This window comes from Rufibacter sp. LB8, assembly GCF_014876185.1.
In the GTDB taxonomy this organism is placed as follows: domain Bacteria; phylum Bacteroidota; class Bacteroidia; order Cytophagales; family Hymenobacteraceae; genus Nibribacter.
This window is the reverse complement of record NZ_JADALJ010000001.1, coordinates 4,018,014-4,133,356: the sequence shown is the minus strand read 5'-3', so window position 1 is coordinate 4,133,356 and position 115,343 is coordinate 4,018,014. Positions and strand designations below refer to the sequence as shown.

The 115,343-nt window shown below is 49.3% G+C and carries 94 protein-coding genes, 4 tRNA genes and 1 riboswitch (2 of these 99 cut by a window edge); of the genes, 41 read left to right on the top strand and 57 right to left on the bottom strand.

What is annotated here, in order from left to right:
• From rpoC to IMY23_RS17100, 14 genes are all read right to left on the bottom strand, one after another.
• A protein-coding gene (gene rpoC, locus IMY23_RS17165; RefSeq protein ID WP_192823258.1) for a DNA-directed RNA polymerase subunit beta' crosses the window boundary here: on the bottom strand, positions 1–625 show its 5' portion. Its footprint begins 3,695 nt before the window's first position; 625 of the gene's 4,320 nt are visible here — the first part of the coding sequence; it begins with the start codon at positions 623–625; its stop codon lies off the left edge, out of view.
• Between the two features lie 120 nt (positions 626–745).
• The gene (gene rpoB, locus IMY23_RS17160; RefSeq protein WP_192823257.1) at positions 746–4,603 is read right to left on the bottom strand and encodes a DNA-directed RNA polymerase subunit beta; all 3,858 of its coding nucleotides are present in this window, start codon (positions 4,601–4,603) and stop codon (positions 746–748) included.
• A gap of 170 nt (positions 4,604–4,773) precedes the next feature.
• Positions 4,774–5,154, bottom strand: coding sequence for a 50S ribosomal protein L7/L12 (gene rplL / locus IMY23_RS17155; protein WP_149092175.1), 381 nt, complete (start codon positions 5,152–5,154; stop codon positions 4,774–4,776).
• A 35-nt stretch (positions 5,155–5,189) separates the two neighbouring features.
• Positions 5,190–5,717: a 50S ribosomal protein L10 gene (rplJ, locus tag IMY23_RS17150; RefSeq protein ID WP_192823256.1), complete on the bottom strand. Its 528-nt coding sequence runs from the start codon at positions 5,715–5,717 to the stop codon at positions 5,190–5,192.
• Positions 5,718–5,729: 12 nt separating this feature from the next.
• Positions 5,730–6,419, bottom strand: a complete 690-nt coding sequence (rplA, locus tag IMY23_RS17145; protein ID WP_192823255.1) for a 50S ribosomal protein L1 — start codon at positions 6,417–6,419, stop codon at positions 5,730–5,732.
• Between the two features lie 13 nt (positions 6,420–6,432).
• Positions 6,433–6,876, bottom strand: a complete 444-nt coding sequence (gene rplK, locus IMY23_RS17140; protein WP_192823254.1) for a 50S ribosomal protein L11 — start codon at positions 6,874–6,876, stop codon at positions 6,433–6,435.
• Positions 6,877–6,888: 12 nt separating this feature from the next.
• Positions 6,889–7,446 (bottom strand): transcription termination/antitermination protein NusG, encoded by a 558-nt coding sequence (gene nusG / locus IMY23_RS17135; protein ID WP_192823253.1) that lies wholly within the window; start codon positions 7,444–7,446, stop codon positions 6,889–6,891.
• A 15-nt stretch (positions 7,447–7,461) separates the two neighbouring features.
• Entirely contained in the window at positions 7,462–7,653 is a 192-nt protein-coding gene (secE, locus tag IMY23_RS17130; RefSeq protein ID WP_192823252.1) for a preprotein translocase subunit SecE, read from the bottom strand.
• 22 nt (positions 7,654–7,675) lie between these two features.
• Positions 7,676–7,748, bottom strand: a tRNA-Trp gene (locus IMY23_RS17125).
• 109 nt (positions 7,749–7,857) lie between these two features.
• The gene (tuf, locus tag IMY23_RS17120; RefSeq protein WP_192823251.1) at positions 7,858–9,045 is read right to left on the bottom strand and encodes an elongation factor Tu; all 1,188 of its coding nucleotides are present in this window, start codon (positions 9,043–9,045) and stop codon (positions 7,858–7,860) included.
• Between the two features lie 66 nt (positions 9,046–9,111).
• Positions 9,112–9,183 (bottom strand) — tRNA-Thr (locus IMY23_RS17115).
• Between the two features lie 46 nt (positions 9,184–9,229).
• A tRNA-Gly gene (locus IMY23_RS17110) sits at positions 9,230–9,302 on the bottom strand.
• Between the two features lie 74 nt (positions 9,303–9,376).
• Positions 9,377–9,459, bottom strand: a tRNA-Tyr gene (locus IMY23_RS17105).
• Between the two features lie 115 nt (positions 9,460–9,574).
• Entirely contained in the window at positions 9,575–12,109 is a 2,535-nt protein-coding gene (locus tag IMY23_RS17100; protein WP_192823250.1) for a M1 family metallopeptidase, read from the bottom strand.
• Positions 12,110–12,191: 82 nt separating this feature from the next.
• On the opposite strand from IMY23_RS17100, the gene IMY23_RS17095 reads away from it, so the two are divergent.
• From IMY23_RS17095 to frr, 3 genes are all read left to right on the top strand, one after another.
• Complete coding sequence (locus tag IMY23_RS17095) at positions 12,192–12,689, top strand: acetyl-CoA carboxylase biotin carboxyl carrier protein subunit (protein ID WP_192823249.1); 498 nt, start codon at positions 12,192–12,194, stop codon at positions 12,687–12,689.
• Positions 12,690–12,775: 86 nt separating this feature from the next.
• Positions 12,776–13,483, top strand: coding sequence for a UMP kinase (pyrH, locus tag IMY23_RS17090; protein WP_192823248.1), 708 nt, complete (start codon positions 12,776–12,778; stop codon positions 13,481–13,483).
• Positions 13,484–13,726: 243 nt separating this feature from the next.
• The gene (gene frr, locus IMY23_RS17085; RefSeq protein ID WP_192823247.1) at positions 13,727–14,290 is read left to right on the top strand and encodes a ribosome recycling factor; all 564 of its coding nucleotides are present in this window, start codon (positions 13,727–13,729) and stop codon (positions 14,288–14,290) included.
• A gap of 101 nt (positions 14,291–14,391) precedes the next feature.
• On the opposite strand, the gene nadD is transcribed toward frr, so the two are convergent.
• From nadD to IMY23_RS17065, 4 genes are read right to left on the bottom strand one after another with little or no spacing between them, the layout of a single operon-like run.
• Positions 14,392–14,976 (bottom strand): nicotinate (nicotinamide) nucleotide adenylyltransferase, encoded by a 585-nt coding sequence (gene nadD / locus IMY23_RS17080; protein ID WP_192823246.1) that lies wholly within the window; start codon positions 14,974–14,976, stop codon positions 14,392–14,394.
• A 3-nt stretch (positions 14,977–14,979) separates the two neighbouring features.
• Entirely contained in the window at positions 14,980–15,564 is a 585-nt protein-coding gene (gmk, locus tag IMY23_RS17075) for a guanylate kinase (protein WP_192823245.1), read from the bottom strand.
• A 23-nt stretch (positions 15,565–15,587) separates the two neighbouring features.
• Complete coding sequence (locus tag IMY23_RS17070; protein WP_192823244.1) at positions 15,588–15,863, bottom strand: hypothetical protein; 276 nt, start codon at positions 15,861–15,863, stop codon at positions 15,588–15,590.
• A gap of 28 nt (positions 15,864–15,891) precedes the next feature.
• Positions 15,892–16,488, bottom strand: a complete 597-nt coding sequence (locus IMY23_RS17065; RefSeq protein ID WP_192823243.1) for a sigma-70 family RNA polymerase sigma factor — start codon at positions 16,486–16,488, stop codon at positions 15,892–15,894.
• A 218-nt stretch (positions 16,489–16,706) separates the two neighbouring features.
• Between IMY23_RS17065 and IMY23_RS17060 the strand changes: the two genes are divergently transcribed.
• From IMY23_RS17060 to IMY23_RS17030, 7 genes are all read left to right on the top strand, one after another.
• Positions 16,707–17,531, top strand: a complete 825-nt coding sequence (locus IMY23_RS17060) for a glycosyltransferase family 2 protein (protein WP_192823242.1) — start codon at positions 16,707–16,709, stop codon at positions 17,529–17,531.
• Between the two features lie 553 nt (positions 17,532–18,084).
• Entirely contained in the window at positions 18,085–19,167 is a 1,083-nt protein-coding gene (locus IMY23_RS17055) for a DegT/DnrJ/EryC1/StrS aminotransferase family protein (RefSeq protein ID WP_192823241.1), read from the top strand.
• Position 19,168: 1 nt separating this feature from the next.
• Positions 19,169–19,801, top strand: a complete 633-nt coding sequence (locus tag IMY23_RS17050) for a NeuD/PglB/VioB family sugar acetyltransferase (protein ID WP_192823240.1) — start codon at positions 19,169–19,171, stop codon at positions 19,799–19,801.
• Position 19,802: 1 nt separating this feature from the next.
• Positions 19,803–20,660: a glycosyltransferase gene (locus tag IMY23_RS17045; RefSeq protein ID WP_192823239.1), complete on the top strand. Its 858-nt coding sequence runs from the start codon at positions 19,803–19,805 to the stop codon at positions 20,658–20,660.
• A 68-nt stretch (positions 20,661–20,728) separates the two neighbouring features.
• Positions 20,729–21,445 (top strand): IS1 family transposase, encoded by a 717-nt coding sequence (locus tag IMY23_RS17040; protein ID WP_192820093.1) that lies wholly within the window; start codon positions 20,729–20,731, stop codon positions 21,443–21,445.
• Positions 21,446–21,556: 111 nt separating this feature from the next.
• Complete coding sequence (locus IMY23_RS17035; protein ID WP_192823238.1) at positions 21,557–22,468, top strand: glycosyltransferase; 912 nt, start codon at positions 21,557–21,559, stop codon at positions 22,466–22,468.
• 224 nt (positions 22,469–22,692) lie between these two features.
• Positions 22,693–23,679, top strand: coding sequence for a glycosyltransferase family 2 protein (locus tag IMY23_RS17030; RefSeq protein ID WP_192823237.1), 987 nt, complete (start codon positions 22,693–22,695; stop codon positions 23,677–23,679).
• Positions 23,680–23,728: 49 nt separating this feature from the next.
• On the opposite strand, the gene IMY23_RS17025 is transcribed toward IMY23_RS17030, so the two are convergent.
• Positions 23,729–24,511, bottom strand: coding sequence for a hypothetical protein (locus IMY23_RS17025; protein WP_192823236.1), 783 nt, complete (start codon positions 24,509–24,511; stop codon positions 23,729–23,731).
• A 215-nt stretch (positions 24,512–24,726) separates the two neighbouring features.
• Positions 24,727–26,034 (bottom strand): adenosylhomocysteinase, encoded by a 1,308-nt coding sequence (gene ahcY, locus IMY23_RS17020; protein WP_192823235.1) that lies wholly within the window; start codon positions 26,032–26,034, stop codon positions 24,727–24,729.
• Positions 26,035–26,301: 267 nt separating this feature from the next.
• Between ahcY and IMY23_RS17015 the strand changes: the two genes are divergently transcribed.
• Positions 26,302–27,477, top strand: coding sequence for a class I SAM-dependent methyltransferase (locus tag IMY23_RS17015; protein ID WP_192823234.1), 1,176 nt, complete (start codon positions 26,302–26,304; stop codon positions 27,475–27,477).
• Between the two features lie 147 nt (positions 27,478–27,624).
• On the opposite strand, the gene IMY23_RS17010 is transcribed toward IMY23_RS17015, so the two are convergent.
• From IMY23_RS17010 to IMY23_RS16995, 4 genes are all read right to left on the bottom strand, one after another.
• Complete coding sequence (locus IMY23_RS17010) at positions 27,625–28,254, bottom strand: DNA-3-methyladenine glycosylase (protein ID WP_192823233.1); 630 nt, start codon at positions 28,252–28,254, stop codon at positions 27,625–27,627.
• Positions 28,255–28,256: 2 nt separating this feature from the next.
• Complete coding sequence (locus tag IMY23_RS17005) at positions 28,257–28,721, bottom strand: hypothetical protein (RefSeq protein WP_192823232.1); 465 nt, start codon at positions 28,719–28,721, stop codon at positions 28,257–28,259.
• Positions 28,722–28,792: 71 nt separating this feature from the next.
• Positions 28,793–29,452, bottom strand: a complete 660-nt coding sequence (locus IMY23_RS17000) for a DUF4919 domain-containing protein (RefSeq protein ID WP_192823231.1) — start codon at positions 29,450–29,452, stop codon at positions 28,793–28,795.
• A gap of 284 nt (positions 29,453–29,736) precedes the next feature.
• Positions 29,737–30,477 (bottom strand): DUF4919 domain-containing protein, encoded by a 741-nt coding sequence (locus tag IMY23_RS16995; protein ID WP_192823230.1) that lies wholly within the window; start codon positions 30,475–30,477, stop codon positions 29,737–29,739.
• A 194-nt stretch (positions 30,478–30,671) separates the two neighbouring features.
• Positions 30,672–30,876, top strand: a riboswitch (cobalamin riboswitch).
• Between the two features lie 111 nt (positions 30,877–30,987).
• Here IMY23_RS16995 and IMY23_RS16990 point away from each other — a divergent pair.
• Complete coding sequence (locus IMY23_RS16990; RefSeq protein ID WP_192823229.1) at positions 30,988–32,937, top strand: TonB-dependent siderophore receptor; 1,950 nt, start codon at positions 30,988–30,990, stop codon at positions 32,935–32,937.
• A 31-nt stretch (positions 32,938–32,968) separates the two neighbouring features.
• Positions 32,969–34,021 (top strand): YncE family protein, encoded by a 1,053-nt coding sequence (locus tag IMY23_RS16985; protein WP_192823228.1) that lies wholly within the window; start codon positions 32,969–32,971, stop codon positions 34,019–34,021.
• A gap of 99 nt (positions 34,022–34,120) precedes the next feature.
• Here the strand turns inward: IMY23_RS16985 and IMY23_RS16980 are convergent, their stop codons facing one another.
• Positions 34,121–34,447, bottom strand: coding sequence for a hypothetical protein (locus IMY23_RS16980; protein ID WP_192823227.1), 327 nt, complete (start codon positions 34,445–34,447; stop codon positions 34,121–34,123).
• Between the two features lie 227 nt (positions 34,448–34,674).
• Here IMY23_RS16980 and IMY23_RS20060 point away from each other — a divergent pair, with 227 nt between their 5' ends.
• From IMY23_RS20060 to IMY23_RS16910, 14 genes are all read left to right on the top strand, one after another.
• Positions 34,675–35,214 (top strand): hypothetical protein, encoded by a 540-nt coding sequence (locus IMY23_RS20060; protein WP_225986537.1) that lies wholly within the window; start codon positions 34,675–34,677, stop codon positions 35,212–35,214.
• 167 nt (positions 35,215–35,381) lie between these two features.
• Entirely contained in the window at positions 35,382–36,008 is a 627-nt protein-coding gene (locus IMY23_RS16970; RefSeq protein WP_192823226.1) for a thioredoxin family protein, read from the top strand.
• Position 36,009: 1 nt separating this feature from the next.
• A complete protein-coding gene (locus tag IMY23_RS16965; RefSeq protein ID WP_192823225.1) occupies positions 36,010–36,327 on the top strand; it encodes a hypothetical protein in 318 nt (105 codons plus the stop codon).
• An 85-nt stretch (positions 36,328–36,412) separates the two neighbouring features.
• On the top strand, positions 36,413–36,826 hold the full coding sequence (locus IMY23_RS16960; RefSeq protein ID WP_192823224.1) for a hypothetical protein: 414 nt from the start codon (positions 36,413–36,415) through the stop codon (positions 36,824–36,826).
• A 151-nt stretch (positions 36,827–36,977) separates the two neighbouring features.
• A complete protein-coding gene (locus IMY23_RS16955) occupies positions 36,978–37,379 on the top strand; it encodes a hypothetical protein (RefSeq protein ID WP_192823223.1) in 402 nt (133 codons plus the stop codon).
• Positions 37,380–37,465: 86 nt separating this feature from the next.
• On the top strand, positions 37,466–38,032 hold the full coding sequence (locus IMY23_RS16950; RefSeq protein WP_192823222.1) for a helix-turn-helix transcriptional regulator: 567 nt from the start codon (positions 37,466–37,468) through the stop codon (positions 38,030–38,032).
• 155 nt (positions 38,033–38,187) lie between these two features.
• Positions 38,188–38,517 (top strand): four-helix bundle copper-binding protein, encoded by a 330-nt coding sequence (locus IMY23_RS16945; protein ID WP_192823221.1) that lies wholly within the window; start codon positions 38,188–38,190, stop codon positions 38,515–38,517.
• 326 nt (positions 38,518–38,843) lie between these two features.
• On the top strand, positions 38,844–39,416 hold the full coding sequence (locus IMY23_RS16940; RefSeq protein WP_192823220.1) for a hypothetical protein: 573 nt from the start codon (positions 38,844–38,846) through the stop codon (positions 39,414–39,416).
• 118 nt (positions 39,417–39,534) lie between these two features.
• Positions 39,535–39,915, top strand: coding sequence for a four-helix bundle copper-binding protein (locus tag IMY23_RS16935; RefSeq protein WP_192823219.1), 381 nt, complete (start codon positions 39,535–39,537; stop codon positions 39,913–39,915).
• A 519-nt stretch (positions 39,916–40,434) separates the two neighbouring features.
• Entirely contained in the window at positions 40,435–41,532 is a 1,098-nt protein-coding gene (locus IMY23_RS16930) for an NAD(P)/FAD-dependent oxidoreductase (RefSeq protein ID WP_192823218.1), read from the top strand.
• A gap of 312 nt (positions 41,533–41,844) precedes the next feature.
• Complete coding sequence (locus IMY23_RS16925; RefSeq protein ID WP_192823217.1) at positions 41,845–44,085, top strand: heavy metal translocating P-type ATPase; 2,241 nt, start codon at positions 41,845–41,847, stop codon at positions 44,083–44,085.
• 139 nt (positions 44,086–44,224) lie between these two features.
• Positions 44,225–44,437 (top strand): heavy-metal-associated domain-containing protein, encoded by a 213-nt coding sequence (locus IMY23_RS16920; RefSeq protein ID WP_192823216.1) that lies wholly within the window; start codon positions 44,225–44,227, stop codon positions 44,435–44,437.
• A gap of 225 nt (positions 44,438–44,662) precedes the next feature.
• Entirely contained in the window at positions 44,663–45,208 is a 546-nt protein-coding gene (locus IMY23_RS16915) for a hypothetical protein (protein WP_192823215.1), read from the top strand.
• 21 nt (positions 45,209–45,229) lie between these two features.
• On the top strand, positions 45,230–45,889 hold the full coding sequence (locus IMY23_RS16910) for a hypothetical protein (RefSeq protein WP_192823214.1): 660 nt from the start codon (positions 45,230–45,232) through the stop codon (positions 45,887–45,889).
• A gap of 56 nt (positions 45,890–45,945) precedes the next feature.
• On the opposite strand, the gene IMY23_RS16905 is transcribed toward IMY23_RS16910, so the two are convergent.
• Both IMY23_RS16905 and IMY23_RS16900 read right to left on the bottom strand, forming a co-directional pair.
• Positions 45,946–48,600, bottom strand: a complete 2,655-nt coding sequence (locus IMY23_RS16905; RefSeq protein ID WP_192823213.1) for a cation-translocating P-type ATPase — start codon at positions 48,598–48,600, stop codon at positions 45,946–45,948.
• Between the two features lie 131 nt (positions 48,601–48,731).
• On the bottom strand, positions 48,732–49,019 hold the full coding sequence (locus tag IMY23_RS16900) for a YciI family protein (protein ID WP_192823212.1): 288 nt from the start codon (positions 49,017–49,019) through the stop codon (positions 48,732–48,734).
• Positions 49,020–49,225: 206 nt separating this feature from the next.
• On the opposite strand from IMY23_RS16900, the gene IMY23_RS16895 reads away from it, so the two are divergent.
• Complete coding sequence (locus IMY23_RS16895; RefSeq protein WP_225986536.1) at positions 49,226–51,010, top strand: hypothetical protein; 1,785 nt, start codon at positions 49,226–49,228, stop codon at positions 51,008–51,010.
• Positions 51,011–51,256: 246 nt separating this feature from the next.
• On the opposite strand, the gene IMY23_RS16890 is transcribed toward IMY23_RS16895, so the two are convergent.
• Positions 51,257–52,231, bottom strand: a complete 975-nt coding sequence (locus tag IMY23_RS16890) for a manganese catalase family protein (RefSeq protein WP_192823211.1) — start codon at positions 52,229–52,231, stop codon at positions 51,257–51,259.
• A gap of 612 nt (positions 52,232–52,843) precedes the next feature.
• Between IMY23_RS16890 and IMY23_RS16885 the strand changes: the two genes are divergently transcribed.
• Together IMY23_RS16885 and IMY23_RS16880 are read left to right on the top strand one after the other, a co-directional pair.
• Positions 52,844–55,096 carry a radical SAM protein gene (locus IMY23_RS16885; protein WP_192823210.1) on the top strand — a complete coding sequence of 751 codons (2,253 nt, stop codon included), beginning with the start codon at positions 52,844–52,846 and terminating at the stop codon, positions 55,094–55,096.
• Positions 55,097–55,353: 257 nt separating this feature from the next.
• A complete protein-coding gene (locus tag IMY23_RS16880) occupies positions 55,354–55,791 on the top strand; it encodes a hypothetical protein (RefSeq protein WP_192823209.1) in 438 nt (145 codons plus the stop codon).
• A 57-nt stretch (positions 55,792–55,848) separates the two neighbouring features.
• Here the strand turns inward: IMY23_RS16880 and IMY23_RS16875 are convergent, their stop codons facing one another.
• Positions 55,849–56,406, bottom strand: coding sequence for a GNAT family N-acetyltransferase (locus IMY23_RS16875; RefSeq protein ID WP_192823208.1), 558 nt, complete (start codon positions 56,404–56,406; stop codon positions 55,849–55,851).
• A 201-nt stretch (positions 56,407–56,607) separates the two neighbouring features.
• Here IMY23_RS16875 and IMY23_RS16870 point away from each other — a divergent pair, with 201 nt between their 5' ends.
• Genes IMY23_RS16870 through IMY23_RS16860 form a run of 3 tightly spaced genes read left to right on the top strand, consistent with a single transcriptional unit; the run spans position 56,608 to position 60,505 of the window.
• Positions 56,608–57,264, top strand: coding sequence for a (2Fe-2S)-binding protein (locus IMY23_RS16870; RefSeq protein ID WP_192823207.1), 657 nt, complete (start codon positions 56,608–56,610; stop codon positions 57,262–57,264).
• Complete coding sequence (locus IMY23_RS16865; protein WP_192823206.1) at positions 57,261–58,244, top strand: xanthine dehydrogenase family protein subunit M; 984 nt, start codon at positions 57,261–57,263, stop codon at positions 58,242–58,244. The genes IMY23_RS16870 and IMY23_RS16865 overlap by 4 nt, the downstream gene beginning before the upstream one ends.
• 11 nt (positions 58,245–58,255) lie before the next feature.
• Positions 58,256–60,505 (top strand): xanthine dehydrogenase family protein molybdopterin-binding subunit, encoded by a 2,250-nt coding sequence (locus IMY23_RS16860; protein WP_192823205.1) that lies wholly within the window; start codon positions 58,256–58,258, stop codon positions 60,503–60,505.
• A gap of 405 nt (positions 60,506–60,910) precedes the next feature.
• On the opposite strand, the gene uvrB is transcribed toward IMY23_RS16860, so the two are convergent.
• The 13 genes from uvrB to IMY23_RS16795 all read right to left on the bottom strand — a co-directional run bounded on the left by uvrB (position 60,911) and on the right by IMY23_RS16795 (position 74,924).
• Entirely contained in the window at positions 60,911–62,944 is a 2,034-nt protein-coding gene (gene uvrB / locus IMY23_RS16855) for an excinuclease ABC subunit UvrB (protein WP_192823204.1), read from the bottom strand.
• A 130-nt stretch (positions 62,945–63,074) separates the two neighbouring features.
• Positions 63,075–63,440: a hypothetical protein gene (locus tag IMY23_RS16850; protein WP_192823203.1), complete on the bottom strand. Its 366-nt coding sequence runs from the start codon at positions 63,438–63,440 to the stop codon at positions 63,075–63,077.
• 47 nt (positions 63,441–63,487) lie between these two features.
• On the bottom strand, positions 63,488–63,730 hold the full coding sequence (locus tag IMY23_RS16845) for a hypothetical protein (protein ID WP_192823202.1): 243 nt from the start codon (positions 63,728–63,730) through the stop codon (positions 63,488–63,490).
• Positions 63,731–63,851: 121 nt separating this feature from the next.
• The gene (locus tag IMY23_RS16840) at positions 63,852–65,468 is read right to left on the bottom strand and encodes an outer membrane beta-barrel protein (RefSeq protein ID WP_192823201.1); all 1,617 of its coding nucleotides are present in this window, start codon (positions 65,466–65,468) and stop codon (positions 63,852–63,854) included.
• The gene (locus tag IMY23_RS16835; RefSeq protein ID WP_225986535.1) at positions 65,449–66,021 is read right to left on the bottom strand and encodes an RNA polymerase sigma factor; all 573 of its coding nucleotides are present in this window, start codon (positions 66,019–66,021) and stop codon (positions 65,449–65,451) included. Before IMY23_RS16835 ends, IMY23_RS16840 begins: the two co-directional genes overlap by 20 nt.
• Before the next feature lie 281 nt (positions 66,022–66,302).
• A complete protein-coding gene (locus tag IMY23_RS16830) occupies positions 66,303–67,040 on the bottom strand; it encodes a shikimate dehydrogenase (RefSeq protein ID WP_192823200.1) in 738 nt (245 codons plus the stop codon).
• 23 nt (positions 67,041–67,063) lie between these two features.
• A complete protein-coding gene (locus tag IMY23_RS16825; RefSeq protein WP_192823199.1) occupies positions 67,064–67,708 on the bottom strand; it encodes a DedA family protein in 645 nt (214 codons plus the stop codon).
• Between the two features lie 37 nt (positions 67,709–67,745).
• The gene (locus tag IMY23_RS16820) at positions 67,746–68,528 is read right to left on the bottom strand and encodes a phosphosulfolactate synthase (protein WP_192823198.1); all 783 of its coding nucleotides are present in this window, start codon (positions 68,526–68,528) and stop codon (positions 67,746–67,748) included.
• A gap of 6 nt (positions 68,529–68,534) precedes the next feature.
• Positions 68,535–69,935, bottom strand: coding sequence for a lipopolysaccharide assembly protein LapB (locus IMY23_RS16815; RefSeq protein WP_192823197.1), 1,401 nt, complete (start codon positions 69,933–69,935; stop codon positions 68,535–68,537).
• A 66-nt stretch (positions 69,936–70,001) separates the two neighbouring features.
• On the bottom strand, positions 70,002–70,976 hold the full coding sequence (locus IMY23_RS16810; RefSeq protein ID WP_192823196.1) for an NAD-dependent epimerase/dehydratase family protein: 975 nt from the start codon (positions 70,974–70,976) through the stop codon (positions 70,002–70,004).
• 10 nt (positions 70,977–70,986) lie between these two features.
• On the bottom strand, positions 70,987–71,739 hold the full coding sequence (locus IMY23_RS16805; protein WP_192823195.1) for a tyrosine-protein phosphatase: 753 nt from the start codon (positions 71,737–71,739) through the stop codon (positions 70,987–70,989).
• A gap of 2 nt (positions 71,740–71,741) precedes the next feature.
• The gene (locus tag IMY23_RS16800) at positions 71,742–74,177 is read right to left on the bottom strand and encodes a polysaccharide biosynthesis tyrosine autokinase (protein ID WP_192823194.1); all 2,436 of its coding nucleotides are present in this window, start codon (positions 74,175–74,177) and stop codon (positions 71,742–71,744) included.
• 15 nt (positions 74,178–74,192) lie between these two features.
• A complete protein-coding gene (locus IMY23_RS16795) occupies positions 74,193–74,924 on the bottom strand; it encodes a polysaccharide biosynthesis/export family protein (protein ID WP_192823193.1) in 732 nt (243 codons plus the stop codon).
• 534 nt (positions 74,925–75,458) lie between these two features.
• On the opposite strand from IMY23_RS16795, the gene IMY23_RS16790 reads away from it, so the two are divergent.
• The 4 genes from IMY23_RS16790 (at position 75,459) to hpf (ending at position 78,159) form a co-directional block, all read left to right on the top strand.
• Positions 75,459–76,598: an acyl-CoA dehydrogenase gene (locus tag IMY23_RS16790; RefSeq protein ID WP_192823192.1), complete on the top strand. Its 1,140-nt coding sequence runs from the start codon at positions 75,459–75,461 to the stop codon at positions 76,596–76,598.
• Between the two features lie 83 nt (positions 76,599–76,681).
• Entirely contained in the window at positions 76,682–76,876 is a 195-nt protein-coding gene (gene rpsU, locus IMY23_RS16785; protein WP_123127797.1) for a 30S ribosomal protein S21, read from the top strand.
• A 76-nt stretch (positions 76,877–76,952) separates the two neighbouring features.
• Entirely contained in the window at positions 76,953–77,831 is an 879-nt protein-coding gene (locus tag IMY23_RS16780; protein WP_192823191.1) for a tyrosine-type recombinase/integrase, read from the top strand.
• A gap of 25 nt (positions 77,832–77,856) precedes the next feature.
• Positions 77,857–78,159 (top strand): ribosome hibernation-promoting factor, HPF/YfiA family, encoded by a 303-nt coding sequence (gene hpf, locus IMY23_RS16775; RefSeq protein WP_192823190.1) that lies wholly within the window; start codon positions 77,857–77,859, stop codon positions 78,157–78,159.
• Positions 78,160–78,244: 85 nt separating this feature from the next.
• Here the strand turns inward: hpf and metK are convergent, their stop codons facing one another.
• On the bottom strand, positions 78,245–79,549 hold the full coding sequence (gene metK, locus IMY23_RS16770; protein ID WP_192823189.1) for a methionine adenosyltransferase: 1,305 nt from the start codon (positions 79,547–79,549) through the stop codon (positions 78,245–78,247).
• Between the two features lie 248 nt (positions 79,550–79,797).
• Here metK and IMY23_RS16765 point away from each other — a divergent pair, with 248 nt between their 5' ends.
• Both IMY23_RS16765 and IMY23_RS16760 read left to right on the top strand, forming a co-directional pair.
• Positions 79,798–80,622 carry a phosphatase PAP2 family protein gene (locus IMY23_RS16765; RefSeq protein ID WP_192823188.1) on the top strand — a complete coding sequence of 275 codons (825 nt, stop codon included), beginning with the start codon at positions 79,798–79,800 and terminating at the stop codon, positions 80,620–80,622.
• A 12-nt stretch (positions 80,623–80,634) separates the two neighbouring features.
• Entirely contained in the window at positions 80,635–81,462 is an 828-nt protein-coding gene (locus tag IMY23_RS16760; RefSeq protein ID WP_192823187.1) for a phosphatase PAP2 family protein, read from the top strand.
• Positions 81,463–81,685: 223 nt separating this feature from the next.
• Here the strand turns inward: IMY23_RS16760 and IMY23_RS16755 are convergent, their stop codons facing one another.
• Positions 81,686–84,058 carry a prolyl oligopeptidase family serine peptidase gene (locus tag IMY23_RS16755; protein WP_192823186.1) on the bottom strand — a complete coding sequence of 791 codons (2,373 nt, stop codon included), beginning with the start codon at positions 84,056–84,058 and terminating at the stop codon, positions 81,686–81,688.
• A 57-nt stretch (positions 84,059–84,115) separates the two neighbouring features.
• On the opposite strand from IMY23_RS16755, the gene IMY23_RS16750 reads away from it, so the two are divergent.
• Positions 84,116–84,307: a hypothetical protein gene (locus tag IMY23_RS16750; protein ID WP_192823185.1), complete on the top strand. Its 192-nt coding sequence runs from the start codon at positions 84,116–84,118 to the stop codon at positions 84,305–84,307.
• Here IMY23_RS16750 and IMY23_RS16745 read toward each other — a convergent pair.
• The 9 genes from IMY23_RS16745 to IMY23_RS16705 all read right to left on the bottom strand — a co-directional run bounded on the left by IMY23_RS16745 (position 84,302) and on the right by IMY23_RS16705 (position 99,839).
• Positions 84,302–84,856, bottom strand: a complete 555-nt coding sequence (locus IMY23_RS16745) for a DUF4843 domain-containing protein (protein ID WP_192823184.1) — start codon at positions 84,854–84,856, stop codon at positions 84,302–84,304. The genes IMY23_RS16750 and IMY23_RS16745 overlap by 6 nt on opposite strands.
• Before the next feature lie 12 nt (positions 84,857–84,868).
• Positions 84,869–86,368 carry a RagB/SusD family nutrient uptake outer membrane protein gene (locus IMY23_RS16740; protein WP_192823183.1) on the bottom strand — a complete coding sequence of 500 codons (1,500 nt, stop codon included), beginning with the start codon at positions 86,366–86,368 and terminating at the stop codon, positions 84,869–84,871.
• 11 nt (positions 86,369–86,379) lie between these two features.
• Positions 86,380–89,409 carry a TonB-dependent receptor gene (locus IMY23_RS16735; RefSeq protein ID WP_192823182.1) on the bottom strand — a complete coding sequence of 1,010 codons (3,030 nt, stop codon included), beginning with the start codon at positions 89,407–89,409 and terminating at the stop codon, positions 86,380–86,382.
• Between the two features lie 52 nt (positions 89,410–89,461).
• Positions 89,462–89,731: a hypothetical protein gene (locus tag IMY23_RS16730; protein WP_192823181.1), complete on the bottom strand. Its 270-nt coding sequence runs from the start codon at positions 89,729–89,731 to the stop codon at positions 89,462–89,464.
• 192 nt (positions 89,732–89,923) lie between these two features.
• Positions 89,924–91,414: a SusD/RagB family nutrient-binding outer membrane lipoprotein gene (locus tag IMY23_RS16725; RefSeq protein WP_192823180.1), complete on the bottom strand. Its 1,491-nt coding sequence runs from the start codon at positions 91,412–91,414 to the stop codon at positions 89,924–89,926.
• 10 nt (positions 91,415–91,424) lie between these two features.
• Positions 91,425–94,526: a SusC/RagA family TonB-linked outer membrane protein gene (locus IMY23_RS16720; protein WP_192823179.1), complete on the bottom strand. Its 3,102-nt coding sequence runs from the start codon at positions 94,524–94,526 to the stop codon at positions 91,425–91,427.
• 335 nt (positions 94,527–94,861) lie between these two features.
• The gene (locus tag IMY23_RS16715; protein WP_192823178.1) at positions 94,862–95,974 is read right to left on the bottom strand and encodes a DUF6588 family protein; all 1,113 of its coding nucleotides are present in this window, start codon (positions 95,972–95,974) and stop codon (positions 94,862–94,864) included.
• Between the two features lie 165 nt (positions 95,975–96,139).
• Positions 96,140–96,898, bottom strand: a complete 759-nt coding sequence (locus IMY23_RS16710; RefSeq protein WP_192823177.1) for a TSUP family transporter — start codon at positions 96,896–96,898, stop codon at positions 96,140–96,142.
• Between the two features lie 367 nt (positions 96,899–97,265).
• On the bottom strand, positions 97,266–99,839 hold the full coding sequence (locus IMY23_RS16705) for a lamin tail domain-containing protein (RefSeq protein WP_192823176.1): 2,574 nt from the start codon (positions 99,837–99,839) through the stop codon (positions 97,266–97,268).
• A gap of 144 nt (positions 99,840–99,983) precedes the next feature.
• Here IMY23_RS16705 and asd point away from each other — a divergent pair, with 144 nt between their 5' ends.
• Positions 99,984–100,973: an aspartate-semialdehyde dehydrogenase gene (asd, locus tag IMY23_RS16700; RefSeq protein WP_192823175.1), complete on the top strand. Its 990-nt coding sequence runs from the start codon at positions 99,984–99,986 to the stop codon at positions 100,971–100,973.
• 1,076 nt (positions 100,974–102,049) lie between these two features.
• Here the strand turns inward: asd and IMY23_RS16695 are convergent.
• The 4 genes from IMY23_RS16695 to IMY23_RS16680 form a co-directional block, all read right to left on the bottom strand.
• Positions 102,050–107,509 carry a phosphodiester glycosidase family protein gene (locus IMY23_RS16695; RefSeq protein ID WP_192823174.1) on the bottom strand — a complete coding sequence of 1,820 codons (5,460 nt, stop codon included), beginning with the start codon at positions 107,507–107,509 and terminating at the stop codon, positions 102,050–102,052.
• 349 nt (positions 107,510–107,858) lie between these two features.
• On the bottom strand, positions 107,859–109,166 hold the full coding sequence (locus IMY23_RS16690; RefSeq protein WP_192823173.1) for a T9SS type A sorting domain-containing protein: 1,308 nt from the start codon (positions 109,164–109,166) through the stop codon (positions 107,859–107,861).
• Positions 109,167–109,886: 720 nt separating this feature from the next.
• Positions 109,887–114,416, bottom strand: a complete 4,530-nt coding sequence (locus IMY23_RS16685; protein ID WP_192823172.1) for a T9SS type A sorting domain-containing protein — start codon at positions 114,414–114,416, stop codon at positions 109,887–109,889.
• Between the two features lie 321 nt (positions 114,417–114,737).
• Positions 114,738–115,343, bottom strand: the 3' portion of a protein-coding gene (locus tag IMY23_RS16680; protein ID WP_225986534.1) for a hypothetical protein. 393 nt of this gene lie beyond the right edge of the window; 606 of the gene's 999 nt are visible here — the last part of the coding sequence; its start codon lies beyond the right edge, outside the window; the stop codon is at positions 114,738–114,740.

Genomic DNA, 115,343 nt, shown 5'->3' with positions numbered 1-115,343 from the left:
AAGAAAGGTCATCCAAATTGATGCGCTCCAACAACATCTGCAATGCTTCAGCACCCATTCTTGCCAAGAACTTGTTTGGATCATGGTTGTCCAACATTTGGTTCTCACGTGGCAACTTGTCAATCATGTCCAGGTACTCGTCTTCGGTCAGGAAGTCAAGCGTATTCACGCCGTCTTCGCCCAAGACACCTGGTTGAATCACTACATAGCGCTCGTAATAGATAATCTGATCAAGCTTCTTAGTAGGCAAGCCTAACAGATATCCAATTTTGTTTGGCAATGATTTGAAGTACCAGATATGCGCTACTGGTACTACCAACTCAATATGGCCCATGCGCTCACGACGCACTTTTTTCTCAGTTACCTCTACACCGCAACGGTCACATATAATCCCTTTGTAACGGATTCTCTTGTATTTACCGCAATGGCACTCCCAGTCCTTCACCGGCCCGAAAATCCGCTCGCAGAACAAACCGCCCATCTCGGGCTTATAGGTTCTGTAGTTGATGGTTTCGGGCTTCGTCACCTCTCCGTTTGACCGCTCCAGAATTGATTCTGGGGAAGCCAAGCTGATGGTCACTTTAGAGAAGTCCTGGACTAATTTTTTATTTCTTGCTAACGCCATGTTATGTGTTGCTAGATATTAAATTTCCTTATTACTGAACCACTGTCTTAATGCGTTATTGGGAGATCTCAGAAAGTGCCGTTTTTGGCCTCTATTCCTGAAATCTCCCTCAAAACAACTTTAGTCTAGTGTAATCTCCAGGGCCAAGCCTCTGAGTTCGTGAATCAACACATTAAATGATTCCGGGATATTTGGCTTCGGCAATACGTCACCTTTTACAATAGCTTCGTATGCTTTGGCACGGCCTATCACGTCATCAGATTTAATAGTCAAGATCTCTTGTAGCACGTTAGCGGCACCGAAAGCCTCTAGTGCCCACACCTCCATCTCACCAAAACGCTGACCACCAAACTGGGCTTTACCACCTAATGGTTGTTGTGTGATCAACGAGTATGGCCCTATGGAACGAGCGTGCATTTTATCATCTACCAAGTGACCAAGTTTCAGCATGTAAATCACCCCTACCGTTACTGGCTGGTCAAAGCGGTCTCCACTTAAACCATCAAACAGGTAAGAACGACCAAACACTGGTAAGCCTGCCTCGGCTAGTTCTGCAGAAACCTGCTCTTCGGTAGCACCGTCAAAGATTGGCGTAGCATACGTACGGCCCAATTTCAGACCAGCCCAACCTAGAACCGTTTCATAGATCTGACCAATATTCATCCTGGAGGGTACCCCAAGTGGGTTCAACACGATGTCCATAGGTGTTCCGTCTTCCAGGAATGGCATGTCTTCTTCACGCACAATACGGGCTACTACCCCTTTGTTACCGTGACGACCTGCCATCTTATCACCCACTTTCAGCTTACGCTTCTTGGCAATATAGACTTTGGCTAGCTGCACAATACCTGCTGGCAATTCATCTCCAACTTCTAAGGTGAAACGGTCACGCTTGAAACGGGCTGACACCATGTTGCGGCGCTTGGTGTAATTTTTCACCAACTCCAACAACATTTTGTTTACTTGCTCGTCTGCGGTCCAGCCCTCCAAGATGAGGTCCTTGAACATATTCACCTCTTCCGGAACAGCGTAATTGCTTTCATCCTTATAAGGGTTCTTGTCAGGGAAAAGAGCCTCGGCAACGTTTTTCTTACCGAATTTAGCTCCTTTGGTAATGATATCATCACCAAAACGGTGACGCACTCCCTGGCTCGTCTTACCCTCTAACAAAGCCACCAGCTTCTCAATCATCACGGCTTTCACCGCTTTGAGTTCGCTGTTGTATTTTGCTTTCAGGTCTTCTACCTCTTTCTTCGCTTTCGCGCGGAGGTTTTTATCTTTCTTAGGACGAGAGAACAGTTTCGTCTCAATCACCACACCATTCAAAGATGGCGGCGCTTTCAACGAAGCATCTTTCACATCACCGGCTTTGTCACCGAAGATGGCACGTAGAAGTTTCTCTTCTGGCGTTGGATCCGTCTCTCCTTTAGGAGTGATTTTACCAATCAGAATATCGCCTTCTTTGACCTCGGCACCAATTCTGATGATACCGTTCTCATCTAAGTTACGAACGGCTTCTTCGCTCACGTTGGGGATCTCAGAGGTCAATTCCTCCTCACCGCGTTTCGTTTCACGAACTTCCAGCTCAAACTCTTCAATGTGAATGGAAGTGAAAACGTCATCTCTCACTACACGCTCAGAGATAACAATCGCATCTTCAAAGTTATATCCTTGCCAAGGCATGAACGCTACCTGAAGGTTTCTACCTAAGGCTAGTTCTCCCTGGTTGGTGGCATAACCTTCACACAACGGCTGACCCTGCGTTACTTTCTCTCCTTTTTTAACCAAAGGAGTTAAGTTGATACACGTATCTTGGTTGGTACGGCGGAACTTAATCAAGTCATAGGTCACAAATTCGGCATCAAAGCTTACCATCTTATCATTATCAGATAAGTTGTAGCGAATGATGATTTTGTTGGCATCTACGAAATGTACTTCACCTTCTCCTTCAGCGCGTACCAAGGCACGCGAATCAAGAGCGGCTCTGGCTTCCAGACCTGTTCCTACAATTGGAGCTTGTGGCTTCACCAAAGGAACTGCCTGACGCTGCATGTTTGATCCCATCAAGGCACGGTTAGCATCATCATGCTCCAGGAACGGAATCAACGATGCAGCCACCGATACAATCTGGTTAGGGGCAACGTCCATGTATGTATAGCGCTCTGGCTCTACTACTGGGAAGTCACCTTCAAAACGGCCTTTTACTTTATCATTGATAAAGTTACCGTTATCATCAATGATAGCGTTTGCCTGGGCTATGTGGTGGGTATCTTCTTCCTCAGCGGTCAAATACTTCACGGTAGACGTAATGTCCACTTTGCCCTCTACTACATTTCTGTAAGGAGTTTCAATGAAGCCCATGCTGTTCACGCGTGCGTGCACACACAAAGAAGAAATCAAACCAATGTTTGGTCCCTCTGGCGTTTCAATAGTACAAAGACGACCGTAGTGGGTATAGTGAACGTCACGAACCTCAAAACCGGCACGCTCTCTTGATAGACCTCCTGGCCCCAAAGCAGATACACGACGTTTGTGCGTGATTTCTGCCAGCGGATTGGTCTGGTCCATGAACTGAGACAGCTGGTTGGTACCAAAGAAGGAGTTGATTACAGAAGAAAGCGTACGCGCGTTGATCAAGTCAACCGGTTTGAATTCTTCATTGTCACGCACATTCATACGCTCTTTGATGGTTCTGGCCATACGGGCCAAACCAACACCAAACTGCGCGTACAATTGCTCTCCTACCGTTCTCACACGGCGGTTGCTCAAGTGGTCAATATCATCTACTACTGCACGTGAGTTGATCAAGCCTATCAGATATTTAACAATAAGAACAATGTCCTCATTGGTTAATACTTTGGCTTCCCAGTTCTTGTCAAGACCTAGTTTCTTGTTGATTCTATACCGACCAACATCTCCTAAGTCATAACGCTTGTCGCTGAAGAACAACTTCTGGATAATATCCCGGGCAGTTTCAACGTCTGGCGCTTCTGTGTTACGCAACTGACGGTAGATTTGCTCTACCGCTTCTTGCTCAGAGTTAGAGTTGTCTTTCTGTAGTGTGTTATAGATGATATTATAGTCCGCTATGTTCACGTTCTCACGGTGCAACACAATAGACTTAACACCAGAGCTGATGATCACATCAAGATCATCTTCAGATACTTCAGAATCACGCTCTAAGAGAACCTCGTTTCTGTCAATAGAAACTACCTCTCCGGTATCTTCATCCACAAAGTCTTCGGTCCAGGTTCTTAAAACCCGTGCAGCTAACTTTCTGCCAACTACATTCTTCAGCGTTTTCTTATCTGCCTTCACTTCCTCAGACAGACCAAATAAGTCTAGAATGTCTTTATCTGTTCCGTACCCAATGGCACGCAACAAGGTAGTTACCGGGAATTTCTTCTTACGGTCAATGTAAGCATACATGACGTTGTTCACGTCAGTGGCAAATTCAATCCAAGACCCTTTGAAAGGGATAATTCTGGCAGAGTAAAGCTTGGTACCGTTGGTGTGCTTGCTTTGCGCAAAGAACACGCCCGGTGAGCGGTGCAACTGTGACACAATCACGCGCTCAGCGCCGTTGATCACAAAAGAACCTTTCTCAGTCATGTACGGGATGTTTCCTAAGAAAACTTCCTGTTCTATGGTTTCAAAGTCTTCATTGTCTGAGTCATTACAGATCAAACGAAGCTTTGCTTTTAATGGCACTGAATAGGTCAATCCACGGTCAATGCACTCATCTACTGAGTATTTTGGCGGATCTACGTGGTAATCAACAAATTCCAGTACGAAATTTTCTCTTGAGTCAGAGATCGGGAAATTCTCAGCAAACACTTTGAACAAACCTTCTTCCGTGCGGTTCTCTGCAGCGGTTTCCAATTGGAAAAAGTCTTGGAAAGATTGTAGCTGAACATCTAGAAAGTCAGGATAATCAATGACTGACTTAATAGACGCAAAATTGATCCGCTCTGTCATTTTACTTGTAGCCAAAGTTGTCAGATTTTTACGTTTAAACTTTGTCGTACCCTTTGTGATGGTCTTACAAGGGCAGAAATTTCTAGAAAATCATTTCTAGGTACAAACAGGAAAAGACCTGACGAAAATGCCAGGTCTAACCCTATGTGGTAATGGAAGGTGGTGTGAGATTACTTAACCTCCACTTCAGCACCAGCTTCTTCCAATTGCTTTTTCAATGAATCTGCTTCATCTTTCGCAACACCTTCTTTCAATGGTTTAGGAGCTCCATCAACCAGTTCTTTCGCTTCTTTCAAGCCAAGACCAGTAAGTTCTTTCACCAGCTTCACAACTGCTAGTTTAGAGGCACCAGCTGACTTAAGGATTACATCAAATGATGTTTTTTCCTCAGCAGCAGCTCCGGCGTCGCCACCGGCAGCACCAGCTACCATTACAGGAGCAGCAGCTGCTGGCTCAATACCATACTCATCCTTAAGAATAGTAGCAAGTTCATTAACCTCTTTTACAGTTAAGTTAACCAACTGCTCAGCGAATGCTTTCAAATCTGCCATTTTTATTAGTAATTAAAAGTTGTTTTAAAATTGAATTATTGTTCTCTCTCTGATAATGTTTTAAGCACGCCAGCCAATACGTTTCCACCGCTCTGAAGCGCAGAAATAACGTTTTTAGCTGGAGATTGAAGTAACCCGATGATTTCACCAACAAGTTCTTCTTTGGATTTGATTTTGCTCAGTGTGTCCAGCTGATCATCACCTAAGTAAATGCTGCTGTCAATGTAAGCACCCTTCAGCACAGGTTTCTTAACCCCGGCCTTACGGAAATCCATTAATAATTTTGCCGGAGCATTACCAGTGGTAGCTTCAAACAAGATACCTGAAGAGCCTTTCAAGGCTACATCTAACGCTGATGTGTCAGCATCTAAGGTATCTAATGCTTTGCGAATCAGAGTATTTTTGTACACTTTGTACTCAATGCCTCTATCAAAGCACAATCTTCTGAATTTATTGATAGTAGCTACCGTTAAATCTGAAGCGTCAGTGATATAGACAAATGGGTTTTGAGCAAGCTTCTCACTCAAATCACGTACAATGATTTCTTTCTCTTCCCGTGTCATCTCTTGGTCTCGTTAAATAGAGGATTTATCAACTACTACACCAGGACTCATTGTACTTGACAATGTGATGCTTCTAATATAAGTTCCTTTGGCAGAAGATGGCTTTAAGCGGTTCAAGGTGGCAATCACCTCAGATGCGTTAGCGGCCAACTGGTCTGGTCCAAAAGAAACTTTACCAATGCTGGTGTGGATGATACCGGTCTTATCAACTTTAAAGTCAATCTTACCAGCTTTAACCTCTTTCACAGCTTTTGCTACATCTGGTGTAACAGTACCTGCTTTAGGGTTTGGCATTAAGTTTCTTGGTCCTAAGATACGTCCCAGTCTACCTACTTTTGCCATAACGGCAGGCATGGTGATGATTACATCAATATCAGTCCAGCCTTTTTCAATCTTCTGGATGTACTCGTCCAAGCCTACATAGTCTGCACCGGCATCTTTTGCTTCCTGCTCTTTGTCAGGTGTACAAAGCACCAATACACGTACATCTTTACCAGTTCCGTGCGGAAGTGTTACTACACCTCTCACCATCTGGTCAGCCTTGCGTGGGTCAACCCCCAGACGAACGTCAATGTCAACTGAGGCATCAAACTTAGTGAAGGTGATTTCCTTCACTACGCCTGCCGCATCTAACAGAGAGTACTCTTTTGATGGGTCGTACTTTGCTAAGACTGCTTTTCTGTTTTTAGAAATTCTAGCCATTTGCTTTTTTTAATTACTCACTCCAAGGAGCAGTTCCTTTTACCGTGATACCCATGCTGCGCGCGGTACCAGCTACCAATTTCATGGCCGACTCCACTTTGAAAGCGTTCAAGTCAGGCATTTTGATTTCTGCGATCTCTCTGATCTGATCCCAAGTCACTGAACCTACTTTGTTCCGGTTCGGCTCTTTAGAACCACTCTTGATTTTTGCAGCATCCATCAACAATACTGGAGCGGGAGGAGTTTTAATTACAAAGTCAAATGACTTATCTGTGTAGATTGTAATTAGAACTGGGCAGACTTGGCCAGCCTTATCCTGGGTTCTAGCGTTGAACTGCTTGCAGAACTCCATGATGTTAAGACCTTTAGAACCAAGTGCAGGTCCAATCGGCGGCGATGGATTCGCGGCGCCTCCCTTTACCTGAAGTTTCAGGTAACCTTTTATTTCTTTTGCCATTATTAATTATTACTACTGTTCCTTTTCTACTTGCATATAGTTCAGTTCCACTGGCGTGTTACGGCCAAAGATCTTCACCATCACATTCAATTTCCGGCGCTCCTCAAATACTTCCTCCACTGTTCCAGAGAAGCCATTAAAAGGTCCGTCCATTACTTTTACTGTCTCGCCTACAATGAAAGGCGTTTCCAGTGTTTCCACTTGCTCGTCGGTCTCGTCTACCTTTCCTAAGATGCGGTTGACTTCTGACATTCTAAGCGGCACAGGTTTGGCAGCAGTATTACCGTTGCCGGCTCCTAAAAAGCCTATAACCCCGGGGGTGCTAATGATTAAGTGCTCTACTTCTCCGTTGGAGATATCTGCATGCACTAATACATAACCAGGAAAAAAACTGCGCTCACGCACCCGCTTCTTTCCATTGCGCATTTCATATACTTTCTCTGAAGGAATAAGCACCTGGGGTACCATTTCCGTCAGGTTATGCCGGGCCACTTCGTTTTCAAGATAGGACTTTGCTTTCTTCTCTTGTCCGGAAACCGCCCGTACCACGTACCATTTTAAGTCTGCCATTCTCCAGCTAAATTTTTAGAATTGGTTGTAAAACCATTCCAGTGTGGAGTCGTACACAAAGTCCATAGCACCCACAACTAGCGCAAACACCATAGATCCAACCAACACCAGAATAGAACTCTTCTGAAGCTCCGTATAGGTTGGCCAGGAGACCTTGAAGCGCATCTCCTCTACTGTGTTATTGAAAAATTTCGTCAGCTTTTCCATTGTGATGCTTTTACTTCTCTAGCACGGGAGGTAGGACTCGAACCTACAACCAATGGTTTTGGAGACCACTACTCTACCAATTGAGCTACTCCCGTAAAAAAATGCACGCCATTCGTTCAAATGGAGTGCAAATGTATTATTCTTTTCCTAAAAAAACAAGTCCGCCCCACTTTATCAGCAGAGCGGACTTATTATTTTCAGTAATTAGTCAAGGATTTCAGTTACCTGACCGGCACCTACGGTTCTACCACCCTCACGGATAGCGAAACGAAGACCTTTTTCCATGGCTACTTTGTTGATCAAATCTACCGTGATAGTGATGTTATCACCTGGCATTACCATCTCAACACCTTCTGGCAACGTGATGATACCAGTTACGTCAGTAGTTCTCAAGTAGAACTGTGGACGGTAGTTGTTGAAGAATGGCGTGTGACGTCCACCTTCTTCTTTAGAAAGAACGTAAACTTCAGCCTTAAATTTCAAGTGGGGAGTTACAGAACCTGGCTTGCAGATAACCATACCTCTACGGATATCAGTTTTCTCAATACCGCGTAGCAACAGACCTACGTTGTCACCAGCTTCACCTCTGTCTAGGATTTTGCGGAACATCTCAACACCAGTTACTACTGATTTCAAGCCTTCAGCACCCATACCCAAGATATCAACTTGCTCACCAGAGTTGATGATACCACGCTCAATACGGCCAGTAGCTACTGTACCACGACCAGTGATAGAGAACACGTCCTCAACTGGCATCAAGAATGGAAGGTCAGTTAAACGAGCAGGAATTGGAATGTGGTTATCAACCGCGTCCATCAATTCTTCAATGGTTTTCACCCATTTCTCGTCGCCGTTCAAGCCACCAAGAGCAGAACCCTGGATAACTGGAATGTTGTCCCCGTCGAAATCATAGAAAGAAAGAAGCTCTCTGATTTCCATTTCAACAAGCTCTAACAATTCTGGATCGTCTACCATGTCCACTTTGTTCATGAACACAACAAGAGCAGGAACACCTACCTGACGAGCCAAAAGGATGTGCTCACGTGTCTGTGGCATAGGGCCATCAGTAGCAGCAACCACCAAGATAGCACCGTCCATCTGGGCAGCACCCGTAACCATGTTCTTCACATAGTCAGCGTGACCAGGACAGTCAACGTGTGCATAGTGACGGCTCTCAGTAGCGTACTCTACGTGAGACGTGTTAATAGTGATACCACGCTCTTTTTCTTCAGGAGCGTTGTCAATAGAAGAGAAATCTCTTTTTGCGGCTAGACCTTTGCCCGCTAAAACCTGAGTAATAGCAGCAGTCAAGGTTGTTTTGCCGTGGTCAACGTGCCCGATAGTACCGATGTTTACGTGCGGTTTGGAGCGATCAAAATTTTCTTTAGCCATTTTAGAAATTATTTAGTTCTTGGGTGAAACGGTGTATTGTGTTAAAAAAAAGAATATTACCGCTTGAGCCAACGATGGGAATTGAACCCACGACCTCTTCCTTACCAAGGAAGCACTCTACCCCTGAGCTACGTCGGCATAATGAAAGGATGCAGCTCCCGCTGCATCTTACTCATCTTCAATGAGCGGGAGACGAGGTTCGAACCCGCGACCTACAGCTTGGAAGGCTGTCGCTCTACCAGCTGAGCTACTCCCGCTTGTGTACTGGTACATCAGAAGTCTTTACGTGGCAACCTGTAACCTTGCCGCAACCTCTGACCATGTGTTGATGTGGGGAGAGAAGGATTCGAACCTTCGAAAGCTTACGCTAACGGAGTTACAGTCCGTCCCATTTGGCCACTCTGGAATCTCCCCAATCTTCTTTCAAAGAACCCTTAAAAACGATTTCCTATGCGGTCTTCGTTCTAAGGAGATGCAAAATTAACGGCTTTTTGCTCCTTGTCAAATATTTCCCCAAATATTTTTTCTGTCAATTCATTTGCACCTGCAGCATGGGCTCCAGTTTGGGGTCTTTCTCCACCAATTTTAAGAGGGTTTGCTTGCGGTCATCGGTCTCTGCCATGAGGGTAAGCATTTGAAAGGCTGCTTGTTTGGTGACGTCCATGGTTTCTCGGTCCACTATGGCTACCAGCGCCTGCCACCCTCGCTCCTGGTCGTCAATATTTTTTTTCAGAAGGTAGGCGCCAAAGCTCTGAACAAAGTAATACAGGTCGCCACCGCGTAAACGGCGGGCCTGGGAGAGATACCAATCATAGATTTCGTTCTGCGGAGAATTGGCTAAGCCGGCCGCCAGCGCATTAACTACTTCGGCATTTTTGTAGGTAAGGAAAGGCTTGAGGCGTTCAGGGTCATGGTTCCCTCTCAGGTAGGCAAAGATGGAAGCACTCACCACCTGGTATGAACTATCTTGCAGTCCTTTCTCTATAATAGAAACCGGCAAACCCGATAAGGTACTCATGGCATACATGGCGGTGGCCCGCACGGCACTGTTTTGATCTGTCTCTGCCAGGCGTTGCACTTCGTTTTGCACTTCTGGCTTTTGCATGTGCACGGTAGCCACCAATACTTCCAGCCCAGAAGCACGCACCTTCCAGAAAGAATCCTGTATGGCTTTCCGGAGTACGACTTCTAAAACGGGATCTTTTGAATCTTGCAAAGCTAAGAGCGCATCTGCTTTGGCGGCGTAGGCCGTGCTGAATAAAAACTGTTGCGCCCATTCTTGCTCCGTCTTCTTATGGGTAATCATCGCCAACAGGTCTTGCTTGGGGTCAATGACTACTGCCTGCGGCACTGCAGTAACCGGCAGCTGGAACGTTTCCTTCGCTTTTGACAGCATCACTTGTTTTTCCTGCCATTTCCCTCCTTCTAAAACAGCAATAGTGACAGGCATTTGATAGACTGTGGTTCTAAGCGTGTCCTGGGTTTGGGCGATTTCTAAGGAAAGGGTTTGGTTCTGAAAGGCATGCTTTACCTGCAGTTCCGGATGGCCCGGCGTTAAAAACCATTGGTCGAAGAAGGGATTCAGGTCCCGGCCGGTCACTTCCTCAAAAGCCAGCCGCAGCTTGTCTATCTCCACGGCCGTAAACTGATTGGTTTTTAAGTATAGTTGCAACGAAGCGAAAAACGCCTCCTCTCCTACTTCTTTCCGGAGCATGTGCAGCACGCGCCCGCCTTTAGCGTAACTGTGGCTGTCAAACATATCTTCGCGGTCTGTGTGCCGGTACCTGATCAAGGGCTCCTGTTTGGTTTTGGCTTCACCCAGGTATTCTAATAAAGCAGCTCTGTGTGTGAGCGCGGCTTCATCTGGCCCGTATTGGTGCTCTGCCCACAAATATTCAGAGTAATCTGCGAAGGATTCATTCAAAGGCAAATTCGCCCAGGACTCGGTGGTGACCAAATCCCCGAACCACTGGTGGAACAGCTCATGCGCAATGATGTGGTCCCAGTTTTTGTCCAGCAATTCCCTTCGGTCTTGCTGCAAGGCTTCCATAAACGTGGAGGCGGTTGTGTTTTCCATGGCGCCAGACACAAAATTCCGGACTACTACCTGCGCATATTTGTCCCAGGGAAAGTCAACGCCCAATTTTTGGGAGAAGAATTCCAGCATGGCCGGCGTGCGGCCGAAGGTGGCTTTGGCGGTGGCGGCATATTCGGGTTCCACCCAATAACTTACTTCCTTGTTGCGCCATTTGTCTTTGATGACGGTGTATTCGCCAATGGCCAGCATCACCAGGTAGGGTGCGTGCGGTTTGGTCATGCGCCAATGGTCCGTTTTCTGGCCCTGTTTCCCAAATGAGCTCGAAACCAGGATTCCGTTGGAAAGCGTCTTGAAGTTCTTGTCCACGGTGATGAAAATGTCCTGGGTCATGCGCTCGTTGGGCTTGTCAATGGTGGGAAACCAGGCCGAGTTGGCTTCGGTTTCGCCTTGGGTCCAAATCTGGCGCGGCAGTTCCGGCTCTGTACCTAACGGGTTGATGAAATACAGGCCTTTGTCTGAGGTAATGGCGGCGCTGCCCTTCGCTTTCAACTCGTTCGGCTTGGCCGTATAAGAAATAAACACTTGAAACGTGTCTTTTCTGGTATAGGTCTTGTCTAGGGAAATGGTTAGTTTTTCCTGATCATATTCATACGTCAACGCCTGCTGCTGCTGCTTGCCGCGTACCATTGCAATTTTATGAATGTCAAAGCCTTTGGCGTCCAGTACCAGTTGGTTCTGCGAGTAGAAATACGGTTTAAGGGTCAAGGTGGCTTCGCCCAGCACGTGTTGCTTGGTCCAGTCAAAGGAAACCGCCAGCCGGGTATGCACTAAATCCATCAGCCGCTCGGCGGCGGGTTGGTAGGGTCCGTTGCTATTGGTGGGCGGCGCAGGCAATTTCACAGAATCTACCGTAACCGGTACAGGTGCCGCCACCGGGGCAACGGGGCTTGGCGCTTTTACGGCGCAGCCCAGAGCCAAACCGCTACTTAATAACAGGAAGAACGCGCGCGAAAGGATGTGATTCATGCAAGGATTTATTAACTTTGAGGACTCAAGTTGTGAATTTAGTTTCATACTACGGCAAACCCGCACTTTAACGCTGCAATAGATGCTACAGGTAAAATCAGCTACGCAAACGTGGCAAGTGGAGATGGAGAAAAACCAGATCCTTCTCAACGGCACCCCCTTTACCTGGGATCTGCTTCCCTTAAACGCCACCTCGTTCCATATTCTAAAGGACGGCAAATCCTATACCGCCGAACTGCTGGAACAAGACCCCGCCGCCCCCAAAACGCTCAGAATCAAAATCAACGGCAACGTGCACACCCTGCAGGTGCAGGACCGCATGGACCTGCTGCTGGAGAGCTTGGGCATGGGTGAGGCGCTGGTACAGAAGATCAACGACATCAAAGCGCCCATGCCCGGCCTTATCTTAGATATTAAAGTGCAGCCCGGGCAGGAAGTAAAAAAAGGCGACCCCGTTCTTATTCTGGAAGCCATGAAAATGGAGAACATCATCAAGTCGCCCGGTGACGGCGTGGTGAGTGCCGTAAAGGTGAACGTGAAACAGAACGTTGAGAAAAACCAGGTATTGATTGTCTTCTAAAAAATTTCCGTTTTCGGGCTCATTTTCAGAAATGAGCCCGAAAACGTATTTACGCATTACTCACTTACTATATTATAATAAATAGCATGCGATTCAAACGAATTCTATTGAAGCTCAGCGGAGAGTCCTTGATGGGCGAGCAGCAGTATGGCATTGATACCAACATGCTGGTGCAATACGCCCAGGAAATAAAGTCTGCCATTGACCTGGGCGCCCAAGTGGCCGTGGTGATTGGCGGCGGCAATATTTTCAGGGGCGTGCAGGCCGAGTCTGTAGGGTTAGACCGCGTGCAGGGCGACTACATGGGCATGCTGGCCACCGTGATCAACAGCATGGCGCTGCAGAGCGCGCTGGAGAAAGCCGGCGTGTACACCCGTTTGCTTTCGGGCATTAACATTCAGCAGGTGTGTGAGCCGTACATCCGCCGCCGCGCGCTGCGCCACCTGGAGAAAGGCCGCGTGGTGATTTTTGGGGCTGGCATCGGGAGCCCGTATTTCACCACAGATTCTGCCGCTTCTCTGAGAGCCATTGAGATTGAGGCCGATGTGGTCTTGAAAGGCACCCGCGTAGACGGCATTTACACCGCAGACCCAGAGAAAGACCCCAACGCCGTGAAATATGATGACATCACGTTTGAGGAAGTCTTCAACAAAGGCCTGAACGTGATGGACATGACCGCCTTTACCCTTTGCAAGGAAAACAACCTGCCCATATTGGTGTTTGACATTAACCAGCGCGGCAACCTGGCCCGCCTCATTAACGGCGAGAAAGTGGGCACTATGGTTTCCATGTAAACAAGGAATTCGGTTGGCAGACGTTTTTATTGGAGTGTAAGACCAGGAACTTTCCGTTTTAGGGCTCATTTCTGAAAACGGAGCCAAAAACGGAAAACCAACGTACCACTTGGCAAAAGGCTGGCTTTTAAAGGCAACTGTTGCCCACCGTGTGGAATTTAAAGAATAATATCAGAAATTAGCATCGCCTTATGGCTGTATGGCCTGGGCAGCCAGGTTTTATCTTTCTAACCAGAGAACCCAATGACCGAAGAAATCAACTTTTATTTGAGCGAAGCCGAGGAATCCATGCAGAAGTCGGTGCAGCACACCAGCGTGGAATTAACCAAGATCAGAGCCGGCAAGGCCTCGCCTGCCATGGTAGAAGACCTTAAGGTAGATTACTACGGCACGCCCACGCCCATCTCACAGGTAGCCAATGTGAGCACGCCAGACGCGCGCACGCTCATGATTAAGCCCTGGGAAAAAGCCATGGTGTCTGAGATTGGCAAAGCCATTAAGAACTCTGACCTGGGTCTAGCCCCCAACATGGAAGCCGACGGCGTCCGTCTGAACATTCCGGCCCTTACTGAGGAGCGCCGCCGTGACCTGGTGAAGCAAGCCAAAAACGAAACCGAGAGCGGCAAAATCAGAGTGCGCAACATCAGAAAAGACGTGAACGAATCTCTGCGCAAGCTACAGAAAGAAGGCACTTCTGAAGACGCCGTGAAAGATGGCGAAGCCAAAGTGCAGAAACTCACAGATGCCTACATTGTAAAACTAGACGAGCTCCTGACCAAGAAAGAAGCGGAGATCATGACCATCTAATTTGTGTCTGGTTTGGCTCTCATTTCCAGAATGGAGCCCAGAAACAGGAACGGCTGCCTTTGCAAAGGCAGCCGTTCCTGTTTTAAAAGCTTTCGTTCCGGTCAGGAATGATATAGTTTCTTGGATTTGATGTAGGTTTCCACGGACTCCGGCAACAGATACCGGGTAGATTTCCCTTCCTTGAGACACTGCCTTATAAACGTGGCCGAGATATCCAGCAAAGGCGCGGGCACCAAGGTGATTCTGGGATGCTCCTGTAGGTTTGCTGGAATTGGCTGCGCAGAACTCTTTCGCGGATACACCAACAGGTTATGGTCGGCCAGAATCTGCTCATGGTTTTTCCATTTGTGGAACGTGAGCAGATTGTCCTCGCCCATGATCAGGGAAAACTGGTACGTGGGGTACTTCTCCTTGAGGTACGCGAGCGTGTCTATGGTGTAGCTGGGTTTGGGCATTCTGAACTCAGTGTCCGTCACGCCCAGGTCTGGGTTGTCTTCAATGGCTAGGCGCACCATGTGCAGGCGGTCAAACTCATGGAGCAGACTGTTGCTGGGCTTGAACGGGTTCTGCGGGCTCACCACCAGCCAGACGGTGTCCAGGTTGGTGTTGGCCGCCATGTAGTTGGCCAGAATTAAATGCCCAATGTGAATGGGGTTGAACGACCCAAAAAGCAGACCCACCCGCATACCTTACACTGAATCTGGCCCCTGGAAAATGAAATTACGCACCAGCTTCTCGGCTTTGGCGAAGGCCTCTTCCAGGTTCTCATTCACAATCACCTCGTCAAACTGGTCTTCAAAGGTAAGTTCAAACTTTGCCTTGAAAATACGGCTGGAAATGCTGGACGCCGAATCTGTGTTACGGGCCACTAAACGCTTGGAGAGTTCCTCAATGGAAGGTGGTTTCACAAAAACGGCCAGGGCGCGGTCTTTGTAGAAGTTTTTCACGCTCAGGCCGCCCTTCACGTCCACGTCTAAGATGGCGTGCTTTCCTGAGGCCCAGATGCGTTCAATCTCAGACTTGAGTGTTCCGTAAAAAGCTCCTTCATACACCTCTTCCCATTCCACAAACTCGTCATTGCTGATCTTGTCATGGAAATCTTCTGGGGTGATGAAGTAATAGTCTTTTCCGTTCACCTCACTGCGGCCACGGCGGTCGCGGGTGCAGGCGGAGATGGAGAAACTAAGTTCAGGGAGTAGATTTACTAAATGGCGTACAATTGTAGTCTTGCCGGCGCCAGACGGGGCCGAAAAAATAATGATTTTACCTTGCATCCTGGGTAGGGAAGCCTAGCGGACTAAGCGGATTGGTGGATCTTTGATTTGATGGTATCTACCAGAGAGGCTGGCGTACCGGGTCTGCGAAGCGCTTCATTGAGGAATTTCACGAAGACTTGCTGCTGGTCAAGGTTCTCAAAGCACGGCGAGCACTCATCGGCACGGGCGGCCAGATACTGTTCGTCTTCCTGGGTGGCTTTCCCCTCTAACCATTTCTCAAACACGCCTACCACTTTCTCACAGTCTGGCTCCTGGCTTTCCTTCTCAGAAGGGCCGCCCTCTAATTCTTGTGTCATGTGTGCTGCCATTGTATATTTTATCTATTTAGCTGTTGTACCCCATTGATTTAGCATATTTCTCCAGTTTCTCCTTTAAGAAATGGCGTGCCCGGTGCAGGCGGCTCCGGACGGTTCCAATGGGAATATCCAGAATTTTGGCCATTTCTTCATACGTGAAACCCTCCAGGTCGCAAAGAATGATCACGGTCCTAAAATCTACCGGTAATGAGTTCAAGGCGCTGGCTACTTCATCTCCAATGAGGTCCTGCACGCTTTCCATGCGCAGGTCTGTAGTGCCCCCGGAGCTGTCTCCCTCGGCGTCTACATCTTCAGAATTATAATACCCCTCTACCTCAGAGTAGTCAACTTTGGCCGGTTGCTTGCTCTTCTTCCGGAAGTCGTTAATGAACGAGTTCTTCAGGATGCGGAACAGCCACGCCTTGGCATTAGTTCCGGGCTCAAAATAATCAAAAAACCGGTATGCCTTGAGATAGGTCTCCTGTACCAGGTCGTTGGCGTCATCTTCGTCTAGGGTGAGACGAAACGCGAAGTTGTAGAGCGGGGAGATGACAGGCATCAGTTCAGCCTCAAAACGGGCATCTTTTTCCTCTTTGCTCATTGATTTCCCTCTCTGTTCGCTCATTTGACTTAATTTTGTACTTTTACAGCTATGATAAAGGTACCTATACGCAAATATAGAAATTAAATATACATAGGTGCATACGAATATTTGAGCAGATGTTTACGTTAGCCTTCCGGAAGATGCTTTTTTCTTTCGCGTTTACCAAACAATACCTGCCCTAACTCTCTGTGCTGAGCAGAGTTTCAGCTAAGTACAAAGAATTTCCTCCAGCGTAGTTTATGCAGAAAATCAGTGCCGTTTTAATTACCCTCAACGCAGCCCAGCGGCTGGATGCTACGCTGCAGGCCTTATCTTGGTGTGATGAGATAGTGGTGGTTGACTCCGGCAGTTCTGATAACACGCTGGCCATCTGCGCCCACTACCAGTGCCGGGTAGTGCACCGCCCCTTTGACCGCTACGGTAACCAGAAGAAATTTGCCGTGGACCAGGCCCAGCATGACTGGGTGCTTTCTGTTGACTCAGATGAAATAGTGACCGACCAGCTTAGGCAGGAGATTCAGGCTATCTTACAGCAAAATGAAAGCAAGCATGCGGGTTATTATGTCAGCATTCCGCTTATCTTTTTAGGCACCCGCCTGAACTCAGAGGCCAGCAAGCGGTTCCTCCGGTTTTTCAACAAGCGGTTCGGTAATTTTGATGATGCCCCCGTGCATGAGAAAGTCAGGCTTACCGGCTCCATTGGCAAACTGCGCGGCGAAATGCTCCACCACAGTTACCGTGACCTGCATGAGTTCTTTGTGAAATTTAACAAGTACACCAGCCTGGCGGCACAGAGCATGCATGAGGGCGGTCGCAAAATCAGCTTCGCGCATGTGGTGCTCAAATGCCCGGTCACCTTCTTTAAAGTGTATTTTATCAAAGGCTGCTTCAGAAACGGCGTGCCCGGTTTTTTGTGGGCTTTTCTTTCTTCTTTTTATCCGGTGGTAAAATATGCCAAACTGTGGGAATTGAACCTAAGCAAGGCACCAGCCGCGACTCCTCAACCCTCCATCACACAACCCATGGTCAGTAGGCCGTTGCAAGTGATTGAGAAGAGTTCCTAATGCAGCCCCTTACCTTCTATAGCCTTATACCTTAATCCCATATCCAATATTTTTCAGTGACAGCCTGCTATCCATTGTATGTTGAAAGAAATAAAGAGCCTATTAAAAAAACCAAAAAGCAACAAGTGGCAACCCCAAGGAGACACCTTTTGCCCTATTTGCCAGAAGAAAGGGGCGCGGTTTGAGCCTATTCCATTTCATTATTTTAGAGAGCTGCACCAAAACCAGTTCATTCATTCCATCTTGCAGCATGAGACACTTTACTTGTTCTATACACGCTCTTTCTGCCATGCACGTGACCAGCTATACGCGCTTTATTTTTAAGATTATTTAAATGCAGGGGATAAGCCTGCTTAAATATTAGAGATAGCCCAAACTGCTTCCTTGGCAAAATACCTGCGCAGCAAATGCTGTTTCGCTGTAAGAACGGCTTTATCCAGCGTTTGGAGCAAACCGGGTTTAAGGTGAAGCAAGTAGGGACAACTTATTTTTGTGAAGAAAAATTTGCCATTTACGGCATTCACCTCAGGTCTGTACTTTATATAGTGTCTAAATGATCAACGTGACCAAACCGTTTCTTCCGCCAAGAGAAGAGTTTAACCGGTACCTTGATGGTATCTGGAACAGAGGATGGCTGACCAATAATGGTCCGCTGGTCAATGAACTGGAACTGAAGCTGAAGGAATACTTTGATGTACCGCATCTCTTCTTTGTAGGAAATGGTACCATTGCCATTCAAATAGCTATCAGGGCTTTGCGGTTAACCGGCAAGATCATCACCACGCCTTTTTCCTATGTAGCCACTACCAGTAGTATTGTCTGGGAAGGCTGCAGTCCCGTGTTCGTAGACATCCATCCGCAGACGCTGAATCTGGATCCTGCACTCATTGAGGCAGCCATCACACCACAGACCTCTGCCATTCTGGCCACCCATGTGTTTGGCAACCCCTGTGACGTAGAGAAGATTCAGGCAATTGCCCAGCGCCATAACCTGCGGGTCATCTATGACGGCGCGCACGCGTTTGGCACCAATATCAACGGGCGCTCTGTGTTTCATCATGGAGACATTAGTACGCTTAGTTTTCACGCCACCAAATTGTTTCATACCACAGAGGGCGGGGCCATTATCACCCAAGATGCCGCCTTGGCCAAAGAGATAGCCCACATCCGCAATTTCGGGCATGACGGCCCTGAGAAATTCCATGGGCTTGGTACCAACGGCAAGAACAGTGAATTCCATGCGGCTATGGGTTTGTGCAACTTGCCGCACGTGACAGCCATCCTGGCCAAACGAAAGGAGCTATCCTTACGGTATAATGCCATGCTGAAGCCCTTGCAGTGCATCAGACCTGTGTTGCAACCCCTTACAGAATATAACCACGCCTATTACCCTATTATTTTTAAAGAGGAAAAAGATCTACTGAAGGCAGTAGAGGCCTTGCACCACGTCTATGTGTACCCACGTAGGTACTTCTATCCCTCACTGGAAACTCTGAATTATGTGGAGCAAGGGCAGGAAATGAAAATATCCAGTGCTATCTCCCAACGGATTCTGTGTCTTCCGCTTTACTATGATTTGTCTGTGGAAGAGGTTGTCATGATTTGCCGCGCTTTGTTACGAGCCCAAAACTATTAACATGATAGTATTAGGAGCGAAGGGGCATGCCAAAGATGTACTGAGTGTGCTCAGCCGCAATCAGCAGCTGGACAATCTGTGTTTTTTTGATGATGTGTCCACAGATTTACCGCAGAAGCTCTACGATACTTTTCCCATTTTACGGTCTGAGTCTGAAGCGCGTGCCGTCTTAGCCCATTGCCAGAAAGTAGCCATTGGCGTAGGTGGGCCAGAGACGCGGTCCCTCCTGGCTTCCAGATTTTTATCACTAGGCGCTGAACTTTACCAGGTCATAGCCGCATCTGCCAGTATTGGTAAATTTGATGTGCATCTGGGGGAAGGCGTGAACATAATGGAAAACGTGCTCCTAACCAACAGCATAAACATTGGCATGGGGACACTCATCAATGCAGGCGCGCAACTGCACCATGATGTACAAGTAGGCAGGTTTTCAGAGATTTCGCCAAAAGCGTTGTTGACCGGTGGTGTAACTGTTGGAAATTTCACTTCTATTGGGGCCAGTGCCACCATTTTACCAAAAGTGCAGATAGGAGACCACGTAGTGGTAGGCGCAGGCGCGGTAGTGACAAAAAATATTCCTTCCGGGTGCATGGCCGTAGGCGTACCCGCCCGAATCACCAAGCGACTCAATTGATATGCCCGTGAAAGTAAGTGTCTGCATGATTGCCTATAACCACGCTGCGTTTATAGCGCAAGCCATTGAAGGAGTTATGCAGCAGCAAACCAGTTTTGACGTTGAACTGGTCATCGGGGAAGACTGCTCCACAGACAACACCCGTGTCATTATCCAAGACTACCAAAGACAGTTTCCGGAAAAGATCAAGCTCCTCCTGCCAGAGAAAAACCTGGGCATGATGGCCAATTTCTCCCAAACCCTGCAGGCTTGTACAGGAACCTATGTAGCGCTTTGCGAAGGTGATGACTACTGGACAGACCCTCACAAGCTACAAAAGCAAGTCAACCTTCTGGAAGAGAACCCGTCCTTCTCCATTTCTTTTCACCGGGTTAAAGTCATCCATGAAAACAACCCTGCGTTAGATTATATTTCAAACCCAGACCAACAGGAAGAAACCACCATTTTGGATTTGGCTTTGAACAACTATATCCATACGGTGTCCTGTGTGTTCAGAAACCACCAAACTGTCTTGCCGGCAAGTTTTCATGCGTCACCGGTTGGCGATTATCTCTTACATCTACTGAACGCGCAACACGGCAAGATTCATTTTCTGCCAGCCACCATGGCGGTGTACAGGGTGCACGCTGGTGGCGTTTGGGGCGAGAAAAACCGGGCGGAGCAGTTTACCAAATGGGATATCGTCCTGCAACTAGCCATGGCGCATTTCCAGGGCAAAGTCAAGAAGACACTTATTAAGCAGCGGAAGAACAACCTACGGGAATTGAACAAGCTGTACAAGAAATTAAACCAACCCAACCCACTTCGGTGGCGCTTCTATTGGATATATTTCATTAACTTTCTGAATAAAATCAACTAATATTTTTGGTAGTGGTTTAGAAAGTATGATGGGATAAAAGCTGACAGTGAGTTGTTTAAGATGATGGAATGTTCGAAGTCCTCATCAAAATAAACTGTCCCCACTGCCAGAGCAGTAAGGTAGTAAAAAACGGAAAGAAAAAGAACGGTGCCCAGAACCTGCTATGCCACAGCTGCAGAAAGCAGTTCCAGGCCACGTACCAGTACAAAGGCGCCGATCCGGCCACAAAGCAGCTAATGGTGCGGCTTTTGGAGCGCAACAACGGCATCCGCGACATAGAGGCGCTGCTGGGGGTGAGCCGCAAGTGCATACTGGACAACCTGTGCCGGCAAGGCAGCCGACTCAGCATCGCACCGGCGCGGCGCTGCTACGAGTCGGTGCAGATAGACGAGGTCTGGAGCTACGTGGGCAGGCGCAGGAAAGGGAAGTACTGGCTTTTGTATGCCTACTGCCCCGAGACGGATGAGGTTTTGGCTTACAGTTGCGGCCCCAGGAGCGCAGCAACTGTGAGGAAGCTGCTCAAGAAGCTGGAGAAAGCACACATTGGAGAATACTGCACCGACCATTGGAGAGCCTTCGCCCAGGTGATACCTACAGAGAAACACAAGGTGGGCAAGGCTTACACAAAAAATATAGAAGGGGTAAATACCTGCCTCAGGGCCAGGAACAGGAGGCTGGTCAGGAAAACGACCTGCTTCTCCAAGAAAAAGGAGAACCATGATGCGAGCTTAAACCTAATGTTCAACTACCGAAACAACCAAAAATCAAAGCATCATACATTGTAAACCACTACCATATTTTTAAATAAGGTCATCTAACCAAGTCTACCCACCGTAGGCTGCAGGCCTTTAGCAGTTGCTTACACTAAAGTGGAATCAGATTTTAGCAGTACCAGAATGAAGAATACAGAGGGGCCTTTGGTATCTATAGTCATGTGCGTCTACAATGGTGAAAAGTTTTTAGCAGAACAAATCACCTCTGTGCTAGGGCAAACCTATGGCCACTTTGAACTCCTGTGCCTTGATGATCGCTCTACAGACAACAGCCACCAGGTTCTGGAAAGCTTTCAGCTGAAGGACGCCAGAATTAAGGTTTTCAAGAATGAGGTGAACCTGGGTTATAACAAAAACTTTGAGTTGGGCATTGCAAAATGCAAGGGAGACTTTATCTCAATCTGTGACCAGGATGACATTTGGGTACCTACTAAATTAGAGGAACTGGTCACCAACCTTGGCAATAGCCTTCTCATCTTCAGTAATTCTGAATTAATAGATGAACAGGGCCAAAAACTACCCGGCGATTTAGAAAAATGCCTGAAGCTTGTGGACAACCCTGGTTATAAAGCATTTCTGGAGAACAACTTTGTCACGGGCCACACCATGTTGTTTAGAGCGGAGCTACGAAAGTCTATTCTTCCGTTCCCAGACAACTTGCATTTTTATGATTGGTGGATTGGGTTTGCCGCTTCTTATTTGGGAAATGCAAAGTACCTGAACAAGGTTCTAACGCAGTACCGTGTACACACTACTTCTGTGGTGCAGCAGACCAAGAAATCATTGAATACCCGGGCCACGGCCAATGCTAGAAAGTACACCCAAACGCAGGCCTTTGCCAAAGCAACTTTTCTTGCGGAACCAGACCGGCAGTTTATTGAAGAATACTTAACGACCAAGAAACAAGCCCCTGCAAATTTCATTAATTATTTAAAGTGCTTTGTCTTCTTGTTGAAAAACCAAAAGGAGTTATTCCCTTGGTATAAAAAGGGAATGTTGAGTAAGATCAACTACCTGAGAAAACAATGCGTTTAAAAGGGCAAGGTTTGCTGTAGGTGTTGTAATTTTCTGAAAGGCTATGGAAATAACTGGTTTAACCGCAAACCAACCGCAAACTTCATTTCAAGGTAAAGACCTACCTGAAATAGTTTTAAATACATATCTGAAAAATGGTTTTCCAGATATGCGTTTGTAAGACTGAAAAGAAAATAAAGTAATAGTTACACCCTTCGCTTCCTCTTCTAAACCCCAGCATGTCTATGTCATTTGGTATATCAGTCGTGATCCCTAATTACAACGGGGTACATCTTTTTGAGCATACCTTGGCAACAGTAAAGGAAGCCTTGCAACAGGTGGATCTTCCTACTGAAATCATTATTGTAGATGACTTTTCTACTGATGGATCTGTCGCGTTTCTACACCGGCATTTTCCTGAAATTACCGTTATAGCCAAACCCTTCAACAGCGGGTTTTCAGCCACCTCTAACATAGGAATTCAGGCGGCTACCTATGATCTGGTACTGCTGCTCAACAGTGATGTACAGCTTACCCCCTCCTATTTCAAACACCAGCTAAAATACTTTGAAAAGCCTGACACGTTTGGGGTAATGGGCCGAATTGTAGGGTGGCATGATGAGCAGATACAAGATGGCGCCAAACTGCCCACCTACCACGGGGCTAAACTAAAGACATCTGTCAATTACCTGCTCAAAGATGAAAACAAAATGCAAGACGGCCTGTACACCATGTACCTGTCTGGAGCAAACGCCTTAATTGACAAAAAGAAGTTTCTGCGCTTGCAAGGCTTCAACGAGATCTTCTCCCCATTTTACTGCGAAGATGTAGACCTGTCTTTAAGAGCGTGGCGCGTAGGTTTCAAATGCTATTATGACCATTCCAGTATCTGCCGGCATCAGACTTCAACCTCCATCAAATCGGCGGCTAAGAAGAAGTATGTACAAACCATTTATGACCGAAACAAACTCTTTTTAAATGCCCTACATTTAAACGGCACGGCCAAAGTCTTATGGATTCTCCAACTGATTCCAGAAACCCTAGGCCGACTTTTTTTATTGAAGTGGCACTACCTTACCTCTATGGGCATGTTTCTGCAGGCTCAACCTAAAATCAAAGAATCCCGCAAAACATTTGAAAAAATAGCCCAAGCAGAAGATTCCTGCAAGCCATTAAAGGAAGTGACAGATTTCATTTACACGCATATTCCTGGGGAAAAAGGAGTTTTTTAGACCTTATTGCCAGCGAGATAAAATCAACACACCGTAAGGTACTTCTAGATTACCGCCCCAAACGCATGATCTGCTTGAGGCGTTGCGTAGCTTTAATAAGACCGAAAGCTGCTCCCAGGTTATACAGCTTATTTTTAGACGGAGCATTGCTCAGGTAGAATTTGGTGCAGGTGGTTTCTACAAACCTATCTCTCAACTTACGGCCGTAGGTAGCTAGAAATGCCGAGGTGTGCTGCTCCAGGTCTTTTAGGTTTCCCAAACTCAGGTGGTGCACCATGAACGGAATTACGTAACTCGTGTACCCTAAGAAATCTGCAATGAGGCACAGGTCGGTTCCGTATAAATGGTAGCCTTTCAAATCAGCGGAGATGGTGAGGGTTGTGTTTCTGTCAATGATGAGCAGGTTTTCATCTAAGGAGGTAACTTTGGCCGGCAAATTGCCTTTCTTTCGCACCTCGCCGTTGTTGGTTAGGTACCGCACGCCCGTATGATAGCCATTGCTTCCTGCGTTTCCGCAGATGGCCCATGCAGGATCAAGCGAGGTCAATTCCCGCAGGCATTTCTGCAGCTGGGCCTTGTGGTCCAGGCACCGGACATCTTGGTGCACCACTACCAAATAGCGTCCCTGGGCCTGTTTCAAGAACCCGGCAATGGCCTGGTAGGCATCTACCACGTTGGCTGCAGAGTTGTCATAGATAAGATACTCACAGCCGTCTGTAAAACCGCAGGCTTCAAATGTCTCCTTCATAAGGCCATACTCCTGGTGGTTAGTGACCAAGGTGCAGATAGAAAACTCAAGGCTATAGGCAGGCGCCACTTGGGCTAACACCACAGGCAAAGGCATACGGTTGGGTTACAGGTGAAAAAAGTACTTAGTCTTCAATTTGTAAAGAAATACCAAAGAAAGCTAACCTGATGAAAAACCTAGCGCCGGCACATGAAGTTGGCTAGGCGTTGGCACCTTGTGCAGGCAAAAAAAAAGGCTGAAAACCCTTTTCACAGAGTCTTCAGCCTTCTCAAAAATTACTCTACTGTACGTGCCAGCAATTAATAGCGGTAGTACTCCGGCTTGAACGGGCCTTCTACTTCCACGCCAATGTATGCCGCTTGCTCAGCAGAAAGTTCTTCCAGCTCCACGCCAATTTTGGCCAGGTGCAGACGCGCTACTTTCTCGTCTAAATGCTTAGGCAGGGTGTATACTTTGTTCTCGTAGGCATCAGCGTTGGTCCACAATTCAATCTGGGCCAGCGTTTGGTTAGAGAATGAGTTAGACATCACAAAAGACGGGTGACCGGTGGCGCAACCAAGGTTTACCAAACGACCTTCGGCCAAGATGATTACATCTTTGCCTTCCAGGGTGTACAGGTCCACTTGTGGTTTCACGGTGTCTTTGGTGTGGCCGTAGTTTTCGTTCAGCCAGGCCATGTCAATTTCATTGTCAAAGTGACCGATGTTGCAGACAATGGCTTTGTCTTTGAGAGCCAGGAAATGCTCCGCCCGAATGATGTTGTAGTTACCGGTAGCAGTCACCACAATGTCAGCCTCTGGAATGGCGTTCTCCATTTTCTTCACGGCAAAACCGTCCATGGCGGCTTGCAGAGCGCAGATAGGGTCAATCTCCGTCACAATCACGCGGGCGCCGGCACCACGCAACGAAGCGGCAGAACCTTTTCCTACATCACCGTAGCCAGCTACCACAGCCACTTTACCGGCCATCATCACATCAGTCGCCCGACGGATAGAATCTACCAATGATTCTTTACAACCATATTTGTTATCGAATTTAGACTTGGTCACCGAGTCGTTCACGTTGATGGCGGGCATTAACAGGGTGCCGTTCTTCATGCGCTCATACAGGCGGTGTACGCCGGTGGTGGTCTCCTCAGACAGACCTTTAATGCCAGCCGCCAATTCTGGGTATTTGTCAAACACCATGTTGGTCAGGTCACCGCCATCGTCTAAGATCATGTTCAGGGGCTGACGCTCCTCGCCGAAAAACAGGGTTTGCTCAATGCACCAGTCAAATTCCTCGGCGTTCATGCCTTTCCAAGCGAAAACCGGGATACCGGCGGCGGCAATGGCGGCGGCGGCGTGGTCTTGCGTAGAGAAAATGTTACAGCTAGACCAGGTTACCTCGGCGCCCAGAGCGGTAAGGGTTTCAATCAGCACTGCGGTTTGGATGGTCATGTGCAGGCAGCCGGCAATACGCGCACCTGCCAAGGGCTGGCTAGGGCCAAACTCTTCCCTAATGGCCATCAGACCCGGCATTTCAGCCTCGGCCAGTTTAATTTCTTTTCTTCCCCATTCTGCCAGGGAAATATCTTTTACTTTGTACTTCAAATACGTTTCTACCATTGTAGTTCAGCTTTTTATAGAACAACTGCAAAGGTACGCAATTAGTTTATCAACATCAACGCGAGCGGGTATTCCCGTTTTGGGGCTCATTTCTTGAAATGAGCCCCAAAACAGATAAGCAGGTGACCGAGTAATAACTGATTGATACTTGCTGATTGTTTTTTGGAATGCGTTTTGGGGCTCATTTCTGGAAACAGGGCTGAAAACGGCCAAAAAAACTAATTCCTAATTCCTAATTCCTAATTCCTAATTCCTAATTCCTTTTAAATGTTTTCTCCCGCTGAACGCGCCTTTCTTCAGGAACACCTGTCTGCTGAGCCCACCAAGCTGCTCCTGCAGGCCAGGAAATGGCCCGGGTTGAATGTGCCCAAACTGGTGCAGCAGATACAGGCCCGGCAGAAAGCAAAAAGCAAACTTCCCTCCTGGGCCACGAACCTAGAACTGGTTTTCCCGGCCAACCTCTCGGTGGAGCAGAGTTCTTCTGAGGTCACGGCGCACTTCAAGGCTGGGCTGGTTTCTGGCAATACCTTAGCTGACTTGACCGGTGGATTTGGGGTTGACGCGTTCCATTTCGCGGGGCGGTTTAAAGAGGTGTCCTACGTGGAACATCAGGCTGAGCTTGCGCAATTAGTGACCTACAATTTTCAGCAGTTAGGCGCTACCCATATTGCCGTTCACACCGCAGAAGCCCAGGAATTCCTACAAACCCTGACAGAACCGCTGGATGTGATTTACCTGGACCCCGCCCGCCGCGGACAGAGCCAGGAGCGCGTGCATCTGCTGCAGGACTGCGAACCCGATGTGCTGCACCTGCTGCCCATGCTCTTTCAGAAAAGCAAGTCGGTGCTCCTTAAAACGGCTCCCATGCTGGACATTGACCTAGCCCTGAAGGAACTGCAGCACGTGGCGCAAGTGTGGGTGGTGGCCGTGCAGAATGAATGCAAAGAGGTGCTGTATCTCCTGAAACCCAACGCGACTAACCCAATCATCACCGCTGTCAACCTCAAGGCAGACGAAACCCGGCAGGAATTCACATTCACCAAAGCAGCGGAAGAAACGGCACCCGTCACCTATGCTCTGCCTCAGCGCTACCTTTATGAACCCAACACGGCCTTGCTCAAAGCCAGCGCGTTCCGGATTCTGTCTGAGAAATATCAATTGCACAAGCTGCACCGCAACAGCCATTTGTACACTTCAGCAGAGGTAAACCCAGCTTTTCCGGGCCGAATTTTTGAGATCATAAACCAACCCAAAGCCCAGGCCAAGGAACTGCACGCGCTGCTGCCTGACAAAAAAGCCAACATCACCGTCCGGAACCATCCTTTGACCGTGGCCCAGCTACGCGAAAAACTGAAATTGAAGGAAGGCGGCGATGCCTACCTGTTCGCCACCACAGATGTGAACAACAAACCCACGCTGCTGCTTTGCCAGAAAATTGTCTAAGCCCCGAGATTTGCACTTTTCCGTTTTTGGCTCCGTTTTCAGAAATGAGCCGGAAAACGGGATTTTCATTGGAGCGGACGTGACGCATCAAAGAACAATCAGCAAAGAACAATCAGCAAAGAACAATCAGCAAAGAACAATCATCAATTAATACTTGGGTTTCGCTTTGCTCACCCATTTGTTGCCTTTCACGCTGAAGCGCCAGGGCAGCAGGGCGTCGGCGCCGGCGTACGCCACACCTACCCGGGGGCCAGTTACCAGTTCTTCTTCGGGAATTTGAAGGCCGGTGTCTTCCACCCAAATCTCTGGTCCGGTTATAGGTTGGCCGGTGTGGGCGGTAGAAATGCCCAAGGCCTGCGTCAATAAACCGGGACCGGCTGTGAGGCGGGTTTCTGGTTTGTTCAGGCGGCGGCGGAGCTGCATTTCCTCCAGGCTATGCGTGGGTTCTATGGCCCTGATCAAGACGGCATCGGCGGTGCCTTCTACGTTGGTGACTATGTTGAACAGCGAATAAATGCCGTAGATGAGGTAGACGTAGGCCACGCCGCCCTGGTGGTACATGATTTGGGTGCGTTTGGTGCGGCGGCCCAGGTGCGCGTGGCAGGCGGCGTCAGCGGTGCCGGAATAGGCTTCGGTTTCTACAATAATGCCGCCGGTCAGCACGCCGTCAAAGTTGGTGAACAATGATTTCCCCAGCAGTTCACGGGCAATGACCACCACGTCTGGGCGCGTGTAGAAAGATACCGGCAGCACGTTGACCCCTGAACCCGCAATCATATTTACTCCTGCACTTTGATGAAGACTTCCACCCCGCCATCGGCGATGACGTTGCTTACCGCCAGCGTGTTTTCGCCGCAGAACCAGAACTGGTAACCTACCGGCGGAAGGCTCTGCCCCACCACTGAGAACTTTTCGCGCTGGCCAATGGTGCGGCCATCTGACTGGTGCTCAAACTCGCCGTTTTCATAGAAGATGAGCGTTTTCTTCACGTCCAGTTTTTCGCCGGTCAAGAATTCATCTGGTTGGGTGCCCATGTAATTGGTTTGCATGCCCCGCAGTTCCCATTTGCCTTGTACCCGCCGTATGGCCGTGAGGGAGTCAGTAGACGAGAATTCACAAAGCGCCACTTCTGCCGCGGGTTTCGGGTCTTGCCCGGTTTCACTTTCTTCTGGAGAACCAGCTTTTGGTTGGCAGGCGGTGACCAGAGTTACAAGGGTAAGGCAGGCAAAGAACAGTTTTCTCATGGGTGACAGAACAAAGGTGAGTAGTAGGGCCAAGGTAGGAAAGAATTGCGTTTCTCCTTCTGCCCCTGCCCTTACTTTTTCTTGGTGAGCGGTTTCTCTATGTTGAAATACACCTCAGTGAGGTTGAGTTTGTTAGGCGACTTGAGTTTGACCACGTGGTATTTGTTGTTGACTGTCTGCACCGGTCCGTCTTGCCGAAGCCCCACCACCGTCAGGAACATGTATTCATCGCGCGGGGCGGCCAGCACCACCGCCGTCTCTGGGGCCCGGCCGTTGCCGCTGGCTTTAATGGCCTGCATGAGCCCGTCAAACTTCACCAGCCACTTGCGGCTCTCTACTTGGTTGTTGAGTTCGCCGTAGGCCATGTGTATAAGGTAGATCACATCCATGTTGAACGGGTCTGTGGCCAGAATTTTCTTGCCGGTGGTCACAATTTCGGGGAAGCGTTCAAAGAGCAGCATTTCATTGAGGGCGTCTGCCTTGTCATTGCCTTTGTAGGGGCTGTAGCCGGGCTGCAGGGTCCAGCCGTAATAGAGGTGCTTGTATTCCTCATCAGTGAGGCTGGGGTCATTGGCGTGGTAGCGTTTGAGCAGGTTGGGGAAGTACAGCTTTGACTTGGGGGCCGCAATAGCTTTTTTAATGGCGTCGAAGTTCACCTTGGAAATAGTCTGGGCCTGGGTTTGCGCCAGCACCAAAAGGCAGAAGGTAAACAGGAGAAGAAATCTTTTCATGGCTGGGTTGGGGAAAGTGAATACGGCACGCCGAATACAACTACCATGCTAAAAACTACCGTCCTGCTTAAAAAGTTACGTAACGTGCGCATCTTGCCCAGAATTTCCGTTTTGGGGCTCATTTCTGGAAATGAGCCCCAAAACGGAAAACCCAACTTCTCTGCAATATGCTTCTTTATTTCAGGTGTTTTGAATTGAAATTTCAGTCGTAAAAAAACGTCCTGTTTTGGGGCTCATTTCCGGAAATGAGCCCCAAAACAGGACGCGGACCAAGTAAAAAATGCTTACTGATTAGAGCCTATGGCTTTTGACTTTCGCACGCGCTTGAGGCGGTCTGGTTTGTCTGCGGCGGTCTGTTCCTTTTTGTAGTGGTTAGACAGGTGGTTGATAGGCACCTCCAGGTTGAAATAGAGTTTGTCTGATTCCAGGTTGTTGGGCGTGGTGAGGGTCTGCACGTCATACTTGCTTTTCACCAGACCTTGCTCCACAGCCTCCAAACCCAGAATTCCCATTACGGGCACTTCATCTTGCGCCGAGATAACCACCCAGGCGGTTTCCTCAGAACGCCCGTCACCGCTGTCAATAATGGTGCGCAACAGGCCGTCAAATTTCAGGAGCCAGAGGCGGGCTTCGGCAGATTTCTCCTGCATGTCGGCCAGGCTGCCCAACCGGAACAAGATGCTCAGGCTGAACGGCGCTTTCTGGTATTCGGTGAGCAGCAGTTGGCGGGCTTCCTCCAGTTTTCCTTGTTCTATGAGTTGCAGGGCAGCCAGTTCGCCGGGGCCGGCAATGGGTTTGTAGTGGGGCTGCTTGGTAAAACCATAGTACAGGTGGTGGTAGTCAAAGAGCGTGAGCATGGTGTCATTGGCCAGGTAGCGCTGCAGCAAAGGCGGGTAATAGAACGGCGAGTCTTTGTCTTCAATGGCCTGGTACACCTTGGTAAGGTCAATGCTGGAGACGTTTTGGGCCATGCTTTTTCCAGAGAATAGGCACAGCCAGGCGAGCACTAGTAAAGAACGTTTCATAAATCCGGCTACTTTAAAGACAACACCTCTTCTGGCCTCGCCTTGGTTTTATTACATTTATCTCTTTCAGTACGAGGACAAAACAAACTTGATTCTACTTTTTGGTAAATTTTTTGGAAACCCAGCCAAAATGGCAAAAATCCACTTTCCGCAAATTCTGCCCGGGCGGCTTGCCTGTGAGAAAAATTTAGCTGTACCTTTGCCCAGATTTTGGTGACGCCCGCCGTTTTTCTGCGGCAGGTGTCTTAAAAGGGAATCAGGTGAAATACCTGAGCTGTACCCGCAACTGTTATCTTCTATTGTAGTCTGCCCACCGCACGCCACTGTCTCTTGAACCAGATGGGAAGGCCGGGCCAGCCGAAGAGAGCCAGGAGACCTGCCAACATCACCCATACACACTTGGAGGCTTTCGGGAAAAAAAGCAGCAAGGATGGTGGCCCCGTTGGTGGGTCGGCGTTTTCGTTTTGATTCTCCCTTAGTAGTCTCCTCAGCTTTTAACAGGCCGAGGACATGACACAACGCGTACATATTTTTCAACCCTGGCTGTGGCTGGCCCTGCTTCTGCTGGCCGCGGCGCCCGCGGTGCTGGCCCAGACGCACCTGGCAGATTCGGTGGCCTTGTCTGCCGTTACGGTTCAAGGAAATAAATACAGCCGTTTTGCCGCCGGCTCCCGCACGCAGGCTTTAGATACGTTTCTGCTACAGCGACAGCCCGGCCTTACCTTGGCAGAGGCCCTGCAACAGCGCAGCCCGCTTTACCTTAAAAGTTACGGCAACGGCATGACCGCCACGGTGGCGTTCAGGGGTACCAACGCCAGCCATACCGCCGTGCTCTGGAACGGGTTCAACATTGCGCTGCCCACCTTGGGTATGTCTGATTTTGCGCTGCTGCCGCCTGGTTTCAACACACAGGTAAGCTTGCAACACGGCCCCAGCGGGGCCCTGCACGGTTCCGGGGCCATTGGCGGCGCAGTACTTCTGGAAAACCCGGTTTCCTTCCAGCCACAGCAAAAAGTAGAGGTGTACCAGCAACTGGGGAGCTTTGGCCAGTCCAGATCCAGCGCGGCGGGCACATTTGCCACTAATAAGCTTTCCTTGTCCACGTCTTTCTCCCGGAGCGCCTCAGACAATAACTTCAGGTTCAGGAACACCACCGCTTTTGGCACACCCGAAGAAACTCAGCAGAACGCCGCCTTTGACCAAACCAACCTGGCCCAGGAAGCCCATTTCAAACTAAGCGAAACCCAGCGCGTCTCTCTCAGAGGTTGGTACGTGACCACCGACCGGCAGATTCAGCCATCTATGGGCAGCGCCAACACCCACGCCCGGCAAAAAGACAAAAACCTGCGGCTCATGGGCGAGTGGCAAGGAGTGTTGGCCGGCGGCGTGACTACCGTACGCGGCGCCTGGTTCAAAGACCGACTGGATTACCAAGATGATGGCGTGCTTTCGCTTTCCACGGTGAACACGTACCAAAGTCAGGTAGAACATGAACGGCAGCTTACCTCCAAACTCCTGTTGCAGCTAGGCGCTGAAGGGCAACTTTTTAAAGCCCAGGTGGGAGGCTACGGCGGAACGGCCCACGAGAAACGCTTTTCCGGCTATGGCTGGCTCAGATATGACCCGGTAACCAACGTAGAGATCAGCTTGAATGTGCGCCAGGCCTGGGTGCAAGGGTTTAGTCCGCCGGTGACGCCTACGCTGGGCGTGAATTATTCTTTTCTGCAGACGCAGGCGCACCAACTCACGGCCAAAGCCAACCTGTCGCGCAGTTATCGTGTGCCCACCCTCAACGACCGCTTCTGGCGCCCCGGCGGAAACCCAAACCTGAATCCCGAAACCAGCTGGGGCTACGAAGGTGGCTTGGCCCACCAGTTCCAGAAAGGCGGCCTGCGCGGCACCAGTGAACTGACGGTGTATGCCCTTCAAGTCAAAGACTGGATTCAGTGGCAGCCCGCCAGCCAAGGCCCGTACTCAGAACCAGTAAACCTGCAGCGCGTGCGCGGGAACGGCCTGGAGGTGGACAGTCGCTGGAATTATGCTCTTTCTGCACAAACTTCCTTGGCAGCCGGACTGGCGTACGCGTACACCGTTTCTGAGCAAAAAATCCCCAACGCGCAGGCGCAACTGCAGGCTAGGCAACTGTCTTATGTACCCAAACACAAAGTGGCCGGCTGGGCCGAAGTCCAGTTTCATTCCTGGCGCCTTTTCACAGATGCGGCCTTCACCAGCCTGCGCTTCCAAGACAATGACCACAACAAATGGCTGAAGGACTACGTGCTGGTGAACGCCGGCCTGGGCAAGACCTTTTCCTGGCGAAACTACCAGGCCAATCTGCTGGTGCAGACCTTGAACGCCACCAACACCGTGTACCAAACCATGGCGTTCCGTGCTATGCCTCCGCGGCAATACCAGATTTCACTGGGCCTGCAATGGGGCGCCAATTCTTCCGATAACTAAATTTTACCAGATACTCACTTTTACCGCTACCATGAAAAAATTATTCTTCCAGAAGCACCTGTTGACCGCCGCCCTAAGCACCTTGTTTTTCGCCACTTCCTGTGATGAAAATCCAGCGGAGACCGAACCCACCATCTTGCGGGAAAACAGCGTGTACATTGTCAATGAAGGAAGCTATGGCACCCCCAATGCCGAGGTGAGTTATATTTCCGCTGATGGCAAGACCTTCGTACCTGATTTGTTTGACAAAGCCAATGACCGCCCTTTGGGTGATGCGGCCCAGTCCATGATATTTGTAGATGACAAAGCCTATGTGGTGCTGAACGCCAGCAATAAAATTGAAATAGTGAACGCCAACACGTTTCAATCATTGGGAGACATCTCGGGCTTGCAGATTCCGCGGTACATGGCCGCCGCCAGCAATACCAAAGCGTACGTAACTGAATATGTAGGCTATTCCTTTGCCGGGTACACCGGCACGGGCCGCGTGTCTGTGCTGGATCTGGCCACCAAAACAGTCACCAAAACCATTCCGGTAGGTTTGCTCCCAGAAGGCATTTTGCTCCACAACAACAAAGTATATGTAGCCAACGGCGGCGGCACCACGGTCTCCGTGATCAACACCACCACAGATGCAATTGAAAAAGAGATTGAGATAGGCGAAAGCCCCAAACACCTGGTGGTAGATGCCAGCAATAAAATCTGGGTGCTGCGCGGCGGTTACACGTCACCGGGCGCCTTGGTGAAGATTGACCCGGCCAACAACTACGCAGTGACATCTTACCCGTTTCCGGCGGGCACTAGCGGCCCGGGCCAGTTGGCTATCAACGGTGAGAAAAACAAGCTGGTGTTTGGCTACGGCGGCAAAGTCTATACCATGGCTACCAATGCCAATGCCCTGCCTACCGCCGCGCTCCTTCACCGCGACGCGTATGGCTTGGGCGTGGACCCTACCAACGGCAACATTTATATTGGCGTGGGCGGCTATACCACCAACGGGTGGGCAGTACGCTACCAGCCGTCGGGCACGGTGATTGACTCGTTCCAGGTTAGAATTCTGCCCAACGGGTTCTTGTTCAGGTAACCGCGTTTTCGGGCTCATTTCCAGAAATGAGCTCCAAAACAGGAACGCCTGCTTTCTCTGGTGAGAAGGCAGGCGTTCCTGTTTTCATGGAAGCGGCAATTAGTTGCCGGTAGTGGTCTGGCTTTCGGCGGCCCCGCCTACGCCCTGGTTGGTTTTACCGTCGCGGGTTCTGGATTTTCTTTCCTGCTCGTCATAGATTTTCTGATTGGCCGAGTCTTCGCCGGTGGTGGTGAGGTCATCCTGGGTGTTGTCAGAAGTACCTTCGGCGTTGTTTTCTGTGGGGCTTTTGTCTTTGAAGTCGCTTTCTTCCACGTTCACGTCTCCTTCCGAGGTGCCGGTGCTGCAGGCGGCGGTTCCGGTGAGCAGGGCGACCCCTAACAGCAGTGCGCCAGTATAGCGGGTAATGGTCATGAGATGCTTTTTCATAGTGGTAGTTTCAGGTCTGTTTCTATTAGTGGCCCGGAACCTGGGAAAGCCCCGGGCCTGGGTTGTGGTATATCTACGCGCTTGGGTGGGTTTGAGTTAACGGCGCTGCGTCTTCCATAAAATTGGCCCAAGCTAATCTAAACCAGACAAGTGCTCGTACACTGGAGAACGCCGGCCCGGCTGGCAATTCACCTGTATAAGTTCCACTTAAGAAAAGGAGAAAGATTATGACCAAAGGAAGAGGCGAGGACAGCCCCAAACAGAATAGACCTACCCAGGACAACAGCTACCGCGACATCAACAACCAGGACGACCAGCTCAACAACAGCAATCGGCATAACAACAACCCGCCGTATGAAGGTTCGCCTGAAACCCAGCAGAACAAAAACCCCAGCAACCGCAACACCGGTGACAATTCCAATAACCAAAACACAGACACTGGCGAAGGCGTGAGCGGAAGACCCAACAGTGAGTTGAACCACAGCGGTACCCAAGGCAACAACGCGCCCAATTACCAAGACGGTCCGGTAGCCGGCGGCGCTGACAACACCCGCGGCGAGAATGTGCCTTCTAGGGAAGGACAAGGCGGCGGCGCCAAGCATGGCAAACATGACCCGGAGCAGCACAGCCCGCAAGGCTCCAACGCCAACTGGTCTGACACGCGCGGCGCTGACAGTTCTGACAAAGAATTCAAGAACAACCAGCCCAACGCCAGCACGCTCAAAGGCCACAAAGACAAAGAAGGCCTGGGCAACGAAAAAGAATAAACAATTTATTAAGCGCCTCAGGCGGAATTTCCGTTTTTGGCCTCATTTCTGGAAATGGCCCGAGAAACGCCTCGGGCCATTTCTTTTGCGTTTGAAAGCCAAGATTGGGGTTCACCGTAGATTGCCGTATCTTTGCCCCTGTACTAGCGTTCCCTAATTCTGTTTCTATGGAAGCACAACCTCAACAAGTGATTACCCCGGAAGTAGTGGCCCAGAGCCTGTCGTACGCTGGTTACCTGGCGCTCATGCAAGAGGCGGTGGCGCAGGAGAAGACCACCGGGCTGGAGCAGTCTGCATTTCTGGCTACACTTACCAAAGACAACCTGGCCATTATGGAGCGCACCTACCAAACGCCGCTTCGGCCAGACTTAGTGGAATTGCTACAGACCTTGCCGCAGCCGCAACTGTGGCTGGTGCTCACGGAAGGCTGGTGCGGTGATGCGGCCATTCACGTGCCGGTGTTGGCGGCTCTGGCCGAACAGTCTGAGCAGGTCACGTTCCGGGTGCTTCTGCGCACCGAACAGCCCGCCGTCATGGACGCCTACCTCACCAATGGCGGAAAAAGCATTCCCAAACTCATTGCCGTGCACGCTGACACCCTGCAGCCGTTAGGTTCATGGGGACCGCGCCCGCAGGTGCTGCAGGAATATGTGCTGGGCCTCAAACAGCAGGAGTTACCCATGCTGGACTTCATTAAGAAAGCGCTCCAGTACTCAGAAGAAAACAACGGCACTTCTTTACAGGAAGAACTGCTGCAACAAGTACCTCTCTGGGCCCGCGCCGCATTGACGTAACATGGCCAAGAAACCGAAACGCCATCCCTTTGACCGTCCCTGGCGCCGCGATCTGCTGGTAGCCGGGCTGATCAGTATGTTGTTGGCCATGGCGCTGCTGCTCTACACCTTCGGGCTCACCTCTGACTTTATTTTCAGGCTGTTCAATGCGTTCCTGGGGATTTTTATTCTGCTGGCCGGTACTGCGTTTGTGATTGTGCCCGGCGTGAACTGGCTCTTCAGCAGATTCTCCGGCAAGAAGAAAACCAAACCAGCCGCGTTCGTCTCGCCGTCTATGCCTAAGCGTAATGTGCCCAAAGCTAGGCCAAGGGAGGGTTAAGTTTTAGAGTATCTTTTTGTTTTACCAAGGATGAATTCTGGGATGTGATTCTTGTTATACTATAGTTAGCAGTAATTTTAAAAATTTGAAAAAGAACCTGATAATAATATTTTGCTTTCTAACTCTATTGGTTAGTTGTTTTCCTATTAACACTACGGATGCGGAGGAAGCATATTCTCAATGGGCTAGAAGCAAGCCAACACAGGACATTCAAATAATAAAGGGGGAATACCATCAAACAGCCCACTTTTCTCTTGAATACGAATTCTTCCTTAAATTTAAACCAACTAAAAAATGGTGGAAAGGATTCTTGGAGAGTAATTCTCTAAAGGTTGATAGTTTAAATAGTAACTGGACTAACTTAACAGAACTTCCAAAATGGTTTAAGCCAAGTAAGAATTCTTTGATTTTTAGTAGAAATGATGGATTTGACCGTTCTCGATATTTCATTGACACCCAAACAGGCATAGCCTACATCTATGAATCAGTTGGAATGTAGTTCACCTAAAAAAACTAAATATTAAAAGATATAACTTTAGCTGCAATTGGAAGGCTAATAAGAAGAAGAAGAAAAAAAAATTGCTGTCATCCACACCTATATGGCAGCTACGCCGCAACATAGCCAAGCACGCTAGCGGTAAGTCTAAAAAATGAAAAATAGAATTCTAGTTTGCTTATTATCAATACTTCTCTTTAGTTGTGGCGACTCGAAAGTATTTACAACAACGGAAGACTCAATAAATTACATTAGCGTTGACATTGAACAGCTCCTTGAAGACCCAAACCGATTTAACGGAAAATATATAGAATTATCGGGAATCTTTGTTTATGAATTTGAGAATGTAGGTATTTACAAAACACGGATGGCCGCATACAGGAAAGATTCAAAAAACGCTTTTTGGACTGAATTTGAGGAAGGATTATTAACTGGTGAAGAATTGGAAGGATTAAAGAATAAGAGAATTGTTGTCCGTGGACTGGTTTCGGAAAGAAAAGGACATCTAATGCAGTTTGCTGGAACATTAAAAAAAGTAAATTATCTGAAATACTAGAAAAAGCCTTATCACCCAAAACTGTATAAACGGCATCTCGCCAGACGGCCTTCCCCGTCGATTAAATTAACCGTTAACACCCTGAAATGACCCACCACCTGCACATAAAGAACATGGTTTGCCCGCGCTGCATTGCCACCGTCACGCAGGTGTTAACGGAGCAAGGGCTGGACGTGAAAGAAGTGAAACTGGGCGAGGCCGTGGTGGCTGGCCATGTAGAAAACCTGGCAGAAGTAGATGCCGCCTTGCACCAACACGGCTTTGAGCTGCTCCAGGAAAAAGACGAACAGCTCACCGACCTCATCAAAACCGCGCTGCTGGCCTACCAGCGGGAACTGGAGCAGGGCACCATGCCGCTCACCACCTCGGTGTACCTGTCTGAGAAACTGGGCGTGTCTTACCAGCACCTGAGCAAAATCTTCTCGCAGCACACCCACACCACCATTGAGAAATACCTGATCCGTCTCAAGATTGAGCGGGTGAAGGAACTGCTGTCCTACGGGCAGTTTACGCTGAGCGAAATTGCCTACCAATTGCAATACAGCAGCGTGCAGCACCTCTCCAATCAATTCAAGAAAGTCACCGGCGTTTCGGTCTCAGACTTCAAGAAAAACCCGTCCATAGAACGCCTGCCGCTAGACAATCTGGAGTAAGATTTCTTGCGTTTTAACACTTCCCTTCTTCTTGTAACAACGGTTTCTCCCTTGCTGGCGTACACCAAAGCACCTGTCCTTCAAGAAAGTACGGCCAGGCTGGCACTGCATTGTAGCACCTGCCAACTACTTGTTTCACCCTAAAACCAGCTTCTATGCACCACACTCAAAACCGTACCGTCCTTGACGCCTTACATGAATGTATTCTGGCCTGTGAGCACTGCGCCACCGCCTGCCTGCAGGAAGAACACGCCCACATGATGGCCCGCTGCATCCAGCTGGACCGCGACTGCGCCGACATCTGCCGCCTGACTTCCGCTTTGCTGGCCCGTGGCTCTGAGCACGGCAAGCATCTGCTCAAAGAATGCATAGAAGTCTGCGAAGCCTGTGCCGCCGAGTGCGGAAAACATGACCACGACCACTGCCAAGCCTGCGCTGAAGCCTGCCGCAAATGTGCCGAGGCCTGCCGGTCTCTGGCCGCTTAAGCAACAGACTATTCAACAAGGAACAGCCAAATACACCTTGGCTGTTTTTTTTGCGCCTACCATCTCCCGTTTTGGGGCTCATTTCTGGAAATGAGCCCGAAAACGGGAGTTTGATATTAGATCAGAACTAGCCTAACCTCACGGCTTTCTCCAAGTGACCGAGCAACAGATAAATTATTTTAAGACTAGCCTTAGTAGCAGACGGGAGTAAACCGTTGGTGGCTAATTTCAGCAATCTCATGTATCTTTAAGAGATGGAACCTGTTTGCTTTCGGCAATTTGAGTCAAGAGATGTTGACTCCTACCGGTTTACCCCAAGTGTGCTTGTGCTGCTGTTAGTGTTTATTGGGCTGAGTGGCTACATAGTGTTTGATGTGGTGTTGGAACATGAAAGCAGGCTTTACACCTTTTTAAGGTTTGCGTACATAGCAGTCACAGTTATAACCTATCTCTTTTTTTCATTGACAAGTTTTAGTTCTTATGAACCGCTCTTAGGCCGATTCAATGGCACGGTAGAACTGAATGACCACGGTATTAGCGTAAAAAATAAGCTCCTTTCTTTCGCAGACATCAGTAAAGTAGATTTCCACGTGACCGACTACAAAGGCCGCCGTTTGGGTTCTCCGTCTAGAATGCGGCTAGAACCAGCTTTAAGTCAGGGAACAGGAAATTTCATCTCTATCAAAACCATCCATTCTGGAGAGTTCATCTACTATTTCCAATTAACCAGCAAAGACCATGTCCAGCAACTTTTCCCTTTTCTCCAACAGCTGGTAACCCTCGGAAAAATGTCCAGCACTAGAGCAGCTGAGATCATGAAAAATTCTTCTGCCGCGTGGAATTGGGTACTTTATGGTCTAGCAGGTGTAGCTGGCATGGTAGGCGAAGGAGAAAGTTAACAGCTCGTAACACTTTTCCGTCAGCACCCGTTTTCGGGCTCATTTCTGAAAACGAAGCCAAAAACGCCATCCCGCTTTTGCCGGGCGCGTATAAAAAGGTTCACCAACCTTCAAGCCTATGCGTACCGAATATAAACCGGCCATTGATGCGTTACTGGCCTGTATTGCCGCCTGCGACCACTGCGCCACCGCCTGCCTGCAAGAAGAAGAAGTGAAAAAGATGGCCCGCTGCATCCACCTTGATTTAGATTGCGCCGACTATTGCCGATTGTCGGCTTCGTTTCTGTCAAAAGGGTCTGAGCACGCGCGGCTGGTCTTGCGCCAATGCATTGAAATCTGCGAAGCCTGCGCCATTGAATGTGAACGCCACGCCCATGACCATTGCCAGGCCTGCGCCGCCGCCTGCCGCCATTGCATTGAAGTTTGCCAGGAACTCATACCCAAAACCGACCCGGTAGACGAAATTATGGCGGCCGTCCATACCCCGCATTTGTCTTAACCGTTTTCGGCTTCATTTCTGAAAACGAGGCCAAAAACGCAACCTAACGCTCCCTCATTGGCTACCGCTAGTGAGGGAGTTTCCTTTTAAAAGTATCTTCCTTATTCCAGCTGTAGAGACAAGGCACCGCCTCGTCTCTGGTTGCCCTGGTAACATGGTTGGCCTCTGCTGAAGAATATTTCCTGCAGCAGAATAAAGAAATAAGAGCTTGTTTAAATTTTGATTTTGCAAGCGAAAACAGGGAGCGGAAGGTTCTGACGAAGCGTTTTTTGAGCAGCATAGCAGCGCTAGGTGCGATAAAAAGGTAAAGTCAGGTTCTTGCGATGCCTGTTTGTAGCGCGAAAGACAAATTTAAACATGCTCTAAACTTAATCAGCTATGCGTGGGAGACAAGGCGGTGCCTGGTCTCTACCAGTAATTTCACCAGTCAAAGCAAAATCCTGTATATCTTTTTCCAAATTCTGTAAACACATCGGCTGCGCCGAAGCCTAGTTTTGCGATATATCATTCACCTAAGAAATGTTTTCAGCAGCTAAATCTATTTCCGGCGATGCAGAAAATTTTGACACCATCATTATTGGTGCCGGGCAGGCTGGGCTGGCGCTGGGCTATTACTTGCAACAGCAGAACCAGCGTTTCCTGCTGCTGGAGGCAGCCATGCAGATAGGCCAACCCTGGCGAAACCGCTATGACTCTTTGACACTGTTCACTCCCGCTGAATATTCCCAACTACCCGGCTATGCCCTGAACCTGCCCAAAGCCCATTACCCCACCAAAGACCAGATCGCCGGTTACCTGCAAGACTATGCCGCCCATTTTCAGCTTCCCGTAGCGTTGGGACAGCCAGTTCTTTCGGTGACCAAGGCCAACGGTTTTTTCACGCTTTCCACAGCTTCAAAAACCTATCTCGCTAAAAATGTAGTGGTGGCCACGGGGCCGTTCCAAACGCCATTTATTCCGGAGTTTGCCACCGAACCGTCAGAAATTGTGGTACAGGTGCACAGCGCGCAGTACAGAAATCCGGCGCAGTTTCCGGCGGGCAACGTGTTGGTGGTGGGTGCCGGAAACTCTGGGGCGCAGATTGCCGTGGAATTGGCCAAAACGCACCAGGTAACGCTCTCGGTCAAGAAAAAGCCCCGGTTCTCGGGATTGCGGCTGCTGGGGAAAAGCGTGTTCTGGTGGGGCACCAAAACTGGTGCCCTCTTTGCGCCGCCGTCCACGTTTTTAGGCCGGAAAATGCTGCGCCAACAGGATGTCATTTACGGCCTTGAACTGGCGCAACTGCTGGAGCAAAAAGAAATCGCGCTTAGAGCAGAGATAGAATGTTTTATGGGTGACACCGTGCAGTTCAAAGACGGAGGCAAAAGCCAGTTCCAGGCTATTGTTTGGGCCACCGGTTTCAGGCCAGAGTATGGATGGTTGCGGGTAGACGGAGCGCTGGCAGAGAACGGTTCGCCGGTGCACCAAAACGGTGTGAGTCCTGTAACTGGATTATTTTATGTGGGCTTATCCTGGCAGCGCAGCCGAAGTTCGGCCTTGTTGCTGGGCGCCGGCCGCGATGCGCAGTTTATCGCGCAGCGGTTACTGGGAGAAAATACTTCCAGCGTATTTGACTGATGAAAACCACCCCTATCCCTCCGAGGAGTGGAATCCAGCTTTCCAGCGCCTTCATTTTGACTTACCGCCTTACAAATGCTTACCCTAACCACAACTCCATTACTTTATCTGATACTCCCCTCCTCGGAGGGGCAGGGGTGGGTTTCTTTGAGTAAGCAAAACCCGTTTTTGACCTGTTTTTGCCGAAACACGCCTAAAACAGCCCATCCTTAAAATTATGTAACTCCTTCCGCAAAAGCTGTAACGCCATCGGCCTGGGGTCACCGTACCTTTGTGGTAGAAATTGAAAATAAACCTTAAGCCTGACCTATTATGGCTACCCAGACCAAAGAAAAATCCCCAATAAAAAATAGCTTCCCGGTAGACGGCATGTCTTGCGCGGCCTGCGCCGTGAGCGTGGAGTCGCTGCTGCAGGCCCAGCCCGGTGTGCAGAGCGCGGCCGTGAACTTCGCCAATAAATCTGTACAGGTGGAATACGCCCCGGGTACCGACCTCACCCAACTGCAGAAAGCGGTGCAGAGCGGCGGTTATGACCTGTTCATTCAGCAGGAAGAAGCCACGCAAGAAGCCCAGGACGCCCGCGAACACGAAGCCTACGCCCAGATAAAAGCCAAAACCATTTGGGCCGTTTTGCTGTCGGTGCCCGTGGCGGTGATTGGTATGTTCTTCCACGGCATGCCCTACGGCAACTGGACTATGCTGGCGTTCACGGTGCCGGTGGTGTTCTGGTTCGGGCGCAATTTTTACGTAACCGCGTTCAAGCAGGCTCGCCACGGCAAGGCCAACATGGACACGTTGGTGGCCCTGAGCACCGGCATCGCGTTTCTGTTCAGCGCCTTCAATACGTTCTACCCAGAGTTTTTCCTGAGCCGAGGGCTGGAGCCGCACGTCTATTACGAGGCCGCCACCGTCATCATCGCCTTTATTCTTTTAGGAAAACTGCTGGAGGAACGCGCCAAATCTCGCACATCCGGGGCCATTAAAAAACTGATGGGCCTGCAACCCAAATCTGTGAAAGCGCTCCGCAACGGCCAGGAAATGGAACTGCCCATTGAACAGGTATTAGTGGGAGATATTCTGATTATTCGCCCCGGCGAGAAAATTCCGGTGGATGGGCGCGTGGTCAGCGGTACTTCATATTTAGACGAAAGTATGATCAGCGGCGAGCCGATGGCCGTGGAGAAAAACACCGGCGACCAGGTCTTCACGGGCACCATCAACCAGAAAGGCAGTCTGCAGATTGCCGCCGAGAAAGTGGGCTCCGAGACGCTTTTGGCCCAGATTATCAAGATGGTGCAACTGGCGCAGGGCTCCAAAGCGCCCGTGCAGAAACTGACGGATAAAATTGCCGGCATCTTCGTGCCCGTGGTCATGGGCATTGCGCTTCTGAGTTTTGCGGCCTGGTATTTTCTGGGCGGCGACAACAGCACCACGCACGCGCTGCTAGCCTTGATTACCGTCTTAATTATTGCTTGTCCGTGTGCGTTGGGTCTGGCCACACCTACGGCCATTATGGTAGGCGTGGGCCGAGGCGCCGAAAACGGCATCTTAATCAAGGACGCTGAATCTCTGGAAACTTCCCACAAACTCACCGCCGTGGTGCTGGACAAAACCGGCACCATCACCAAAGGCAAACCCGAAGTCACCGAATTGATTTGGACGTCGCCCGATGAACAGAGAAAGGAACTGGCGCAAGTGTTGCTTGCCATGGAAAACCAAAGCGAGCACCCGTTGGCCGAAGCCGTTTCTACGTATCTGACATCTGAAGGCGTAAAAGCCACCACGCTGGAGCAGTTTGAAAGCGTGACCGGACGCGGCGTACAGGCCATGCACCAAGGCCAGAAATTCTGGTTGGGCAACGAGCAGCTGATGCACGAGAACAATCTCCAGTTTGGCCCTGATTTGGAAAAAACAGCCCGAAAACTCAAATCCGAAGCCAAAACCGTCATCTTCGCCGGAACGCAGGGGCAGGTGGTCGCGCTGATGGCCATTGCCGATGCCATCAAGGAAACATCGGCGCAAGCCATTAAAGACCTGCAAAACCTGGGCCTCCAAGTCTACATGCTCACCGGCGACAACGCGCAAACGGCCTCGGCGGTGGCGCAGCAGGTGGGTTTGCAGCATTTTAAAGCCGAGGTGATGCCCCAGGACAAAGCCGATTTTATTCAGGAATTACAGGCTCAGGGCCACGTGGTGGGCATGGTAGGCGATGGCATCAACGATTCCCAGGCCCTGGCCCTCGCAGACGTGGGCATCGCCATGGGCCGCGGCACCGACATCGCCATGGATGTGGCCAAAGTGACGCTGATGCATTCCGATTTACGCGCCATCGGCAAAGCCATTAAACTGAGCAAAGCCACCGTGCGCACCATTCACCAGAACTTGTTTTGGGCGTTCATTTACAACCTGATCGGGATACCGGTGGCGGCTGGTCTGCTCTACCCTATCTGGGGTTTCCTGCTGGATCCTATGCTGGCGGGCGCGGCCATGGCGTTGAGTTCGGTATCGGTGGTGATGAACAGTTTGCGGCTTCGTTCGTTAAAACTTGATTGATTGTTGATGGCTGATTGTTTTTAAATCTTGCGTTTTCGGCCTCGTTTCTGAAAATGGAGCCGAAAACAGCCAAGGAAAAACTAATTCCTAATTCCTAATTCCTAATTCCTAATTCCTAATTCCTAATTCCTAATTAAAAATGGAGACGTTAAAATTCAAAACCAACATAAAATGCGGCGGCTGCATTGCCGCTGTAACGCCAACCTTAGACGCCACCCAAGGCATTGACAACTGGGCGGTAGACACCGAAAACCCCGAGAAAATCCTGACCGTGCAGGGCGATATCTCCGCAGAGAAAGTGGTGGAGGCCGTGACCAAAGCAGGCTACGTAGCTACGACGGTGCAGGAGTAAGTTACTCAGCAATAAAAAAGGCCACTTTACCAAAAGCGGCCTTTTTTATTGCACGCCATGCGCAGTTGATTTAGAGGCTATGATTTCCTGTTTTTGCCTGCGTTTGGGAAATGGAGCCCGAAAACAGGAATACACCCATGGCTGTTGGGCATTGCCGGGGCTTTGTGCTTTCTTTGCCAATAATTGCCCTTGCTTCATCGTTTCCCAACAAACCCCTTTCTGCGCATGGTGAGATTTTTACTGGTCGTTTCGCTGCTTTCTATACTGTTTTGGGGCTCTAGTCAGGCGCAGACGCCAGACAGTGTGGTCACTACCCAGGAGAGTTCCCACAGATACCTGCTTCTGTCCAGCACCAGTTCTGTCAAGCGTTTCCGGTTGTATGCCGGTGAGCAGATTACATTCCAGCTGGCCGACGGCAAAATCCGGTACTCCGGCGTAATCCAGGGCATCAGAAAAAACTCGTTTTATTTCCAGAACACAGAGATTCCGCTGGCCAAGGTCACATCTATTAAACTGCGCAACCACACAGGCCTCAGAAAGACCTCTAACTTCCTGGGCTATGCCTTGCAGTCGGCGGGAAGTCTGTTTGTGTTGGTGGGTGCGGTGAACGTGGTTACCAACCTCAAAGACAAGGAAGACCGCAAAGAAGGCTTTATCACCATGGGCGCCTCGGCGGTTGGTTTTGGGGTGGGCTACGGTTTCCGGAAACTGGCGAGCCACACGTTTAAAATTGGCGACAAGTGGCAGTTGAAGGTAGTGGAGATGTATTGAGACGTATTTGTTTTGTAAAAAATGGACTTAGAAGATTTTTTAAAGGAAAATAAAGACCAAGGGGAGTACAAAGAGGATTTGGTCTCTGCAATATGGCAAACCGAAGAAGCTGCCTTAAAAAAAATCAATCTATCCTTACAGCTAATTAGTCTAGAACCTACTTATGCTGCTTTATCAAGATTGTGGATTGAATATGGTTCCACTCAAAAGCCGATTAAGGAATACAACGAACGTATCTTCTCTTTTTATTTAACAAACTTATCCGTTCCAACAAGTGATTCAGAGCATGAATTTGCCTTTGAAAGCTCATTGTACTTTCACATTCTAGAGGAGCCTAAACTCAACAGGGAAGCGTGGCAATACTTTCTGTCTCAAAATCCCAGTGAACACTTCATCCGGACTCTGCTGGCAAATTCAGGACCGGTGCCTTATAATTTGAAGCATCAATTACACCAGAAACTTTTACCAGACAAAACTTTTCACCGTGCCATTTACATTAGTATCAGGCACAGCTGTTTTGACCTTTGCGGAAAGGTTAACAAAGTGCTTGCCTGGAAGACTTTGAACAAATTAGACCTAGCAGACCATTTAGAAGAATTAGACAACCAACGAGGCTTCAGGAAATATAAGGATGTGGTGGCTTATCTGCTAAATCAAATAGACAAGCTTTCTACGCCCTAAAGTTATTCCCCGTTTCCGGGCTCATTTCCTAAAATGAGCCCGAAAACGGAAAAGCCCTACTCCTTCCCTACCCTATTCCCGCTCGCCCAGGGCGTCAGTTTCCAGACTTCCATAAATGTCACGGACAGCACTGCCAGACCAGCGGCCCATTTCCACTCCTCAAACCCAAATTCTGCGGGGATGGAGAAAATGCCGCGCACGCCGGGCAGCACCGTGAGGCCATACAACCCGAAGCACAGCAAAACCGCACCCAGCACGTATTTGTTCTCAAAGAAGCCCGCGCCAAAAACCGTCTGCGTGTTAGACCGCGCCGCGAAGGTTTGCAGCGTACGCGCCAGAATAAGCGTGGTAAAGGCCATGGCTACGCTCATCTCCGGCGAGTGCTGCAGCCCCAGCCATTGCGAAAAAATCACGGCCACCCCAATCAAAAGCCCGCGCATAATCACCGATTTCATGGTGCCACCGGCAAAAATGCCCTCGTTAATGTCACGGGGTTTGCGGCGCATCACATTAGGTTCAGCTTTCTCTACACCCAAAGCAATGGCGGGCAAGGAGTCATTTAGCAGGTTGATGAACAGCAGCTGAATGGGCGTGAACGGGTTTATCCAGTCCAGCGCCAGCGCGAAGAGAATGGCGATGATGGCCCCCAAATTCCCGGCAAAAAGGTAGGCGATGGCTTTCTTGATGTTGTCAAACACGGTGCGGCCCACGGCCACGGCACTCACAATAGAGACAAAATTATCATCGGTCAAAATCATCGCCGAGGCATCTTTGGCCACATCGGTGCCGCTGCCCATGGCAATGCCAATGTCGGCTTGTTTGAGGGCGGGGGCATCGTTCACGCCATCGCCGGTCATGGCGGTTATTTTACCTTTTTTTTGCCAGGCGCGCACAATCCTGATTTTATTTTCCGGCGACACGCGGGCGTACACGGCAATGTCTTCCAGTTGGCGGTCCAGTTCCTCGTCAGAAAGACGGTCCAGCTCCTGGCCGGTCACGGCAATGTCGTTGCCGTCCATCAAACCAATCTGTTTACCAATGGCGCGGGCGGTGGTTTTGTGGTCGCCGGTAATCATGACGGTGCGTATGCCCGCTTTCTTGGCGTCTTCAATGGCCCCGTACACGGCTTCGCGCGGCGGGTCAATCATGGCAATCAAGCCAATCAGCACCAAATCATGCTCGTCTTCAAAATTGACCTGCGTGCCGTTAGCCAGCGGTTTGTAGGCGAAGGCCAGCACGCGCAGCGCCCGGTCAGAGAATTCCTCGTTCTGGTCCTGCACTTGCTCGCGCAGTTCTGGGGTGAATTCTTTTTCCTCGCCGTCAATGAAAATGCGGGTACACCGTGAAATCACCACGTCCGGGCCTCCTTTGGTCATTAAGAACGGTTGTCCGTCAATGGTGTGCACGGTAGACATAAGCTTGCGGGCTGAGTCAAAGGGCAATTCGGCTTCACGGGGCCACTTTTTCTTGAGCTCCCGCACCGATTGATTTTTCAGGTTGCTGAAGGCCACCAGGGCCACCTCGGTGGGGTCGCCTACTTCGGCGCCGTCTTCGTTGATTTGGGAGTCATTGCAAAGCACGGCTACTTGCATGAGCCGCCGCTCGGCTTCGCCCCATTTCTCGGGGTTATCGGGGAGTTCTTCATCGGGCCGGCCCGGCACAAAATAATCTACTACCGTCATTTTGTTCTGGGTGAGCGTGCCCGTTTTATCGGTGCAAATCACGCTGGTGGAGCCCAGGGTTTCTACCGCCGGAAGCTTTCTGATAATGGCGTGGCGCTTGGCCATTTTGTTGGTGCCCACCGCCAAGACGATGGTGACGATGGAAGAAAGCGCCTCTGGAATAGCCGCCACCGCCACCGCCACGGCAAACATAAAGGCTTTGAGCAACGCGTTGGTCATGTCCTGGCCTTTGGGCTCCAGCCACACGCGCAGCGCTTCCACGCCAAAAATGACCACGCAAAGCGCCAGAATCACCCAACCCAGTTTCTTGCTGAAATCTGCCAGTTTGCGCTGCAAAGGCGTTTGTTTGGCTTGCGCCGATGCCAAAAGCCCGGCAATCTTCCCAATCTCGGTTTTCTCAGCAGTACCCGTGACCACAAACCTGCCGCGGCCATACACCACCAGCGCACCGCTGTAGACCATGTTCTTGCGGTCGCCCAGCGGGGCCTCGTCTGAGATGGGTTCAATGTGTTTCTCCACGGCTTCTGACTCGCCGGTGAGCATACCTTCGTCCACTTTCAGGGAACCGCTTTCCAGAATCCGGCCATCGGCGGAGACGAAATCACCGGCCTCCAGCACCACCACATCGCCGGGCACCAGCTCGCGGGCGGCCATGGTCTGGGTCACACCGTCGCGCATGACCTTGGCCGACGGCGCCGACATTTTGCGGAGGGCATCCAGGGCACCTTCGGCCTTTTTGGTCTGCACCACGCTCACAATGGCGTTGAGCACCAGCACCGCGAAGATGATGGCGGCCTCCACCACCTCGCCCAGCACCAACTGCACGCCGGCGGCTAGCAACAGCACAATCACCATGGGGTCTTTGAAGGTCTCCAGCAGCAGCTTGAACACCGAGTCGCGCTCGGCTTCCTGCAGTTCATTGTAGCCGTGCGTCTGGAGCCGCGCCTGCGCCTCCTGGCTGGTGAGTCCCTCTGGGGTGGACGTCAGGTCCTGTAACACATCTGGTATGGGCCGCTGGAAATGCTGCATGAGTAGGTAAGTGGGTTGAATCTGTTTTCTGCTTCTACGGATAAAACGAAATCTTTTCCATTTGTTTTGAACCTGAAGCAGTAAGACTTTTGTTTTCGGCCTGTTTTTCTAAAAACAGGCCGAAAACAGCTTTAGGATAGAAAACCTTTGAAGCCTTCTTCGACGCGGGAAGCCACAAACTCAATAATGCGTAAGTCCACCAGATTCTGGGACACGAAGGGGTCAGATTGCATGAGTTCTTCCAGTTCGGCTTTGCCGGAGGCTTGGCTGAAAATAAGGCCGCCGTCACGTGGAACCTTGCGCCCCGAGGCCACGAAATGTCCGCTGGCGTAGCCTTTCTCCACAAACGCCAGGTGCTCGGCCATGAACGGTTCTAATTCTGTGAAAGGGACTTTGTAGGTGAGTTCTATCAGAAACATGGCGCAAAAGTTGGTGCGGGTAAAGCTACGGGTTCTTTCCGTTTTGGGGCCCATTTCTGGAAATGAGGCCGAAAACAGACTCAACACTTGCGGTTTCCCGCCCACGCTTTGAATTCTATACAAGTCTTACCGAATGGTGTTAAACTCTGACCGCCGCTAGCCGTTTTCTTTGTAGCAGTAAATTATTATTCATAATTCAAGCTTATATGAAACGAATCTTCTCACTACTTATAGCCCTTTCGCTTGGTTTTGGAGCCGCGAAGGCGCAGCACGAACACCACACACCACCGCCCGCCAAGAAAGAAACCAAAAAGGTAGTGGCCCCGGCCCCAAAGAAGAAAACCGTGGCCCCAACGCCCGCCGCCAAGCCAAAAGCCAAGCCGTCTAAATTGCAGCCCATCAAAGACAAACCGGCCCCGCCTCCGGCGAAGGTCAACCAAAAATCTAAACCATCGGCTGCGCCGAAAACCCAGACGGCTCCTAAAACGAAGACCACGGCGCAAGACCACTCGCAGCATGTAATGCCCGCTGATTCGGTGACCCACCAGGAACCTAAAATAATGCCTGCTGACAGCGTGAAAAAAGTCCAACCTTCCGGCCACGAAGGCCACGTTATGCCCCAGGACACGGCTAAAAAACACCAGCACCACCCTGGCATGAACATGAACCACGACGGTGCTATGGCAGACACCACCGCTCCGCATTCAGCTATGAACCACAGCATGGAAATGGGCGGCATGAGCCACGCGTTTTCGCGAAACCTGCCCATGAATAGAAACGGTTCTGGCTCCTCTTGGCACCCAGACGCCACCCCCATGTACGGCTATATGAAACACGCTGGGCCTTGGATGCTTATGTTCCACGGGCAACTCTGGCTCCGCTATAACCGGCAAGATATTTTTGACAAAGGCTCGCGTGGGGCTTCGCAGTTAGACGCGCCCAACTGGTTTATGGGCATGGCGCAGCGCGAGGTAGGCAAACGCGGTTTGCTGCGCCTGAGTGTGATGATGAGTTTAGATGACCTCACCATGGGCGACCGCGGATATCCTTTACTTTTCCAGAGCGGCGAGACCTACGGCGGCGGAAAAAGACTGGTAGACCGCCAGCACCCGCATGATTTGTTTTCAGAGATTAGCATCGGTTACACCCACATGGTCAATGAAGACGTGGATGTGTACGGCTTTGTGGGCTACCCCGCCGAGCCGGTGATTGGTCCGCCCGTGTTCATGCACCGCATCTCGGCGTTCAACAACCCCGAGTCGCCGTTGGGGCACCATTGGCAGGACGCCACGCACATCACGTTTGGGGTGGCTACGCTGGGTTTCCGGTACAAAGATTTCAAAATAGAAGGCTCCAATTTCATTGGCCGCGAGCCCGACGAGAACCGATATGACTTTGACAACCCCCGTTTTGACTCGTACGCCGCACGATTGTCATACAACCCCACCGAGAACTGGGCCCTGCAAGTCTCCAGAGGCTGGCTCAAAAGCCCCGAGCCGCTGGAGCCCGACGAAAATGTGGTGAGAACCACGGCTTCGGCGTTGTATAGCCGCGCTCTGGCCGGGGGCGAGGGACGGTTTTTCACCTCGGCGCTGATTTGGGGCTACAACGGCGGCGGCCACCACCAGGAGCATTCGGCCATTGCCGAAGCCAATTTACAAATGAACAAAACCGCGGTCTACAGCCGCTACGAGTACGTGCAGAAAACGCCCGGCGAACTGGATTTATCGGACCAATTTGACCACCACGAAATTTTTGACGTGCACGCCATTACCCTGGGCACTAGTCAGCGCGTAGCCAACTTTGCGAACACGTATTTGACGCTGGGCGTGCAGGCTACCGTTTTTGCACCAGATAAATTATTGAAGCCGTTATATGGCAAGACGCCGGTTTCCGGGGAAATCTATTTACGGCTGAACCCTGGCTTGATGATGAGTGGCGGAAACTCCAAGAAAACCACTGCCGGCAACGGCATGCAGTACCAGCATTAATTTCCGTTTTCGGGCTCGTTTTCAGAAATGAAGCCAAAAACGGAAAAGATGATGCAGTCCTCACAGGTTTTAGAAACCTGTGAGGACTTTTTTTGTGGCGCACCTAGATGCTTGCCGTTTTATAAATGATAATAGGCTTGGGAATTTATTCGGCTTCTTCATTTCCTACTCTAAGGAACAAACAAAAAATCGGCTGCCAGATTTAACACCTGACAGCCGATTTTCACCTTATTTATTGTAAAGAATCTAAGACTTACTGCTGTCTTTTCCTTTCTTCTCACCGTCTTCTGTAGCGCCGTAGCTGCTCCATTGGGCAACGCCTTTCGGCTCAGCGGTGGTGATTTCAGCGCTTTTAACTTTGCTGAGTTCTTTGTTCAGTTTCTCAGTAAGCTTCATTTCCTTTTCAATGGCTTTGTCGCGCTCCTGCAAACCTTGGGTTTCTTTTACGTGGGCCAGTGGCTCTTCAATGTAATCCCAGCTTTTAGGGCTGATCGGCATTTCGCCTTCGTTCCACGGGCCGCGGGCACTGTCGGGTTGAGATAGGTTGAAGTATTGGTTCGTGAAACGCGGGTCGGCCTGCAACACGCCCGGCGGATAGTTGGGTTCAATGGTAGACAAGGCCGCCTGGAACATCTCAAAGTGCGCCACCTCGCGGGTCATCAAAAATGACAGCGTTTCTTTCACATACGGGTCATCGGTGAACTGCATCAGGTATTCATACACCAGTTTGGCGCGTGACTCAGACGCAATGTTGGAGCGCAAATCTACCGTTAAATCACCGTTGGAATGGATATAAGAAGCACACCACGGAACGCCCTGGCTGTTGGTCAACCTGGGGCCGCCACCGCTCAGCACCCCAAACTGCGGGTTGGACATGGCTTGGTGGATGATGTTCTCCTTGGCCGCTTTTCCGTCTAGCACGCCCATGATTTCAGATTGGTCAGCGGCGTCTTTCAACTCGCCGTTCACGCCTTTCAGAAGCATTTGGATGGTGGCGCCCACAATCTCCAGGTGACTGAACTCCTCCGTGGCGATGTCCATTAGCAGGTCATACTTGTCTGGGAAAGGCTGCTTCGCGGCAAATGCCTGACTGAAATACTGCATGGCTGCCGCCAATTCGCCGTTCTCGCCGCCAAACTGCTCTAGCAGCAATGTGGCGAAGCGTGGGTCTGGCTTAGAAACCCGGGCATTAAACTGAAGGTCTTTAACGTGATGGAACATGTTGGTAGCTTTAGGGGGATTAAACTTAAGCGCTTTTAAATCATTCTAAACTAGAGGTATGAAAGCGTTTGTATTGATGATTTAAAACGACTTCTACTGACCTTTGTTCCCGTTTAAATACTGTAATTCCTGTTAACGCAGTAGAATCTCCTTCCCTATAACTAAAGGTTTTTTACTCAATTTCAAGAACTTATCTTCCCGCTATTTATTCTCCCAATGCCGCCAGACCTGCCGTTTTCTAAAAAAATTCCAATCAACTTCCTTAAGTCTTTCAGTTCTTAGGAAAGAGCCGCTTGCGTTTTTGGCTTCGTTTCCAGAAATGAAGGCGAAAACAGGAAAGATGGGCTAGACCTATCTGGTTGCAGAAACCTGTGAGGTCATTCTAATATTTCAGCGGTTCCTGACAGAGACACTCGTAGGAGCTGCGCACGCTACGAGGTCTTATGATCAAGCGCTATCCAGAGGAAAAACAGATGAAAATTCCATTTCAAAGGAGGAGAACTCAAAGCAGCGCCCCACTGTTTCTATTTTGCGTGCGTCTACTTTCCGTTTTTGGCTTCATTTCCGGAAACGAGCCCGAAAACGCTTATCCTAAACAAAGACGCTGGACGCATGATTCAGCACTGTTTGTCGTATCTTTGCCCAAACTTCTTTCCTTTGACTGCTTCGCCCAAAATCCTGCTGATCACGCCGCCGCTTACGCAGCTCAACACGCCTTACCCCGCTACGGCCTATATCAAAGGCTTTCTGCGCGGGCGCGGGTTTGACGTAACGCAGGCAGATTTCGGGTTGGAATTGGTGTTGCGTTTGTTCTCCAGACGCGGTTTAAGTCAGGTTTTTCAGGCTATTCTGGATGGCACCTATGAACTGTCAGACAACAGCCAACGCATGGTACGGCTGCGGAAGTCGTATCTGGACACTATTGAGCCAGTCATTAAGTTTTTGCAGGGAAAAGACAGCACCTTGGCCCATCCCATCGCCATGGGCTCCTTTCTGCCGGAGGCGAGTAGATTCCTGCAATTGGCAGATTTGGAGGAAGCCTTCGGGACGATGGGAATCTCTGACAAAGCCCGCCATTTGGCCACGCTGTACTTAGAAGACCTCGCTGATTTAATCAAAGAAACCGTCTGCCCGCACTTCGGCTTTAGTCGCTACGCCGATAAATTGGCCATGAGCGCCACTTCCTTTGACCCACTGGAAAACGAGCTGCAAACCCCGCCCAACCTAGTAGACCAACTGCTGTTGGATATTTTGGACGAGCGCATGCAGGAAGTTGGGCCCGATGTAGTGGGTTTCTCGGTTCCGTTCCCCGGCAACCTGTACGGCGCGTTACGATTGGCGCAGTTGATTAAACAGAAATACCCGTTGGTGAAAACGCTGATGGGCGGCGGCTACCCAAATACAGAACTCCGGAGTCTGCGCGAGCCCCGCATTTTCAAGTACATCGATTTTATCACTTTGGATGACGGCGAAGGCCCGTGGCTCAAGCTGCTGGAATACTTCCAGGGCCAGCGTCACGTGGAACAATTGCAGCGCACCTTCCTGCTGCAGAACGGCGAAGTCCAGTACATCAACGGCGCCACCGACCCAGATATTCCGCACATAGAAGTAGGCACCCCTGATTATTCTGATCTGAAAATCCACGAGTACCTGAGCGTGGTGGAAGTGCTCAACCCCATGCACCGCCTCTGGTCTGACGGCCGCTGGAACAAACTGACTATTGCGCACGGCTGCTACTGGAAACGCTGCTCCTTCTGTGACATCACGCTAGACTATATTTCGCGCTACGAAACGGCTCCGGCAGCCTTGCTGGTAGACCGCATTGAGCAGATTATCGGGCAGACTGGCCAGACCGGTTTCCATTTTGTGGATGAAGCCGCGCCGCCGCTGGCCCTGCGTGATTTAGCCATTGAATTGCTTCGCCGCGGCGTGAAAATAACCTGGTGGGGAAACATTCGGTTTGAAAAAACCTTCTCCGCTGACCTGTGCCGCCTGCTGGCTGAAAGTGGTTGCATTGCTGTGTCTGGTGGATTGGAAGTGGCCTCAGACAGATTATTGGCGAAGATGGAGAAAGGCGTGAGCATTGCGCAGGTGGCCAGAGTGACCCGAGATTTCACCGCCGCCGGCATTATGGTACACGCGTATCTGATGTACGGTTTCCCTACGCAAACCGCGCAAGAGACCATTGACTCCTTGGAAGTGGTGCGGCAGTTGTTTGCCCAGAACGTGATTCAGAGTGGTTACTGGCACCGCTTCTCCATGACCGCGCACAGCCCCGTCGGCAAGAACCCTGAGAAATACGGCGTGGTGAAAGTTGGCCCCGAGCCCGGCTTGTTCGCCGATAATGACCTTTGGCACGAAGACCCGCAGGGCGCTGATCATGAACTTTACGGCGCAGGTTTGGCAAAAGCGCTGTACAATTACATGCACGGCATCGGGTTGGAGGAACCGCTTTCCTTCTGGTTTGATTTCAAGGTGCCGCGTGTTTCGCTTCCCAAGAACATGATTGCCCAGGCGGTAGAAGCCATTGGTAAACCAGATTCCGAGAAGCTGAATCTGCGCGTGCTGTGGTTGGGAAATGCCCCGGAGCTATCGGTGGAAATGAAAACGAAGAAAGGCCGCACGTTTCACAATGCCCTGCTCACCTTCACCGAAAAAACCGAGGAATACGAAATCAAAACCTCGCCCGAAATTGGCCAATGGTTGCACACCTGGCTCAAACGGTTGTCAGAAGATTACGGCACCAAGTTTCTCTTGAAAGACCTAGCCGCAGATTACCCCGAAGACCAGCAATTCACCTTCCAGGAATTCCTGATTACCGATACCTGGCTGGAGTTAAGGGAACGAGGGCTGTTGGTGGTATAACGATGTTGGCACAGACGCTCGCAGGTCTTGCAGACGCTACGAGGTCTTTTGAGCTAGCGCTTTTGCTTTTCGTATAAGTGTAGATGCAGAAGACAAATGAGTTAGTGCCTTGTAAGTTCTATCATGTCTATACAAGGGGCAATAACAGCGAAACTGTTTTCGTGAATCAGGAAAGCTATTATTACTTTCTGCAATTATACCGAAAATATGTTGCGCCGTTTGTACATACGTATTGCTATTGTCTATTACCAAATCATGTGCATTTCCTGATTCAGGTAAAGGGAGCAGAAAACCTATTTAAACAAAGTGAACAGAATCAAGAACTCTTACCAGTTAACATTCATAGGCAATGGGGACATTTGCTAAATGCATTTACCAAAGCATTGAATACCCGCTATGGCCGAGCAGACAGTCTGTTTCAAAAGCGCTTCAGAAGAAAAGAGGTCACTTCTGAAGCATATTTCACCAGACTGATTTTCTACATTCATTTCAACCCGCAGCATCACGGGCTAATCCAAGACTTCAAAGAATGGCCTTACTCCTCTTACCATAGCCTCTTATCTAAAAAACAAACTACCCTTGAGCGAGACACAGTTCTTGAATGGTTTGGAGGAAAAAATCAATTGGAAAGATTCCACCAAGAACTTACTGACTTTCGCTCCATTACCCCTTTAATAGAAGAAGACGAACTGTAATGACGCCCGCTCAAAAGACCTCGTAGCGTCTGCAAGACCTGCGAGCGTCTGCGCCAACTACACCGCCCGCTGCATGTATAAATCACGCTGCACGTCCTGGCCCAAGACAAAGGTCAATTCCCCGGCAAACGCAAACCCATATTTCTGGTAGAACCGGATGGCGCGGTGGTTGCTTTCCCAGACGGTGAGCCAGATCACGTCATGGCCGTTCTCGCGGGCTTTGTCCAGGCTTTTTTGCATCAGAGCATCGCCCAATCCTTTGCCGGTAAAGGCCTGCAGCAGATACAGTCGGCTTATCTGGAACGGTCTTTCGCCGGAAATCTCATTCGGGGCTTCGTCCCAGTTCCATTTCACGTAGGCAACGGCTTCATTATTACTTTCCGCAATGATGAACTGAGTCTTGGGATCTGCCAGTTCTTCGGCTTGCCGTGCGGGTGCGTACATGGTGGGGTGAAAGGCATCCATGTCTTCATTGGTGTTGTGCGGCGCGAAGGTTTCCTCAAACGTGCGCCAACCCAGGTCAGCTAACAGGTTGGCGTCTTGGGCGGTGGCGATTCTGAAAGTGACGTTCTCAGCAGGGAAAGCGGGCATGATTTTCTTTTTAAGCGATGCCAAAGATACGGTAGACGTTTATAAGAATTTGTATGCCTCTGCGAACGTGATTCCTGTTTTTGGCTTCATTTCTGGAAATGAGCCTGAAAACGGGTTTGTACGTACATCTATTTTCGGGCTGAATGCCTTAATTTAGACTGCATCTAATTCGCCGCTTGCGTATACTTACCATTGCACCTATTGCACTTAGCGTAATCTATAAATATGCCACAAAACCAATCGCCTGATTCCTTTTTGCCAGAGGACGAAGAAAATAAACCCAAACTCTCAGACGCCCGCCGCCTGTTTTTAAAGCAATCTTCCATCTTAACCGCCTTCGCGCTCACGCCCAGCGTGGCCGTGAAAGCCGCAGACCTGAAGTTGGAAGAAAAAGTCGCCGCGGTTTTTGAGAAAGTGAACATCACATTGGACATCAACGGCAAAAAACGGAAACTTTCTGTGGAGCCCCGCACCACCGTGTTGGATTTACTGCGCGAGCAACTCAACCTCACCGGCACCAAAAAAGGCTGCGACTACGGCCAATGCGGCGCCTGCACCGTGCACATTGACGGGGAGCGCGTGTTGTCTTGCCTTTCTTTAGTGGTGATGCAGGACGAGAAAAAAATCACCACCATTGAAGGCCTGGCTGATGGCGACAAACTCCATCCCATGCAGGAAGCGTTCATCAAGCATGACGGTTTCCAGTGCGGCTACTGCACACCGGGGCAAATCATGTCTGCGGTGGCTTGTATTAAAGAAGGCCATGCCAATTCTGATGACGAGATACGCGAATACATGAGCGGCAACATCTGCCGGTGCGGCGCCTACCCCAACATTGTCAATGCCATCAAGGAAGTTAAAAGCGGAGGGCAGAACCTATGATACCGTTCCAATACGTAAAGCCCAGCAAGCAGAAAGCGGCCATTGACACCGTGAACAAAGACCAGACGGCCATGTTCATTGCCGGCGGCACCAACCTGATTGACCTGATGAAGCGCGGTGTCCTGAACCCGGAAAGACTGGTGGACATCAACAAACTCCCGCTCCGGAAGATTGAAAAAGAGAAAAACAACGTGCGCATTGGGGCACTGGCACTGAACAGCACGGTGTCTGAGGATAAACTGATTCTGGAAAAGCATCCTTTGCTGGCGCAAGCGTTGAATGCCGGTGCCTCTGCCCAACTCAGAAACATGGCTACCGTGGGCGGAAATTTGATGCAGCAAGTACGTTGCCCTTATTTCTATGACACGGCCATGCCCTGCAACAAACGGGAGCCGGGCACGGGTTGCAGCGCGCTGGAAGGCTACAATCGCATGCACGCCATCTTCGGGCACAGTGACAAATGCATCGCGGTGAATCCGTCAGATATGAATGTGGCCTTGGTGGCCTTAGATGCCGTGGTGTTGGTGTCTGGCCCCAAGGGCGATAGAAAAATACCGTTCCAGGACTTCCACCGCCTGCCCGGCGACATGCCGCACATTCACACAAATTTACATAAAGGCGAATTGATTACAGCCGTAGACATCCCGGAAAACCCCTACACCAAAAACGTCCATTACCTCAAAGTGCGCGACCGTAACTCCTATGCCTTCGCGCTGGTTTCTGTGGCGGCGGCGCTGGATTTAAACGGCAGCACCATCAAATCGGCTAGGTTGGCCATGGGCGGCGTGGCGCATAAACCCTGGCGCTTATCTGAAGCTGAGCAGTTCCTGGCTGGCAAACCGGCTACGGAGGCAACTTTTCAGCAAGCGGCAGAGATTGCCATGCGCGGCGCGAAGGCGTTTGAACACAACCAATTTAAACTGAAGCTCGGCCCCAACACCCTAGTGCAGGCCTTGAAAAATGCGGCGGCCGCCGTTTAACCCATTCCTTTATGAAAGATTATTTCTTCCAAGATACAGTCGGTAAACCGATGGACCGGGTAGATGGCCGCCAGAAAGTAACGGGTGCCGCCAAATACTCCGCTGAATATGAACTGCCTAATATGGCGCACGCGGTGCTTGTCGGCAGCACCATCGCCAAAGGCAGCATCAAAAGCCTGGACACCAAACGCGCCGAAAATGCGCCGGGCGTACTGGCCGTTCTGCATTATCAGAACGCCATCAAAGTTCCCGGCTATGCCCAAGAGGCGCACCCCACAGAGCCCAAACCCGCTGGCCAACCGCTTCAAATTTTCATTGACAATAAGATTCACTTCAATGACCAGCCCATTGCGGTGGTAGTGGCTGATACCCTGGAGCGGGCCCTGTACGCAGCCAAACTGGTGAAAGCTACTTACCAGGAAGACAAACACGTCACAGATTTCGATCAAAACATGGACAAGGCCGTCTTGCCCACCGTGGCCAAGCGCAACCCCAAGCACGGCCTCAATGACTATGTGCGCGGCAAAGAAGACGCCTATAAAACCGAGTCTCTGAAAATTGAAAGCGAATACGTGATGCCCGTGGAGTTTCATAACCCCATGGAATTGCAGGCCATCATCGCGCATTGGGAGGCTGATAACAAACTGACGGTCTATGACAAAACGCAGGCGGTGATAGGCACGCAGAAAGCTTTCGCCAAAGACTGGAAGATTCCGGAGGAGAACGTGAAAGTGATCGCTACGTATGTGGGTGGCGCTTTCGGGAATGGGTTGCATACGTGGCCGCATGAGACAGCCGCCATCATTGCCGCCAAACAGGTGAAACGTCCGGTAAAACTGATGCTTACGCGTGAGCAGATGTTCACCATGGTGGGCTACCGGCCGCACGCCTGGCAGAAAGTGGGCATGAGCGCCACCAAAGACGGAAAAATCACCGCCATCACACACGAGGCCACTGGCCAGACGTCTTCTTACGAGGAATTCACCGAGAGCACCTTGCAGCAGACGCGCATGATGTACACTAGCCCCAACGTGACCACGCGCTACCGCATTCTGCCCTTGAACGTGAGCACACCCATCTGGATGCGCGGCCCCGGCGAGGCCACCGGCGCGTTCGCTTTGGAGAGTGCGCTGGACGAGATGGCGTATGTGTTAGGCATTGACCCGCTGGAATTCAGGATGCTGAACCACACCGACAAAGACCCTGAGAAGAACCTGCCCTGGTCTACCAAATACCTGAAAGAAGCCATGCAAATGGGCGCTGAACGCATTGGCTGGAACAAACGGAAACTAGAACCTCGCTCTATAAAAAACGGCGATTGGCTGGTGGGCTATGGTATGGGCGTAGGTACGTTTGGTGCTAACCGCGGCAGAGCCAAAGTCAGAGCCACTCTGCACAGTGACGGCACCTTGGTCATGCAAAGCGCCACCACAGACATCGGCCCCGGCACCGGAACTGCCATGGTGCAGATTGCGGCGCAGAACTTAGGGCTGGCTCCGGAGAAAATAGTGTTTGAGTTAGGGAGTTCCCTGTTTCCGCCGTCGCCCAGCCAAGGCGGGTCTGCCACGGTGGCTACGGTGGGCTCCGCGGTGCATGCGGTTTGCCAAGTGTTGAAGAAGCGCTTGACCACCATGGTAGCTGGTAACGCAGACACCAGTTTCAAGGGTGCTACGGTGGAAAACCTGACCTTTAAAGACGGCTACGTTTCGTTGACGGCCTCCCCTACTACCCGGCTTTCTTTCGCTGAGATCCTGAAACAACAGAATTTGCCCGAGTTGGAGGTAAGTGAGGAATCATCGCCAGACGGAAGCTTGAGAGGTAAATACTCCATGTATTCTTTCTCCGTGCACTTCGCCGAGGTGCAAGTGCATGCCTTGACCGGTCAGATTAAAGTGACCAACATGGTAGCCTGCGCCGATGCGGGCACCATCATCAATTCCAAAACCGCCGGCAACCAGATGATTGGCGGCGCCGTGGGCGGCATTGGCATGGCCTTAACCGAGGGCGGCGTGATGGATCACCGGTTTGGGCGGTACGTGACCAAAGATTTTGCCGATTACCACGTACCGGTTCATGCCGATGCGCCTAACATTACCGCGGCTTTTGTCAACAAGCCAGATTTGATTAACAACCCTAACGGCACCAAAGGCATCGGAGAGATCGCCATTATTGGCGTGGCACCAGCCATTGCCAACGCCATCTTCAATGCCACTGGCAGAAGAATCAGGGAATTACCCATCACGCCAGACAAATTGATTTAAATTTATTCGATTGAAACGAAAAAGCCGCTCTACTAATTTTGTAGAGCGGCTTTTCTGTTTTTGGCTTCGTTTTCAGAAATGAGCCCGAAAACGGATGAGGTCAATTCACTAGTAGAGACACTCGTAGGAGCTGCGCACACTACGAGGTCTTTTGAGTAACAGTAATTATTGTTCCAACTTTCTCCAGACCTGCCCTTCTCCTGGAGGGAAAAGGAAACACACTTTTCAGTTTTACCGGAAAGACAGCAGAACTTACACATAGTTTTCAGCTTACTATCTGTTATCGCTTGCTCAAATGACCTCGTAGTGTGCGAAGCTCCTACGAGTGTCTATGCCAACTGCGTTTTCGGCTTCATTTCTGGAAATGGAGCCGAAAACAGGATTTCAAAAGTATAAACCGCAGAATTAGTCGCGTTTGTTCTTGAGTAGTTTTCTCAGCTCAGCCAGTTCATCTCTGAATTTAGCGGCTTGCAAAAAGTCCAGTTCCTTGGCGGCGGCTTCCATCTGCTTCTCGGTTTTCTTGATGACTTTCTCCAGCTCGTCGCGCTTCATGTACTGCACCACCGGGTCAGCGGCGATGGAGAGCAGGCTTTCGTCCGGTCCAGCATAAGCCTTGGCCTCGCGCTTGTTGCTGTCTGCCACCGAGGTCTGTTCCATAATGGCTTCCTTGGATTTATAGATGGTTTTGGGCGTGATGCCGTGCTCCATGTTGTATTCCATCTGGGTGGCGCGGCGGCGGTTGGTCTCGTCAATGGCGCGTTGCATGGAACCGGTCATGCGGTCTGCGTACATAATCACTTTCCCGTTTTCATTACGCGCCGCCCGACCAATGGTCTGAATCAAGGAGCGCTGGTCCCGCAGGAAGCCTTCTTTATCGGCATCCAGAATAGTCACCAAACTTACCTCGGGTAAATCCAGACCTTCACGGAGTAGGTTCACGCCAATCAACACGTCAATGGTTCCTAGGCGCAGTTCGCGCAGAATCTCCACGCGCTCCAGCGTCTTCACTTCAGAGTGAATGTATTTTACCTTGATGTTGAGGCGTTCCATGTACTTGCTGAGTTCTTCGGCCATGCGTTTAGTGAGCGTGGTCACCAGCACGCGGTCGCCGCGTTTGATGCGGTTGTCCACTTCGTCCAACAAATCATCAATCTGGTTTTGGCTGGGCCGAACTTCAATTTCAGGGTCCAGCAAACCGGTTGGTCTGATAATCTGCTCCACAATCACGCCCTCAGATTTCTGGATTTCATAGTCGCCGGGCGTCGCGCTCACGAACAACACCTGGTGCATCACGCTTTCAAATTCATTGAACGTAAGCGGGCGGTTGTCCATAGCGGCGGGCAGCCGGAAGCCGTATTCTACCAGCGCGGTTTTGCGCGAGCGGTCGCCGCCCCACATGGCTTTCACCTGCGGAAGCGTAGCGTGGCTCTCGTCAATCACCATCAGGAAATCATCCGGAAAATAGTCCAGCAAACAGAAGGGCCGCGCGCCGGGCTCCCGACGGTCAAAGTAGCGGGAATAGTTCTCAATACCGGAGCAATACCCCAATTCCCGAATCATCTCCAAGTCAAACTCGGTGCGTTCTTTAATGCGTTTGGCTTCCTGGTCGCGGCCTTCTTTCTCAAAATAGGCGTGCTGCGCCACCATGTCAAACTGAATCTCTTGTATGGCTTGGTTCAGCGTGTCTTTGCCAGTCACGAACAAGTTGGCCGGGAATAGCGAAATACCTTCCTCGTCGGCTATCTTCTTGCCAGATTCTGGGTCAATGCGCTGAATGGATTCAATCTCGTCGCCCCAGAAATAGATGCGGTAAGCAAAATCGGCGTAGGCGGGGTAAATATCCACGGTATCGCCCTTCACCCTAAATGTTCCACGTGTGAACTCCACCTCGGTGCGGCTGTAGAGAATTGACACGAATTGGTACAAAAGGTTGTTGCGGCTCACTTTCATGCCCGGTGCCAGCGGAATCACGTTCTTTCCGAATTCCTCTGGGTTACCAATACCGTAAATACAAGACACCGACGCCACCACAATCACATCTCGCCTACCAGACAACAAAGCCGAAGTGGCGTGTAGGCGCAGTTTCTCAATCTCCTCGTTGATGGCCAAGTCCTTTTCAATGAACACGTCAGAGGAAGCAATGTAGGCCTCGGGCTGATAATAGTCATAGTAGGAAATGAAGTATTCTACGGCGTTGTTGGGGAAGAACTGCTTGAACTCGCCGTACAGCTGCGCGGCCAGCGTTTTGTTGTGGCAAAGCACCAGTGTGGGCTTCTTCACTTCCTGAATCACGTTGGCCACGGTGAACGTTTTACCGGTACCGGTAGCGCCCAGCAAGACCTGCGCGTGCTCACCAGTTCTGATGCCTTTCACCAGTTCCTTAATAGCCTTGGGCTGGTCACCGGTAGGCTTAAATTCTGACGTTAATTGAAAATCCATAGCGGAAAGAATACGGTCAAAGATAACGTATTATAACAGCAGAAAGAGCAAGAGAGTTTAGCCGGCGGCAAAGATTGCTAAAGAAAGTAGCGTTTTTGGGCTCTGTTTTGGAAATGAAGCTAAAACCAGGTTATGGGCAGGGTGTTTCCTGGGTGGTGAGGATTTTTACGTGCGGGTAAATCACCGGTATGAACGTGGGACATTCTGGCGTCTCGCTCTCGGGCACGGGGGCCATGGTAATGTAAATACGCTTGCCCGGCACCTGGTAGTAACGCGCCAGGTTGAGGGTGTTCACCAGCACTGTGTCGCCGCTGGAAGGCCTGGTGTCCAGCAGGGTGGCAATGCGGCTGTTTTTGTCAACCACGGCCAGTACCGTACCGCAGCCCTGGTCTACCACCACAGCCTCATAGCAGTCACTGCTTACCTCTTCGTCATCTTTGCAGGCCAACAGGCACAACGGCAAGGCCATCAGCCAGAGAGAAGTCAGTTTACGCATACAAGAATACTGGTAATAAGTGAAAGGGAATCTGAAGTGGGTTGTGGCTATTTAACGGCCGCGTACATGAAAGATACTTGCGCGGGGAGCGCAAAGATAGTGGATTTGGGAGTAGGCGCCTCTTTGGGTTTTGGTTGCTCGGTCACCAGCAGGTGATTTGTGTCTTTTTCGCCCAGCACCAGCTTTATTTCCTCTTTCATCCAGAGCGCCGCTCCCCCAATGTACAGCGGCACGGAGAACAGGAGGACCCAGGTTCTTACCACTTTGGGGGTTGAGTAAGTTTTATTCATGTGTTAGTAGATCTCTAAATAAAACTGTTCCAAATCAGGAGAGCATTCACTAAAAGCAAATCTAACATTTCTAATCAAAAAGGAAAATGAAAAAGACGCTTTTCTGCGAATCTTTTTTATATTATTTAAAAACCTTCCACCGCGCCGACAGACTCACTCCCACCTGAATAGTCTCTGGCTGGTTCTGTTCCTCCTTGAGCACCGATGAAAGGGCGTACATGGCATCTGGCCCCACCATGAAACTCAATTGCCGGTTCACTTCATAACCCACGCCCGCCGAGGTGACCGTGGACCACTGCCATTTCCTGAACGGCGAATGCGGGTCATTGTACCCAAAGTGCTGAGGCGGCGCCTGGTTGTTCTCTGGGGTGATGGAATTGCGCAAGAGCAAACTCAGGTTCACCCCGCCAGACACGTAAGCGAACAGCTTCTGGAACGCATGCCGGTAAGAAACCTTAAGCGGCACGCCTACTTGTTGGTACTTGTAATGCGTGCTGTAAGGCGCCGTAGGCGCCACCGTGACCCGGCTGGCAGCATTGGAAGTGGAAAGATTGTTAGCGCGCGCAGCGTTGATGTTGGTGTAATTCATGAACACCGGCTCAGACACCACTATAGAAGCCCCGGCAGCGGCTGGGCTAGCCTCCATGATTAAATAAGAATGCTGCGTGGAGGCCTCATTCTGGGCGTACAACAGGCCACTCTCCACCTGCCAATGGCTGTTGATGCTGTAACTGGCCCCCACCACGGCGCGGTAAGAGAAACCAGGCTTGTAGGTGGTGTTGTATTCCTCTACGGCTTTCTGGTAACTCTGGTACATCTGGGGCTGGGCCATGGCGCTAGTGGCGGCAAGGGTGTTGCCCTCCGGCTGAATTTTGATGGGCGAATAAGCATACTGCGGCACATAGGCCAGTGAAACACTCCATTTGGAAACCATATTCACCGAGCCGTCAATGATGGCTTTCTTTTCAGATGATTCTACCGCCACTTTCTGAGGTTTGTCCAGTAATAGGAGTGATTTTCCCGCTGGGGCCAAGCTGTCAACAATATTTGCTCTGGTTTGCAATTCCGGGGCGGTGGTAACGGCAGGTACTGCGCTAGTGGCCACCGCCAGGGTTTGGGTTTCGTTTGAAAGCGTTGAAATCACTTCCTCAGATTGGGCAGCTTTAGTTTCATTTGAAGTTTCCTGAACCGGTAGCGCACGGTGCTGTGCTAAACTGGCTACCTGCTCTGTAACCTTGGAACGCGGCTTATTCCCTGCCAAATTGCTGGCCTTGGTTGTATTGCCTGGCGCACTGGCAATAGATGGAAAGGATTTATCAAGAATAGTTGCGTTTTCGGGCTCATTTCTGGAAACGGAGCCAAAAACGGGATTCTGGTCTTGGGTTTGGCTGGCTGCTATGGATTGCTCTGGCGCAGGCGCAGATTCGCCCGGTGCCACCGCACCCGTTTCTGGGGCAGCCGAAGCTGGGCGCACCGCTACTTCCCCGGCAAACGGTTGGAGGGACGCGGTTTGGTATTTCCAGATCAGGCCGCCGGCCAGGCACAGAAACAACAGACACGCGGCGGCCCTATACCAGATTACCTGCCGGCGGTAGCGGCGAAGCTCCTGGTTCTCCAGTTCCCGGTCCAGGTTTTCCCAGAGGCGGGCCGAAGGGGGCGTTTGGGCTCCCTCAAAGCCATTCCGGAAGACATCCTCCACAGAATGGCGCTGATTTTCCTCATTTGATGACTTTTTCATATGGTTGCTCTAATCGCATGAGCGCCTGCCGCAAACTGGCGCGGGCGCGGGAATATTGTGACTTTGACGTACTCTCCGTGATGTCCAGCATGACCCCAATCTCTTTGTGCGAGAATCCTTCAATGGCGTACAAATTGAACACCGCCTGGTAGCGGGGCGGCAAGGACCGCACCAACTGCAGCAGTTCCTCATAGCCGTATTGATTCTCCAGGCCTTGGTCCCCGGCGTCTTCCCAGGTTTCCTCTTCCTGCTCCGTGACGGTGAGGTGGCGGTTGGCGCGCTGGTGTTTTAAAGCCGTGTTGATGACAATGCGTTTGATCCAGAACTCCAGCGGGCACTCCTGCTTGAACTTGCCCACGTGCTGGAACACCTTCAGGAACGCGTCTTGCAGAATGTCCTCGGCCTCAAAATCTGTATGGGCATACCTTCGGCTCACAGCCAGCATTTTGCCGGCGTACGCCTGGTACAGCAGGTGTTGGGCCTCTCTTTTGCCCGCCACCACACCCTTGATCAGGTCGGCTTCATGTACAGCTTGTTCTGGTAGAATCTTCAAGTATGCGCAACTGAGAGATGTGTCTTATTGGTAAGAGCCCTGGCCTGGCCCAAAGGTTGCATGCGGTTAGAGCGAACCTTCCTTTTTTTTTATTGAAGCCCCTTAAGGCGAGTTTCCTTTTACAGACAGCCAACCACGTGGCAACCCCCAGACAGGCAAAGCTAAAGTAGGGCCTTAAAACAAAAATTCCGTTTTCGGGCTCATTTCTGAAAATGAGCCCGAAAACGGAAAACGAAAGGGCAACTTAATTAGGAGTTACAGTTCTGAAGAAGGGATACTGATTAGCTATGCCATATTTGCCAGGCTACCTCGGCCTGCAGGCACAGCATCTCAAACCCGTTGATGGTTTTGGCGCCCATGGCTTTTCCTTTTTTCAGGAACAGCGTCTCTGCGGGATTGTACACCAAATCAAACAGGTAATGGTGGCTTGACAACAGCTCATACGGTATCTGAGGCGCCTCCTCTGCCTTGGGAAATGTGCCCACCGGCGAGGCATTGATAATCAACGACACCGACGACATCAGGCTCTGGGTCAGGTCCTCATAAGTCAGGTTGTCTCCCTGCCGGGTCCTGGAAACCGTGCGGTACGAGATGTTCAGGTATTCCAAGGCCGCTTGCACCGCTTTTGCCGCGCCACCCGTGCCCAAGATCAAGGCCTGGCTCTGGGAATAGCAATGGTAGAAATTCTGCAAAGACTGCATGAAGCCCTGGTAGTCTGAGTTATGGCCAATCAACTTTCCGTCTTCAAACTTAACCACGTTCACCGCGCCAATACGGGCCGCGGCAGACTCCAAGCCGTCTAAAAACGGAATGATGGTTTCTTTGTACGGAATAGTCACGTTCAGCCCCTTCAAATTAGGCTGCGCGGCAATCAACTTCGGGAAATCAAGAATTGACTCCAGCTCAAACAACTGGTACACGCTGTTAGTGATCCCCTCAGACCTGAATTTCTCAGTGAAATAGCTTTGGGAGAAGGAGTGGTTTAGTTTTTGGCCTACTAACCCGTATACTTGTTCCATGCAATAACCGCTAGGCGTTGGAGTTACGCTTTGTTTGACTTGAACTTATGCTTGAGTAACTCAATAACGGGTGGCAAAATAGAAAGCAGGATAATGGCGAAAATTACCAGCGTGAAGTTTTTCTTGACCGCTGGAATGTTCCCGAACAGAAAGCCCGCCGCCACAAAGCCCACTACCCAGATAAAGCCCCCAATTACGTTATAGGACAGGAATTTGCTGTATTTCATGGTGCCCACCCCAGCCACAAACGGCGCAAACGTCCGGATGATGGGGATGAACCTCGCGAAGATGATGGTCTTGCCCCCGTGCTTCTCATAAAACGCCTGGGTCTTGAGCAAGTACTCCCTTTTCAGGAAACGATAGTCTCGCTTGAACACCTTGGGTCCAAAATAATTGCCTATAGTATAATTCAGAGTATCTCCCAGAAAGGCTGCCACAAACAACAGCACCAGCAGAATCCATACGTTGAGCACCCCGGTGGCCGCAAAGGCCCCGGCGGCAAACAGCAAAGAGTCACCAGGCAAAAATGGCATCACCACCACGCCTGTCTCCACAAAAATGATAAGGAACAGGATGATATAGGTCCAGGTGCCGTAATCTGAGATAATCTGACTCAGGTGCTGGTCTAAATGCAGGAAAAGGTCAATGAACTGGCGGAGTAACTCCATATTAAAAAGGGATAGAGGTATTGTAATTTTAGGGGCCCTAGAGCCAGGCGTTTATCATGTCTTTGTCCAGGAACTGCCCAAACGTGTCGCCGCGCAAGCCAAGTCTTATGGTTTCCAGGGGAATAATCTCGTTGGGAGCAATGTTGCCCAGATTCACGTTGGTGCCTAACAACTTGATAAAGAACACCTGCTGTGATTTCTGTGGCGCCTCCCAGATAATTTTCTCAAACGGAATCTGGGTCAGGATCTCTTCCACCAGACCGCTCCTCACTTCGCCGGTAGACCTGAACAAACCCACGTTACCTGCTTCCCTGGACTCACCGATCACCTTCCAGGCCCCAGCTTCCAGCTCGGCCTTCATGAGGCTGATCCATTTGTAGGGCGGAATGATTTTCTCGGCGTCTTTTGAGCCTACTTCAGACAAAACGGTCACATCTTTGGCCAGCGTTCTAATGTATTCACACTTCACGTCATGGTTCATTTCAATGGACCCGTCAGATACTTCGGCGTAGGTAAGTTTGTATTTGTCCAGCGTGCGGCGGTAGTCGTCAAACTGATTCCGCACCACAAAGGCTTCAAACAAGGTTCCGCCCAAGTACACCGGAATGCCCGCCGCCTGGTACAGTTCTATCTTCTTGTCCAGGTTTTTAGTGACATAGGAAGTGGCCCAACCCAACTTTACAATATCTACATATTCTCCAGATGCCTCAATGAAATCTTCGGCTTCTCTCAGGCTCAGGCCTTTGTCCATGGCCATGGTGAAACCGCTCTCTCTAGGTTTGGAGGTGCGCTCTGGTAAGTGGGATAAGTGGTAATTCATGCAGGTTTATTTACGATACTGGTCAATAAGCCGGGCCAAAGCCCGCTGAGATTCCAGCTCAGGAAAGAATTCAAAGAGAAGCTTGTGCTTGTCGAAGTCCAAAATTAAGGCATTTTCCAGATAATTATATGCCTGTTTGTACTTTCCTGCCGCCAAACTGTAAGCGCAGAGCCGGTATTGCAGCTCTGCTTCGTCTGGCTGCAGTTCCAGGGCATTCAAGAGAAGGTCAATAGCCCCGTCAAAATTACCCTGTTCATACAAGATAATGGACCAGTTCAACCAGATGTCTTTGTTCTCCGGTGCCAGGGTACTGGCGTGTTCATAGGCTTCCACGCTGGAGATAATGTTCCCCATTTGGTATTCCGCCGCGGCCAGGGCCATCCAGTATTCTGCGTTGTCTGAGAAAAACGAAATGGCCTTGCGGTAATGGTGTACCGCCTCTAACCATTTTTCCTGCAGGTCCAGGATCACGCCAATGCCAAACCAGGCCTCGTCCATGTCTGGCGAGAGGTCAATGGCTTTTTGGTAGTATTTATGTGACAGGTCCCACTGCGACAGTTTTTCATAACATTCACCAATATTGCACAGGATATCGGCATTAGGACCGGTTTGCTCTGCGGCCGCCAGAAAGGCCTCAATGGCTTTGGAGAACTCGCCCAGGTACACAAAGTTGTTGGCCAGGTTTACATAGGCTGCCGCAAACTCAGGTTTGATTAGCGTAGCGTATTCATAGGCGCCCACAGCTTTCTCGTAATTGCCCAGTCGGCTATGCGCCAGGCCCAAATTAAACCAAGCAGGGGCCGAATAAGGGTCTTCGTCCACAAATTCCTGGAAGAAACTGACCACAGATTCCCCTTCGCCGGTTATTTCAAGGCAATAAAGCAATTCCTGCAGGGCCAGCTCGTTCTCACTGTTCATTCTGAGGCTCTTCTTGTAGTACTTCATGGCCGCCTTGAACTTGCCCCAGCTTTGGTAAGACAACCCTATGTTGAACAGGATGTCATCTTTTACCTCTGCCTTTTCAATGGCTTGCTTAAAGTGGTCAATGGCCAGCGCAAAATCGCCTTTCTGGTTGAAGATGATGCCTTTGGTCAAGGGGATGTCTTCGTTTTCCGGGTCCAGTTCGGCCACCTCGTCCACCAGCACCAACGCCTCGTCAAAGGCCCCCAGCATGGCTAGCACCTGGGCTTTGTCAATCAAGAGTTCGGTGGAAAACGGATATTGCGCAATGCCCACATCACAGGCTTTCAGTGCCTGGCTGTAGTTGAAGGTATTAGCATAGTAATCAATGATTACCTCAAAATCTGACAGGTCAAAAAAAACAGAAACATTGGTTTCCAGCATGCTTTCAAACCGTTGGACCAGGTCCAAGTCCTCGCTGGAAAAATCCTCAAAATTATCGTCCATCTACAAGCTATTCACAACAAGGGTTCAGGTGAAACCCTCCCCATTACACGATTCTCTTAAACTTAATTACGCCAGCCCTTTGGGGGAAAGTTGCTGACAGCACCACTGCAAGGTCTCTTCCAACGGCCGAAACTCCATGCCTGTTGCCTTTTTCACTTTTGCATTGCTGTAAAAATGTTTTTCCTGGGCAATGCGGGCAGTTTCCTTGGTGATTAAAGGTCTTTTCCCGGTCAATTTGCCTCTTACCGCTTCTACCCGCCATAAGACTTCTGCCAGCCAAGCCGGCACTTTGGTACTGGGCGCCTTCTTCTGCAAGATGGCCGCCACCTGCTGGAAAAAGGAAAGGTACGTGACCTGATGGGCATTCAGGATAAACCGCTCGCCCCATGCTTCCTTTTCCATTAACGTGACCGCCGCCAACACCACATCACGAACATCTACAAAGTTGGCGTAGCCGTGGCTGTAAAAAGAACGCTCCTCCTGCACATACTTAAACAACTGTGTGCTACTTCTGTTTACGTCACCGGGCCCTAATACAATGGATGGATTCACGATCACCGCTTTCAGCCCTTCAGAGATGCCGCGCCATACTTCCATTTCGCCAAAGAACTTAGAGGTGGCATACGCGGATCTTTCTTCTGACGGGTTCCATTTGGCTGTCTCGTCAATTACTTCCTGCCCTTTGGCCCGGTTAATGGCCGCAATGGAGCTTATATGGCAAAGCTTAACGCCTGGGTTTTCCAGACAGACATCCACTACATTGGCGGTGCCCTTTACGTTGATTTGTTCTAACAGTTCTTCATCCTGCGGAGCATATGACACAAAACCCGCACTGTGGTATACTTCCTCTACTCCTTCAATTAGCCCCCGCAGCAAAAGTACATCCAACACATCTCCCTTTTCCCAAGAAAGACGGTCATGTTTTAGTTGCGGTTCTGTATTTCTATAAAGCGCGACTATCTCACAGGGCTCCTCCAGCAGACGCTTCAGCAGAAAATCACCAATTAAGCCGGTTCCGCCAGTGACTAAAATCTTTCTCAAAGGGCTCTGATCAAAGGGTTGCGTTCAACAACGGTAATTTTAAGGCTTCTGCCAGTAACGGTTCTTTTAAGGACCTCTCCAAAGATCGAATATGACGCAAAGAATGGGTATCTGTCCCCAAGAACTCCACAGCCTTTTGTTGAATTAACTGTTTTGCTACCTCCTGGGCCATTTTGGAGTAATAGCCCGTGATGGAATTAGTGTTAATCTGAAACAATACTCCCAACTCCCGCAACTGGAGCAGCTTCTCCAACCGGCCATAGAAATACGTATAGCGTTCTGGGTGCGCCAGAACGGGAGTATATCCTGCCGCTTTAATGGAAAAGATAGCCTGGTGCAAGAGAGACGGTTCATTCATATAAGAAGTTTCTATCAAAAGAAACTTCCGATCTCCGCCAAAAGAAAGAAGCGGCTCCTCCCCTTCCAGCTTGGCCATAAACCATTCGTCAAGGTAATATTCGGCGGCGCAACTGAGTTCTAAGTCGATCCCGGAATCCCTTGCTGCTACTCTTACCTCCTCCAGTTTCCCCAGAATCATAGAAGGCGTGTTTTTGTAAAAATCACCCATTATATGGGGCGTCATACACACCTTTTTGAACCCCAGTGCCTGCAAGGCTTGCAGCAGTTGCAAGGATTCCTCTATAGAAACAGCCCCGTCATCTAACCCAGGCAGCACGTGTGAGTGCATGTCTGTCACCAGCCCTTCATACGACTGAATGGGCTCGTCTTTTTTCTCGAATAGCCGCCTTAAAATCGGCCACATATCTATTTCTTAAAGATTGACTTCAACTTATCACCCATGGTGGGCTTCACTTCCTCGTCATAATACCCATACCCATAACCGTATCCATAGCCGTACCCATACCCATAAGAGTACCCATACATGTTTACGCTTTGCGAATCATTCAGGATAGTAGCCATGTTGGTTAACTGATTCGCCCGTATTAGGCGGTCTATTCCCTTTAGGAAAGCTTTCTTAGAATAATTAGCCCTCACAATAAACAGCGGGATATCAGCCTTGCGCATGATCAACACCCCATCTGTCACAAGACCTACCGGCGGGCTGTCCACAATGACTACGTCATATTCCTGATGTAACTCTTGAAGAACTTCATCAAACCGTTGGGACATAATCAACTCTGATGGGTTGGGAGGCGTGGGTCCTGCAGAGATAAAATCCAGGCCAGGGATAGAAGTATGTTGTAATCCTTCCTGTACTGTATGTTTATCAATCAGAATGGTGCTCATACCTTTGATATTATCACCATCCAAGGCAATGTGCACCTTTGGCTTTCGCATATCCAAATCCAATAACGCTACCCGTTGGCCCGACATGGCAATGATACCACCCAAATTTACCGCCACAAAGGTTTTTCCCTCGCCGCTGATAGTGGAGGTGATGGAGATAATCCGTTTCTTTTTGGAAGAACTCAGGAAATCCAGGTTTGTTCTGATAGATCTGATAGATTCGCTCAGTGCCGACTTCGGGTTCTGGTTCACCACCAGTTTTGAAACCGGCATTTTCTCCTTGTTATAAGAAGGAACGATTCCAAGGACAGGGGCAGTCGTATTCCGCTCTAATTCCCGAACGTTGGTGACGGTGTTATGCATCAAGTAACGTGCACCAATTAAACCGACACCAAGGAATAATCCGCCTGCTAAGCCAATTGCATAAATCAAAAAAGCATTGGGGTATACCGGATTCCCTTCGTTGGGCAGGCTTGCAGGAGACAAAATTTGAAAATCTGCCGTAGTCCCGGCCATGGAGATGCCATATTCCACCCGTTTGTCCATGATCATCAGGTAAAACTTCTCGTAGATTCCCAAAATCCTGGCAAGACGCGCTCTTTCGGTTTCTTTGGACGGAGCCTGTACAATCTCGCCGGTCAACCGAGCCTGGTTTCTATCAAGATTTGCAATTTGGCTTTGAATAAATCTGCGAGATTCTGTAATTAACCCAGATATCTTCCTCTCCGAAAGTTCAATCTGGTCCTCAACCATTTTGTCAGATAAAGTATTTCCTCTACTTGTTGCTAAGGACCTCCTGCGTCTTGATAACAAATCATTATGAAGTGTCAATTGCTGAAGTAACTGAGGATCTTGCTGTAAATGAACCTGTAAACCCAATAAAGTGCCAGATAAGTCTTCGTCTCTCTGGATTCTTTGCTGAATATCACTTAACACTGTTGTCTTGAAACGTAAGTCAAGCTTTTGCTTCTCCAGATCTTGAAGTTGACTCATTGCTGCGTCAAGAGTGGACTTAACATCATATGACTTATTCTCCTTCACAAAGTATTCCATGTCAAACTCCGCCTTCCGGAGGTTGTCCTGAGTTTCCTGAAGCTGTTCGTTTAGAAATTCAACCGTTTGCCTGTTGGCCTGGTTGCTACGGGCAAGTTTCTGCTGCAGATAAACCGTATCTAACTTATTAACTATGTCGCGGGCTTTGTACCGGTTAAAGTCTTTGAAAGAGATAGAAATGGTTTTTGCCTCTGGGTTTAAGATAGCCGCATTGATGTTGGTATTCAGGTATTTCTTAAGTGCTTGGTCACTATGCACAATAAAAAAATATGTTTGCCCCAAGTCATTTTTATCCAAAGCAGCAGTTCTATTCACCAATAGCTCATTTCCATCAATCGTCACAGGCTCACCCAATAAGTGAGTTGACCCACTTCCTTCCCCAATCCAAAGCGAGTATTTAGTGTTTGAGATAAACTTCAGATAAATCTTTTCATCTAGAAGTGAAAACTTACCTGGCTCATAGACAACCGTAAATGGGCTTTCCTTGTAAAGCTCTACATCTAACACCCTAGCCTCAACATGGTAACTTACCTGTAGTGGCATACTCTTCTTTAATTGATCATAGACCAAATCAGATTTGATAAGATCCACCTCACCTTGGAGCTTTCCAACGCCAGGATCCATCATTTGCTGCTGTCCAAGTCCTAATACGCCTGCTTCTGATTGCTCATCTAATTTGATTGTAGAGGAGGACTCGTAAACTTTTTTGGTATATCTAAGAAATAGGTAAGACGCAGAAAGGCCTAGCAATATCAATAATAAGACCCAAGGAATACTTTTTCTGACAACATGCCAAAGCGTGACAAAATCAATGCTGGCGCCACTATCCTCTTCCTCCAGTTCAGTATTTCCTAAGCGATGATCAAGTTCTTCAAGATCATTTGCTGTTTTCACACTCATTAAATCTATTGCTTATTACTGTATAACATTTTTAATTACCAAGTATGAAGTCAGAACATTGCTGACAGCTCCCAAAACCAAAAGCGCGTCGCGTAATGATTCATTGAATACCCTTCTCACTGGTTCAATATAGACCACATCATTGGGCATAACTCTTAGGTTCGCCCGTTGCATGCCTTCTACGGTGGAAAGGTCTATCAGATGTACAATTGGCTTACTGGTGGAAACATCTCTGATCAATCTGATATTATGTGCTTTGCCATCAGTTGAAATTCCACCAGCCAAGGCAAGTACTTCCACCAAATGCATGTTCTCATGGGGTAACGGAATCACTTTTCCACCGGAAGCACCTAAGACCACAACCCTTCTACTCGCAACCTGTGTGTAAACATAGGTCTCTCTGTAATAAGTTTCAAACCTACTTTGGAACATACTGTCTGCCTGCGCCACAGTCATTCCCAGCACATTCACGAATCCTATCATAGGAACCTTAACGTCACCGTTGGGCTGAACGACGTAAGTAGGGTCCTCTACTTGTATCCTTTGGTTGGCACCACCCCCTCCGCCAGTATTCCCTTGCATTAATTCCTGCCGAAGGAAATTGTTTGGGTCAACCAATATCTCCCCTTTGTTGGTGAAGATTTTAATATCCAAAACATCGTTCGGCTGGATTCTGTAATTGCGCCCAGCCTCTGTGGCGGAGGCCCTTAGCAGGTCAGCGTTTACATCTCCATTTGTCCGGAACATAATGTTCTGCCGATATACTTCACAGGAACTCAACTGCACAAGCAAAAGAAGAAGGCATAAATACCGAAAAGCCAATCTAATTAAGGAACGGGGCATAAAGGAACAGATTCTAGTGGGTCAGAGAAAGCCTGTAAGGCATGGCAAGCCAAATACAAAGTAAGTCAAAAGTAATGGGTATGGCAAACCAACCAATTTGCCATGATTACTCATAATTCCATAGAAAGTTATTCCTATGCATTCGCAGAAGCATTTACCTATGCTCCTTGCCTCATATATTTATTAATGGACCCAACGGAAATAAACCATCAATAGAGAGCACCACATATTACAGGTAGTAGGCGAACACGTAAATGGAGACATTTCTGTTTTCGGGTCCATTTCTGGAAATGAGCCCGAAAACAGAAAATTATTAGCCAATCCCTACTATTGCTCAAGCAATCCAAGAACATTGTAGGCTAACATACGTTAGCTTGGTGTTAGGAAAATGTGTAACTTTCCACCTTGATTAGTAGCAGACTACAAAAATTATACCCCATGCAACTTACCTATAATGAGAATCAGCAGATGATTGCTGAAATGATCCGTGACTTCGGCGCTAAGTCTATTAAACCAGACATGATGAAATGGGACGAGTCTCAGGAGTTCCCGGTTCATATCTTTAAGCAACTAGGTGAATTAGGGCTCATGGGCGTCTTGGTTCCGCAGGAATACGGCGGCTCGGGTTTTGGGTATGTAGAATATGTGACGGCCATTGCCGAGCTATCTAAGATTGACGGTTCCATTGGTCTTTCCATGGCAGCCCATAACTCCTTGTGCACGGGTCATATCCTGCAGTTTGGCAACGAAGAACAGAAACGCAAGTGGCTCCCGAAGTTGGCCTCTGCAGAGTGGATTGGCGCCTGGGGATTAACCGAACCCAACACAGGTTCTGATGCGGGCAACATGCGCACGGTGGCTGTTAGAGACGGCGACCATTGGGTATTGAACGGTGCCAAAAACTTCATCACACACGGCAAATCCAGCAACATTGCAGTAGTAATTGCCAGAACCGGCGAGGTAGGTGATTCCCATGCCATGACGGCTTTCGTGATTGAGAAACCTACCGATGGCTTTTCTGCCGGACGCAAAGAAGACAAACTGGGCATGCGCGCCTCTGAAACCACAGAATTGATTTTTGAAGATTGCCGCGTACCACATAAAAATATCTTAGGCGAGGTGGGCGAAGGCTTTATTCAGTCTATGAAAGTATTGGACGGCGGGCGTATTTCCATTGCCGCCTTGAGCTTGGGCATTGCCCAAGGAGCCTATGAAGCCGCGTTGGCTTACTCCAAAGAACGTCACCAGTTCAACAAGCCTATCTCTCAGTTCCAAGGCATTGCGTTTAAATTGGCAGACATGGCCACTGAGATTGAAGCTGCCGCTTTGCTTACCTACCGGTCAGCCGCCATGAAAGACCGAGGCGAGAATGTAACCAAGGAATCTGCCATGGCTAAGCTGTATGCCTCTGAGGTTTGCGTGCGTGCCGCCAATGAGGGTGTGCAGATTTTTGGAGGCTACGGCTACACCAAAGATTACCCGGCAGAGAAGTATTACCGTGATTCTAAGCTTTGCACCATTGGCGAAGGCACCTCTGAAATACAGAAACTGGTAATTTCAAGGTCCATTTTAAAATAATTGGGGAGCAGGTATTGACTCTGACAGGATTAGTCAATATCTTTGCAATCCTTTAAACCTAAGAGTTAAAATTAACCTATTATATGATTATCATTAACGTAAAGGATAACGAGTCTGTAGACAAAGCCCTAAAAAGATTCAAAAAGAAATTTGAGAGAACCGGTGTTCTGAAGCAATTGCGCGCCAGAACGTTCTTCCAGAAGCCTTCTGTGTCAAAAAGAAAGCAGAAAGAAAGAGCTATCTATAAGCAACAATTGTTCGCAAACGACAACTACTAGTCGTTATCGCTAGAACTTACGTTCTAATTCCATAAATTAGTGAATAGGAAACGCTTTTGTTCTCCTCCACTAGTTTATGGAATTATTTTTTAAATACCTTGAGTTTGAGAAGCGCTTCAGCCCGCACACTATTCTCTCCTACAAGACTGATTTACAACAGTTCAAGGAATACCTGCTGGAAACCTATCAGCTAGAAGACATTATTGCGGCCGACCACGGCATCATCAGGTCCTGGATTGTGTCACTGGTGCAGAAAGAGTTGGACAGCCGTACCATACATAGAAAAATTGCCTCCCTCAGATCCTTCTTCCGGTTTAAGCTGCAGCGCGGCGACATTGACAAAAACCCTACGGTCAGGATCAAAGCCCCAAAACTTGCCAAGAAACTTCCGGCCTTCATCACAGAAGACGCCTTCTCTCAACTGCTGGACCACTCTGCTTTTTCAGAAGATTTTAAAGGGCACCGGGAGAAAGTAATTCTGGAACTGCTGTACGGCACCGGCATGCGTCTGGCAGAACTTCTGAACTTACGTCTTTCTGACATTAACCTAATCGCCAGCACCTTGAAAGTGTTAGGCAAAGGAAACAAAGAGCGAATTCTACCTTTGAACACCTCTGTAAAGGCGGAGTTGGAACGCTACCTGGTCAGTAGAAACCACCATTTCCCCGATAACAATTCTGCATTTCTACTCGTTACTGATAAAGGAGCGCCGCTCTACCCCAAGTTTGTGTACCGGGTGGTAAAAAAGTACATTGGCACGGTATCCACGTCGGCTAAAAACAGCCCACATGTGCTGAGACACTCCTTTGCCACGCATTTATTGAACAGAGGGGCAGATTTAGGGGCCATCAAAGACCTGCTGGGTCACGCCAGTTTGGCGGCCACCCAGGTCTATACCCATAATTCCATTGAGCAACTCAAGGCCGTCTTTGAGAAAGCTCACCCAAAAGCCTAGTTCTTAACACCTAACGAAGTCATCTATGAAACTGCAAATCCAATCTGTGCACTTCACCGCCGACCAAAGCCTTCTGGACTTTCTCCAAAGAAAATTAGACAAGCTAGATACCTTCTTTGACCGAATTGTGAGCGGCGAGGTAATTCTGCGCGTTGTAAAGCCAGAAACTCATGACAATAAATTGGTAGAAGTAAAATTGTTTGTCCCGGGCGCTACTTTGTTCTGCAAGGAAGAAGCCAGCACCTTTGAGATTGCCACAGACATGGCCCTAGAGGATATGAAGAGACAACTGATAAAATACAAAGAGAAGGCGACGGCGCATCATTAACAGCTAGCACCTACACTTACTGCAATAAAACAAAAGAGCCCCGTTTTGGGGCTCTTTTTATGAAATGAGGTCGAAAACGCAAGGCTTATAAAGCAAAAGCAGCTTTGATTTTCTCTACGTAATCTAGTTTTTCCCAGGTAAAGGTTTCAAACTCGCGCTCCTCTGTTTTACCGTTAACGGTGTACTGCACTTTCTTGGTGCCAGACTCGCGGCCCATGTGGCCATAAGCAGCCGTCTCAGAGAAGATAGGGTTCTGTAAGCCAAAACGGGTGACAATATCATATGGGCGCATCTCAAACAGTTCGTTCACCTTGTCTGCAATTTCGCCGTCTGTCATGACCTGGCCGTTGGCGCCTTTCACCTTGGTAGTACCGTAGGTGGTTACATACAAGCCTACCGGTTCTGCCACGCCAATAGCATACGCCACTTGCACCAATACTTGATCTGCTACACCGGCCGCCACCAAGTTCTTAGCAATGTGACGGGCAGCATAGGCCGCTGAGCGGTCAACCTTGGAAGAGTCTTTCCCGGAGAAAGCACCGCCACCATGGGCTCCTTTTCCACCGTACGTATCTACAATAATTTTACGGCCAGTTAAGCCGGTGTCACCATGCGGGCCACCAATCACAAACTTACCGGTCGGGTTGATGTGGTAGGTGATATCATCGCCAAACAAATCAACGGTACGCTGCGGCAATTTGCTTTTCACGCGAGGCAACAGAATGTTCAAAACGTCTTCCTTGATGCGGGCCACCATCTTGGCTTCGGCAGCTTTAGAGGAAGCGGCATCATTAGCATCTGAAGTCTCAAACTCATCATGCTGGGTAGAGATGACAATGGTGTCAATCTTCTCTGGCACGTGGGTGTCTGAATACCTGATGGTCACCTGAGACTTAGCGTCTGGACGCAGGTAGGTCATTTCCTTGCATTCTTTTCTGATGGCGGCTAATTCCTTCAGGAGAATGTGGGAAATCTCCAGTGCCAAGGGCATATAGCTGTCTGTCTCACTGGTGGCATAGCCAAACATCATGCCCTGATCACCGGCACCCTGGTCTTCCGGGTTCTCGCGCTCCACGCCCTGGTTTATGTCACCGGACTGCTCATGGATGGTAGAAATCACGCCGCAGGCCTCAGCATCAAACTTATACTCAGATTTGGTATAGCCAATGCGCTTGATGACCTCACGGGCCACTTTCTGCACATCAACGTAGGCCTGTGATTTCACTTCGCCGCTGAGTACTACCAACCCGGTGGTCACCAGCGTCTCACAAGCTACTTTTGACTGAGGATCCTGCTTTAAGAATTCATCTAGAAGCGCATCTGATATTTGATCTGCAACTTTATCTGGGTGACCCTCAGACACAGACTCTGATGTAAAAAGATAAGGCATTTAGAAAAGGATTATATACAACGTGAACGGGCGCTGGCTAGCAGAACCTTGCGGGGCAAAATTAGTCTAATTGAGGGAGATGTGAAAACTTACTACCAAAAACCATTTTAAATCCCAGATATTCTGCCTACAAACCGCCAGTAAGACGTATTCAATAAAACATGCGGCTTATAAACGGTAGAAACCTTTTAAACTACACGCCGTTTCAGAAGCAGCTTTTACACCAAAGCCTAAAATTACTTACTAGCATGAAAAAATATTTCTACAGTTTACTCCTTAGCCTCGCGACGCTTACTTCTTCTGTTGCCCAAAACTCGTCACCGTATAAGACCTCGTTTAAAGTAGATGGCCCCATTACCGCGGTAGGGGTAGGTCTGAGCGGCTTGGGCTTGTATCTGATGCAGGAGAAAACACCTTTCACAGACGCCGAAGCTAATAATCTAGACAAGCGGGATGTGAACGGGTTTGACCGCTTTGCCGCCGGTAACGCCAGCCTTAGTTCCAAGAAAGTAAGCGATGTCATGCTTTACAGCTCCATTGCTGCGCCGGCCTTGCTTTTGTTTGATTCTAAAATTAAAGGAAACGCAGGCCAGATGTTCGCGCTCTACATAGAGACCATGTCTGTGACTGGTGCCTTGTTCACCCTGTCTTCGGCCGCCTTTCCTAGGGCAAGACCGCTGACGTATAGTAAAGATCGGAACTTGGTACCACTTGGTGAAATTACCAGAGCCAACGCGCAGAATTCATTTTTTGCCGGGCACACGGCTGCAGTCTCTACTATGACCTTCTTTACCGCCAAAGTATTCCATGATTACAACCCAGATTCACCAGCGCGTCATTTTGTGTGGGCCGGGGCTGCGGTTGTACCAGCTGCGGTGGGTTACCTGCGCTTAGATGCCGGAAAACACTTTCTGAGTGATAACATTGTAGGTTATACCGTTGGGGCCGCGGTGGGTATTTTGGTGCCACAGCTTCACAAAAAAGGCATGGATAGCGGTATCTCTTTGAAACCCGCGGTCATTCAGGTGCAAGGCCAGCCAGTAGATGGGGTGAGCCTGTCATATAAATTTTAAGCAGACCGAAGGGTGAACAAAGGTGTAGCATTTTTTCTTGCCATCTTCTGGGCATGTAACCTGACCACTCCGGCCTTCTCTCAATCAGATGCTGGGGTGTACAAGATTGATGTTTGGAAAGATGGTGCCATCACCGCTGGTGGCATAGGCATGGCCGTGACAGGCTCCTTGCTGATGTTGAACAAGCCTCAAATCACCGCTGCTGACCTCCAGAAACTAGACAAGCGCCAGGTCAACCGGTTTGACAGGTTTGCCGCCGGTAATTACAGCAAAAGCGCACAGAACTTAAGTGATATTCCTTTCTATACGTCATTTGCGTTGCCGCTCGTATTTTTAAGTGACGCCAAGGCACGTTCACAGGCGCCACAGATTTACTTTCTGTATGCCGAGGCTATTTCCCTGACAGGTGGCTTGTATGCCTTAACCGCCGGATTGGTGAACCGAACCAGGCCGAACGTCTATGGCGTTGACAACCCGGCGGAAGAGCGGCTACACAAGTATGCCAACAATTCCTTCTTCGGGGGGCATGCCGCCGCTACCGCCACCGCTACTTTCTTCACGGCCAAGGTCTTTCATGATTTATACCCTGACTCTCCCTGGCGCCCTGTGGTCTGGGGAACCGCCGCCGCCGTACCAGCCACCGTGGCCTATTTAAGACTTAAGGCCGGAAAGCATTTTCTATCTGATAATTTGCTAGGCTACGGCATTGGCGCCACCATTGGCATTTTGGTCCCAGAACTGCATAAGAACCACCACCAAAGAGCATGGCATTTGCTCCCTTCCACTGAGCAAGCAGCGGGCTCATATTTTTCAGGGCTTGCCCTTTTGAGGCGTTTTTGACCTCATTTCTGGAAATGAAGCCAAAAACAGCAGAGCCGACTCCAAATGTAGTCGGCTCTGCTGTTTTAAGATTGTACGGCTTTGGGTACCGCATCAAAGGTTTCCTATAAACTTGCGCTGAAAGTAGTCTTGAATTGGAAGCACCAATCTGTACTTTCCGTTTTCGGGCTCATTTCTGGAAATGAGCCCGAAAACGGAAAATATTTTCACCTTTGCCGGAAACTTAGGGTTTCCGGAGATTGGTCTCAAACAGTTTCAGAATCCGTTTGTATTCATCGGTCCAGCTAGAGGGTTCTGTAAAGCCATGGTCTTCTACTGGATACACGGCCAGTTCCCAATTCTCCTTCTTCAGCTCAATCAAGCGCTGTGACAAGCGCACAATATCCTGGAAATGCACATTTGTGTCTACCATGCCGTGGCACATGAGCAATGCCCCTTTCAGCCCTTCCGCGAAGTAAATTGGGGAACTACGGGTATAGGCCAACGTGTCTGTCTGCGGCTCATTGAGGATATTGGACGTGTAGCCATGGTTGTAATGTGCCCAGTCTGTCACAGACCGTAAGGCAGCTCCCGCTGCGAAGACATCTGGTTGGGTGAACATGGCCATTAACGTAATGAAGCCCCCGTAGGAACCACCGTAAATGCCTATATTCTTTGGGTTCACGCCGTATTTCTCCACTAACAGTTTGGCGCCGTCTACATGGTCACTTAAATCTTTACCGCCCATGTGCCGGTAAATACCAGTCCGCCAATCGCGGCCGTAGCCGGCACTGCCCCGGTAGTCAATGTCCAGTACGGTGTACCCCAGGTCTGCAAGCAGGTTATGAAACATGTATTCCCTGAAATAGGTACTCCACCATTTATGGGCGTTCTGTAAATAACCAGCGCCATGCACAAAAATTACTGCGGGCTTGTTGGGATCTTGCTTTTCTGGCCTGTACAAACGGGCATATACGTTAGCGCCGTCGACCGCCTTGTAAGAAATCACCTCGGGTTCCCGCCACGGGTAACTGTTAAACTCCGCGGTAGTGGACTGGGTAATCTTTACGGGTTTGGCACCGGGCTTATTCGGCATGAGATACAATTCCCAAGGCTTGTTTGAATACGAGTACCTAATGGCCAGCATATCTTCTTTAGGAGACATGGTGACTTCATGGGCACCAGGCGCGGTGGTGATTTGTTCCATGGCACCACCCACCACGGGCATTCTATAAAAATGTTGCTCCCCCGGATGGGTTTTGTTAGCCGTAAAATACCAGTATCTCTGATTACCCGACATTTTTACATTCTGCACTTCAAACGCACCGGAGGTTAAGGCTTTTTTCTCCCCTGTCTGCGCATGAACGGTATACAGGTGCGCATAGCCGCTTTCCTCAGAAACGAACCAGAATCTTTCATTGTCTGGCATCCAGCCAAATTCCCCGGGACCAAAACCGTTTACCCAGGCTTCATCATGTAAATAGTTCAGTACATTAATCGCGCGCGTGGCCGGGTTAAAACCTATGATCCATTTGTCTTTATTGTCTTGTGACCGGGCAATCACTACAGCACGTTTTCCGTCTGGGGCGTAATAGGGGCCAAACAACATGACCTTTTTAGCAGAGGCTGCACCAGCATTCAAAGAGTCTGCCTTTGTTGCTTTTAAAAAGGTCGGCTTTTGAGTTATACCTGGCAATGCCTTGAAAGCAACCTGAAAGGTAGTATCTAATTGTCTGTCATAGACGGCCATCTCATAGGTGGCCTGAGCCGCCCCTACTTTGGTGCGGGTTGGAATATCTTCGGTATACCCAGATGCCGTGACATAATTTGGGACCTGGGCTATTTTGCTGCCGGCTGGCCTGGACACCAACCTATAAGTGACAAACCTATTGTCTGGGCTCAGCACTACATTGTCAACTGTCTTATCTTCCAGGTAGATTTCCTTCGGGCGGTTTTTAGCCGCGGCCTTCTGGGAAGTTCGCTGTAGCACGCGTTCTTCCTCTCTTTTTTGAATAATCTGGAGGAGTTTCCCTTGTTCATTACGGAGAGCCAGTTCCTGCTTGTCTTTGATGTTATCTGGGTCAGCAGGTTTTCTTCCTCTTCTAAAGTCAGTGATTTGCTTTAATTGCCCGGTGCCAATATCCCAAATAAATAAATTGTTGTCTTTCAAAAAGGAAACACTTTTGCCATCAAAGGTGAAGGAAGGAGCGCTTTCCCGGTCAACGGTATTGGTGATTTGGGTTGTGGTGCCAGCTTTTACATTCACCAGGAAAAGATCACCGCTGCGTTCATATACCCTTAGGGTTTTACTCTGATTGAAGGTGCCTCCCGTATTCTGGATACTTTGCCGTTCTGCGCTAGCAACTTTGTATATTTTTCCATCACGCACAGTGGCGGCATACAAAGAGTCACGTTTGGCTTTCTCAGGGTTCCACTGGAAATAGACTTTTTTTCCATCTTCTGACCAAAAGATAGCCGACGCGGACGTGCCTACCCATTGGGCAGGGTCTTGCATGATTTTATCAACGGTAAGGACCGGTTTGGTTTGAGCAACTGCGACTATAGAAGAAAGCCACAAAAATAGCCCGACAGGTAGACAAATAAGTGTTGTCTTCATTTTGCTAGGTTAATTGGAATATAAGAGCTTGTTTAAATTTTTCTTTTGCGCTGCAAAATGGTATCAAAAGAACCTGACTTCACCATTTTTTCTCACCATAGCGCTGCTATGCTGCTCAAAAACGGCTTCGCCAGAACCTTTCGCTCCCATCTTTCGCCTGCAAAATCAAAATTTAAACAAGCTCTAAATATAAAAAAAGAAGCCCTAGAAAATCTTCTAGGGCTTCAACTTCTTAGCAGTTATTTATAACTGGCTTATTCTAATTCCTATTCGGTCATATTTAGGGCTAGGCTTCACACTATCGTTTCCACGTAATTCCAGCACAAGGTCAGCTGCCGTGGCAGAAGAAACGCCTGAGTTCAGAATTGGAATCTCCACGTAGCCAAAGCTAGAGTTAGCAGGAATGGTCACTCTACCAGAAAGCGTACCGTAATGCGTACCAGCTACTGCATTGGTTTCTGCAGCTACCACAACATACGTAACCTCCGTAGCATCTGGCCTTTGTGGCCCAACCAAATTAACACGTAATCTGAAAACACCATTGGTAGCAGCCCAGTTTCTAGTGATTACTGTGTCGGCTGGGAAACTTGCAGTAGCAGTAGTCAACGTAGTTCTACCATACTGCGGACGACGAGTCAACAAGGTATAGTCCTTTGAAACACCCCCTATGGTTGAATACCCATGGTAGGCGGCTGCATCAAACTCAACCATTGGTTGTTCCCAAAGAATCTCCTCGTTTTCTATACACGAGTTTAGCGTTAACGCTATAAACGCAAATAAATATAATAATTTCTTCATGTCTAGTTAAAATTAATAGCCCAGGTTTTGCTTCAGATTAGGGTTACCAGCTACCTCATTAGCAGGCAGACCAGCTAAAATAACGTTATCTGAAAACAACAGGGTGGTACCTAGTGCTGGCTTAGAGATATCCATGCCTAAACGCTTCAGGTCAAAGAATCTGTGACCTTCAAAAGCAAACTCCAATCTGCGTTGCAACATAATCTCAGCCATTAATGCTGTACCTGTGGCTGCAGAAGCAGTTAACCCTCTATTTGTACGAATAGTGTTCACATCTGCCAAAGAACTTACTTCACCACCAGCGGTGTTAGCATAAGCCTCAGCGCGGTTCAAGTACATCTCAGAAATACGCAAAACAGGCACGTTATCTAAGTTGATAGCTCCGCTCTTACCAATGAACTTAGTAGACTCTACATAAGGGTTACCTCTACCAGCAGTACCAACCTCAAATAGCAGGTTACGCACATCACCAGTTCTAGCAGTAATGGCCGCGGTAGAAGTTCCGTTACCAGTGACAGTGATACCCACCTCATTTAACAATGTAGTGGTAGGAACCAAGTCACCAAATCCACCTGTTTGCGCACGGTTACCACGAGTTACCAATGTAGTGAAGGCAGTCTGCAGAGACTCATTCACACCTTGGCTTTCTGCAGGCGTTGAAAAGGCAACATGGAAAATAGTTTCTGGGTTAGTAGGATCTGTCCAGCTCTTCAAATAGTTAGCGGCATTCACCAAAGAGGCACCTCTAGCTGTAATAACAGCATTTGACATCTCAATCACTTTAGGATAGTCTCTTTTATAAAGAGCTACTCTAGAATAAAGTGCTTGGGCTGCTACTTTAGAGGCTTTACCTGCGGTGGTAAAGGCTCCCAATTTGGCAACTGCTTCATCTAAGTCTGCATAAATGGCTGCATACGTAGCATCAATAGTTGGTCTGGAAGGCAAAAAGGCAGCTGCTTCTGGCCCAGACTTAAAGGTTTGCGTGATTACCGGAACACCGCCAAAGTTTTTAGAATCAACTATTGCACCTGGGATATAGGCGTAAGAACGTACCAAATCAAAGTGATACAATGCTCTCAAAAACTTCAACTCACCAATAAAAGCATCTTTGTCTGCAGCTGTCACAGATGGGTCACTTAAACCAGGCAGTGCATCTAACACTAGATTGATGCGCTGAATGGCATTATAAGAGGTAGCCCAATGGGTAAAATGCGCACCTACGGCATTACGTGCTTCTGTAACTAAACGACCTGACTTGTTTGTAGCCAATCCATTGTCTGAAAGAGCCTCAGGCAATGTGATCATTCTGTTACCATACAAAGTCAATGCTTTAAGTGGTGTGTAGGCTGCATTGATAGCAGCTTCAACAGCAGATCTAGATGTTAATGCCGTACCACCGTCAATTGACGTTTTAGGTTGTATATCTAACAGTTCTTCGCAGGAAAAGGTAGAGAATACCATCCCGGCTGCCAGTGCAACCGTACTTATTCTATATAAAAATCTATTTTTCATTTTGGAGCTAATTAAAATCCTAATTGTACACCAAACGTCACATTCTTAGACTGTGGTATGATACCAGTGGCAGTTCCGAAGAACTCAGGGTCATAACCAGGGAAGTCATCATAGGTGAACAAGTTGGTTCCTTGTACATATACTCTGGCAGTATTCAATACTCTAGTTCTAGAAAGCAAACCTGCTGGAAGGTTATAACCTAATTGCACGTTTTTCAATCTGACATAGTCAGTTTTGAAATAATTGCGGGTAGAAGCAATAGCATGGTTGTTACCACCTGTCTCAGCACCACCATTATATGCTCTAGGAACATCAGTAATCTGACCAGGAGTTGTCCATCTTCTCTCATACAAATCAAGTAACGTGTTAAAACCACGGTTACCGTTCTCCATCAAGAACCCGTACTGACCATCAAACTGTGTTCTTCCATACTGGTACTGGAACATGATAGCAAGATCTAAGCCTTTGTAGCTGAAGGTATTCTCAAAACCACCAGTAACTTTAGGCAAGGTAGAACCAATTAATTTACGGTCGGTAGCAGCTGCTACAACGTAAGTAGGATCACCGGCACCGTTGTACCACATTGGTCTACCAGTAGCTGGGTTAACGCCGGCATACTCGTAAGAATAGATAACACCCAAGTCTTCACCTACAATCAGTGAATAATCTGGCAAGTTCTTAAGACCGTTGTAAAGTTTGGTTACTTCATTTTTGATGTACGTGATGTTGAAGTTTGATCTCCATTGGAACCCAGAGAAATCTAAGTTTACAGTATTCAATTCAAACTCAAGACCTTTTTGCTCCAAGGCACCAATGTTCACTAATACTGATCCGAAACCAGTAGTTTGTTGCAGAGGCAAAGAAAACAACAAGTCATCATTCTTTTCTATGAAACCACCGATAGTACCAGAAACTCTGTTACCGAACAAGGCGAAATCAATACCCATGTCAAGCATGGTACGTACTTCCCACTTCAACTCTGTGTTTGGCAAACCTGCAGGAGCAATAGCTGGGTTACCATTGTAAACACCGGCGTTAGCATAAAGGGCACGTGCAGTAAAGTCACCAATACCATCACGACCATTCTGTCCCCAGCTTGCTCTCAATTTCAGAGAGTTTAACCATGTCATGCCTTTCATGAAATTCTCTTCTGAGATATTCCAACCAGCGGCTACACCTGGGAAGAAACCAAACTGGTAATTCTGACCAAAGCGGGAAGAACCGTTATAAGACAAGATACCTCTCAAGGTATACTTACCTTTGAAAGAGTAGTTAACAGAACCGAAACCACCAGTTCTCTTGTAACCTGTGTAGCCTTCACCGGTTGAAACAGGCGTACTACCAGCACCAAGGGTACGGAACTCTGGCGTGGCAAAACCACGGGAGTTAGCTGAGAAAGAAGAACGCTCATCAGTTCTGTATTCAAAACCAGCCTGAGCATCTACTTTGTGCACATCGGCAAACGTCTTTCCAAAAGAAAGCAACTGTACTGTCTGGAAGTTAGTGTTCCAGTCAGAAGCTTTGTAGGCATCACCTCTGTTAGCAAACCCGTCTGGAGTTCTTGGGTCATAATAGAAGTCAGCGTTGATGTTGCTGTAGTCAATGCTGTAGCTAGATCTGAAAGATAAGCCTGGCAAAATTTTATAAGTAGCAGCAAATGACCCCAATAAAGAGTTATTCTCTTGGTTACCAGTAGAGTATTCGTTTACAGAAGCAATGTTCTGGTTCAAAATACCGGCAAATCTTGGAGTTGCACCAGCTAAACCAAAGTACGTGCCATCTTCTTTTCTAACAGGGTTATTAGGCAAGATTAAGCTGCTCGCAAAAGATGGGCTACCCAATGAAGATCCAGAAGTTGAGAAAGGAGCCACTTGGCTTACTCTACCCAAGTTCACAGACATTTCAAAACCTAATTTATCTGTTGCAGCGTGGTCAAGGTTCAATTTCATAGACGCTCTGGTAAAGTCAGCCGCAGTCATGATAGCCTCTTGCTTGTTAAAACCACCAGAGATATAGAAGGTAGTTTTGTCTGTACCACCACGGGCAGAAAGCTCGTAGTTATTAACTACGCCAGTTCTGAAAGCAATATCTTGCCAGTCATACGTTGGCAACGCGGCAATTTGTGCATCTGTGGTATTTGGATCAAGGCCCATCTCAGATAGCACGTTTGCTCTTGCACCAGCAGGGTTATTGGCATTTCTGAATGCCTCTGTTCTCAATGCATAGTATTGCTGAGTGTTCAATACATCAAACTTCTTCAATGCTTCAGAAACACCTGTGTAATAGTTAGCCGTGAACTGAGTTCTTCCAGCCTTACCTCTTTTAGTAGTAATGATTACTACACCGTTAGCTGCCTGAGAACCATAAACCGCAGCAGTTGCCGCATCTTTGATTACCTCAATAGACTCAATATCATTGGTGTTGATAGACGCCAATGGGTTGGCCGATGTGTAGGCAACTCTACCAGTGGTAGTGTTAATTTGCACACCGTCAATAATGTAAAGCGGTGAACTGTTGGCATTTACTGAACCAACCCCTCTAATTTGCACGTTCACGGCACCACCTGGTATACCAGAGGCAGACTGAACAACCACACCCGCAGCTCTACCTTGTAGCGCTTTGTCAAGTGATGGAATTGGCTGGTTTTGGATAGAGGCGCCGTTTACCTGAGCAATTGCACCGGTAACCTCTCGCTTTTGCTGAACGCCATAACCCGTTACCACAATCTCAGAAATCTGACGAGCGTCAGTTGCTAAGCGTGCATTAACGGTTGACTGGCTTCCCAGCGCAATTTCCTGGCTGGTATAGCCAATGAAAGAGAACACCAATGTTCCGCCCGCACTGGGCACACTGATGGAGTAACTGCCATCAATGCCGGTTGGTGCGGCAGTGCTGGTACCTTTGAGTTGAACTGTAACGCCAGGCATTCCCTCTCCTGTGGTTGCGTCAGTCACTCGTCCTGTTACAGTCCGGCTTTGTGCCCAGGCTTGTGTCACAAGCGCTAGTACAAAAACGAAGCTGAAAAGTAAAGCTTTCTTCATGTGGTTTTTGTGTTTGTTTGTAGAGATACTTTTGATTGATAACCAAATTTAATCAACCAAAGGGTATTAACAAATTATTAACTAAAATTTTATTTGGGTATTCAGCCATAACAGCTGCAAACTCGTACAAGGCCCTGCCTGTAAACAAATATCCTTCTTCCTGTATATTCTGACAAAAACCCGATCCCATATCGCAGAGAATGAATACTTTGGTATCTTTTCTATTACCAACTTTTAGCAAGACTGCCTTATGTTTAGTACTACCAAATAGTAGCTGGCAGCCGTTTTTGACAGATTTCAGCGTTGCTTGTTTTCTTGACATAAACAGAAGCCGCCGTTTTCGGGCTCATTTTCAGAAATGAGCCCGAAAACGACCCAGAAAAGCGCAGGATTTATTCTGCCGTCTAACTTCCTGTAAACAAAAAAGGCCTTCCATTGCTGGAAGGCCTTTCATCTCCTGTCTCATAACTGGCGTTTGCCACTCACAACACAGAAAGTTGTGATTCAATAACTACTATGGTCTGGTATCCCAGAACACTCTTACTTTCATGTCAGGCTTCTGCTTCACATTAGGGTTGGTAAGGGTTTCTGCCTCTGGGTAGTACAGAGTTCTAGGAATGTAGTCTGTAGCTGCAAGTGAAGCTGGTACCGGCGAAATAGCTGGGAAACCAGTTCTTCTCCAATCATTCCAAGGCTCCAGGGCTACTCCATAATTTGCAATATACTTCTGCTCAATAATTTGTCTGAGCGTGTTCGTTGCTAATAATGGATTTGCCAATAAATAAGCTGTCTGCGCTGCAGTAGTTACTCCGGCATCTGTCATTGAAGCGCGTATACCAGCTTCATAAAATGGGACAGCCGTTGCTAAACCTCCGCCAAACCGCAAGGCATGCTCAGCTCTTATGAAGTTATACTCAGCAAATGTCATCATTCTAATAGGGGCATCACCGTTGTAGGCATTATTGTAAGCTGCGTTAGCCGCAATAGCTCCTGCTGCATTTGGGGTGATGGCTGCATTCAAGTCGCCTCTCAAATAAGTGTGTAGCCTTGAAAAGTTGATTGACTCTTCATCGCCAGCTGCCGCACCTTTATACTGTCCAGAATTGAAAGGAAAGTCTGTAAAGAAGCTTTGTCTTCTTGGATCAGCTTTGCTGTTCATTAAGTCTACTAGAAACTTATTAGGAAACAAATAATTGAGACGTTCCACTTCAAATTGATGAATTGGGTTTTGCGCACCTTGTGTAGTGGAAAAATCCATTTCAAAATTATCAGCATTTGATGTCATGAAAGGGCCACCAGTGGCAATCAAAGCATCCATTTGCGCTTTTGCAAATGCTGGGTTCACCTCACTATATTTAAGGAACAAACGCAGTTTTAAAGAATTGGCAAATTTCTCCCATTTCACCAAGTCTCCCTCATAAATAGTTTCATCATCGCCAGGCGTTAAAACAGATGTGGGATTTTTGACATCTGCTATGCCTTCATTCAGTAAGCTAATAATGGCAGTATAAATAGCTGCATCATCATCTACTTTTGGGGTAGAGTTTTCAGTACCTTTCAAAGCCTCACTAAAAGGCACGTCTCCCCAAACATCTACTACCTGGGAAAAAGCGAATCCTTTCAAAATTTTAGCAACTCCTGTGTAATGAGGACTACCAGCGCTGTTATCTATTACATACTGCAAATCTGGCAATACAGTAACATAATATTGATCATACATTCCGTTCAAGTCAGAAGGCTGAATCAAATATTGCTGGTAGAACCTGGTTTGAACAGTATTACCCGCCTGCCCAGAAAGTTGCTGCATCAATAGTGAAGTATAGCGGTGCAAATCACTGCCATTCACAAACGCAGTACTTACGGTAGCACTTGTCAAGACCTGTGAAATAGGAGCCTTGGTGGGGCTATTAGGGTCTTGGTTAACATCTAGGAATTCATCACAAGAACTTACTGACAGCATAAAAGCAGCCAAAAGTCCAGCGGTTATATGTTTAAATCTCTTCATTTTAAATTGATTATAAGGTAATTCTTAAAAATGCCCCGTATGATCTAGTCTGTGGAAGACCATTGAACTCAAATCCTTGCGCGTTGCTAACACCTAATGTGTTATTCTCAGGATCTAAATTTGGGAAGTTAGGAGCCCACAAAAGAAGGTTTCTTCCATTTAAACCAACTTCAATTCGGCCGAATGGCGTTTTCTGAAGCAGATTAGCAGGCAACCCATAGCTTAAGGAAGCTTCTCTCAAACGCACCCAAGTGGCATCATACACATAACTTTCACCTGCCGTATGGAGAGATTGAAAGTATTGCTGCGTGGTGATTGCTTTTGTGTTTCTAGTACCATCAGCATATACACCATCATACACGTAAGGAGTTGCTAACGTTCCGTCTGAGTTAAACCTGTTAAACTTTGTAGATTCCATAAGGGCACCACTTCTTCTCAAGTCACCGTTATTTCTAGAGTAAACATCTCCGCCTTTTCTAACATCAACCACAAAATTCAAATTAATTCCTTTGAAATTGAAGTTGTTGATCACACCACCTGTCCAATCTGGGTTGGTATCACCAATCTTTGCTGTAATAGGGCTAACAGAAGGCAAACCAGTTGTTGGGTTAATTAACAATTGACCTGATGCGTTTCTGTTAAATACAGTTCCATACATGACACCATAAGGCTGGCCAGCCTCTAACCGAATGTTTGGAGTGGTAAACCCTGCCAAAAAGATGTTTGGAACACCTTCTGCCAAGGCTAACACTTCAGATTTGTTCTTATTGAAGTTGAACGTCAAATCCCAGGTAAAATCAGCTGATTTAATAGGAGATACATTCACCATTAACTCAATACCTCTGTTTCTTAAAGAACCGGCATTTTTAACTTGGGAAGAGAACCCGGAAGAAGAAGCGATTGGAACGGCAAAGATCAAGTCTTCAGATTTGGTTTCATACAGGTTGAATTCAAACCCAAGTCTGTTTTTAAAGAATTGCATTTCAAGACCAACTTCTTTTGAAGTAGTAAACTCTGGTCTTAGGTTAGGATCTCCTGAAGCGTCATCTAAAGTTCTACCGCCAAGTCCGTTATAAGGAAAACTAATGGCAGGGCCAAAACCGTCTGCCGGGGCAGGCTGCAAGAAATAAGTATTGGTTGAATACCTTGGGGCCTCTTTTCCTACTTTGGCATAGTTACCTTTTACCTTCGCAAACTCCACAACATTATTCTTCAAGACCGGGAAAGCTTCTGTAAGGACAAAGCTAAGCGCAGCAGAAGGATAGAAATAAGAGTTTTCAGACTCACCAAAAGTAGAAGAGTGATCATTTCTACCAGTTACGTTTAAAGTTACAAAGCTTTTGTAGCCAATAGTCACATCTCCAAAGAAGCCAACTAACCGGCCTTGGGATCTTGAATTCTGACCAAATTGCTCTGCAGCGTTAGAGATGTTCCGCAGGTCTCTGATTCCTAAAGAGTAACCAAGGGTATTGATATCATTCCAGCTTCCTGAAATTATTTCATTACCCAAGTTATACCCTAAGGTGAAATCAGTGCCAAATTTGTGTTGGCCTGCCAATATGAAGTTGGAGTTGATGTTGGTGTTGGTATAGCTTCTGTCATAGAGACCACCAGTTCCTCCGGCGTTGATGCTACCACCAATGGCTCCAATTTGGTCATACCCCTGCTCTACTTGGTTGTACGTATCCACACCAATTCTGTAATTGGCAGTTAACCAAGGAAGAATGTCATAGCTGAAGTTTACGTTACCAATGACACGGTTCACCTCATCATCATACGTATTGTTTTTGATGGTCCAGTAAGGGTTATCTACCGCATCAAAATAAACTGAATTTCCTTCTGCATCTTCAAATGGATTACCAGTTAGATTAATGTTGCGTGGAATAAACCAACCTCTAAAGAAAGGATTAGACAATTGGTTTCCTTGCTGAGAACGCTTTGAGGTGGAATTAATGTACTGCACACTTACACCTGAATGAAGTTTAGGGGTAATGTCTGCAGATCCATTAAAGGTAAAGTTGTGTCTTTGCAACTCATTATTATCAAGAACACCATTTTCTTTGGTGTTACCATAAGATAAACGATAAGTAGCAGTTTCGCCGCCACCGCTCAAGGCAATAGTGTTTTGGAAATTGTTGCCCGTTTTAAAGATATCTTTAATGTTATCTGGGTAGGCCGTAAGGGGTTCTTGTACTCCTAAATAATTGGTTTCAAGTTGACCGGCGATTCTTGGACCCCAGGACAAGTTACCACGTGGGTTAAAGACACCATTATTTCCTTGAGCATATTCATTTTGCCAATCTGGGAATCTGTTCACCTCAACTAAGTTGTAAGAGGTATTGTACTCCACTCTGGTTTTCTGACCTGCCTTGCCTTTTTTGGTAGTGATAATCACCGCGCCAGAAGCGGCGCGTGAACCATATAGTGCAGCGGCGGCTGGTCCTTTCAAAATGTTGATAGACTCAATGTCATCTTGGTTAAGGTCAATGGCGCGGTTAGAGTTAGCCACCCCGTTTTGCAGGGCATTTGTACCACCACCATTGTCAATAGGAACGCCATCCACTACAAACAGTGGCTGGTTGCTACCCGTGAAAGTAGTGTTGCCCCTGATAAAGATACCTGCGGAGGCACCTACCATACCGCTACCACTAGAAGTTCTTACACCCGCCACTTTACCAGAAAGGGCGTTTACCACGTTGGTGGGTCTACCAATGGTGAGGTCTTCAGCGCTTACGGTACCTACTGAGTAACCCAGATCTTTTTTGTCCCGCTGAATACCCATGGCCGTTACCACCACTTCATTCAAGATTTCAGAATCAAGTGCCATTCTAATATTGATGGTAGACTGTGAGCCAATAGAAGCCTCTTGGTTTCTGTACCCAATGAAAGAGAACACCAACGTACCGCTGCCAGAAGGCACCGCAATAGAATAATTACCGTTCACATCTGTGGGGGATGCAGTGCTGGTTCCCTTGAGTTGAACTGTCACACCAGGCATTCCCTCGCCTGTCTGTGCATCAGTCACCCTTCCGGTAACCGTCCGTTCCTGTGCCCACACTCGTCCCACAAGTGTCAACATTAGAACGAAGCTAAATAGTAAAGCTTTCTTCATGTGTTTTTTTGGTTAGTTAATAGATGGATTTAATGCTCAAGATACTGATTATATAGTAACTTCAAATATATTTTTAGAAGAATATAAACAATATGAACACTTATTGGTTCGTTGTGCTCCCTCCTGCCAGCTATAGTACCGCAGGTTAAAACAAACCCAAAAACACTTTTTAAGAATGCCCTCACTCTATTATATATAGGGTGCATTTAAGTGCTGCAGACAAGTAATAAAAAACAAGGGCCACTAGTTACATTTTTATGTTAACTAGCAAAGCATAAAAGAGAGCGCCCCTGCATTTCTACAGGGGCGCTCTTTTTTACTTAGTGCGTTGCAGCTTAATTCCAACCCAAGCCAATGCCAGCGGTAGCGGTAGGATATTTAGCCAACGTGTACTCACCGTACATGGAGAAGAACAAAAGCTTCAGGCGCAGACCGGCTGTCAACCCAAATTGGCTGTCTTTCATACTGATATTTACGGGCGTGTCCACGTCTTCCACGTATCTGAAAGGCGCCGTAGTTTTATAGGCGGTCACCGGGTATTTGCCAATGGCGGCCAAGTCTGTCTGTACGTTGCTGTATTTGGGACCTGCGTAGCCGGTAATCACACTGAAGGTTTTGGAAGCTACCAAACTTACGGTCCAGGCTTTGGTGGTGAGTTCTATGGCTTGCCCGTCATAATACCCGGCGCTGCGTTGCTGGGCAGAGGCAAAGGCCTGGTCTTCATCTGCCAACCCTACGTCAATGCCTCTGTAAGCACTTTTTAAGTTAGTGTACCCGCCAAAAACGGTGATATCAAACCCAGGAATAGAGGCCACCACCGGAATCCATTGTTTGATGCCGTGCTTCACGCCTACTCCCCAGAGACTAATCTCAAAATCATCCATCTTGATTTCCGGCACAAACCGCACGGCCACCTCGGTGTCTTTGATAAGCCCAACGCTCAACTGCGCCACTGGGAACGGCATAAAGTCCACGCCCGTGCCCGGAGGTGCATTGAAGCTGGAAATTCTTTCTTCTTGGTTGGTCACCGGGTTTCTGGCATATACTGTAAGGCCGGGCCCGTCTTTGTCCTCGCCAAAAATGGTGGGCGTTAAAACAGATCTGCCCGCAAATTTGTTACCGTTGGCGTCGCGTACCTGCTGCAGCCCCAAACCAGCCAGGTCAAAGGTCTTGGCGTCTTTTGGAGCGAACGTGACAGACCCAAACACCCGAATATCAAACCTACCCAACCCCATGGCTTTGCCCGAGTTAAACCAACCGCCGTTCAGGCTATGGCCCAACGATTTTCCTACCGGTTCTGCATAGGCCTGAATCAATTTATTGGCATCGCTTCTACCGGCCCGTATAAATTCCCCCACCTCATCCTGGGCCTGCGCACCTGAGCTCATCAGAAATAAGCCTAGCGCCGGTAAAGCCCACTTGGCCATGTTGCGTAAAGAATTCTTCATTTTTCTATGTGTATGGGTTAAAAACGATTCTTCTGCCTGAGAACAAGCAGGTTATTGAGGTGCTAACTTCTGCAAAAAATATCAACTATCAAATACGCGCCCGGCAGAATACTCATAAGTGAGTACTGGTTTGGGCCGCATTTCCAAAACAGAGGCCAAAAACGCCTATTTCAGAAAAGTGTCATAGGCAAACTTGCAGATAATGCCCGTGACCACCACCAGAAACAGCTTCCGGACAAAGCCTGAGCCCTTGGCCAACGCAATTCTGGTGCCCACCATAGAACCCAGCACGCTGCTGATGGCCATAGGAATGCCAATGTGGTACAGAATGTGGCCCTTGTACCCAAAATATAACAGCGCCGATAAATTGGTGGCCACATTCACCACTTTGGCAGAGGCCGAAGCCGCCAGAAAGTTAAACCCAAACACGCCTACAAAGATGAAAATGAGAAAACTGCCCGTGCCCGGCCCAAAGAATCCGTCATAAAACCCAATGACCAGGCCCACCAGCATACCGTACCAGATTTCGCGGCTCTGCGGCAAGCGGGGCGCGTGGATAGCCCCGAAGTCTTTCCTGAAAAACGTGTAAATGGCCACCGAAACCAACAGCACCAGAATTAGCGGCTTGAGCAAATCAGCGTTGAAATGGCTTAGCGCCCGCGCGCCCAGAAAGGAGAATACAAACGCCGTGGCCGCTGCCGGCAACAAGGCCCGCCAGTTGATCTCCACGTTGCGCGCATACCGCCACATAGACACGGAGGTACCCGCTATGCCCGCCAACTTCCCGGTCCCGAAGAGCGTGGGAAGCGCCACCTGCGGCAGAAAAACCAACAGCGCCGGCAACTGAATGAGGCCGCCCCCGCCCACCACTGAATCAATGAGGCCCGCCAGAAAAGCGAACAGGCATAAATAGAGAATCTCCACGGTCTTCTTATAAACAGAATGCAAAGATTCTCAAAACCGAAGCCTAATCAAACAGGCACCCAAAAATTTCCGTTTTCGGGCTCATTTCTGGAAATGGAGCCGAAAACGGAAGGATAAACGAATGAAAGGAATTTGAATTTAGAAGGTGATGTAGAGCCTAGTTACATTTTTCTTTTGTGCTACCAACAGGCATAGAAAGAACCAGGCATTGCCTTATACTCTCATTGTAGCGCTGCTATGCAGCTCAAAAACGCTTCACCAGAACCTCTCGCTTCCAGTTTTCGCCTGCAAAACCACAATGTAAACAAGCTCTTGACCACAAGAACGCTAACTGCTTCCGTTTTTGGCCTCATTTCCAGAAATGAGGCTAAAAACGACCTCCTACCACGGCAGTTTTCTTCAAGACTTCCTTGCGGCCTTGCAAATCAAAGAGTTCCACCAGCACCAAGTAATAGCCAATGGCCGCTTTGGCGCCCGCCTCTGTAAGACCGTCCCACTGCAACACCGTGTCGGTACCCAATAAGGCGTTGCTGGCCAGACGCCGGATCAATCTGCCATTGGCGTCAAAGATGGAAACGGTTCCCACAAAACCCGACTGTGGCAAATTAAACTGAAGCAGCAGCACGTCTTCTTGCCCGTCATGGTCAGGGGTAAAGGTCTCTGGTTGCAGGGTGAGTTTGGCTGGGCCGCTTTGCCCCTCACGGGCCTGTGAGTTGGCGTAGCCCGGCGTGGCGCCTACCTGTGATGCCGCCGAATAAAAATTGCTTTCCACAGAAGGTCCCGCCACAGAAATCCGCTCCAGCGAGATGCCTTCCACGTTTTTCAGCAGCTTGAAATGTTGCTCTTCGCGGTAGGCCACCTCATCTACCACCGTATTATCTGGCAGCAACAAAACCACTGTTCCGGCCGCATCTGGAAAGCTGGGCAGGGAGGCCATGGCCCAAAACGTTTCCCGCTTGCCATTTGGGTAGTGCGCGAACAGCAAATCTGGGTTGGTGGTCAAAACCAGAAAACCACCCGGCGGCAAGAGCAGCGCCTGCGGGCTGAGAATCCGTGCATTCGCGACCGCATTGCTTTCCTTGTTGGCCAGTTTCCAGTTCTGCAGGTTCAGGAATTTGCCAGAACGGTTCACCAGTTCCACAAAGTCCACGCCGCCGGTTCTGGGGTTGAAAAGAATTTCATTGATCACCACATCTTCCGCTGCCGCTGCGCCCGGTAAAATCACGTCCATGGTTTGTGGCGTGGCCAACGCGTTCCCGGCGCAGTCCCGCACGCCCTTGACGGTGAGCGTGTAGCGTTCATTCTCCCGCAGGGGCGTGGCCAGCCGGAGTTCCACCTCGGTGAAATCTGGGTTTCTGACAGTCACTTGCTGCACCGGCAGGTTCTGCGTGAAGGTAAAAAAATTGGCGTTCGCCGAAAAAGCACTATCCAGGGGCTCAGAAAACCGGACCACCACCCGGTCTGCGCCAAGGGCCGTGGCTTGCATGACTGCCGGAGGCGTTTGGTCTGTCTGTTGAATGGAATTGGCTTGGCCGGGCGTGCCGCCACGCGGGTTTTCAGAAGATTTCCAAAGCGCGCCGCCCTTGCAAGAAGACGTAAAATCCATTAATTCCAAGCTCCAACCGCCCTCGCGTTTGGCGGTGCTGGCATGCCAGGCAGAAGAAAACCGTACCATGTCAATCAATTGGCCGGTGTCATCATACACGTGCAGGTCATCGCCGGCATCATTCAGAGACGGGAACGTTTTCAGACCCACCACTTGCCCGTATGGCTTATACAGACTGGTATCTGCCGCTGCGCAGACAATCACGTATTGGTTAGGTTTAAGTAAAAAAGCCGGGAAAACACCGGTAGACGTGGTGGCATCTCTGTAGGTCCAGCCCTGCAAATTCAGGGTTTTGCTGCTGGTGTTGTAGAGCTCAAAGAATTCAGCGGCGGGTAGGTCTTGTAACGGATTCACATCGGCGTAAACCTCCGTAATTCGCACGTCACCCGAAGCTGCCCTGGGCGTAAAATTGAACGTGGCTGTCAGGTTCTGCGCTACGTTTCCATCTGCGTCTACAAGGCGAGAAATCAACAAGTGATTCGCGCCTGTCTCAAAGTCTATATCATATGTTAACTTAATGCGTTGAGGTTGGCTCGAATTCCAGTCCACGGCTACCGGCGCATGCTGGTTGTTGAGCCGGTAATTGGCAAGTGTTCTGGCCTGCTGTTCCTGCACCGGCTCTGAAAACGTGATTTCCACTTCCCTGGAATTGAGAACTGACACGCGTGAAATAGCAGGCGGGCCTATGTCTTTTATGGTGAAATCATCAAAAAAGAAGCGCTGGGCGTTGGCCTGCGAATACCGGAATACTACGCCGGCAAAGACAGAACTGGTATAGCGGCTGTCGGTGATTTGGCCCTGGAGCACGTAGTTTTGGCGGGTGCCGGTCACGTCCAGTTCCAGGGTCCAAGCATTGTCTGCGGTTCGGGTCACGCGTACCCAGAATCTGTTGTCTGCCGCGTCTATGCTTTTGTCTGGGCCATTGATGATCTTGGTGGCGGTGCCGCCGTCTTTTCGGTAAAGGCTCACCTCGTCCTCGGTGCCTCCCATGCGCACGAAGTAGCCTCTGCCCTCTCCTTCCAAATCAGCCATGTCAGAAATCAAATGCACTTCGGCGTAATTTCCGGATGAAGTAGCCAAGGCTAACTGAACATAATATTCCCACTGAACCCCAAGGGCTAACTGATTGGCGGTAGAAAGATGGATGGTGGAGCCCGTGACGGCCGGTCCGTTGCTCTGCAGTTGGCGCGCGGCGTTCACCTGAAAGAACGACGTTTCGCCTTGCCAGGCAGGATTCTGCGTGAAATCACCGTCAGAAAATGATTCCTGCAGTTGCGCCCACGCGGTGCCACAGACGCCCATCCATAGAAAGATTACAAGAAAAAGGCTCCTCATATTTCAAGATTACTTTATGTGTGGCAAAAAGTTGGTTTATTTGCAACGCGACCGCGCTGTTTTCGGGCTCATTTTCAGAAATGAAGCCAAAAACAGAAAGCGGCGGCGGTACTTTTTAGAAATACCTTTTTACTTCTGTTTAGAATGAAAGTAGCTGTTGTTGGCGCTACCGGCCTGGTGGGCGGTGAAATGCTGAAAGTGTTGGCGGAACGCAACTTCCCCGTAGATGAACTGTTGTTGGTGGCCTCTGAGCGCTCAGTAGGCCAGAAAATGACGTTTAAAAACAAAGAATACACCGTGGTGAGCATGGAAGAGGCCATCGCGCAGAAACCGCAGATCGCTATTTTCTCGGCGGGCGGGAGCGTGAGCAAAGAGATGGCGCCCAAGTTTGCCGAAGTGGGGACTACCGTGGTGGACAATTCCTCTGCGTGGCGCATGGACCCTTCCAAAAAACTGGTGGTGCCGGAAATAAACGCCCAAGAACTGACCCCACAAGATAAAATAATTGCCAACCCCAACTGCTCTACCATACAAATGGTGGTGGCACTCAACCACTTGCACCAGGCGTTAAAAATCAAGCGCATTGTGGTGAGCACGTACCAGTCAGTGACGGGAACGGGCAAGAAAGCCGTGGACCAGCTCATGAACGAGCGTGCCGGCAAAGAAGGCGAGAAAGCCTACGCCTACACCATTGACCTGAACGTGATTCCGCACATTGACGTGTTCACTGAGAACGGGTACACCAAAGAGGAGATGAAAATGGTGCTGGAGACCAAGAAAATCATGGGCGATGAAGGCATACAAGTAACGGCTACCACCGTGCGCATTCCGGTAGTGGGCGGCCACTCTGAAAGCGTGAACGTGGAGTTTGCCAAAGATTTCACCATGGAGGAAGTGTACCGCATCTTAAACGAAACCCCGGGCGTGGTGGTGGTAGATGATACCGCCAACCTGCAGTACCCCATGCCTTTGACCGCCCACGGCCGCGACGAGGTGTTTGTAGGCCGCGTGCGCCGCGATGAATCACAGCCCAACACCCTCAACCTCTGGATTGTAGCCGACAACCTTCGCAAAGGAGCCGCCACCAACGCCGTGCAGATTGCCGAGTATTTGGTGGCCAACAACCTGGTGTAACCAATTCAAACCGCATAAAAAAAGCCGTGTCTGGAGTCATTTCCGGGCACGGCTTTTTTGTTTTTCGTTTACTCCTCATCTTGCAGCAGCAGTTACTTCATCTTTAATAATTGTTGCATAGAGGCAAGACGCAAGGCATTGTGTCTCTACAGGTTGGGCTTTCTGTTTTTGGCCTCGTTTCTGGAAATGAGCCCGAAAACAGAATGCCCCAGACCCAGCTATTTCCCGTTTCGCCAGATGGTTTTGCGCGACCTCACATTTCTTTGAAAAGTAGGGCAAGCAGCACTTGAGCTGGGGCAAAGCAGGTTGCCTTCACAGTCATAGACAAGCAGAACAGAACTAATGAGGGGCGAACAGGTCCCAAATATGAAAACGGTTATCCCACGCCACTCACCCTGATCAATGAAATGGCAATTAATAGACGTCTGCAACTCTTCCTTTTTGGCTTTAAGCCAGGGCAGGTTCTCAGTAGGATTGCTGACGTTGCAAACTTTTTGGTCATCGTCCAGGTCGCACCCAGAAAAAAGAAGCAGAACTGACAAGCAAAGGGCGTAGTGAACTTTCATGGGTGCGTGGGTTTATACAGTAGAGTCCTGTAACAGCCCGAAGGTTGCATGCCCCCTACCTTCATTTCCCTCCACAACACCGCTGGCCTTTCTTTCCCCACAGAAATATGTTTTCAAAAAAGGCTATTAGCTCACTTTTACGGCACTTTCCTGGCCAAACCTTCCCGTTGCCAAACGTCACTTCTTCATCGGCTTTAAAAGGGCTTAAAACCGAAATTTTCCATGAATTCAGAATAGTGGTTCCTTGCGCGCGCTCAAATATTTTCAACGAAGCCGACGGCAGGTGAACAGAAGGGAAAATTACCTGAGGATAGGTACCCGTGTTTTGGGCTTCGTTTCAAAAACAGAGCCCGAAAACGGGAAGAGTAGCAAAAGTTTTATGGGTTTGGAATGGCCCGATTTCAGCCAAACGTTTTTGGCTTCATTTCTGGAAATGGAGCCTAAAACGGAACCTGGGCAAAAATAAAAAGGGGACCCTGTGGGTCCCCTTTTGTATGGAATGAATAAAGCTTACTGTTTTACTACGCGGCGCACCACTTTGCCGTTTGGCGTGTGCAACACCACCAGATAAACGCCGGCTGCCTGGTTGCTTAAATCAAGCGTTACTCCGTCGTGGGTTTTGGTTTCCTTCACCAAGATGGTTTTCCCGGCCAGGTCAGTTACCTGCAGGCGGGTTCCTTTTCTAAGTGACTCTGGCAATTGCACCTGCAGGCTTCCGGAGGTTGGCACTGGGTACACGGCTACTTGCTGCGCCTCAGTGTCTGTACGCACGCCGGTTAAGGTAGCGGCACCCAACGGTACTACATAATACCCAGAGGTGTACGGTGCCTCGGCTTTGAACTGCTGCACCACGCCTGTGAAATGGATACGTCCGTTTGGCGCTGGCAGGTTGTACAGGTCAGAAGTAGCCGGAATGAACATGGGCACAATTCCACCTTCAGTCTGCAGCTGTACTTCAAAGCCGTGGTAGCCTTGGCCGGTGGTCCACTGCGCTGGGTTTACCAACGTAGCATTGCTGAACTGCACCACGTAAGACTCCAGTTCTTCTGAGGCTGCGGTCACCACAGACGGTGAAATCAACGGCTTGCCTGCCTGAATAAGGCGCACAGAGTCTACTTCCAGTCTAAGTTGGCCGTTGTACTGTCTCAACACCCCAATGGCGGCTATGCTGTCGCCAAGGGTTGGGGTATACGTCATCTCGCCGCGGCTCACTTTGTATACTTGAATCCCTTGTCCGCCGCTGGTAAGCGCCAGGTCCAGGTAGGCTCTTGACAGGTTGGTGGCGTTCACCACGCCTTTCACCCGCACATATTTACCAGCCTGAGTGGCCACCCCATTGGTGTTCACCGGCCGGGCCTGGCCAATAGTCATGTCTTCCAGTACTCTTGGCACCTCGGTTCCACCGGTGGCAGGAATGATGTAACGGTAGATGAACCCGTTGGCCGCCGTGGTGTACAAGGTGTCTTCGCCTTTTGAGAGCCACAGACCGCGCAGGTCATTTCCAACTACCTCTGGCAATGGAAGGGTCCAGGAGATTTTCTGGGCAGGGTCTGTGTCATCACGCATCATGAGGGTGGGTGGTGTGTTTCCGCTGGTGTTGGCCACTACGTATACCTTGTTTTTGCCCGCCGCATACACTGAGTTAGAGGCTGGGTTAGGCATGTTAATGGTCTCCACCAAGTTCCAGGCTGTCAAACCGTTGGCGCTGTGGAAATTGAACAGACGGTTCAAGCTGGAGCTAGGTACGTAGATGTTGTTGCCTTCCGGCGAAATCATAGACGAACGGATAGTCCCTGCGCGTTCTGGCAACGTGAAGCCGTTGGCCAATAGCTCAAACTTGGTTGGCTCTGTGGTGCTTTGCTTCAAGAGCCAGTTGGCATTGGTAGAAACAGAACCTACGTACACTTTTCCGTCTGCGGTAGAGGTTGGGTTGGTGAAGCTGGCGGTACCTACGGTAGCGGTGCCGTCCCAACTGGCCAAAGGCTGGCCGGTCTCCACAGACAGTTTGTAGATCACGCGGTCTCTCACCACCACCAGAATGTTTCCGTCATGGGCTAAACCAAGACCACGCACGTTGCTCACGGCATGGGTGGCACCATTTAAGGTAAGGGACGAGATATGGCTTCCGCTGGCATTGCTGCCCACCACCATACCCGGCGCGTTGGCCAGATTCACCACGTCTCCATTAGGGGCATGAATTCTAATACCAAGGCCATAGGCCGCAGACCAGGTTCTGCCTTTTCTGTCAATCACCACACCGTGGCCTTGGGTAGAAGGCATTTCCCCGAAGGCGGCAATACACTTACCGTCTGCGTCTTTGGTTTTGCAGTCATACACAAAGTTAGGCGCGGGCACATTTACTGGGCCTGTAACAGGGTCTGCGTTTTTCTCCAGCTTTAAGGCCTGCGTGGCTCCCACTGTTACGTTTTTACCATCTGAGGCAATCACACGGTGGTAGAAAGTGGCAGTATTCTCTTCGCCTAATAAGGCAAACCACTTCTCCTGCTGAGCGGTGTAGTTCAAAGCCGTAGCTGTGGCTTCTTCCACTAACAGCTGGGTGAACTGCTCGTCTTTGGCTAACTGGTACGTGTAGGTCACGGCGTTGGCCTCAGGGTCTTTGGCCGCGTTCCATCTCACCGGGAACACCGCTTTGATGTTGCGGATTGGGTACGTATCGGTTCCATTATGGGTGGCGAACACCGGCACGGCAGGTCCCTGGTTGGTGGCTCTGTAGATTTGGGTTCTCAATTCACCGGCCGGGAAGGCATCGGTTTTGATCAACACATAGAACATACCGGTACTCAACAGTTCCTTCACGCTTTGGTTAGCAGGCAAGGTGCCTTTGAAGGTGCCGGAGCGGCCGTTGGTAGAAGTTACCTCCAGGGCCATTTTAAACACGCCGTCACTTGGGTAACTGCCTTGGTATAGGCCTACCGCTCCGCGTTCAGGCAGAAGTGTCCCTTGCAAGTTGCTGAAGGAACCCGTGATTTGAACAGACTGGCCCTGGTCTACCGTGGTGACAGTACCCGTGGCAGCAGAAGCGCGGCTTCTTTCTTTGTTGTAAGAAGAAAGGGAACCTACGCCGGCTCCAGACACCGCAATGTCTCTTCTGATCATGTAGCCGTTCACCCCGTTCATGATTTCTGGCAGACGCTTTTCATCTGTGATCTTCATGTTGGAGGCAATCTGCTCTTTTATCTCATAGGTGGTGTAGATGATGGTGTCCTGCTCCACAAAGATGTCCATTAAGGTCACCGAGTTAGGGGCTACTTCATCTAAACCCATGTAAGCGCGTGGTCCGGAACCGGCGGCACCGGCATTCAGGAATTCCACAGAACCGTGCTTGCCAGGGTAGTAGGCATGGTGGTGACCACTGATGTAGGTGTGTACATCCAGTTCTTCCATCATGGCCTGCAAGGCGGTGGCGTTGTTCAGTACGTTGCCGGCAATGTTATACTGCGCAGCGGCACCGTACAGCGGCAAGTGACCAATCAGGAACCTGAACTTAGCAGCTCTGGCCTCTGGGCTGGTGAACTGTGCCCGCACCCACTCCAGCTGTGACGCAGAGATGGTGGCGGAGCTGGCTTCCCAGGAGACAAAGAAGATGTCTGAGGTAGGCGTTGGCTTGTACGAGAAGTAGAACGGATAATTGGTCATATCCACCGGATGCCACGATGGCATGTTCTCTGGTTTCTTCCAGTATTTCTCTGCTTCTGTGCGGTCAAGTGCCAGGGCGGCGTCATGGTTACCCATGGTAAAGGCAAACGGAATGTTGGCGGCTTTCAGTGGCTGGGCCACTTTGGCGTCAAACCCGGCCCACATAGCGGCTACTTGCGTAGCAGTCAAAGTAGCGGACTGACCGGCAATCATGTCACCACCGGCTACCACCATGTCTGGTCTCCATAACCTAGGAATACGCTGCATGATACTGTCTACCTGCCACTCATAGGTCACAGACCCAAAGCTGGAGTTCAAGTCAGAAATCACGGCCAACCGGAAATCTCCGCGCGGCGGTGCCACGGTGGCTTGGTAAGTGCGGCTGGCTTTTACGTTATTGGCGTCTGTGAGCTCAAATCTCAAGTTCACTTTGCTGTTCACGGCTTCACTTAAGGTAGTAGTGAAGGTATAGTCTTGCTGGGGCTGGGCAGCCAAGGCCACCGTTGTTCCTACTTGTTGTTCAGAACCACCGTTAACAGACTTGAATACTTTCAGTTCCTTCACGTTCACCGCTGGCTGACGCGTCTCCAAAGAAAGCTCCAGCGAAAGAGGCCGCAGTTGCGGATGTGTTCCTTCGGCTGCGCCACCTTTGAAAACTACCTGGGTAAGCGTTACCACGGTATAGTCAAAGGTTCTGGAAACGGTACGGCCAAAGCTGTCTTCCAGCTCAAACCGGAAAGACACATTGGCGCCCACAGGGTCTGATCCATTGTAGGTGAAAGGATAGGTATGGGTGTAAACCCCGTTAAGGGCAATCTCATCCCCTACCTGCGCCTCAGCGCCACCGTTTACTTTCTTGAAGATTCTCAGTTTGCTCAAGGTGAAGCCGGAGTTGGGGCTGGCAAGAGTCACATTGAAGGTGCTGTTCTGGTTTTCTATAGCTTCGCCTCTGTCTTGGTTGCCGGCGAAGGAAATGGCCGGAAGGCTTTCCCCTACTTTGATCAGGCTCAGCGCGTCTGCCACCACAAATTGACCTTGTGCGTCATTGCTGATGACAATGGAGTCATTCGGGCCCAGATCATAGGTACCAATTACGTTGAATTTGCTTCCGTTTGCCGTTTGGTCTACCCGCACGGTTACCGGAGAAGCAGCGCCACTCCTGTAAATGGTGTAAGGGGTGTTGGTGCTTCGGTTGTTAGCCGCCACCCACCAGGCTTTCAGTTCATAGCGGCCGGGGTTAATGCCCGCCAATTTATACGTCGCGAATTTGCTGCCGTCACCGGTTTCTATCACCCTTGATTTAGAAGGACCATGGAAACCCGTGTTAGCTGATTCTGTCCAGGCGCCACCGCGCTCAAAATAAACAACACCGTTCTCTGTGTCATACACATGCGTACGGCGCTTTACTAGCAGGGCGGTAGGAACCGCGCGTTGCTCACCGGCATCTGAAGGCAGAATGGTGTTTTTGCCCTGTATGGCCAGAGCTGAAGATCCACCCCCATCAAAGTTCATGGCTTCATGCGCGCCAATGCCCAGGAAAATCTGAGCCATTTCTGGAATGGTCACCCCAGAACTGATGCCTGGGTTACGGCCTTCTACTACCATTAAAATCACTTTGTTGTCTGCCGTGCGACCAATACCGGTGCGTGGCTCCCGGTTGTCACCGCTGGCCCACATGGCCTCTTCGTCTTTGGTGATTCTGAGCTGCCCGTTGTGTACAATCACCGGACCGGCACCCAAAGCCGTGGAGGCGGGCCAAAGCTGAGCCCCGGCTGGGAATGTAGCCGACGGCGATTGGTTGATGGCGGTGTTAGGATTAGGGTACTGGTACATGGTGTTCTGAGCCCCCACGTGATAGATCCAGGCGATATCAGCTATGTTGCCGGGCAACACCCCAAACACGCTTCTGGTGCGGTTGTCTTTGGCATTAATGGCCAACACCTGACCGTCTTGCACGGCCGTGCCCAAGGCTACGTTGGTGGTGGTATTGAAGAATCCACCGTTCACTACTGCATACACGGGGTCAGTTTCAGCAGCAGCCCATTGGTTGGGCGTCTTTTTCACCCCTGGTATGTACCCGGTTTTAAATTCCAGGTTGGGGTCATTCAGGTCAATGAGGGCGTAATAGGTTTTCATGACCGCCCCATTGACCGGGGTATTGGAGTAGAAAACCTGAACGGAGGGCGGCAGGCCGGCATTTAGCTCGGCTGGCTTGGTCCAGGTGAGGTTGAGTTGGGCGAAGAGCGGCTGTGTGCAACACAGCAGCCAGCCGGCCAAAAACAACACCTTTAAGGGGAGTACGCTTTTTTTCATGCAGGATTTAGGTTAAGTAATAGATGTAAAATAGCACTAGAAGTATTACCTGTAGGTAATCTTATGTATATGAAACTGTTACTAGTAATCAATTGCGCTCCTGCCCCGTTCTCCCTGCTTGCATACTGTGGAGGCAGCCATTTTGAGTAACTTACATTTTTTTAATAAGCTACAGGCTAATAAAAACAATTTTTTCAAAGAACACAACCTTCTTAAGTTAAATAATCAAAAGTCGATAACCAGACTTACCTTGTTTCAGGTTAAGGGAAAGTCAAATACTTACCAAAAGCGCATAAAAAAAGGCCTCAACTTGAGGCCTTTTTTTATGCGCTTTAAGAAAAAGCAGTACTTATTGTTTTACTACTCTTCTTACAATTTTTCCTTCTGGTGTGTTGATCATCACCAGGTAAGTTCCGGCGGCTAAACCAGTAAAGTCAAGTGAAGATCCGTTGCTCACCGCAGACTGACGGAACAATACGCTCTTACCAGCCAAATCCGTTACCTGGATTTTGGTGTTTCTACGCAGAGACTCTGGCAACTCCAAGGTCACCACGCCTGAGGTAGGAACTGGGTAAGCTACTACTGCCTGCGCTTCGGCGTCATTACGAATACCAGTGATGACGTCATCCATGGTGATGTAACGATACACGTTTCCATTGGTATCTCCACTGGCAATGTAAGCTGTGTCATAACCTTCGGTCAAAGACAGGCCACGAATGTCATTCGCGCCAATCTCAGTCAATTCCTGTGACCAGTTACGGGCCAGGTTGGTTTCATCTCTGAAATGCAACTTAGGACGAGAAGAAGCAGTGCCGAAAGTCACATAATATAATTTACCAAAACGACCAGCCCAGATAGCGTTAGAGGCGGCACCGTTTTCAATATCACCAACGTGCGTCCAGTTTACCATGTCTGTGCTGGTATACTTTTCAATATAGGTGATAGGATCAGCATACGGGATGTACAAGGTCTTGCCGTCACGGGAGATAGCCGTGCTACGTACTACCGCGCCAGCTACTCTGTTACGAGGCGTGAAGGCAGTCTCAGCCATTACAGTCTCAAACGTAGCTGGGTTGGTGGTGCTTTGTCTGATGATGTACTGCTTGTTTTGGGTTACGCTGGAAATAAAGATATTTCCGTTAGCGTCTGAGCTAGGGGCGGCAATGTTAGCGGCAGGCGATACCCAACGCGCTATAGGAGCACCCGTTATATGATTCAATTTCCACAGGGTGTTACCAGCGGCTATCAGAATGTGGCCGTCATGGGCAAGGGCTAAGCCACGGCCTCCGGTAACAGTCTCATTGGTGTTAGCAGCAGTTGTGAAAATAGCTGATACGTGTGCTTGGGTAAGACCCGCGCCAGGCGCGGCCGCATACGTCAAATCTGGGCTGGTCAGTCTGTATTCAGTACCATCTGGGTTGGCTACATAGAAACCCAAGGCATTGCTGCTGGTCCAAACGCGGCCAGCGGGGTCTGTTACCACACCTTGTGAAATGGAAGAGTGCGCACCTTTGATAAAGAATCCGTTACCAACGCCGTTTTCATCGTCATTCAAATACGTTGGCGGGTTCACGCCTTGGGCCACAGCAGTGTTGTTGAACACAACTGTTCCTAGCGCCAGTACTGAGAAGGCTAGTGTTTGTAAAGTTTTTTTCATGTAAGTAAGGTTAGGTTTAAAGGATTAGGTTCACTGAAAGCCAAGTCTGCCGTTGACTGAAATGGCCACCACAACTTTGTGGCTGATACTCTTTCTGGAACTAACTGTTCCAAGGTTTGAACATGCAAAATAGAGATTATGAAATAAAAAGCAAAATTAAATACTCTTCTTAATAAATATTAAAGATGCGGATACCTAAGAAAGGTCAACTCTAGTTAAACAAGAAACACCACTTCCTACCAATTAGAAGCACTTAAATAGCTACTTCACTTCCTGAAGGACCCTTCCAAGAGACAGAAGGTTGCATGCAGCCTTTCCGTTTTTGGGCTCATTTCTGGAATTGGGCCCGAAAACGGAAATAAGTATCTCTCTTAGTTGAACCCGCCACCGTCTTTGGTTGACATCAAGTTGTTGCCTGTGAAGGCTTGTTCTACCACACTTTCCTTTAGGCGACATCATTTCAAAAAGTGATTACTTACACTGCCCGGCAGAGACAACCCTAGGCCTGTTTTCGGGCTCATTTCTGAAAACGAGGCCAAAAACGGAACGCCCAGCCAGACCAGACTTTCCTTGTTATGCAATTACTGGTTGTTCTCACTGGCTTCTGGTGGCCGTTAAGGCAAGGTTAGTTGCGTTGCTATTCTATACAAAACAGAAGCGCCGCAAGCAAAAAAAGGGAGCCCGTTGGGGCTCCCTTTTCAATTCAGGCAAATCAGCGGATTAGCGTTTCACTACTCTTTTGACAATTCTGCCTTCTGGCGTGTGAAGAATTACCAGGTATACGCCGGCTGGTTGCGTGGTCAGATCTAAATCCAACACATCGCTTCCTTGGGCTTCCTGGGTAGAAATGGTGCGTCCGGCTAAGTCAGTGATCTGTACGCGGGTGGCTTTGCGCACAGAAGCTGGCATTTTCAGGTGCAGCATACCTTCCGTAGGTACCGGGTAGAGTTCTACCTGCTTGGCTATTTCATCATTTCTGACGCTTGTTAACGATACCTGCGTATCTGCAGAGACAGCGCTACAGCCATTCACTCTTACTTCTACTTTGTACATGCCTGAACGGCCAATGGTCAGAACGCGGGCAGTACCTGCTGGGGCCGCTACAGCGGTTCCGTTGAAATACCACTGGTAGGCATCTCCCTCAGAAGCGGTTAAGGTTCCGTTAGAAGTTCCCTGGGTCAAAGCAATAGTAGGCACTGGGGCGGTGGTGACGGTAATGTCCTGCGGCACGGTGTAGGTCAAGGCTGGGTTCTCCAACATCAGACGAAGTCTGTAGCCGGCTCCATTCTCTACCTGCGGTACGGTTAAGGTTACGTTGCCTGCGCCGTTGGTAGTGTAGGTGCCCACGGTTCTGGCGGCGGCAAAGCTGCCCGCTTTGTCAGACATTTCTACCGTTACTCTGGTAGCTCCAGCGGCACCCATGGCGTAGATTGGCAAGACTACCGTTTCACCGGAGCAGAACTGCACATCTGTCAGGGCTGGGGTAGACGCGAATCTCACATCATTCACGGTGCGTGGCATAATGTAATAACCTGCGGTGAAAGGCGACGTGGCATCTGATTGCATCACAATACCATCTATCTGAATTTCGCCGCCTGGGGCTGCTACGTTGTATAGCGGTGAGTTGCTCGGGATCATGACATCATACGTCTCAGTGCCTTGCATTACCTGCACGGTAAAGCCGCCGGCGCCCTGACCAGTGGTCCAGGCAGCAGGGTTCACCAAGGTTACTTTCTCCAGACGTACAGGCATGGCCTCGTTGGCTTCGGTCAAGGCAGTGGTTATTACGGTTGGTGCCGCTACTGTACCACCGGTACCTATCACTTTAATATAGTCCACATCTAAGCGCAGCATGCCGTTGGTTTGAACCAAAGTACCCAGGACTTCAATGGTATTACCCAAAGTTGGAGTGTAGACAATGCCAGCAGTAGTTGGCTTGAACACCTGAATGGCGCTTCCGTTTTCTGTCATGATGAAGTTGAATCCAGTAGAGGCCATATTGGTGGTGCTTACCACGCCGTTCAACCGCACGTATTCACCCACTTTTTCAGCCACGCCCTGCGCATTGACTGGTCTTACCTGGGCAATGGTGTAATTGGTAGGCGTTTGGGCAATGTACCTGTAGATGTTTCCGGAGAAAGCAGACCCTACATATACCGTGTCAAAATTAGGTGAGAAAGCAAGGCCTCTAAGATCTATAGTTCCATTGGCATGCACATCTACCACTTCTGGCAAAGCCATAGCCCATGAACGGGCGGGAGTACCAAGATCGTGGAAATTTAACATGGCAGGTGCGCCATTGCCCGTTTGTGAAACAGTAAAGAAGCGGGTATCATCAATTGGCCGCGACACCCTGGTAATGTTAGTGAACGTCACTGGTGTTCCAGCTTCCCACTGGCCTGCGCTATTTCTAACGTTTAGGCTCAGGGTGGAGTTCTCACTTGAGTAGAAAATAGTGTTGCCGCTAGGTGAAATAGCTGAGGAACGGGTGGCAAAACCAACTCTGCTCGGAAGCAAGAAATCATCTTCCAGCACATCAAACGTGGTGGGGTCAGTGCTGCTTTGTTTCACTATGAAGCTTCTGTTCACAGTAACACCACCAAAATAGATTCTACCGTCTGCCGTAGATGTAAGACCCGCAACTGCTACTGGTGCCACATACCGCGCCAAAGGCTCACCGGTAATAGCGTCTAGTTTGTAGAGAATGCTTGAATTGACAAGCACCAAAATATTGCCGTCATGGGCCCTGCCAATACCAGTCACATTTATAGCATTATCTGTGAAGGTCTTGAATTTGATTTGTTTGATAAATGATTTGTCAACGGCTGGGTCTGTAGCGGTAACTAAATTGCTGCTGGTTAACTCATATAGAGTGTTATCTGGGTTCCGCACGGCAATTCCTTTGGTATAATAAGCTACCCAAAGCTTGCTTTGCTTGTCAACGGCCATACTCTGTATGTCTACAATACCCGTGTTATTTGAGAAGAATTTCAAACACTCACCCGTCACTGGGTCTCTCTCAAGACAGTCACGCTTATAGGTAGGCAAAATTTCACTGGTAAGTACTGTTACTGCAGTTACGTCAGAGGTTCCCTGGCAACCGCCTGCGGCACCAACTCTTACAGAGTAGCGTCCGGTTTCAGTGGCGGTATAAGTACGTTCTGTGGCAGCTCCAATAGCTACGCCATTCCGGAACCACTGGTAAGCGCTCCCTTCAGAGGCGGTCAAAGTATTTCCAACTTGAGAAACAGTGGCTACCGCGGTAGTGATGCTGAAGCTTTCTGGTAGCAGTGTGGTCAACGCCGGGTCATCTAGAACCAAGCGAATACGATACCCGGTACCATTGGCTACCTGTGGCACGGTCACGGCTGCGTTGCCGTTGCCCTGGCCGGTGTAGGTGCCAATCACTCTTGGGGTGGCAAAGCTGCCCGCAGCATCAGACATTTCAACGGTTACCGTAGAGGTAGAAGAATTACCCATGGCATACACTGGCAAGCTGATGGCTTCCCCTGGGCACCACTCTCTGTCAGCCAGCGCACCGGCAGAAACGTATTTCACGTCTTGCACGCTGGTGGCTATAATATAATACCCTGAGGTGAACGGCGCATCTTCTTTAGACTGCACTACAAACCCGCTTATTTCTAACTCACCCGTTGGGGCGGGCATGCTGTACAAAGGTGATGTGCTGGGAATGTACACCATATAGGTTTCTGTTCCCTGACGTACCTGTACCCCAAAACCACCTTCGCCTTGGCCAGTAGTCCACTGCGCTGGGTCTACTAACTTCACGGCTCCCTGCAGGCGCACTTTCATGCCTTCAGAAGATTCATCTAGGGTAGTCACTGCCTTGGCGGCCATCAATGGCTGGTTACCGGCAATTAACCTAATGGAGTCTACCTCTACTCTGAGTGAGCCTTTGTTTTGCACCAGCTTGCCCATTACGGCAATACTATCGCCTAACGCCGGGGCATAAGTCATTGCCCCTTTGTCGGCTTTAAACACTTGTATGGCACCGTCATTTTTAGCCGCCAGGAAGAAGTTGTAGTCCCCGCCAGCAATGCTAGCGCTTTGTACAACGCCATGTAAACGCACATTCTCGTTCACATTGGCCTCTACCCCGTCTGAGTTGGCAGAGCGAGTTTCTGCAATTCTGTAGTTCTGAGGCCCAGTGGCCCCAAACCTATAAATTCTGCCAGTCTGGGCAGAAATCATGTACACGGTATCTCTTCCAGATTTGATGTCCATGCCTCTCACGTCTGCTGTAGCCGTAGATGGGTTCAAATAAGGAAGTGTATAACTCCAGGAAAGCTTAGGGTTGACCTGGTCAAACATGGAGAACTTGAAGGGATTGGTTGCCCCAAAAGCTGTCCAGCTCACCACATACACACGGCCGTCTGGCTCTGCTTGAATGGTGTTGCTGAAGCCGGGAAGCGTTATTTTCTCTGCAAAGGTCCAATCAAGGCCATTTGTACTAGAGAACTTGACCATCGCCTGTTCAGTGCTGGCAAAAGGAATGTAGATGTTTTTACCATCTGGGCTGATAGTGGCCGTTCTAATAGTTGGGTTTCCGGCAGTAACGGTGCGTTCTGGCAAAACAAAGGCTGCTTTCACCTCCTGCATTTTGTCTTGCCCGGGAACCACCTTAACAATCCAGTTCAGGTTAGGACTAACGGCAGACACGAAGATGTTTCCGTTCACATCATCTGATGGAGATCCAACGGCTACTGCAGCTGCTGGGGTTACGGCCTCATTTAGCGTTTCATAGTAGGCAATGGGCTCTCCCGTCTGGTAATTAATTTTAACAATCTTATTTCCATCCGCCACAACCAGAATGTTTCCGTCTTGTGATGTTCTGATTCCTCTTCCAAGTCCAAGACTAATGGTTTTTGCTGGATTACTGAAAATAACGGCACTCATATAGGGAGCAGCCGTGGTTCCACTGTACGTAAACTTAGCTGTGTTCTCTGCAAACCGGAAGACAGTTCCATTAGGATTGTGAATGACAATACCGCTGGTGGTGCTTGCTTGGTTAGAGATTGACCAGACTTTGCCATCTGGGGCCACGGCCACTCCTTGCCCTGTGGCACCATTGTTTGCCGAGAAGTACGGAGTACCACTACTTGGGGGTGCAAGCACAACGGGTGCATTCACATACGTAGGCGGCACAGCCTGCGCGTGTACCAGACTTGTGCCCATGAGACACAGAGCCCCGGCCATGAGCCATCGGTTAAGAGGTAGTTTTTTTGTCATGTTAGATTGGTTAAATGAAAGAATAAAAAGCCTGTTGCCACCGCAACAACATATAAAAACCCAGCGTGGCATGAGAACACCCCAAACTGGACACTAAATGAACTAGTGATAGGGCCGCCTTTGATTGGCCAGCCGGTAAGCGCTCTTAAGATAGCCGCTCCTTTCTCTCGTAAGGCAGTACTGTGGGGATTCCCTGCCAAGGCAACTGCCTTTCCAACCTATCTTAAAAAAAAGATAATGCCTTAGTAATCTGCGCTGTCTCACAACTACCAGATTCCTAAGGCACTAAATCTACACTAATTTATATAATAAAAAAAATTATTATTGGTATTGAATGTATACAGGCTTGGGGTCTAACTTTAGAATATCTTCAGGGGCGTACAGTTTCCAGCCGGGTTTCTTGGTGTCATTGTTATAGAAGATCTTGAATCCGGTGAACTGCACGGGCTCTTTCTTGATGTAGGCGTTGTAGGTACTCTTCTTGAGCACGCGGTCGCCCCAGCCGTCCATGTGCATGACAATCTGCACCTCTGGCCTGATCTTGATGTCTTTGTAATTGGTGACCATGCGTTGCGTGAACCGGTGAATCACCAGAATCTTGGGCGGCAGGTTGTAGCGTTTGGCAATGTCTGCCAACACCGAGGTGGCGTAGTTAATGTCTTTGGCGTCTACGGTGCCAATCTTGCGGCCGGGCACAGCCCCAGCTTTCATGGCGAACTCCGGGTCAATGCCCAGGTGTACCTGCGGCAGCTTCAGCCATTTCTCCAACCGGGGAATTTCTTTCTCAAAGGTGCTCTGCCCAATCTGTATGTCCAGGAACACAATGGCGTCTCTGCGCTTGGCCCAGGAAATCACAGAATCGGCAACGTGGTCACTCATGCGCAGGCTGTAGGTGTTGCCTTTGCCGGGTTTGCCTTGGGCGGTGAG

Bases quoted from the DNA above. Each gene is read 5' to 3' on its own strand.
- rpoB (WP_192823257.1), bottom strand. From the start codon at position 4,603: ATGACAGAGCGGATCAATTTTGCGTCTATTAAGTCAGTCATTGATTAT.
- rplL (WP_149092175.1), bottom strand. From the start codon at position 5,154: ATGGCAGATTTGAAAGCATTCGCTGAGCAGTTGGTTAACTTAACTGTA.
- rplJ (WP_192823256.1), bottom strand. From the start codon at position 5,717: ATGACACGGGAAGAGAAAGAAATCATTGTACGTGATTTGAGTGAGAAG.
- rplA (WP_192823255.1), bottom strand. From the start codon at position 6,419: ATGGCTAGAATTTCTAAAAACAGAAAAGCAGTCTTAGCAAAGTACGAC.
- rplK (WP_192823254.1), bottom strand. From the start codon at position 6,876: ATGGCAAAAGAAATAAAAGGTTACCTGAAACTTCAGGTAAAGGGAGGC.
- nusG (WP_192823253.1), bottom strand. From the start codon at position 7,446: ATGGCAGACTTAAAATGGTACGTGGTACGGGCGGTTTCCGGACAAGAG.
- secE (WP_192823252.1), bottom strand. From the start codon at position 7,653: ATGGAAAAGCTGACGAAATTTTTCAATAACACAGTAGAGGAGATGCGC.
- tuf (WP_192823251.1), bottom strand. From the start codon at position 9,045: ATGGCTAAAGAAAATTTTGATCGCTCCAAACCGCACGTAAACATCGGT.
- IMY23_RS17100 (WP_192823250.1), bottom strand. From the start codon at position 12,109: ATGAATCACATCCTTTCGCGCGCGTTCTTCCTGTTATTAAGTAGCGGT.
- IMY23_RS17095 (WP_192823249.1), top strand. From the start codon at position 12,192: ATGCTACAGGTAAAATCAGCTACGCAAACGTGGCAAGTGGAGATGGAG.
- pyrH (WP_192823248.1), top strand. From the start codon at position 12,776: ATGCGATTCAAACGAATTCTATTGAAGCTCAGCGGAGAGTCCTTGATG.
- frr (WP_192823247.1), top strand. From the start codon at position 13,727: ATGACCGAAGAAATCAACTTTTATTTGAGCGAAGCCGAGGAATCCATG.
- nadD (WP_192823246.1), bottom strand. From the start codon at position 14,976: ATGCGGGTGGGTCTGCTTTTTGGGTCGTTCAACCCCATTCACATTGGG.
- gmk (WP_192823245.1), bottom strand. From the start codon at position 15,564: ATGCAAGGTAAAATCATTATTTTTTCGGCCCCGTCTGGCGCCGGCAAG.
- IMY23_RS17070 (WP_192823244.1), bottom strand. From the start codon at position 15,863: ATGACACAAGAATTAGAGGGCGGCCCTTCTGAGAAGGAAAGCCAGGAG.
- IMY23_RS17065 (WP_192823243.1), bottom strand. From the start codon at position 16,488: ATGAGCGAACAGAGAGGGAAATCAATGAGCAAAGAGGAAAAAGATGCC.
- IMY23_RS17060 (WP_192823242.1), top strand. From the start codon at position 16,707: ATGCAGAAAATCAGTGCCGTTTTAATTACCCTCAACGCAGCCCAGCGG.
- IMY23_RS17055 (WP_192823241.1), top strand. From the start codon at position 18,085: ATGATCAACGTGACCAAACCGTTTCTTCCGCCAAGAGAAGAGTTTAAC.
- IMY23_RS17050 (WP_192823240.1), top strand. From the start codon at position 19,169: ATGATAGTATTAGGAGCGAAGGGGCATGCCAAAGATGTACTGAGTGTG.
- IMY23_RS17045 (WP_192823239.1), top strand. From the start codon at position 19,803: ATGCCCGTGAAAGTAAGTGTCTGCATGATTGCCTATAACCACGCTGCG.
- IMY23_RS17040 (WP_192820093.1), top strand. From the start codon at position 20,729: ATGTTCGAAGTCCTCATCAAAATAAACTGTCCCCACTGCCAGAGCAGT.
- IMY23_RS17035 (WP_192823238.1), top strand. From the start codon at position 21,557: ATGAAGAATACAGAGGGGCCTTTGGTATCTATAGTCATGTGCGTCTAC.
- IMY23_RS17030 (WP_192823237.1), top strand. From the start codon at position 22,693: ATGTCATTTGGTATATCAGTCGTGATCCCTAATTACAACGGGGTACAT.
- ahcY (WP_192823235.1), bottom strand. From the start codon at position 26,034: ATGGTAGAAACGTATTTGAAGTACAAAGTAAAAGATATTTCCCTGGCA.
- IMY23_RS17015 (WP_192823234.1), top strand. From the start codon at position 26,302: ATGTTTTCTCCCGCTGAACGCGCCTTTCTTCAGGAACACCTGTCTGCT.
- IMY23_RS17010 (WP_192823233.1), bottom strand. From the start codon at position 28,254: ATGATTGCGGGTTCAGGGGTCAACGTGCTGCCGGTATCTTTCTACACG.
- IMY23_RS17005 (WP_192823232.1), bottom strand. From the start codon at position 28,721: ATGAGAAAACTGTTCTTTGCCTGCCTTACCCTTGTAACTCTGGTCACC.
- IMY23_RS17000 (WP_192823231.1), bottom strand. From the start codon at position 29,452: ATGAAAAGATTTCTTCTCCTGTTTACCTTCTGCCTTTTGGTGCTGGCG.
- IMY23_RS16995 (WP_192823230.1), bottom strand. From the start codon at position 30,477: ATGAAACGTTCTTTACTAGTGCTCGCCTGGCTGTGCCTATTCTCTGGA.
- IMY23_RS16990 (WP_192823229.1), top strand. From the start codon at position 30,988: ATGACACAACGCGTACATATTTTTCAACCCTGGCTGTGGCTGGCCCTG.
- IMY23_RS16985 (WP_192823228.1), top strand. From the start codon at position 32,969: ATGAAAAAATTATTCTTCCAGAAGCACCTGTTGACCGCCGCCCTAAGC.
- IMY23_RS16980 (WP_192823227.1), bottom strand. From the start codon at position 34,447: ATGAAAAAGCATCTCATGACCATTACCCGCTATACTGGCGCACTGCTG.
- IMY23_RS20060 (WP_225986537.1), top strand. From the start codon at position 34,675: ATGACCAAAGGAAGAGGCGAGGACAGCCCCAAACAGAATAGACCTACC.
- IMY23_RS16970 (WP_192823226.1), top strand. From the start codon at position 35,382: ATGGAAGCACAACCTCAACAAGTGATTACCCCGGAAGTAGTGGCCCAG.
- IMY23_RS16965 (WP_192823225.1), top strand. From the start codon at position 36,010: ATGGCCAAGAAACCGAAACGCCATCCCTTTGACCGTCCCTGGCGCCGC.
- IMY23_RS16955 (WP_192823223.1), top strand. From the start codon at position 36,978: ATGAAAAATAGAATTCTAGTTTGCTTATTATCAATACTTCTCTTTAGT.
- IMY23_RS16950 (WP_192823222.1), top strand. From the start codon at position 37,466: ATGACCCACCACCTGCACATAAAGAACATGGTTTGCCCGCGCTGCATT.
- IMY23_RS16945 (WP_192823221.1), top strand. From the start codon at position 38,188: ATGCACCACACTCAAAACCGTACCGTCCTTGACGCCTTACATGAATGT.
- IMY23_RS16935 (WP_192823219.1), top strand. From the start codon at position 39,535: ATGCGTACCGAATATAAACCGGCCATTGATGCGTTACTGGCCTGTATT.
- IMY23_RS16930 (WP_192823218.1), top strand. From the start codon at position 40,435: ATGTTTTCAGCAGCTAAATCTATTTCCGGCGATGCAGAAAATTTTGAC.
- IMY23_RS16925 (WP_192823217.1), top strand. From the start codon at position 41,845: ATGGCTACCCAGACCAAAGAAAAATCCCCAATAAAAAATAGCTTCCCG.
- IMY23_RS16920 (WP_192823216.1), top strand. From the start codon at position 44,225: ATGGAGACGTTAAAATTCAAAACCAACATAAAATGCGGCGGCTGCATT.
- IMY23_RS16915 (WP_192823215.1), top strand. From the start codon at position 44,663: ATGGTGAGATTTTTACTGGTCGTTTCGCTGCTTTCTATACTGTTTTGG.
- IMY23_RS16910 (WP_192823214.1), top strand. From the start codon at position 45,230: ATGGACTTAGAAGATTTTTTAAAGGAAAATAAAGACCAAGGGGAGTAC.
- IMY23_RS16905 (WP_192823213.1), bottom strand. From the start codon at position 48,600: ATGCAGCATTTCCAGCGGCCCATACCAGATGTGTTACAGGACCTGACG.
- IMY23_RS16900 (WP_192823212.1), bottom strand. From the start codon at position 49,019: ATGTTTCTGATAGAACTCACCTACAAAGTCCCTTTCACAGAATTAGAA.
- IMY23_RS16895 (WP_225986536.1), top strand. From the start codon at position 49,226: ATGAAACGAATCTTCTCACTACTTATAGCCCTTTCGCTTGGTTTTGGA.
- IMY23_RS16890 (WP_192823211.1), bottom strand. From the start codon at position 52,231: ATGTTCCATCACGTTAAAGACCTTCAGTTTAATGCCCGGGTTTCTAAG.
- IMY23_RS16885 (WP_192823210.1), top strand. From the start codon at position 52,844: ATGATTCAGCACTGTTTGTCGTATCTTTGCCCAAACTTCTTTCCTTTG.
- IMY23_RS16870 (WP_192823207.1), top strand. From the start codon at position 56,608: ATGCCACAAAACCAATCGCCTGATTCCTTTTTGCCAGAGGACGAAGAA.
- IMY23_RS16865 (WP_192823206.1), top strand. From the start codon at position 57,261: ATGATACCGTTCCAATACGTAAAGCCCAGCAAGCAGAAAGCGGCCATT.
- IMY23_RS16860 (WP_192823205.1), top strand. From the start codon at position 58,256: ATGAAAGATTATTTCTTCCAAGATACAGTCGGTAAACCGATGGACCGG.
- uvrB (WP_192823204.1), bottom strand. From the start codon at position 62,944: ATGGATTTTCAATTAACGTCAGAATTTAAGCCTACCGGTGACCAGCCC.
- IMY23_RS16850 (WP_192823203.1), bottom strand. From the start codon at position 63,440: ATGCGTAAACTGACTTCTCTCTGGCTGATGGCCTTGCCGTTGTGCCTG.
- IMY23_RS16845 (WP_192823202.1), bottom strand. From the start codon at position 63,730: ATGAATAAAACTTACTCAACCCCCAAAGTGGTAAGAACCTGGGTCCTC.
- IMY23_RS16840 (WP_192823201.1), bottom strand. From the start codon at position 65,468: ATGAAAAAGTCATCAAATGAGGAAAATCAGCGCCATTCTGTGGAGGAT.
- IMY23_RS16830 (WP_192823200.1), bottom strand. From the start codon at position 67,040: ATGGAACAAGTATACGGGTTAGTAGGCCAAAAACTAAACCACTCCTTC.
- IMY23_RS16825 (WP_192823199.1), bottom strand. From the start codon at position 67,708: ATGGAGTTACTCCGCCAGTTCATTGACCTTTTCCTGCATTTAGACCAG.
- IMY23_RS16820 (WP_192823198.1), bottom strand. From the start codon at position 68,528: ATGAATTACCACTTATCCCACTTACCAGAGCGCACCTCCAAACCTAGA.
- IMY23_RS16815 (WP_192823197.1), bottom strand. From the start codon at position 69,935: ATGGACGATAATTTTGAGGATTTTTCCAGCGAGGACTTGGACCTGGTC.
- IMY23_RS16805 (WP_192823195.1), bottom strand. From the start codon at position 71,739: ATGTGGCCGATTTTAAGGCGGCTATTCGAGAAAAAAGACGAGCCCATT.
- IMY23_RS16800 (WP_192823194.1), bottom strand. From the start codon at position 74,177: ATGAGTGTGAAAACAGCAAATGATCTTGAAGAACTTGATCATCGCTTA.
- IMY23_RS16795 (WP_192823193.1), bottom strand. From the start codon at position 74,924: ATGTTCCGGACAAATGGAGATGTAAACGCTGACCTGCTAAGGGCCTCC.
- IMY23_RS16790 (WP_192823192.1), top strand. From the start codon at position 75,459: ATGCAACTTACCTATAATGAGAATCAGCAGATGATTGCTGAAATGATC.
- rpsU (WP_123127797.1), top strand. From the start codon at position 76,682: ATGATTATCATTAACGTAAAGGATAACGAGTCTGTAGACAAAGCCCTA.
- IMY23_RS16780 (WP_192823191.1), top strand. From the start codon at position 76,953: ATGGAATTATTTTTTAAATACCTTGAGTTTGAGAAGCGCTTCAGCCCG.
- hpf (WP_192823190.1), top strand. From the start codon at position 77,857: ATGAAACTGCAAATCCAATCTGTGCACTTCACCGCCGACCAAAGCCTT.
- metK (WP_192823189.1), bottom strand. From the start codon at position 79,549: ATGCCTTATCTTTTTACATCAGAGTCTGTGTCTGAGGGTCACCCAGAT.
- IMY23_RS16765 (WP_192823188.1), top strand. From the start codon at position 79,798: ATGAAAAAATATTTCTACAGTTTACTCCTTAGCCTCGCGACGCTTACT.
- IMY23_RS16755 (WP_192823186.1), bottom strand. From the start codon at position 84,058: ATGAAGACAACACTTATTTGTCTACCTGTCGGGCTATTTTTGTGGCTT.
- IMY23_RS16750 (WP_192823185.1), top strand. From the start codon at position 84,116: ATGGTATCAAAAGAACCTGACTTCACCATTTTTTCTCACCATAGCGCT.
- IMY23_RS16745 (WP_192823184.1), bottom strand. From the start codon at position 84,856: ATGAAGAAATTATTATATTTATTTGCGTTTATAGCGTTAACGCTAAAC.
- IMY23_RS16740 (WP_192823183.1), bottom strand. From the start codon at position 86,368: ATGAAAAATAGATTTTTATATAGAATAAGTACGGTTGCACTGGCAGCC.
- IMY23_RS16735 (WP_192823182.1), bottom strand. From the start codon at position 89,409: ATGAAGAAAGCTTTACTTTTCAGCTTCGTTTTTGTACTAGCGCTTGTG.
- IMY23_RS16730 (WP_192823181.1), bottom strand. From the start codon at position 89,731: ATGTCAAGAAAACAAGCAACGCTGAAATCTGTCAAAAACGGCTGCCAG.
- IMY23_RS16725 (WP_192823180.1), bottom strand. From the start codon at position 91,414: ATGAAGAGATTTAAACATATAACCGCTGGACTTTTGGCTGCTTTTATG.
- IMY23_RS16720 (WP_192823179.1), bottom strand. From the start codon at position 94,526: ATGAAGAAAGCTTTACTATTTAGCTTCGTTCTAATGTTGACACTTGTG.
- IMY23_RS16715 (WP_192823178.1), bottom strand. From the start codon at position 95,974: ATGAAGAATTCTTTACGCAACATGGCCAAGTGGGCTTTACCGGCGCTA.
- IMY23_RS16705 (WP_192823176.1), bottom strand. From the start codon at position 99,839: ATGAGGAGCCTTTTTCTTGTAATCTTTCTATGGATGGGCGTCTGTGGC.
- asd (WP_192823175.1), top strand. From the start codon at position 99,984: ATGAAAGTAGCTGTTGTTGGCGCTACCGGCCTGGTGGGCGGTGAAATG.
- IMY23_RS16695 (WP_192823174.1), bottom strand. From the start codon at position 107,509: ATGAAAAAAAGCGTACTCCCCTTAAAGGTGTTGTTTTTGGCCGGCTGG.
- IMY23_RS16690 (WP_192823173.1), bottom strand. From the start codon at position 109,166: ATGAAAAAAACTTTACAAACACTAGCCTTCTCAGTACTGGCGCTAGGA.
- IMY23_RS16685 (WP_192823172.1), bottom strand. From the start codon at position 114,416: ATGACAAAAAAACTACCTCTTAACCGATGGCTCATGGCCGGGGCTCTG.